The sequence below is a fragment of the Pseudomonas sp. D(2018) genome (genome assembly GCF_005502555.1).
In the GTDB taxonomy this organism is placed as follows: domain Bacteria; phylum Pseudomonadota; class Gammaproteobacteria; order Pseudomonadales; family Pseudomonadaceae; genus Metapseudomonas; species Metapseudomonas resinovorans.
Genome location: NZ_SCOK01000002.1, coordinates 222108 through 330628 on the forward strand (window position 1 = coordinate 222108; position 108521 = coordinate 330628).

Below are 108521 nucleotides of genomic sequence, written 5' to 3' on the forward strand. Positions count from 1 at the left end.
TTGCTTTCAGTGGTGAAGAAGGGTTCGAAGATATTGTGCACCTGCTCGGGCGGGACGCCTTCCCCATCGTCCTCCACTTCCAGTATGGGCAGGTCGCTTTCGGCATCACGGAACAGCTTGAGCCAGACCTGGCCCTGGGCGTTTTTCTGGGCGCTGTAGCGCAGGCCGTTCTCTACCAGGTTGGTCAGCACCTGGGTCAACTGGTGGGGGTCCATGCGGGTCTGCAACGTACTGCCGAGGGTGGAAAGGTGCAGGGTCTGGTTGGGGCCGGAGGAGCTGCGGAACTCGCTGGCGAATCGGGTGAGCCAGTACTTCAGGTCCAGCAACTGCGGCTCCGACTGGCGACGTCGGGACAGTTGGAGCACGTTCTCGATCACCAGGTTCATGCGGCGCGAGTGGTCCTGGATGATCTGAGCCAGCCGCCGGTCGGGGCCCTGGAGCTCTTCCGACTCTTGCAGCAGCTGAGCCGCGTGGCTGATGGCGCCAAGGGGGTTGCGGATCTCGTGGGCGATGCCTGCGGTCAGGCGGCCAAGTGAGGCAAGTTTGAGCTGCTGCGCCTGCTGGGCGATCTGCGAGATGTCTTCGAGAAACACCAGGGTGTTTAGCTGACTGCCACGCTGCAGGTGAACGAAGCTGGGTTGCAGGGTAGGGCCATTGGCGAAGGCCTGGAGGCTCTGTGGCCGCAGGGTGGGGTTGGCCAGCCAGTGCTGGAGGCTGGCCAGCAGCTCGCGGCATTGGCTCTCCAGTGCGCGGCCCTTCAGGTTTTCCTTGCCCAGCAGAGTCTGCGCACCGTTGTTGGCGAGCAGGATCTGATTGCCCGGGTCGAGCACCAGGATGCCGGTGCGCATGCGCTCCAGAATCTGAGCGTTAAGTGCCTCCAGGTTGGCCACGTCGGCCGCGCGCTGTTCCGCAAGGGTCTCGCTGAGCTGCAGGCGCCGGCTCAGCCCCTGGATGAACAGTGCCGCGGCGAAGCACAGCGCGCCGAAACCGCCGGCCTGGACGAACTGACTGGAGGCCTGCGGGTGGCTGATGCTGAGGTAGAAGGTCAGGTAGATCAGCCCGATCGCCGCCACGGCCGCTACCAGCAGGCCGATGCGCCCGCGCAGCAGGATGTTGGAGATGGCGACCGAAACCACCATGAGGTTGGCGATGCCGCTGGGCGTGCCGCCTGCCGCGAAGAACAGGCAGGACAGCAGCAATACATCCACCACGGCCAGGCTGAAGACCTGCACCATGCTGCGGGGGCGAGGCACCAGCGCGGCGATCAGGGTATTGAGGATCAGGTAGAACCAGCTGGCATTGCGGAACAGCTCCGGTCGCGCCAGGTCCAGGAGGCTGTCGTCCAGTTCGCTGGAGATCAGTACGACCAGTGCTACGCCAATCAACAGCCGATACAGGCTGTAGAGGCGGAAGATGCGCCGCCCTTGGGCGCTGAGTGCTGTCGGGGCGGGGAGGGTATCAGCGCTCACCAGGGCTCTGGTCCTGTTCCAGGTGGGCCCGGCTGCAATACCAGCGATTGTCCTGGGACAGGGCGTTGCTTCGAGGAACGTGCACGCCGCACTGTGCGCAGCGCACCATGGGCACGGTTTCGTCCTGTTGGTGCGGCTTGGGGCGTGGTGTCGATGGGGTCTTGAAGCGGCGCCACAGCCAGATGGCGACGAAGATCACGGCAATCCAGAACAGCAGGCGAAACATGCCGAAGGTGCTCTCTTCTTGGTGGAAAACTGGCAGTTTAGCCAAGCCGGTTGTCCGCGCACAGAGACCGGCCGCACGCTGCCGTGTCTTGTTTGGTTTTCCCTGCGGGCGCGCGGGAGTATGGTGGCGTTGAAGTGCATCAGATGCCTTGCACAACGCTCGGGAGGCGGCCATGCGCCAAAGCCTGCGAATCGTGATGGCCCAGCTCAATCTCCGTGTCGGCGACGTTCAAGGCAATGTCGAGCGAATCATCGAAGAAGCGAACGCTGCGCGCGAAGCCTGGGAAGCCGATGTCATTGTCTTTCCCGAACTTTCCTTGTGCGGTTACCCACCGGAGGACTTGCTGCTGCGTTCGAGCATGCAGCGGCGTATCGAGCACGGGCTGCAGCGCCTGCGTGATGAGGTGCGCGGCATCTATCTTGTGGTGGGATACCCCTGGCTGGAAGACGAACAGCGCTACAACGCCTGTGCGGTGATCGCTGACGGGCAGCTACTGGCCACCTATTACAAGCAACGCCTGCCCAACTACCGGGTATTTGACGAGAAGCGCTATTTCGAGCCTGGCCACCAGCCCTGCGTGGTGGATATCAAAGGTGTGCCGGTGGCGCTGTCGATTTGCGAAGACGTCTGGTTTCCCGAACCCATGGCCCAGGCGCGTGCCGCCGGGGCCAGGCTGATGCTCAGTCTGAACGCCTCGCCCTTCCATCTGGACAAGCAGCTCGAACGCGAAGAGACGCTGGCTGAGCGGGTTGCCGAGGGCGAAATGCCGGTGATCTACGTGAACCAGGTTGGCGGCCAGGATGAGTTGGTGTTCGATGGCGGCAGTTTCGTCATTGATGCCAGTGGACTGATCTGCCAGCGCGCCCCCGCCTTCGTCGAGGGCCTTTACCCGGTGGATGTGCAGCTACAGGAAGGCCACTGGCTTCCACGTCGGACCCACTGTGCCGAGCTACAGGAACTGGAGGCGAGCGTCTACCAGGCGCTGGTGGTGGGGGTGCGCGATTACGTCCAGAAGAACGGATTCAGGGGCGTGGTGCTGGGGCTGTCCGGCGGCATCGACTCGGCCCTGACCCTGGCCATAGCCGCTGATGCCCTGGGCGCAGAGCGCGTAGAAGCGGTAATGATGCCCTACCACTACACCGCGCAGATCAGCCTCGAAGACGCCGAGATCGAAGCGCGCTTGCTCGGCGTCACCTATCGGGTGCTGCCCATTGCTCCCGTGGTGGACGCTTTCCAGCAGGTCCTGGCTCCGGAGTTCGAGGGGTACGCACGTGACGCCAGCGAGGAGAACCTGCAGGCGCGCTGCCGTGGAACGCTGTTGATGGCGATTTCCAACAAGAAGGGCAGCCTGGTGCTGACTACCGGCAACAAGAGCGAGCTGGCGGTGGGCTATGCGACCCTTTACGGCGACATGGCTGGTGGATTCGATGTGCTGAAGGACGTTCCCAAAAGCCTGGTGTTCCGTCTGGCCGAATACCGCAACAGCCTGGGGCCGGTGATTCCGCCCCGGGTGATCGAGCGGCCGCCTTCGGCCGAGCTGGCGCCGGGGCAGCAGGACGAGGATTCGCTACCGCCATATGCGGTGCTGGACGAGATCCTCAAGCTCTACATCGAGCACGACCTGTCGGCCAACGCCATCATCGCCGAGGGATTCGATGAAGACACGGTGAACCGGGTGCTGAGCATGGTGGACCGCAATGAGTACAAGCGGCGCCAGGCGGCGGTGGGCATCAGGGTGACGCAGCGGGGGTTTGGTCGGGATCGGCGTTATCCCATTACCTCGGGATGGCGATTGGGAGATTAGAGGCAGCGCTGAAACGAAGAAGGGAGGCCAGTGGCCTCCCTTCTTTATACAGACATGCGGCGTTGATCAGTCGAACAGGCCGAAAGTCATGTAGCTGAACCAGGAACGGTCGCTGCTGTTGGCTTCGGACTCATGCTCTTCTTCCTGCACCTCGTCCTGGTTCTCCGGCTGCAGTTCATCAGGAATTTCTTCCTTGGCATTCTCGTACTGCTTGATCACGTCCTGGGCAGCGCGGGTTTCACCCGGGGGCAGCGGCGCGTCGTTCTCAATCAGGCCCAGAGTGGCCTTGGCCAGCCAGGTACGGTTGTCGGCTTCTTCTTCACGCGGCACGAACTGGCCGTCGACCAGGGTCGGGTGGTCCGGGTAGTTCAGCTTCAGGGCTTCCAGGCTGGAAGCAGCCAGGTCGTTCAGGCCCAGGCGCTGGTAGGCCTCGACCATCACAGCGAGGCCATCGCCCACGGCGGGGGTTTCCTGGAAGTTTTCCACCACGTAGCGACCACGGTTGGCGGCGGCGACATAGGCCTGGCGGGTCAGGTAGTAGTGGGCGACGTGAATTTCGTAGGCGGCCAGGAGGTTGCGCAGGTAGACCATGCGCTGCTTGGCGTCCGGGGCGTAGCGGCTGTTCGGGTAGCGGCTGGTGAGCTGGGCGAACTCGTTGTAGGAGTCGCGCGCGGCGCCCGGGTCACGCTTGGTCATGTCCAGCGGCAGGAAACGCGCCAGCAGGCCGCGGTCCTGTTCGAAGGAGGCCAGGCCCTTCAGGTAATAGGCGTAGTCGACATTCGGATGCTGCGGGTGCAGGCGGATGAAGCGCTCGGCGGCGGACTTGGCGGCCTCCGGCTCGACATTCTTGTAGTAGGCGTAGATCAGCTCCAGCTGGGCCTGCTCGGCGTAGCGGCCGAAGGGGTAGCGGGACTCGAGGGCCTTGAGCTTGGCAATGGCGGGGGTATAGCTGCTGTTGTCCAGATCGGCCTGGGCCTGCTGATACAGCTCGGCTTCGCTCAGATTCTCGTCCACCACTTCTTTGTTGGAGGAACAGGCGGCGGTGAGGGCGAGAATGGCGATCAGCAGCAGGTGTTTCACTTGCATGGCGGCTTGCGTCCCTGTGACGGCTGGCTGTCTTGGCTGGAGCCGTCCTGTTATGATGGGCGCCCCGGAACCCCCGGGACAAAGACGCAGTATTTAACCACAAGCGCGTAACTGAAACCAAAGGCTACGCCCCCTCCGTGCAAGAGCATGTCTTCGATTACCAAGCAGGTTATTCAACTCAGCGCCGAAGTGCCGTCTGAGCTGGGCGGGCAACGTCTGGACCAGGTCGCCGCGCAACTTTTTTCCGAGCACTCCCGTTCCCGCCTTTCCGGCTGGATCAAGGATGGCCTCCTTACTGTTGACGGCAGCGTGCTGCGTCCGCGGGACATCGTGCACGGCGGCGCATTGCTGGAACTGAATGCCGAGCAGGAGTCCCAGGGCGCGTGGGTGGCCCAGGACATCGAGCTGGACATCGTCTACGAAGACGAACACCTGCTGGTGCTGGACAAGCCTGCCGGCCTGGTGGTGCATCCGGCTGCGGGGCATGCCGACGGCACCCTGCTGAATGCCCTGCTGCACCATGTGCCGGGGCTGGAGAACGTGCCACGGGCGGGTATCGTCCATCGCCTGGACAAAGACACCACCGGCCTGATGGTGGTGGCCAAGACCCTTGAAGCCCACACCAGCCTGGTCGCGCAGTTGCAGGCGCGCAGCGTGAGCCGGATCTACGAGGCCGTGGTGGTTGGCGTGATCACGTCCGGCGGCAAGGTCGATGCACCCATCGGGCGGCATGGCCAGCAGCGCCAGCGCATGGCCGTAGTCGCAGGTGGCAAGCCGGCCGTCAGCCATTACCGTGTACTGGAGCGCTTCCGTTCCCATACCCACACCCGCGTCAAGCTGGAAACTGGCCGTACTCACCAGATCCGCGTGCACATGGCCTATGTGAACTTCCCCTTGGTCGGTGATCCCGTCTACGGCGGGCGCTTCCGCATTCCGCCGGCCGCCAGCCCCACCCTGGTGCAGACACTCAAGGAGTTCCCGCGCCAGGCCCTGCATGCGCGCTTCCTTGAGCTGGACCATCCGGCGAGCGGCGAGCGCATGAAGTGGGAGTCCCCGTTGCCGGATGATTTCGTCTGGCTACTCAGCCTGCTGCGTCAGGACCGTGAGTCCTTCGAGCAATGAGCATCTGGCTGACGCCCGATTGGCCTGCTCCGAAGCGGGTGCAGGCCTGCGTCACCACCCGTGAGGGGGGCTTCAGCCTGCCGCCATATGAAGGCCTGAACCTCGGCAGCCATGTCGAGGATGATCCACAGGCCGTTGAGCAGAATCGCCGACTGCTGACGTCTACCCTGGGTTGTCGCCCCGCCTGGCTGAGCCAGGTGCACGGTGTGCGCGTGGCGCAGGCCGACCCGAGCCGCGTGGACGAGGCCGACGCCAGCTGGACCGCCGAACCCGGCGTCGCCAGCGCGGTGCTGACCGCCGACTGCCTGCCGGCCCTGTTCTGCGATCGCGCCGGTACCAAGGTCGCGGCCGCCCATGCCGGTTGGCGCGGGCTGGCTAATGGGGTGCTGGAGGCAACCCTCGATGCCCTGGTCTTGCCGGCCGAAGAGGTGCTGGTCTGGTTGGGACCGGCCATTGGCCCCGCAGCATTCGAAGTCGGGCCTGAAGTGCGCGAAGCCTTCCTGGCCCATCATCCCGAGACCGGCCAGGCCTTCCGGCCCAGCGCCAACGAAGGGAAGTTCATGGCCGACATCTACCAGCTGGCGCGCATCCGCCTGGCCGCGCGCGGTGTGCAGGCCGTATATGGCGGCGGTTTCTGTACCGTCAGCGATCCGCGCTTCTATTCCTATCGCCGTGCTGCGCGCACGGGGCGTTTCGCCAGCCTCGTCTGGCTGGCCTACTGACTGTGGCCCCGTGCCGCGTCCATCCGTATCGCCGTAGGATGTGGTAGAGCGAAGCGAAACCCATCACTCGGTCTGCATGGGTTTCACTACCCATCCTACAAATGGCCTCGTCATGACGTTGATCAATCTCACAAAGGTTGAATCGCTCAGAATCGTCCCTATCTAAGCTTCATCCCGGCGGGCTTTTCGTGTCTGGCGCCACCATCGCGCCGGCCCGCTATCTGAAGGAAGGACAAACCCATGCGAATCGACCGTTTGACCAGCAAGCTGCAACTGGCGCTCTCCGACGCCCAGTCCCTGGCGGTTGGCCACGACCACCCGGCCATCGAACCTGTACACCTGGTACTGGCCCTGCTTGACCAGCAGGGCGGTTCCATCAAACCCCTGCTGATGCAGGTTGGCTTCGACGTGGCGGCGCTGCGTCAGGGCATGACCCGCGAACTCGACCACCTGCCAAAAATCCAGAACCCCACGGGTGACGTGAACCTCTCCCAGGACCTGGCACGCCTGCTCAACCAGGCCGACCGCCTGTCTCAGCAGAAGGGCGACCAGTTCATCTCCAGCGAGTTGGTACTGCTCGCCGCCATGGATGAAAACACTCGCCTCGGCAAGCTCCTGCTCGGCCAAGGGGTGACCCGCAAGGCGCTGGAGAATGCCATCGCCAACCTGCGGGGCGGCCAGGCCGTGAACGACCCCAATGTCGAGGAGTCGCGACAGGCGCTGGACAAGTTCACCGTCGACCTGACCAAGCGTGCCGAAGAGGGCAAGCTGGACCCGGTCATTGGCCGCGACGATGAAATCCGCCGCACCATCCAGGTCCTGCAACGCCGCACCAAGAACAATCCTGTGCTGATTGGCGAGCCCGGTGTCGGCAAGACCGCCATCGCAGAAGGCCTGGCCCAGCGCATCGTCAACGGCGAAGTGCCCGATGGCCTCAAGGACAAGCGTCTGCTGTCCCTGGACATGGGATCGCTGATCGCCGGTGCCAAGTTCCGTGGCGAGTTCGAAGAGCGTCTGAAAGGCGTGCTCAACGAGCTGGCCAAACAGGAAGGCCGGGTCATCCTCTTTATCGATGAGCTGCACACCATGGTCGGCGCCGGCAAGGCCGAAGGCGCCATGGATGCCGGCAACATGCTCAAGCCGGCACTGGCTCGCGGTGAGTTGCACTGCGTGGGCGCTACGACCCTGGACGAGTACCGCCAGTACATCGAGAAAGACGCTGCGCTGGAACGCCGCTTCCAGAAGGTCCTGGTGGACGAGCCGAGCGAGGAGGACACCATCGCCATCCTGCGTGGCCTCAAGGAGCGCTATGAGGTCCACCACGGCGTGACCATTACTGACGGCGCCATCATCGCCGCCGCCAAGCTGTCGCATCGCTACATCACTGACCGCCAGCTGCCGGACAAGGCCATCGACCTGATCGACGAGGCCGCCAGCCGCATCCGCATGGAGATCGACTCCAAGCCGGAGGCCCTGGACCGTCTCGATCGTCGCCTGATCCAGCTGAAGATCGAGCGAGAGGCGCTGAAGAAGGAAGAGGACGAAGCTACCAAGAAGCGTCTGGCCAAGCTGGAGGAAGACATCTTCAAGCTGGAGCGTGAGTACGCCGACCTGGAGGAGATCTGGAAGTCCGAGAAGGCCGAGGTGCAAGGCTCGGCGCAGATTCAGCAGAAGATCGAGCAAGCCCGCCAGGACATGGAGGCCGCTCGCCGCAAGGGCGACCTGCAACGCATGGCCGAGCTGCAGTACGGCGTGATTCCCGACCTGGAGCGCAGCCTGCAGATGGTCGACCAGCACGGCAAGACCGAGAACCAGCTGCTGCGCAACAAGGTTACCGATGAAGAAATCGCGGAAGTGGTCTCCAAGTGGACCGGCATTCCTGTGGCCAAGATGATGGAGGGTGAACGCGAGAAGCTGCTGCACATGGAAGAGGGCCTGCACAAGCGGGTCATCGGCCAGCACGAAGCCGTGGTCGCTGTTGCCAACGCGGTGCGCCGTTCGCGTGCCGGCCTGGCCGACCCGAATCGGCCGAGCGGTTCCTTCCTCTTCCTCGGCCCGACCGGGGTAGGCAAGACCGAGCTGTGCAAAGCGCTCGCCGAGTTCCTCTTCGATACCGAGGAAGCGCTGGTGCGCATCGACATGTCCGAGTTCATGGAGAAGCATTCCGTGGCTCGCTTGATCGGCGCACCGCCGGGCTACGTGGGTTACGAGGAAGGCGGCTACCTGACCGAAGCCGTGCGCCGCAAACCGTACTCCGTCGTGTTGATGGACGAGGTGGAGAAAGCCCACCCGGATGTCTTCAACGTGCTGCTGCAGGTGCTGGAAGACGGCCGTCTGACCGACAGCCACGGTCGCACCGTGGACTTCCGCAACACCGTGATCGTGATGACCTCCAACCTCGGGTCGCTGCAGATACAGGAACTGGTGGGCGACCGGGATGCACAGCGAGCGGCGGTGATGGATGCCGTGAGCGCGCACTTCCGTCCCGAGTTCATCAACCGGATCGACGAAGTGGTGGTGTTCGAGCCCCTGGGGCGTGATCAGATCAGTGGCATCGCCGAAATCCAGCTGCAACGCCTGCGCAAGCGTCTGGCTGAGCGCGAGCTGAGTCTGGAGTTGAGTCCGGAGTCCCTCGATAAGCTGGTTGCCGTGGGTTACGACCCGGTCTACGGCGCCCGTCCGCTGAAGCGGGCGATCCAGCGCTGGATCGAGAACCCGTTGGCCCAGCAGATTCTCGCCGGCCAGTTCGCGCCTGGCGCCACCGTCACTGCCAAGGTGGAAGGCGAGGAAATCGTCTTTAGCTGATTGATGGCCTGCAAGAAAAAGCCCCGTGAGATTGCGGGGCTTTTTTTTGGCTGTCGTTTGGGCTATGGCGCGCGAATGAACTGCAACAGGTCTTCCAGGACGGCGGCCTGCTCATCGGCGATGTCGATGATATGAAAGCCTGCCCAGCAATTGCGCTGGTCTTCGCCCATGCGCGTCCACAGGCAGTCGGCACCCAGGCGGATCTCCTCCAGGCCCTCCACCCAGGTCAGCGGGACCAATCGGCATTCCCAGACCGAGTCGGCGACGAGCGGCAGCTCACTCAGCAGCATGAAGCCATCCATCGACAGGTCGACGATGCGGCCCAAGCGTTGCCCCGAATGCAGATCGAATACTTCCAACTGCAGCTCGGTGGCATGACGGCTGTGCTGGCGACGTTCTTCCATGGTGGACTCCTACTGCTGACTCAGGAGGTGCGGCCGGTGAAGCGTTGCAGCACCCGGTAGATGGCGCCAAGGGCGCGGTCTACCAGCGGGGCGCTGCGTTCCGGCGGGACCAGGCGTGCCAATCCTTGCTCCATGTCCAAGGCCAGCTGGGTAATGGGCATGATTGCCACACGCTGGCCGCTATGGTCGACGAACATGTAGTTGCGGGTGGTTGGGCTGTACCACGACAGCTTGAGGACGCGAACATCCGGGCCATCGATGAACTCGAACCAGGTACCGAACTCCAGGCGCGACAGCTCCCTGACCAGCGCCTGGGCGCGGTTGGAGAGGCTGACTGGCCGTGGGATGTTGGCCAGCTCGGCGTCTTCGCCGAGCATCTCGCCCAGTTTGCTTTCCGGCAGTGGGCTTTCAATGCGTGCTGCTACCTGGGGTTGTTGCGATTGCACGGCGTGCTGGCAGGCCACCAGGTCCTGGAGCAGGCGGCGGATGCCGTCCTCGTGGTAGCCGCCCAGCAGCTCCAAGCCTTTGCGCAAGTCTTCCAGCATGGGGATGCGCAATTGCTGAAGTCGGGCACGGGCATCGCTGTCCTGCGGGGTGCCGCTCCAGGCCAATTGCTCGGCGACTTCCACTGAACGCTGCCATTCGTTGCTGCGATCGCCATGGCGCAGCAGGACGAACACCAGAACGTCGGTCCAGGTGAGTTCGAGGAAGTGCTGGATGATTCCCGGCAGCTCGCGACCGGCCAGGATTCGTCCGATCGTATCGACAGCTTGCTGGCGGGCACCGAGCAACTTGTCGCGGCCCTTGGCGGCTTCCACGGCACGCTGCTCGCGCAGTTCCACCTTGTGCCGCAGGGTGCCGGTGTATTCGTTGAACTCGTCCAGCAGGCTGTCGAACAGCAGCAGGTCGCCGCTGAAGCCATGGACGACGCGCTCCACCACCCAGTGCATTTTCGCCAGCAGCCCGCGCTCCTCGCCTTCGCTGGCATAGAGCACGCCGGCTTGGGCCATGCTGTTGAGCAGGCGGCGGGCCGGGTGGTGATGCTGGGTGAAGAGCGCCTTGTCCTGCAGGGCGACCTTCAAGTAGGGCGTGTGCAGGTGGGAGAGGGCGGTCTTGTAGATGTCGGCCAGGTTGTCATCGTCGAGAATGAAGTCGAAGAGCATGCCGACCAGGTCGATCACGTCCGCTTCGTAGTCGGACAGCTTCTGCTGGCCCGGCAGGCTGCTATGGCTTTCCAGTTGTTGTTGCAGGTCGGCTTTCAGGCCTTCGACGCGCTGCGGTTGGCGCAGCTTGCTGGCCAGGTCCTGGGCGGACTGTTGTTGCAGGCGGTTCAGCGCTTCCAGCAGTTCCGCCGCGCTGTAGGTGCGGGTTGCGCCGCGCGGAGCAAAGCTCGAGATGCTCGGGGTTCCGCCGGGGAGCGGGGCGTCGCTGTGGTGCATGCGGCGCTCGCCAAGCAAGGCGGCCAGTCCGCTGAACAGTTGGCCGGGATCGCTGGGTGGGGCGCCGGTCAGATCCACTGGGCCGCTCGCCTGGGGAGCGGACGGCGATTGAGTGGGCGGTTGCGCCCCTTGCTCCCCGGGTGGTGTCTTAGCCGCTGCCGATGAGGGCGGATGGGGCACAGTGGTGGAGCGCTGCACGCTGTATTTGAGGTTGGGCAGCACACCGGCCTGGATCAACCGTTGGTTGAGGGCCTCATAGACGCTGTCCAGGCCACGCATCACATGCTGGTCGAAAAGCATATAGAGGATGGTCTTGATCCGCAGCGGGAAGGGGTGGGGCTCCAGCGCTTCGCGGAAGGCCAGTGCCACAGCCTGCGGGCCGAACGGGTTGTCGTCGTCTCCCAGCTTGCGCCCGCCGTTGAGTACCGCCAGGCGCTGATCAAGGGCGAACAGGGACTGCGAACAGCGCGACTTGACCCGGCTGACCATATTGGTGACCAGCAGGCTTTCTTCGTACTCCTCGTTTTCCATCAGCTGGAGGTGGTCGGCATCCAGCTCGCCGGCTTTCAGCTCGGGCTTCAGCTTGCCGCCGAGGAAGTCTTCGAAACTCTTGGCGATGCGCTGGTGGTACGCGCGTTCTATTTGCGGGCGTTGCTTGCGGATGTCCCGCATGCTGTCGAAGAACAGCGTCTGGACCTGATTGTTCTCGGCCTTTTCGGCGCATTCGAAGAGCGTGTCGTCAACCTGGCCGAAAACCCCCGTCAGATGTTCCGCCAACCGGTTCATCACCAGCTTGCGGCAGCTTTGCACCAAATCACCGAAGCGCGGTTGTATGCCGCGGCTGGCCAGGGTCGTCACGGTGCCGGGAGGAGTTGGGGGTCGATCCTGATTGCTCATAGCCGTCCTGTAGGGAGACAGGTCGCGACCACGACCTGCAACGATCTCGCCACGGCTCAGGTATAGCACTCGACCGGTCTTCTGCAAATCATTGTAGGAATTCGTTTTTTAGGGGGTTGACAGGCGGTTCTGGAACCGTAAAATGGCGCGCCTCTGAAGCGCTAAACCAAAACGGTGAGGCGACAAAGAGTTGGAAGACCGAAGTTCCGCGATAGCTCAGTCGGTAGAGCAAATGACTGTTAATCATTGGGTCCCTGGTTCGAGTCCAGGTCGCGGAGCCAACTTCCATACGGGGTATAGCGCAGTCCGGTAGCGCGCCTGCTTTGGGAGCAGGATGTCGGGAGTTCGAATCTCTCTACCCCGACCACCTCACATTTGGGTCGTTAGCTCAGTCGGTAGAGCAGTTGGCTTTTAACCAATTGGTCGTAGGTTCGAATCCTACACGACCCACCATACAAGACCTCTCGGGAGGTCCGAAGAAGCGGTAAGGCGAAAGCCTTGCCGCTTTTTTGTTTGTCTCGATTTCTTGAATTAGAGCGGGTTCGAGGAGAGGAGGGAATCCGGATTGCAGATTCCCTCCTGGCCGAGCCCCGGTCAGTGCAGTTTCAAACGTGGGTCCGTGCTACGGCCGATGCGGTCGCTGAGCATCAGCAGGCCAGTGCGGAAAGCGCCGTAAAGGGCCATCTGGTGCATGCGGTAGAGCGAGATGTAGAACATCCGCGCCAGCCAGCCTTCCAGCTTCACGCTGCCCATCAGGTTACCCATGAGATTGCCCACCGCGCTGAAGCTCGAAAGCGAGATCAGCGAGCCATAGTCCTTGTACTGATAGTCCGGCAGCGGCTGGCCTTGCAGGCGCAGCTTGAACGACTTCACCAACAGTGAGGCTTGCTGGTGCGCAGCCTGCGCGCGCGGCGGCACATTGCGCTCGGTGCCGTCTCCCATGGGGCAGGCGGCGCAGTCGCCGAAGGCGAAGATGTCGTCATCGCGGGTGGTCTGCAGGGTCGGGCGTACCACCAACTGGTTGATGCGGTTGCTTTCCAGTCCATCGAGGTCCTTCAGGAACGCGGGGGCGCGGATGCCTGCGGCCCAGACCTTGAGGCTGGCCGGAATGTTTTCGCCCTGGGCGGTCCTCAAGCCATCGGCCGTGACCTCTTTGACCGCAGCGCCGGTCATCACCGTGACGCCGAGCTTCTCCAGTGTGTGGTGTACCGGCGCGCTGATGCGTTCCGGCAGGGCCGGCAGCACACGAGGGCCGGCCTCGATCAGCGTGATGCGCATGTTTTCCGGCTGGATGCGATCCAGGCCGTAGGCGGCCAACTCGTGAGCGGCGTGGTGCAACTCCGCTGCGAGTTCGACGCCAGTCGCGCCGGCACCGACGATGGCCACACTGATCTGGTCGTTGGCGTTCTGCTGGGCGTGGGCGCGCAGATAGTGGCTGAGCAGCTTGCGGTGGAAGCGCTCGGCCTGCTCGCGGGTGTCGAGGAAGATGCAGTGTTGGGCCGCGCCTTCGGTGCCGAAGTCGTTGGTGGTGCTGCCGACCGCAATGACCAGGCTGTCGTAGTCCAGTTCGCGGGCAGGCACCAGCTCGCGCCCATCTTCATCATGGGTGGCGGCCAGTTGGATCACCTTGCGCTTGCGGTCCAGCCCGCTCATGCGGCCGAGCTGGAACTCGAAGTGGTTCCACTTGGCCTGGGCGACATAGTTCAGCTCGTTCTCGGTGGAGTTCAGCGAGCCGGCCGCCACTTCATGAAGCAGGGGTTTCCAGATATGGGTGAGGTTGGCATCGGCCAGGACGATCTTGGCCAGGCCTTTCTTGCCGAGGGTTCTACCCAGACGGGTAGCGAGCTCCAGGCCGCCGGCGCCGCCGCCGACGATCACGATACGATGGGACATGGGAAGGTCTCGCAAGGCTATAGGAATTCTTTGTCGCCGAGGGCGAGCGCAGGAGGCGGCTCATAGCACCAGTCGGCTCAGGAGGCGGCTGAGGAGGCCCAGCACGACGACGATGGCCAGCACAATCCACAGCAGTCGCCACGGGCGGAACGGCTGGCGTTCCACCTGGTGCTGGGGGAGGTTCAGGTACTGGTCGACCTTTTGCTGGTCTTCGGGCGTCAGGCGGCTGGGCATGGGGGCCTCGACTTTGTAGTGGTGGGCATTCTAGCCGGCGAATTCACAGGGGCTCAACGCGCGGCGGGGTAAATTTGCGCGGAGCCGGTCAAAGACCGACTCCTACGTCGAAAAGAATGGTCCGACCGAGGTTGTTGCGCAGGAAGTCCGGTGCGTCGCCATGGGCGAAGAGCACCCGTGCGAAGTTCGACCCCACCAGCGACAGCGAGCGCCAGCCTTGGCGCAAGTATTCGGTGGGAGGTGGAAACGGACTGTTGAAGTCAGGTGTGGCGCGCTTGAGGTTGACGAAGGCCAGCAGGTCGAGCTCGCCCAGATCGAGGCCCCGCTCATCATAATTGCGGGCTTTCTTGCGCAGGGTTGGCGCCAGGCGTGCCTGGAGCTCGGCGGCGGCGATGCGCTTTGGGCGACTTTCCCGGCGCACCAGTTGAGCCAGGGAAAAGGCGCTGCGCCGCCGTTCCAGTTCGGCGCGCCATTCCTCGTTGAGGCGGCGCCCTTCGTCCAGTACGAAGAACACCTCGAAGTTGGCTTCGCGGAACTGCACGTCCGGCGGTTCCTGACTGGTACTGAACTCGTCGAGTCGATAGGGCAGGTTGAGCGCCTGCAGGAGCCGCTGGCAGACCCAGCGCTCGCGTTCCCACTTGCGCGCATTCGACAGAAAGTCGTTGGCTTGCTCGGCCTGCCGCGTCAGCAGGCGCAGGTAGTCGGACTCGTTCATGTTCCGCAGCTTAGCCTTACGGCCAGGGCTCTGGGTACCCCCGAAGCGCCAGCGGAGCGGCTGTGGCGACAAATGCGCGCAGGTTGCCTGATGCTGGCGCGGTGTAAACTTTCAAGACTTGCCGGGAGTCCACGATGCGCATTCGCCCCATCACTGCCGCCGACCATACCGCCCTGCTCGAGCTGTGGCGCCGCACGCCGGGAATCCGCTTGCGCGCGGAGGATGAGCTGGAGCCCTTTTGCGCGTACCTGCAGCGCAATCCCGATCTCTGCCTACTGCTCGAGGACGATCATGGTCGGGTAGCTGGCAGCCTGTTGGTCGGGCATGACGGGCGCCGTGGCTACCTGCAGCACCTGGTGGTCGACGGGCCATTTCGCGGCAAGGGCTGGGCCCGGGCCTTGCTGCAGGAGGCGCTGCGACGCCTGGCAATTCTGGGTATCCGCAAGTCCCACGTGTTCGTCCTGGAGGATGCGCCTGAGGCGCTGGCCTTCTGGCACATGCAGCGGGGCTGGTCGGAGCGTGAGGACATTCGGGTTTACTCGACCACTGGAGACTGATTCGATGCGGATCTGCCTTGGCTTGATGCTTTGCCTGTTGGCCACCTTCAGCCATGCGTTGGAAGTGGGTGAGCGATTGTCACCCTGGACCTTGCTGGACCAGTACGACCAGCCGTACAGCCTGGATGATGGGCTGCAGTTGCTGCTGGTCGCCCGCGACATGGACGGCAACAAGCTGGTCAAAGCTGCTCTGGAAGGCCAGCCCAAGGACTATCTCGAAGCCCGCCATGCGGTGTTCGTGGCCGATATCAGCCGAATGCCGTCGCTGGTCTCTTCGATGTTCGCCGTGCCGGCCATGCGCGACTACAACTATCGCGTCCTGCTGGACCGTGAGTCCCGCGTCGCCAGCCGCTATCCGGGGGAAGCATCCCGCGTGCTCTGGCTGCGGCTGGATCACGGCACGCTCACGGAGCAGAAAGAATTCAGTGATGCCGCGGCGCTGCGTGCCGCCCTGGAGTCACTGGCGCCGTGATTGCCGCTGAACTCCTGTCCACGGAAACCCTTGCGCTTGGTTGGGCCATCTACCTGCCGGTCGTAGCCTGGGCGATATGGCGCGCACCCTGGGTCGAGCTGTTCAGCGATTCCCGTCGGCAACACCTGCTGTTCGGCACTGTGCTGGTGGTCTTCCTGCTCTGGCTGATGCGACGGGACTTCGACTCGGGGGTGTCCTACCACTTCATCGGCATGACCGCCGTAACCCTATTGCTGGATTGGCCGCTGGCAGTGCTGAGCGGCCTGGCTGCACAGGTGGCGCTATTGATGCTGGGCAAGCAGGACCTGGCCGCACTCGGCGTCAACGGCGCCATGCTGGTGCTGCTGCCCGTGCTGGTTACGGAGCTGTGCGCGAAATGGGTCGAGCACTACCAGCCCCGCAATCTGTTCGTGTACATCTTCTGCTGCGGATTCTTTCCGGCGGCCCTGGCGGCGCTGCTCTGCGTGCTGGTCGGGCTGGGTTTGCTGTGGATGGACGGCGTCTTCCCCATGCCACCCTGGCTGGAGGATTTCATCGGCTATCTCTGGCTGGTGATGTTCCCTGAAGCCTTTATCAACGGCACGGCCGTGACTGCCCTGGTGGTGTTCTGCCCGGATTGGCTGGAGACCTTCAACCGCACCCGTTACCTCCAGGCACCCTGGAAGGATGACGACACGCCGCGTTGATCACCTGGGATTCGCTCGCCTTATCCCCAGCTGACACCTGATTTGCGTCAAGGAACTCATGCCGCCCGGTTTCGTAGCGTGGATGGCGCTTTTCCATCGGCTATGTCTGCATTGCGTGTTGTAGGCAGCTGCATTGCCCCTAGGCTCTTGGCCAGAGGGTCAATCTCTCGCAACAGCTAACGCAGACATAGCGGTTCCATCCACCAACATGAGGGGCAGACGACATGGGGATTCACGACTGGGCAAGAACCGCCCTGGAGCAGAGCCTGGAGGCAGCAAAGCAGGAAGGTTTCAGCGAAGAGTTGGCACTACGCGCCCTGCTGAGTGCAGTCGTCGAGCGCAGTGCAATGCTGCGCCCGGCGGATGATCTGGCTCAGGAGCTGACCTTCCTGGCGGACAACCTCGACCCGGAGCGCGACTACGGCTTCATGCGGCCTTGAGTGGACTGAGCGCGCGCGTTGCGTCGATTGGCGCAGAGCGTAGCGAAGCCCAACGAGCGAGGCCTGAGCCGGGTGTCCGGTCTCGCAGGGTTCGGACCAACCCACGAGAGCAGCGAAGCCTTGGCATGGAACCGATGGGTTTCGCTTCGCTCAACGCCATCCTACGCACTGCTGCTTCAGTGCTCGCGCGGCGGCAGGTCGCCGGAGAAGAGTTCGTCTTCCGTATTGTCGCCGGGAATCGCATGTTCTTCGGCGGCCCAGGCCCCCAAGTCGATCAGCTTGCAGCGTTCGGAACAGAAAGGGCGGGACGGGCTTTGCGGGCCCCATTCCACCGGGGCGCCGCAAGTCGGGCACTCGACAGTGACGGGTTGGCTCATGGCTGGCCTCCTCGCAGGGTCAGGTAGAAGTTATGCAGACGCTCCACTTCGGCGCGCAGCCAGCTCAGGTCGCGGTCGTTCAGCAGCACGTCGTGAGCATGCTTCAGCCGTTCCTCACGGCTGGCCTGTACCTTCAATATGGCTTGCACCTGCGCTTCGGGCACCTTGTCGCGTTGCATGGTGCGCTGAACCTGGGCGATCTCCGGCGCATCGACCAGCAGCACGCGCTGGGTAAGGCGATGCTGGCCGGACTCGACCAGCAGCGGCGAAACGAGAATGGCGTAAGGGGATTCGGCACTGGCCAGGTATTGGCTGATCTCCTGCCCAATCAACGGATGCAGCAGGCTTTCCAGCCAGCGGCGCTCGTCCGCGTTCTCGAAGATGCGTTGGCGCAGCGCGGCGCGGTCCAATTGGCCGTCGGCCTGCAGCACGTCGCTGCCGAAATGCTCGGCGATCTTCGCCAGGGCAGGGCGACCGGGCTCCACGACCCAGCGCGCAGCCTGGTCGGCATCCACCAGATGCACACCAAGCTCGGTGAAGTGGGCCGCGACGGCGCTTTTACCGCTACCGATGCCGCCCGTAAGGCCAAGAATCCAGGGTTTGTTCATTTGAAACCGGCGAACTGCAAATAGGTCGCCGTTATTTGATCACCCCAGAGCAGTGCAATCCAGCCGGCAATCGCCAGATAGGGACCGAAGGGGATAGGGGTCGCGGTGTCCTGGTTGCGCAGGCGCAGCATGATCAGGCCCAGCACAGCCCCCACCAGGGACGACAACAGGATGGTCAGCGGCAACACCTGCCAGCCACCCCAGGCGCCGAGCATCGCCAACAGCTTGAAGTCGCCGTGGCCCATGCCTTCCTTACCGGTCACCAGCTTGAACAGCCAATACACCGACCACAGGCTCATGTAGCCAGCCACCGCGCCCCAGAGTGCATCTTCCAGGCTGGTGAACAGGCCCTGGCTATTCAGGATCAGGCCCAGCCACAGCAACGGCAGCACCAGCACATCTGGCAGCAACTGGTGGTCGACGTCGATCATGCTCATCGCCAGCAGGCCCCAGGTCAGCACCAGAAAGGCGCCGGCCTGCCAGTTGAAACCGAAATGCCAGGCCACATAGGCCGACAGCAGGCCGCACGCCAGTTCCAGCAGTGGGTAGCGCTTGCTGATGGGCGCCTTGCAGGAAGAACACTTGCCGCCCAGCGCCAGGTAACTCACCAGCGGGATGTTTTCCCAAGCGCGAATCTCATGGCTGCACTGCGGGCAGCGGGAATTCGGCAGGATCAGGTTGAACACCGGCCCCTTGGGCTCGGCCGGCAGGCTCAGCGCCTCGCGGGCCTGCTCTTGCCAGTCGCGCAACATCATCTGCGGCAGGCGGTGGATTACCACATTGAGGAAGCTGCCCACCAAAAGACCAAGCAGCAGGGCGCAGAAAACAAAGGCCAGCGCGTGGCTGGCCAGAAAGTCGATCAATTGCATGGTTTAGACGACGTTACCGAGCTGGAAGATGGGCAGGTACATGGCAATGATCAGGCCACCGACCAATACGCCGAGGACCGCCATGATCATAGGCTCCATCAGGGCGGTCAGGCCGTCCACGGCGTTATCCACCTCGGCCTCGTAGAAGCTTGCGACCTTGTCGAGCATTTCATCCAGTGCACCGGATTCTTCGCCAATGGCGGTCATCTGCACGGCCATGGCCGGGAAAACACCGGTAGTGCGCATGGAGAAGTTCAGCTGCATACCGGTCGAAACGTCGGATTTGACCTTGAGTACAGCGGTTTTGAAGACAACGTTGCCGCTGGCACCGGCGACCGAGTCGAGGGCGTCCACAAGCGGCACGCCGGCTGCGAAGGTCGTTGCCAGGGTGCGGGCGAAGCGCGCCACGGCCGACTTGTAGAGAATGTCGCCCACAATCGGGAGTTTGAGCACAGTGCGGTCGACCCAGTCGCGAAATTTCTCAGATTTTCGATGGGCCTGCTGGACTAGAAAACCAGCAGCAAAGAAGCCAAGTAGAACGATGAACCACCATTCCTGAAGAATCTCAGAAATGCCGATGACCATCAGTGTGAAGGCTGGAAGCTCAGCGCCAAAGTTTGCAAAAACGGACTGGAACTGGGGAACAACTTTGATAAGGAGAATTGCCGAAACAATGATGGCGACCACAACCACGGCAATGGGGTAGTTCATTGCCTTCTTGATCTTGGCTTTCAGTGCCTCAGTCTTCTCTTTGTAGGTAGCAATTCGGTCCAGCAGGGTTTCCAACGCACCTGCCTGCTCACCGGAGTCCACCAGGTTGCAATACAGTTCGTCGAAGTATTCCGGCTTCTTTCGCAGGGAGTTGGCCAGGCTGTTGCCCGAGGAAACCTCCTGCTTGACCTCATTCACCAGCCTACGCATCGCCGGTTTCTCGAAGCCTTCGCCAATGATGTCGAAGGACTGCATCAGGGGCACGCCGGCCTTCATCATGGTGGCCAACTGGCGTGTGAACAGGGCGATGTCCAGGGGCTTGATCTTCTTCCCTGCGTTCAGCAGAGAGGTAGACTTCTTGCGCACCTTGGTGGGGTTTATGCCCTGTTTGCGCAGTTGCGCTTTCACCAGCGCCGGGTTCTGGCCGCTCAGCTCGCCCCTGACTTTGCTGCCTTTCTTGTCCGTACCTTCCCAGGCGAAGGTACTTGTTTTCAGCGCTTTTTCCGCCATGGTTAATCCTTGGTCACGCGGTTGACTTCCTCAAGGCTGGTAATGCCATTCATGGCTTTTACCAGGCCGGAGGTTCGCAGGTCATTGAAGCCATCGCGGCGCGCCTGCTGGGCGATCTGGATGGAGTTGCCTTCTTCCATAATAAGCTGCTGCATGGCCGGCGTGATTTTAACCACTTCATAAATACCCACTCGGCCCTTGTAGCCCAGGTTGCAATTGTCGCAGCCAACCGGGCCATACAACTTGAAGCTGCCGATCCTGGCTTCCGGAAAGCCTTCCTTGACCAGCACCTCACGCGGAACGTCCACTTCCTTCTTGCAATGGCTACACAATTTGCGTGCCAGGCGCTGGGCGATGATCAGGTTGACCGAGGTGGCGATGTTAAAGGCCGGCACGCCCATATTGCGCAGGCGGGTCAGGGTTTCCGCCGCGCTGTTGGTGTGCAGGGTCGACAACACCATGTGGCCGGTCTGGGCGGCCTTGATGGCAATCTCGGCGGTTTCCAGGTCACGGATCTCACCGACCATGATCACGTCTGGGTCCTGACGCAGGAAGGCGCGCAGTGCCTGGGCGAAGTCCATGCCCTGCTTCGGGTTGACGTTGACCTGGTTGATGCCTTCCAGGTTGATCTCCACCGGGTCTTCGGCGGTGGAGATGTTGATGTCCACGGTGTTGAGAATATTGATGCCCGTGTAGAGCGATACCGTCTTGCCCGAACCGGTTGGGCCGGTGACCAGGATCATGCCTTGTGGCTGCTTCAGCGCGGCCAGGTACAGCTCCTTTTGCTCCTCCTCGTACCCCAGTGCATCGATGCCCATCTGCGCACTGGTGGGGTCGAGAATCCGCATCACGATCTTCTCGCCCCAGAGAGTGGGCAGCGTGTTGACGCGGAAGTCGATGGACTTGGACTTCGAGATTTTCATCTTGATCCGCCCGTCCTGGGGCTTGCGGCGCTCGGAGATATCCAATGCGGCCATTACCTTCAGGCGCGCGGAGATGCGGCTGGCCAACTGGATCGGTGGCTTCGCCACCTCATGCAGCATGCCGTCGGTACGAAAGCGCACCCGGTAGGAGCGCTCGTAGGGCTCGAAGTGCAGGTCTGAGGAGCCACCGCGAATGGCGTCCAGCAGCATCTTGTTAACGAAGCGCACCACCGGGGCGTCGTCCGCATCCACGCCGCCGGGGCTGTCCTTCTTGTCGTCATCGACCGCCTCGACATCCACACCATCCAGGTCGACGTCCCCAAGGTCCTCCATGCCGCTGGTGGCGGAGTCGAAGAACTTCTCGATGGCATCGCCCAGCTTGTCATCCTCGACCAGGATGGCTTCGGTGTTCAGGCCGGTGCTGAACTGGATATCGGTAACTGCTTGATGGTTGGTCGGGTCGGAAATGCCCACGAACAGCTTGTTGCCTCGACGCCAGAGCGGCAGGGCGCGGTGCTGGCGAATGAGCTTCTCGCTGACCAGCTCCTTCGGTTGGGACTCCTTATCAATGCTGGACAGATCGAGAAAGGCGATGCCGAACTGCTCAGCCGCCATCTCCGCCAAATCTCGGCTCTTCAGCAGCTTGTTCTGGACCAGGTAAGTGATCAGCGGAATCTTGTTGCGCTGCGCCTGGGTATGGGCCTGCAGGGCGCTCCGCTCATCGAGGAGATTGGTCAGCACCAGTTGTTTGGCCAGGCCGGATAGCGTGGGGGCGGTCTCGTTCATGAGGAAGCGTCAGTCTGCCAGTTGTGACCCTGCCTTATAACGTAGTTGATCCGTGACGCCAAATACGCTCAGAGAGGGTGACAAAAATAGTCAGTTAGTGGCTAGAAAAGGGTGGTTCGTTAGCTTGGTCGAACAAGTGATCTGGTTGATCGAGGTTGAGCCTGGCTGCGAAAGATGCTTGTGCCGCGAGCTTCGATGGTGGTTAGAGAACTTGGCACGTCATCTGCTAGAGCTATCGCAGGCAACTGGCCTACTCCATTTGAGGATCAATAAATGAAGGCACAAAAAGGTTTTACCCTGATTGAATTGATGATCGTGGTAGCGATCATCGGTATTCTGGCTGCCGTAGCCATTCCGCAGTATCAGGACTACACCATCAAGGCGAAGGTCGGTAACGCTCTGACCGCAGCTGATTCGCTGAAAACCGCTGTTGCTCTCTGCGCTCAAGAGGCAGGTGGTGTTCTGACTGCTTGTGATACTGGTGCGACTGGTATTCCGACCTTCACGCCGACTAAGGAAGTTGCTAGTGCAACTGTTACTGATGGAGTCATTGCTCTGACTCTGGCAACCGGTATTGGTACTGGTGTAGATGGCCTGGTTATCACCATGACCCCCGCTGTGAACGCCGGTGGCTCCTCGCTGACCTGGAACAATACCACCACCGTGACCAACACCGTTGCTTCGGGTGCTATCACTAAGAACAACATCACTTCTGGTGGTGGCTCCACCACTAGCGGCGGCTCCACCACCAGCGGCGGTTCCACCACCAGCGGTGGCAGCACCACTACTGGCGGCTAATTGGAAGTACCGCTAGTAAATATGAAAGGCCTCACCTCGAGTGAGGCCTTTTCTTTTTGGGTAGGGAAATGTATCGGTACATTCTGCTTGTTTCTATCTTGCTGCTCTCAAGGAGTTCCGGTGAGCTCCCTTTATCTGTCTATATCGCATCTCTATTGAATAGTGGTCAGTTTCCTGGGGGGGTTGTAGGTGTCCAGTATGCGGATGGAGTAAGAGAGGTAATAAGCGAAGGGTATGCTGATGTTCGGGCGCGCGTAGCGGTTGATCGAGAAACAGTTTTCAATATTGCGAGTGTTTCCAAGCCGATAACAGCGATGATTATCATGAGGTTGATAGAAATGGGGCGCCTTGGTCTGTCTGATCAGCTAGTCGCGCTTCTTCCAGAATTCGAGTATGCGCGGGTTGGGGGATATCCCGAGGTAAAGGTAGTGCATTTGCTAAGGCATACTGCTGGTTGGGACAGGGAAGTGACTTTCGATCCGTTGTATCCGGGGTTTGATCTTTCAAGAATTGGTCTCTCGGATGGTTCGACGTGTCAGGGTGTTGCCAAAGCAATGCTCCAGCATGGGTTGCAGTTTCACCCCGGCACGAGGTATGCGTACTCAAACCTCGGATATTGCCTGCTGAGCCTGATTGTCGAGAAAAAAGTTGGGAAGCCGTACTTCGAGTCGGCAAAGGAACTCCTGCTGAATCCGTTGAGGGTTAGCGGGGTGCAGGGGCCCGATGGCTATAAAACGGGACGTTCCCTCAACTACCAAAAGCAGGGGAGGAACTGGGCGGTTGTTGATGTTGGTGCCGCGAGCCTCCAGCGCCTAAGTGGCGCAGGAGGATGGGCATCTACTGTCGATGCACTGCTAGATCTTTTTCAGCGTGGCCCCGTCTACCCAATTGTCAGTGCAAAAGCGCTCGCACAGCACGGGAGCAACTTCTACGGGTACGGATGGCGGGTTTGGCCCCGGGCGGACGGACAGGCAGACTTGACGCACTTCGGTGCAATGCCAGGGTGCTTTTCGTTCGTGCTTCGCATGGCTGAGGGGCACATCGTGGTTGCCCTTTTCAACGCTCGGCCTCGCGACGCGGACGCCCTGTCTAGGCAGATGTATCAGTCGATATCATCTGCGCTTCGAGTTAGATAATACCGGGCACGAACCTGTACCGCACCTTGGACATGTATTCCTTGTAGTCAGGATCTGAAGACAGGTGTCGTTCTTCCGTAATTGCTCGCATCACGTATATGCCGATCCAGCACAGCATGCCGATAAGCGCGAGTAGTCCCTGCTGGAGATTTTCCTGGGCAATGGTTAGTGCTAGCGGGAGTCCGCCTACGAACCATGAAAGATTCTTTGCAGCGTAGGCAGGGTGACGGACATACTTATATGGGCCTTTGTTGATAATGCCACGGTTTGTTAGGTTGCTGGCTTTGAAACCTAGGGCTACGGATGCCCATGTGTAGATGGCCATCAGGACGAGCATCGCGATGGAACTGAGGGTGGCGATGATAAGGTCGGTCCCTGTCGTTGTGGAGTGGTTGGACCACTCGATTATATTTCTTGTGTGGTCTAGTAGCGGTGGATAGCAGATCAAAGCAAAGAACCAGCCGCTGATATTAGGGTCGGCAGACTTTATTGTGTTTCCGAGTCTTGGATGCTCAAAAGTATAGCCAAGAATGAATACGCCGGTGTCGATGAGGATTAATGTGTTGAAAAGGAGGGAGTAAATGTTTTTGAGAGAGAGATCGCCAAGTGCTAGCTGTTCTGCTGAGTTGAATATTGAATAGAGGCAGAAAAAGAACCATCCGAATATAAGTGGAGTGAAGTACCCTTTTATAAGGACTGCTAGGAGTGCAGTTCTTTTTTCTTGAGTGAGCTTTTTGAAGGTGGCAAGGTCTCTGACTGCTTGCCAGGCGATGACCGATTTCCCTATATGGTTTTGATCAAGGGAGCGGTAGTAGAGGGGTAGGGACAATGCATAAATTATGGCAATGCTTATTACTACTATTATTGGGTCGACCCCGAATGCCCAGTAAACGCCTGCATTCGAAATAATCTGCATGCTGTAGGGCATCGAAACTGTGTAGCAGAGGATGAGAATTACCCAGCCCATCGCGTAAACATAGTTTTTGCTAAGCATTTTATGCCGTGTCTTTCTTGGTTGGGAGTGATGGGGCCTGCAAATGACTTGCCAATATTGATTGTGCTGATCGAAAAGTGCTAGCTTCTGCATCACGTTTTTGGCCGGTGTAGCTCAGTCGGTAGAGCAGCTCATTCGTAATGAGAAGGTCGGGGGTTCGATTCCTCTTACCGGCACCATGATCCAAGCAAAAAGCCCCGCAGGTTCTGCGGGGCTTTTTGCTTTTCGCGGCTTTGCTCGCTGCGTGGCGGCGGGCCGCTCGCTTCTCAGTCTTTTCTGCCCACTTTTTCGGCAACGTTGTACAGGTCCATGGCCGAGCACTTCATCAGGTCGGAGATGGTCTTGACGGCGTGGTGCAGGCCTTTCAGGTCCTTGTCGCTCAGGTGGTGTTCGAGGCCGTCGCAGCCCAGCAGATCGGCGATGGTGTTGAGGGCGTAGCTGGCCGTCAGGAGGCGGTCGCCCTGGAGGTCGGCAATGCGGGCGATGTTGTTCATAGACCGCCTCCGACGGTTCTTTGGGCCGGGGTGATGATGGTTTGCCAGGTGAGGGGAGTACTCGCGGCCTTTTGTGAGTGCGGACTTCCAATGTTCATGGGTGAGGCTCCAACTTGCGAAATGGAGCTGTCACACAAATCGTCGCCAAACGATAAGAGGTGACAGCTGTGCGCAGGTTGGCGAACCGGGCAAGTTGGCTCCCGGCAGACCTTTCGGTCTCCCGCGCACAGCCGCCATGACACAGCATTGCGGGCACAAAAAAGCGCCTGCAATAGTCTGGGGCGCCTGAGCGCCAACTTGTATTTCGGGTCGCCAAACCCGGTCCTGGAATTTGCCAGGACGGCCGCACCATAGCCTTGCCCGGGGCGCATGGCAACGCCCGGGGCTCGGCGAGGTGGGATTTAGAGGCTCAGCCGCATCGACAGGTCGATGGCCTTGACGTCTTTGGTGCCGATGGAGATGTAGTCGACGCCGGTGGGAGCGCTTGGCAACGAATCGGATCGCTTGGGAATTGCGCAGCAGTGCCACTGTGCCTATCATCTGTATCTCAAGGGATACATGTGGATTATGAAGAGCATTCTCACTACTGACTCGTTCGATGAATGGTTCGCCAGCCTCCGAGATAAGCGGGCCGTCATGCGTATCCAGGCGCGCATAGACCGGGCCGAGGACGGCAACTTCGGTGACTGCGAGCCGGTGGGCGAGGGCGTTTCGGAGATGCGCATTCACTACGGGCCAGGCTACCGCGTGTACTTCACGCAGCGCGGTCTGGAAATCGTGATCCTACTGGCGGGTGGCGACAAGTCCACCCAGCCGAAAGATATCAAGGCCGCGATCAATATTGCGCGCCAGCTTTAGGAGGTCGGCATGACTAGCGTCAAACTGCGTAAATGGGACAGCGCCGAACACCTCAAAACCGATGAGGACATGGCGCTCTACCTGGAGGCCTGTATCGAGGAAGCCGGGGATGATGCGGCGTTCATTGCCAAAGCGCTGGGCACCATCGCCCGGGCCAAAGGCATGACGCAGCTCGCGCGGGATACCGGTCTTGGACGCGAAAGCTTGTATAAGGCTCTGTCGGGTGAAGGTAACCCGAGTTTCGCGACCATCCTCAAGGTGACGCGGGCTCTTGGCATCAAGCTCCACGCAGAAGTGATTCCTACCCGCGTAACGGGCTGAGTTTCCGACTTCGGCCGGCGGGCATCCGGTTTCTGTCCGGGTTGAGCCAGTAGCACCGAGTTCTTGCTCGCGAATCTGTCCCGTTCGCCAGCAAGCTGGCTCCTACAGGGAGCCCGCGGAATCCCAGCACGTAGCGCAGACTGAGCCAGTTCATTCGAACGTGGGAAAACGCGTTTTTGGAACGTGGCCAGGAGCACCCCGTGCAGCCCGGCGATTCCGAGCTGCAGGTTTGGAATCTGTCAGAGGCTCAGCCGCATCGACAGGTCGATGGCCTTGACGTCTTTGGTCAGGGTGCCGATGGAGATGTAGTCGACGCCCGTCTCGGCGATGGTGCGCAGGGTGGTTTCGTTGATGCCGCCGGAGGCTTCGAGCTTGGCGCGGCCGTTGGTGAGGGTGACGGCGGTGCGCATGTCGTCGAGGCTGAGTTCGTCGAGCATGATGATGTCGGCGCCGGCATCCAGTGCCTGCTGGAGTTCGTCCAGGCTTTCCACTTCCACTTCCACCGGCTTGCCGGGGGCGATGCGGTGGGCGGCCTGGATGGCCTGGGCGATGCCGCCGGAGGCTGCGATGTGGTTTTCCTTGATGAGGAAGGCGTCGTACAGGCCGATGCGGTGGTTGTGGCCGCCGCCGCAGGTCACGGCGTACTTCTGCGCCAGGCGCAGGCCGGGCAGGGTCTTGCGGGTGTCGAGGAGCTTCACCTGGGTGCCTTTGACCCGTTCCACATAGTGGCCGACGCGGGTGGCGACGGCTGACAGGCACTGGAGGAAGTTCAGTGCGCTGCGCTCGCCGCTGAGCAGGGCGCGGGCCGGGCCTTCGAGGTGGAAGAGGGCCTGGTTGGCGTCGGCGTGCTGGCCGTCCTGTACCTGCCACTCCACCTTCACGCGTGGGTCGAGCTGGTGGAACACCTCGTTCACCCAGGCGGTGCCGCTGATGATGGCGGCTTCGCGGGTGATTACGGTGGCGCGGGCCTGACGCTCTTCGGGAATGAGTTGGGCGGTGATGTCGCCGCTGCCGATGTCTTCCTGGAGGGCGGTGCGTACGTTGGCCTCGATTTCAGCGGTGAGGTCAGCGAGGAGAAGGTTGGGCATGGTGGGCTCCGCAGGCAGGATGGCGGCGATTATAAAGGCTGCCGACGACTGGCGCAGTGCCGATGAACAACCGCGTTACGCTTTCTGCTAGATAGTCAGGCGTGGATCCTTGTGCGTTGGTCGGCCGAAACCCCTACATCTGTGACTTGATTCATGTCTGTAGGAAATCTCCGCTTGGTTGTCACAGCATCATCCATATAATGACATCGGAAATTTCTATTTTTGACGCCAGTTGATTGACGTTATGGATGACTCCCCATGATCGATTTGCGGTCCGATAGGCCCATTGCAAGGGCACGGCCTGCGGGAGGCTCGTGATGCAGACCGACGCTAAGGTGGTGCCGCTGAACAAGGGGGCCACCCAGCAATCGCCAACCTCGCCGGTAGGAAGGCTGCCCGTGGCCTTGATCCAGGTGCGCGACAAAGTCGCCTTGCAGCTGAAGCAGACGCTTCAGGCGCTGTTCGACAATGCGGACGACACCCTCTTCGAGATGGCGGACCGCGCCACCAGCAATGCCGAGCAGAATGCCTTCTTCGAGGCGATGCGCGACTTGCGGCTGAAGCGCAAGAGCATCGAGCGGACCTTCCTGCAGAAGGTCTTCGAGTCATTCTCGGCTCTCAATCAATATGAGATAGGCAAATCGCCGCAGCTGGATGCGGTGTCTTTCGACAGCCTGTCCCTGGTGCAGAACGACGAACTCGAGGAAACCGTGGCACTGGACGCCATGGTCGCCAAGGTGATGGCGCGCGACGGCGTTGCCCTGGGGCACCTCACCACCCGTCTCAACACCCTCGTCAGCAAGAAGGTCGATGACAAGACCAACCCCCTGGGGCCGCGCCCGCTGTGCGAGGCCTTCCTCGACGCCTGCCGTAGCCTCGGGGTGGAGATCAAGGTCAAGCTGATCATCTTCAAGTTGTTCGAGAAGTACGTCCTCACCGAGCTGGACCAGGTGTACGCCGAAGCCAACCAGCAGCTGGTCACCGCCGGCGTGCTCCCGGACCTGCGCTCGGCACCGGCGCGGCGCCAGTCGGAGCGTTCCAGCACCGCGGGGCGCCAAGCCCAGTCCGGTAACGCGGCTGGCGGTGGTCAGGTGACCGAAGAGGGCGTGCAGGAAGTCTTTGGCGTGCTCCAGGATTTGCTGTCGCAGGTACGCGGCACGGCATTGCCGCGCCGGGAGCATCCCGCTGATGCGGTTCCGGTCAGCAGCATCGACCTGATGCGCCTGTTGTCGCATCTGCAGCAGCACCTGCCGCAGCAACACAACGATGACTACGACCTGCGGATGAGCCTCGACCAACTGCTCACTCGTGCCAGCGCCCGCAGCGGTCGGGCGCGGGTGGTCGGACAGGTGGACGATGACGTCATCAACCTCGTGTCCATGCTCTTCGAGTTCATCCTCGATGACCGCACCCTGCCGGATTCGCTCAAGGCGCTCATCGGCCGCATGCAGATTCCGATGCTCAAGGTCGCCCTGCTGGACAAGACCTTCTTCAGCCGTGGCAGCCACCCGGCTCGCCGCCTGCTCAACGAAATCGCTTCTGCCGCCCTTGGTTGGGTAGAGCAGGACGAAGCCCAGCGCGACAGTCTCTACCATCGCATCGAGCAGGTGGTGCAGCGCCTGCTGAACGATTTCGTCGACGACCCGGCGATTTTCTCGGAGCTGCTCGCCGAGTTCCTGGCCTATGCCGGTGACGAGCGCCGCCGCAGCGAGTTGCTGGAACAGCGCACGCGGGATGCCGAAGAAGGCCGCGCCAAGGCCGAACTGGCTCGCAGGCAGGTGGAAGACGCGCTCAACCAGCGCCTGCTGGGCCGCACCCTGCCGGAAGTGGTGGTGCGCCTGCTGCAGGAGGCCTGGAGCAAGGTGCTGCTGCTGAGTTGCCTCAAGCACGGGGTTGAGTCGGTCGAATGGCAATCCGCTCTGCAAACCATGGACGACCTGATCTGGAGCGTGGAGTCCCACGATGCGCCGGAAGCCCGTGCGCGCTTGCTGGAGCTGGTGCCGGGGCTGCTCAAGTCCCTGCGCGATGGCCTGGCCAGCGCCGCGTTCGATCCCTTCTCCACCAGCGAATTCTTCAGCCAACTGGAGACCCTGCACGTTCAGGCCTTCCAGCGTTTCCGCAAGCCCGAGCCGGTGGAAGTGGTTGCTGACGACGGTCTGGAATCGCCGCCGCCGTTGCTTGACCTGCCGGACGACGCCGAGCCGGAAGATGAGTCTGCGCCGGCCATGGTGGCGGTCGTGGAAGAAATCGTCCTGGTCGCCCCCGGCGAGCCTCAAGTACAGGAGCCTGAAGTTTCCCTGGCGGATGATGACGAGGCGCTTGGCTTTGTCGACAGCCTTCGCGTGGGGAGCTGGGTCGAGTTCCAGGAAGACGACGAGCACAAGCTGCGCTGCAAGCTGGCGGCGCTGATCAAGCCCACGGGCAAGTACATCTTCGTCAACCGCACCGGCATGAAAGTGCTGGAAAAGACCCGCATGGGCCTGGCCGTGGAGTTCCGCCGCAATGCGATCCGCCTGCTGGACGATGCCCTGCTGTTCGACCGCGCGCTGGAATCGGTGATCGGCAACCTGCGTCGGCTCAAAGGCGCCTGAGCTCGACAGCACGTTTCAGTAGGATGGGTGGAGCCTGCGATACCCATCGCGTGTGGTCGATGGGTATCGCTCCGTGTTCACCCATCCTGCACATTCAAAACAGAGGCAATTGCCGCTCCCTGTCCCGCCACTCGCTAAAATGGCTCGACTGCGCCTAAAGTGGGCGGCAGACCAAGGAGCCGACATGCAGCTGGACCCCGCATCCGGTTGGTGCCAGGGCATCAGCCACTGCCCCTCGCCCAACTTCAATAGCCGCCCGCAGGGGGAGGTTTCCCTGCTGGTGATCCACAACATCAGCCTGCCGCCCGCGCAGTTCGGTACGGGGAAGGTGCAGGCGTTCTTCCAGAACCGCCTCGACCCGGCCGAGCATCCCTATTTCGAGGGCATTCGCGACCTCCGGGTATCCGCGCATTTCCTCATCGAGCGCAATGGTGCCGTTACCCAGTTCGTCTCTTGCAATGAGCGCGCGTGGCACGCGGGCGTTTCCTTGTTCGAGGGGCGGGACAACTGCAACGACTTTTCCCTGGGAATCGAACTGGAAGGCACCGATGATCTGCCGTTCACGGAACCTCAGTACGCTGCGCTGATCGCATTGGTGGAACAACTGCGTCTTGCCTATCCGGCCATCACGCCGGAGCGCATTTGCGGTCATAGCGATATCGCCCCGGGGCGCAAGACCGATCCCGGGCCTGCATTCGATTGGGCGCGCCTGCGTGGCGCGCTCGCACGATAGAACGAGGAGGGACCCATGTATTTTCTGGTGTTGTTGTTGGTGCTCTGGATCGAGAAATTCTCCGCCTGGCGCCGGCATATCCAGCAGGACGGCTTCTGGCTGCGTGAGCTGGCCAAGGCCGAAGCCAACCCGCGCATGAGCGAGCGCCCCTGGGCGATCCTCGCGTTACTGGTGCTGCTGCCCCTGGTGCTCCTGGCGCTGGTGCTGCTGGCGCTGGAGCCGTTGGCCTATGGCTGGATGGCCCTGCCGGTGCATTTGCTGGTGATCATCTACAGCCTGGGGCGCGGCGATGTGCTGGCCGATCTGGGGCCCTTCCGCGATGCCTGGCGGCGTGGCGATACCCAGGGTGCCTATCACGTCGCCGAACGCGACCTCGGCCTGGAGGCGGATGAGGGCGGCGATCTCCTGCAGCAGGTACAGGGCTATCAGCTCTGGCAGGCCTATCAGGGCTTCTTCGCGGTGATCTTCTGGTACGCGCTGCTCGGCCCGGTGGCGGCCCTGGCCTACCGCTTGCTCGCGTTGGCTTCCGAGCAAGCCGGCACGCCGGCATTGCGCGAGCAAGCGGCGATGATTCGCCACGCCTTCGACTGGTTGCCGGTACGGGTGCTGGCGGCCAGTTTCTCGCTGGTGGGAAATTTCGTCGGGGTCAGCCGCGTGCTGCTTCACGAACTGCTGAGCTGGGAGATCTCGGCGCGGCGCTACATCGAACTGGCCGGCCGCGCTGCTGCCGAACTGCCGGAGCCCGCCACGGGTGACGCCGGGGTGGCAACGCTGGATGCCCTCTGGCAACTGCTGGTTCGCGCTGCGGTGCTCTGGTACGCCGGTTTCGCCGTCTGGGCCCTGCTGTTCTGAGTTCTGCTTCACCGCCCGCCCGGCGCTGCCGTCGGGCGGGTCCCGCCTTGATTAACCTTTAGTTACAGAAACTCCTGCCGATATCGGGTACACAGATGAGCGCGCCAGAATTTTCGGACATTGCTCACAGAAGCATCTGACTGATCTCGGCGATCGCCAAGCAGCGTGGGGATGCTGCGAGGCCCTGGCCGAATCCTGTCAGCCGATCAGAGCGCGCCCATAACAATAAATGAGAACAGGAGACGTCTCGTGAAGACCCTGTTGTATCCTGCCATCGCGCTGATGAACCGCCTCAGTTTCGGGATGAAGTTCAGTCTGATCAGTGTTCTGTTCTTCCTGCCGATGTTGATCACCAACTTCTATCTGGTGCGCGACTCCTACCGACAATTCGTCAGTACCCGCTCCGAACTGCAGAGCCTCGACCTGTTGGGTGCCAGCCTGCATGTGCGCCGCAACCTGGAGAGCCTGAACGACCTGGTCATGATCAACTCGATGATCGGTCAGTCGGGGCAGGCCGGGGACCTGGAAAAGCGCGTCACTGCGCTTGAACAGGAGTTGCTTTCGACCCTTCAGGGCCTGGCTCCGGTGGTGTCCGAGGCTGAACAGGTCGAAGCCTTCAACACCAAGCGCGATGAGCTGATCACGGCCTTGCAGGCTGCCAAGGGCGAAACCTCCCTGCAGAGCAAGAGCGCGATGATCGAGAAGCTGCTGGGCAACGCTCAGGTCTTCATCAAGTTCGTCGCCGCCCAGGCCGGTCTCAGCCAGGACGACCAGGCCGACGTGCGCCAGATCACCGAACTGGTCACCTCCACCACTCCGCAAGTGACCATGGCCATCGGCAAGGGGCGCGCCATAGGCGCCTATTCGCTCGGCCAGGGTTTCCTCAATTCGGCGGCCAGCACCAAGCTGGACGACTTGCTGCTGGACCTGGACAAGCTCAATGCCGAGTACGGCCTGAAGATCGCCGATGCCCTCGACGGCAGTCCGCGCGGTCACCAGGCGCTGGATGGTCTGACCGCCGCCAGTCGCGACACCATCAAGCAGAGCGCCACGCTGTTCGAGGACAAGGTGATCATGGCCGACACCCTCGACACGCCCTGGCAGCAGTTTTATGACCAGGTGACGGCGTCGCTGGAAAAGACCTATCAGCTCAATGACGGCTCACTGGCCTTCCTCAAGGCCGAGCTGGAAAAACGCCTGGCCGAAAAGCGCGTGCAGACCGTGCTGCTGGTGGTGGCCCTGCTGGTGGTGTTCCTCGCCATTGTCTACCTCTACAGCGGCTTCTACGTCTCCACGCGTACCACCCTGAAGAGCCTGGGCAAGGTGATGGACCAGGTCGCCGGCGGCGACATGACCGTCAGCTTCCGTGCCGAAGGCCGCGATGAACTGGGCGAGCTGGGCCAGGTGTTCAACGGCACCGTGGCGAAGATCCATGACCTGATCGAGCTGGTGGGCCATACCGTGGCCGAAGTGGAGCGTCAGGCCGGCCGCGTGGAGCAGGTCTCCGGTGAGAGCAATCAGGCCGTGGCCGGGCAGCGCAGCCAGATCGAGCAGGTCGCCACGGCCATGAACGAGATGTCGGCCACCGCGCAGGAAGTGGCGCGCAGCGCCGCTGCGGCAGTGGACAGTGCGCAGAGCGTGAATCAGGAAACCGTCAGCGGCCGCGCCCTGGTGGAATCCCAGCTGGGCAGCATCGAGCGCCTGGCCAGCGAGATCGACCAGTCGGTGAGCGTGATCAACCAGCTGGCCGCCGACAGCGCCTCGATCAGCCGTGTGCTGGAAGTGATCAAGGGCATCGCCGAGCAGACCAACCTGCTGGCGCTTAACGCGGCGATCGAAGCCGCGCGGGCGGGTGAGCAAGGCCGCGGCTTTGCCGTGGTGGCGGACGAAGTACGGACCTTGGCCAAGCGTACCCAGCAGTCCACCGAGGAAATCGAGCAGATGATCATCAAGCTGCAGGGTGGCGTCGGTGCTGCCGTGAAGGCGATGAACGCCAGCCACCAGATGGCCGATGGCACGGTCAGCCAGTCTGGCAAGGTGCAGGCGGCGCTGGAGAACATCCTCGGCGCGGTGGGCATGATCGTCGACCAGAACCAGCAGATTGCCGCCGCAGCTGAGCAGCAGACCGCCGTGGCCCACGATATCGACCAGAACATCGTCGAGATCAACCGTGCCGGTGAGCGCACTGCCGACGGTGCGAGCCAGACCGAGCGGGCCAGCCGCGAGCTGTCCGGCCAGGTGGCGCAGCTCAAGCAACTGATCGGCGCGTTCCGCGTCTGAGGTTCGACCCAATGAAACAACCCGCCAATTGGCGGGTTTTTTCATGTTTGGCTGATGGGTTCCCTGTGGGGGCGAATTCATTCTTAGCTGTTGCGAGAGGTCCAGGAGCCTTGTAGGAGCTGGCTTGCCAGCGAAACGGGGCCATTCGCTGGCAAGCCAGCTCCAACGGGCACTGCAGCTGCTTGCAACATGTCATGCAGACATCGCGAATTCATTCGCCACCAGAGAGCAATAATGCTCACCCCTGCAAATCCTTCCAGCCAAACACCTCGCAGGCGTTACGCGTGCTGGCCGCGGCCAGTTCTTCGGGTGTAACGCCGCGGATTTCGGCCAGGGCCTCGCAGATATCCGGCAGGAACTCCGGGCTGTTGCGCCCATAGGGGTGCATGGCCGGCGCCATGTCCGGAGAGTCGGTTTCCAGCACGATGTCTTCCAGCGGCAGCTGCGCCACCACCTTGCGCAGGCGGTTGGCCTGGGGCCAGGTGGGAGCGCCGCCGAGGCCCAGGCGGAAGCCCAGTTTGCGGTATTCCTTTGCCTCTTCGGCGCTGCCGGCGAAGGCGTGGATGATGCCGGCGCGCTTGAGGCGAAAACGCTTCAGCGTGGCGATCACGGCCGCATGGCTGCGCCGTACATGCAGCAGCGGCGGCAGCTCGAACTCCTGTGCCAGGGCCAGCTGCGCCTCGAACAGACGCTGCTGTTCGTCGCGGTCCAGTTCGGGGACGAAGTAATCCAGGCCGATTTCCCCCACGGCGCAGAGCTTCGGGTGGCCCGCGTGCCGCGCCAGCCACTGGCGCAGTTCCGCCACATGCTCGTCCCGGTGCTGTGCCAGATAGACCGGGTGCAGGCCGAAGGCGGTGCAGAAATCGTCGCCGGAATTGGCCAGGTCCCAGACCCGCTGCCAGTTGTCACGGAACACCCCGAGCAGGACCTGGCGCCGCACGCCCAGGGCGCGACAACGCGCCAGCACGCCGCTGCGATCGGCGTCGAAGTCGGGGAAGTCAAGATGGTTGTGGGTATCGATCAGCATGGCGCCAGCATATACCGCCTCTCCCCGGTCTGACATGCCCGTTCCTGGGGCGTTGTGGCTGTTTTTTCCGGTGCATCCGCTCTGTCTCGGGGCATCGCGCGGGGCGGGAAAAACAAGGCCGAAAACGCTATTGAACACTCGTTCATGCTCGGCTATGGTTGGGCCACTCGCCGGTTCGCTGATGCAGTCACGTGACCCGGACTTCACCCTTTGCAATGGGGCCCGAACATGCGTTTCGCTTCGCTAGTGGAGAGAATGGCAGGGCCAGGCACAGCAGCCTGGGATATTCACTACGCGGCCATCGCCGCCCAACGTGCGGGCGAGGACGTGATAGTCCTCAGCATTGGCGACCCGGATTTCGCAACCCCCGCCCCCATCACCGCCGCAGCCATCCAGGCCTTGCAGGCCGGTGATACCCATTACTGTGACGTTGCCGGCCGGCCCGAGCTGCGCCAGGCCATCGCCGATCTGCATGGCCGCCTGACCGGCCAGCCGGTGTCGGCGGACAGCACCATCCTCGTGGCTGGCGCACAGAACGGCCTTTACGCGGCGGCCATGTGCTTGCTGGAGGCCGGCGATGAGGTCATCGTCTTCGATCCGGTGTACGTCACCTACGAAGCCACGTTGAAGGCTACCGGCGCCACCCTGGTAAGGGTGCCCTGTCCGGCGGAGGGCGGCTTCCGTCCCGACCTCGCGGCTTTGCGTGGAGCCATCAGCGAGCGTACCCGCGCGATCTTCTTCGCCAATCCGAACAACCCGACCGGCGTGGTGCTCAGTACCGAAGAAATGCAGGCCATCGCCGAGCTGGCGCAGCAGCACGACCTGTGGGTGGTGGTGGATGAGGTTTACGAGAGCCTGACCTTCGAACAACCGCACCGCTACTTCGCCACCTTGCCGGGCATGCGCGAGCGCACCGTGAGCATCGGCAGCCTGTCCAAGTCCCACGCCATGACCGGCTGGCGCACCGGCTGGGTGATCGCCAGTCCCGAACTCGTGGCCCACATCGAAAACCTGGCGCTGAACGTGTTGTATGGCCTTCCCGGTTTCGTGCAGGAAGCTGCGTTGACCGCTGTGCGCACCTACGACCAGGTGACCGGGGAAATGCGCGCCTGCTATCGGCGTCGCCGCGACCTGGTGGTCGATGCGCTGCAGAACTGCGCGCCGTTCGAGGTGCTGACGCCCGAAGCCGGGATGTTCGTGCTGCTCGACGTACGCGGCAGCGGCCTCAGTTCCCTGGACTTCGCCTGGAAGCTGTTCCGCGAAACCGGCGTCTCGGTGCTGGACGCGGCGGCCTTCGGCCCTTCCGCCGCCGGCTTCGTGCGGCTGTCATTCAGCTTGGGCGAAGAGCAATTGGCCGAGGCCTGCGCGCGCATCCGCCGTTTTGCCGCCACCCTGGGAGCTGGCCCGCGCATCGACGTGCGCCCGACCGTTTCGGTCGATACCCGAGCCGCAAAGGCGGAGCGGCCGAAGATGGTGGAGGTGGATTCCATCCACAAGCGCTTCGGCCAGTTCGAGGTGCTCAAGGGCGTTTCGCTGACTGCCCGGGAGGGCGGTGTGGTGTCCCTGATCGGGGCCAGTGGTTCGGGCAAGAGCACATTGCTGCGTTGCATCAACATGCTGGAAATCCCCAATCAGGGCACGGTCACGGTCGATGGCGAGAGCATTCGTCTCACCACCAGTCGCATCGGCGAACCGATGGTGGCGGACCAGAAGCAGCTGACCCGGATTCGTTCGCGGCTCGGGATGGTGTTCCAGAGCTTCAACCTCTGGCCCCACCGCACTGTGCTGGAAAACCTCATCGAAGCGCCGATCCAGGTGTTGCGCGAAAGCCGCGCCGAAGCCATCGAGCGTGCCGAGGCCCTGCTGGAACGGGTGGGGCTCGCCGCCAAGCGCCACGAATATCCCTCCTTCCTGTCCGGCGGCCAGCAGCAGCGAGTGGCCATTGCCCGTGCGTTGGCGGTGGAGCCCAAGGTCATGCTGTTCGACGAACCCACGTCGGCGCTGGACCCGGAGTTGGTGGGCGAAGTCCTGCGGGTGATCCGCTCCCTGGCCGAAGAGGGCCGCACCATGATCCTGGTAACCCACGAAATGGCCTTCGCCCGTGATGTTTCCAGCCACGTTGCCTTTCTCCATCAGGGGCGGATCGAAGAGGAAGGGCCTCCGCAGGAGGTCTTCCTGAGGCCGCGCAGCGAGCGCTGCCGACAGTTCGTTACCGCCCACCAGAATCGCTGACTCCGGCCGCCGCGCGCGGCCAGTTCGACAAGCTCTAACCACAACAACATCAAGCAGGGCAGAAACCATGAAGAAGTCTCAACTGGCACGTTGGATGGCGGGTGCGGTAATGCTCATGGCCGGCGCGGTGGGCGCGCAGGCCGAAACCCTGAGATTCGCGATGGCGGCGGAACCCTATCCGCCATTCTCCAGCAAGCAGCCAGACGGCCAGTGGGCAGGCTTCGAGCCGGACCTGATCCGCGCCCTTTGTGCGCAGATGCAGGCCCAGTGCGAGATCGACGAGGTGGCCTGGGATGGCCTGATTCCAGCCCTGATGTCGAGGAAGGTGGATGTGATCTTCAACTCCATGTCCGTCACTGAAGAGCGCGAGAAGCAGATCGCCTTCAGCCGTGCCTATTACGACACCCCGGTCGCAGTGGCTGCACCCAAGGCACTGGATGTCGCCATCAGCCCGGAAGGTTTCAAGGGCAAGGTGATTGGCGTGCAGCTCTCCACCGTCAGCTCCAACTACCTGAAGCAGCATTACGACGGCATCGCCGACGTGCGCTACTACGACACCCAGGACTCGGTGAACGCCGACCTGGTGGCGGGGCGCATCGACCTGATGATGGCCGACGGCATCGCTGTCAGCGCCTTCGTCAAATCCCCTGATGCCCAGGCCGCCGGCATCGAAAACAAGGGCGAGGTGCCCTACGATCCGCTGTTCGGCCGCGGTGTAGGGGCCGGCCTGCGCAAGGACGACGTCGCCCTCAAGGCGAAGCTCGACGAGGCCATCGCCAAGCTGCTGGCCAGCGAGGACTACAAGACCATCTCCGCCAAGTACTTCGACGTCAGCGTCGCGCCGAAGCAGTGACCTCCGGAGCCATCCCGGCTCTACCGGGATGGCGCATTTCCGCCTCGATGAGGGCCTGCAATGCAGTCTTACTTTGAACTGGTCGGCTTCGGCGCCCAGGGTTGGGGGCCGGCGCTGCTCAAGGGGTTGTGGGTAACCCTGCAGATTTCCGTCGGTGCTTTCCTGGTCGGCATGCTGATTGGCCTGGCCGTCGCGATGGGCAAGCTCAACGGCCCGCGCCCAGTGGCGCGTTTGATGCGTGGATACACCACCCTGTGCCGCGCAATACCTGAATTGCTGCTGATCCTGCTGCTCTACTACGTGGGCTCCATGGGGCTCAACCAGCTGTTTGCCTGGCTTGGCTATGGCGACCTCAAGCTCAACGGCACGGTGGTCGCCATCGCGGTGCTGGGGCTGGTTCAGGGCGCCTATGCCTCGGAGATCTTCCGGGGGGCCATCCAGGCCATTCCACACGGCCAGATCGAGGCGGCGCGGGCTTTTGGCCTGAGCGGCTTCAGCCTGTTCCGCCGGGTGACCCTGCCGATCATGGCGCCCAACGCCCTGGCCGGGATGGCCAACCTCTGGGTCAACCTGATCAAGGACAGCGCCCTGATCAGCGTGGTCGGCACCAACGAGCTGCTCTTCACCGCCAAGCAGGCGGCGGGCTCGACGCGCCACTACCTGACTTTCTACCTCACCGCCGCGGTCTTCTATTACCTGCTGACGGTGCTCTCCAACCTGTTTTCTGGCTGGCTCGAACGGCGCTTCCGCCGCTGGACCCCGTCGGTGTGAGCGAGGGCGTGTGATGACCGCTACCTGGATATTCGACTACGGAAAACTGCTGCTCAGCGGACTGGGCACCACCTTGCTCATCCTCGCCGTTTCCGCCGTGCTGGGCTTTGCTCTGGCGCTGCTGGTGGCGTTGGCGCGGATGTCGCGCAACCCGGTGCTGGCGGGCACGAGCCTCGCCTACACCAGCGTGATTCGCGGGACGCCGCTGCTGGTGCAGATCTACATCTTCTATTACGGCCTGGGTAGCCTCTTCGCCCAGTTTCCGTTGATTCGCGGCAGCTTCCTCTGGCCGTACCTGCGCGACGGCTTCTGGTACATCGTCATCGCCCTGGTGCTCTCGGTGGGGGCCTATGTCGGCGAAGTCATTCGTGGCGGCATGAAGTCCGTGCCGAGGGGAGAGCTGGAGGCCGCGGCGGCTTTCGGCATGCGCCAGCGCCTGGTGCTGATGCGGGTCTGGTTGCCGAGGGCGATCCGCCTGCTGCTGCCGACCTTGGCCGGTGAGACGGTGATGCTGCTGAAATCCACCGCGCTGGCGTCGACGGTGGCGGTGGTTGACCTCCTGGGAGCGGCCAACGTGGTGCGCGCCCAGACCTTCCAGATCTACCAGCCGCTGCTGTTGGTGGCAGGCATCTACGTCTGCCTGACCTTCATGATTGAGATGGGCTTCGGCCTGGCGGAGCGACGAAGCATGTTTCGCCGGGCGAATTGAGGGTTGAAGACACCGCTGTTGTAGGGTTCGGATTCGCCTGAGTACGTCAGGCATAGGCCCCGCGCCGCAGGCTGTCGACCCAGCGGCGGCTGATCTCCAGGCCTTCCTCGGCGCTGAAGTTGGCGGGATTGAGGCACCACTCCAGCCACAGGCCGTCGAGCATGGCCGACAGGCCGATGGCCGCAAGACGCGGTTTGGCGATGGAGAAGCCTTCTTCCCGGGCGAGCTCAGAGAGCAGTTGCTCCAGCAGGACCAGGGAACCGCCGTAGGTGCGTTCGTGGGCTTCGTTCACTTGGGGGGAATGGCGGATAAGGCTCCAGAACACCACCCAGGGGCTGAGCAGGTCGGGGTCCAGGGTGACCGGCGAGAAGTAGCCGGTCAGGAAGGCTTCCAGGCGTGCGGCAGGTGCCGGGCCGGCGGCCTCGATGCGGGCGACCAGGGCCTGGTTGACCTCGCTGGCGAGGGTCTCGTAGGCCTGCGCGACCAGGGCGTCGATGCTACCGAAATAGTGATTGATCAGGCCGACGGCGACGTTGGCCTCCTTGGCGATGCGGCGCACCGAAATGCCGGCGTGGCCTTCGGCGACCAGGCAGCGCAGCGCGGCGCGCACCAGATGTTCGCGGCGTTCGTCGGGGTTGGTGCGGGGCTGTCGTTCGCGGGGCGTTTCCAAGGGGCGATTTCCTTCGCTCGATGGGCCGGGATAGTACCGCCTGGCTCGACGACAAACCAACCGTCCGGACGTATCCGGCGGCCAAGAGGAGGTAGGACATGATCGAAGATGTCTCCCTGAGTATTCCGGGGGATTCCGGCGCTCCCCTGCGGGTGCCGGCCTGGCGCCTGGACAGCGGCAAACCGGGCCCCAAGGTCCACTTGCAGGCCGGGGTCCACGCCGACGAGATCGCCGGCATGCTGGTGCTGCACACGCTCCTGCCGCGCCTGATCCAGGCCGCTGAGGACGGCCTGTTGCGCGGCAGCGTGACGCTGGTGCCCCAGGCCAACCCGCTGGGCATCGGCCAGTTCCGTCAAGGGCGCATCCTGGGGCGGGTGCACGAACCCAGCAGCCGCAACTTCAACCGAGGCTTCCCCGAGTCAGCATCACAGGCCCGGCCGATTGGCAGTCTCGCCGCCTGGCAGAAGGCGCTGGCCGGACTCGCCGCCGATGCCGATATCGTCCTTGACCTGCATACCGACGACGAAGCGCTGCAATACGTCTACTTGCACCAGTGCTTCTGGCCCGCCGGCCAGGACCTCGCGGCAGCCCTTGGGGCCGAAGTGGCGATTATCTGGGAGGGGGACGGCGATGGTGCCTTCGAGGAGGTGGTGATTGCGCCCTGGCTGGCGGACGGTCGCGTCGAGGGGCGCCTGGTGTCCACCGTCGAGCTGCGTGGGCAGGGGGATGTGAGTGACGCCCTGGCACAGCAGGATGCCGATGGGCTCTACACCTTTCTCTGCGCCCGTGGCCTTGTTGCCGAACCGGCGCAATTACCGGCGTGGCAGGGCAGGGCGGTGCCCATCGGGTATATGGAAACCGTATTCGCGCCCGCTGCCGGAGTGCTGGTGTTCGAGCGCGAGCTGGGCGATGCCGTCCAGGCCGGTGAATGCTTCGCCCGTGTCATCGCCACCCCCGGCGACCCGTCCAGCGAACACCGGCTGTTGGCGCCCCAGGCGGGACTGATGGTCACCCGCTATCGCGACCGGCTGGTCCCGGCAGGGGCGATAGTCGCCAAATTCACCGGCTCGTTACCGTCGAGCACCTGGACCTCCGGGGCGCTCGATCCGTAACAGCTCTGTCGTAGGAGCCAGCTTGCTGGCGAAAGGGAGGCTCCGGTTCGCGAGCAAGCTCGCTCCTACAGGGACATGCGGGGCTCGGATGTAGGAGCCAGCTTGCTGGCGAATGGCGTGGGGAGGTTCGCGAGCAAGCTCGCTCCTACAGGGACATGCGGGGCTCGGATGTAGGAGCCAGCTTGCTGGCGAATGGCGTGGGGAGGTTCGCGAGCAAGCTCGCTCCTACAGGGGCGCGCTTGCTCGGATGTAGGAGCCAGCTTGCTGGCGAATGGCGTGGAGAGGTTCGCAAGCAAGCTCGCTCCTACAGGGACATGCGGGGCTCGGATGTAGGAGCCAGCTTGCTGGCGAATGGCGTGGGTGAGGTTCGCGAGCTCGCTCCTACAACCAGACCGCGTCCCAGAACGGATAGTCCGCCAATTTCTCCACCAGACCAGCACGCAAGGGATTGGCAACGACATAGCGGGCCACCGCCTGCACGTCTTCCTCTCTGCGAAGGGCATGGTCATGAAAACCTTTCTGCCACACACGCCCGCTACTTCTCTCCATTGAATTCAGGGCAATGGCGGCACGGGACTTCAGTCGCCTCACGTGCTGTTCCAGGGTTCCGGACTGCAGTTGAACGAGCCAATGCAGATGGTCAGGCATCAATACCCAGGCGAGGGTTTCCAGCGAGTGTCCCTCCCGCATGGCATAAATCTCCCGGGCGACCAGGCAGCCGGGACTCCATTGTGCGAACACGGGTGTTCGCTCATGAGTGACGGTTGTCAGCAGGTAGATACGGCCGGGCTCGGAGTAGCGGCCTTTACGCAGGTTCCTTCCTTGATAGCGCATCCATTGCGCTCCCTGTGGAGAAAACAGGGAGGTTTGCTCAGGGCTTCAAGGGGGGCAAGGGAGCCCGATGTAGGAGCCAGCTTGCTGGCGAAAGGGAAGCTCCGATTCGCGAGCAAGCTCGCTCCTACAGAGTGTCATCAATGGTGTTCGCGGGTGGCGCGGAATTTCACGTCTGGCCAGCGCTCTTCCATCAGGCTGAGGTTCACGCGGGTCGGTGCCAGGTACGTGAGGTGACCGCCGCCGTCTACGGCCAGGTTTTCGAAGGCCTTGTCCTTGAACTCCTTGAGCTTCTTCTCGTCCTTGCACTCGATCCAGCGCGCCGACCAGACGTTGATCGCCTCGTAGGCGCACTCGACTTTGTATTCCTCCTTCAGGCGGCTGGCGACCACATCGAACTGCAGCACGCCCACGGCGCCGAGGATGATGTCGTTGTTGCGCTCGGGGAAGAACACCTGGGTGGCGCCTTCCTCGGCCAGTTCCTGCAGGCCCTGGCGCAGCTGCTTGGACTTCAGCGGGTCCTTCAGGCGCACGCGGCGGAAGAGTTCCGGGGCGAAGTGCGGGATGCCGGTGAAGCCCAGGGCCTCGCCTTCGGTGAAGGTGTCGCCGATCTGGATGGTGCCGTGGTTGTGCAGGCCGATGATGTCGCCGGCGAAGGCCTCTTCCAGCTGCTCACGCTCGCTGGAGAAGAAGGTCAGCGCGTCGGCGATCTTCACGTCCTTGCCCAGGCGCACGTGGCGCATCTTCATGCCCTTCTCGTATTTGCCCGAGCAGATGCGCATGAAGGCGATACGGTCGCGGTGCTTCGGGTCCATGTTCGCCTGGATCTTGAACACGAAGCCGGAGAACTTCTCCTCGGTCGGCTCCACGATGCGTTCATGGGCGGCACGCGACAGCGGTTTCGGCGCCCAGTCGACGATGCAGTCGAGCACCTGGTCGACGCCGAAGTTGCCCAGTGCGGTACCGAAGAACACCGGGGTCATCTCGCCCTTGAGGAAGGCCTCCTTGTCGAACTCGTGGCAGGCGCCCTGCACCAGTTCCAGCTCCTCGACGAAGTTGTCGTAGAGGTCGCCCAGGTGGGCGCGGGCTTCGTCCGAGTCGAGTTTGTCGATCACCTTGATCTCGGTGCGCTCGTGGCCGTGGCCCGGGGTGTAGACGATGATCTTGTCCTGGGACAGGTGGTAGACGCCCTTGAAGTCCTTGTAGCAACCGATCGGCCAGGTGATGGGCGCGGCCTTGATCTTCAGTACCGCCTCGATCTCATCCAGCAGTTCAATGGGGTCGCGGATGTCGCGGTCCAGCTTGTTGATGAAGCTGACAATGGGCGTATCGCGCAGGCGGCAGACTTCCATCAGGGCAATGGTGCGCGGTTCTACACCCTTACCGCCGTCCAGCACCATCAACGCCGAGTCCACCGCAGTCAGGGTGCGGTAGGTGTCTTCGGAGAAGTCTTCGTGGCCGGGGGTGTCGAGCAGGTTGATCATGTGCTCGCGGTAGGGGAACTGCATCACCGAGGTGGTGATGGAGATGCCGCGCTGCTTTTCCATCTCCATCCAGTCGGAGGTGGCGTGCCGGTCGGATTTACGCGACTTCACGGTACCGGCCACGGCGATGGCCTTGCCCATCAGCAGCAGCTTTTCGGTGATGGTGGTCTTACCGGCGTCGGGGTGGGAGATGATCGCGAACGTGCGGCGTTTCGCGACTTCGGCGGCCTGGATGGTCATGGAGGGTGCCTGCTGGAATCGATGGCGGGGCGCGGACGGCCCGGAAAAGCGCGGGATTATAGCGGGAAATGGATGCTCGATCAGCGCCGCCGGGCATGTTGGGCTTCGCTTCGCTCTGCGCCAACCTACTGGGCTACTGCGCAGCCCTTTGCAAATGAATTCGCCCCCACAGGGGAAAGACCCTCCGTCCCCCTGTCATCACCCTGAAACCCGCGGCTGTGCAGCATTTCATAACGTTTTGTTGAGGATTCGAAACAGTCAACAGGCCATGCGACAAAGGGATGCGAGAAAGCGGCAATTTTTGATTGATCTGTGGTTCCTGTGGTCCTAAAGTTCGCGCCCGAACGTCCATGCTGGCAACGATCCATCCGGCTCAAGTACTGACGACGAGAGGTTTGAAGTCATTGATGACTGAAAATCCTCGGCGACATGCCTTGGGAAGTAGGCGAACCAAAGTGGGGAAACTGATCAGACGTTCAGGCCTGTTGTCCAACGCAACACCGGCCACCCCTAACAACTTTCGTTTGTTTTGCCATATGGAGTCCCTCGCATGTCGATCAAGGTCGAAGACTATTTCTCGCCCCAAACTTTCCAGCGCATGAAGGCGTTTGCCGACAAGCAAGAAACCCCGTTCGTAGTCATCGACAAGCAGACCATCGCCGATTCCTACGACCAACTGGTGAGCTGCTTCCCCTTCGCCAAGGTCTACTACGCGGTGAAGGCCAACCCGGCCACCGAAATCACTGAGCTGCTGCGCGACAAGGGTTCCAACTTCGACATCGCCTCCATCTATGAGCTGGACAAGGTGATGAAGACCGGCGTTGGCCCGGAGCGCATCAGCTACGGCAACACCATCAAGAAAGCCCGCGACATCCGTTACTTCTTCGAGAAGGGCGTGCGCCTGTTCGCCACCGACTCCGAAGCCGACCTGCGCAACATCGCCAAGGCCGCTCCGGGCGCCAAGGTCTATGTACGTATCCTCACTGAAGGCTCCACCTCGGCTGACTGGCCGCTGTCGCGCAAGTTCGGCTGCAACCCGGACATGGCCCTGGACCTGCTGATCCTCGCCAAGCAACTGGGCCTGGTGCCCTACGGCGTGTCCTTCCATGTGGGCAGCCAGCAGCGCGACATCGATGTCTGGGACGCCGCCATCGCCAAGGTCAAGGTGATCTTCGAGCGCCTGAAGGAAGAAGACGGCATCACCCTGCAGATGATCAACATGGGCGGTGGCTTCCCGGCCAACTACATCCAGCGCACCAACAGCCTGGAAACCTACGCCGAAGAGATCATCCGCTTCCTCAAGGAAGATTTCGGCGACGAGCTGCCGGAAATCATCCTGGAGCCGGGCCGATCCCTGATCGCCAACGCCGGCATCCTGGTCAGCGAAGTGGTGCTGGTGGCGCGCAAGTCGCGTACCGCCGTAGAGCGCTGGATCTACACCGACGTGGGCAAGTTCTCCGGCCTGATCGAAACCATGGACGAGGCCATCAAGTTCCCGATCTGGGTCGAGAAGAAGGGCGAGGTGGAAGAGGTGGTGATCGCCGGCCCGACCTGCGACAGCGCCGACATCATGTACGAGAACTACAAGTACGGCCTGCCGCTGAACCTGGCTGCCGAAGACCGCCTCTACTGGCTGTCCACCGGCGCCTACACCACCAGCTACAGCGCAGTGGAGTTCAATGGCTTCCCGCCGCTGAAGGCCTACTACCTGTAAGCCAGTACGCGCTTCGAACAAGGCCCGCCTTCATGGCGGGCCTTGTCATTTTCGGGGCGTGGTTTCTTGTGCGTTGTCAGGGCAGTAAGATGAGCGCCAGTTACATTTGCAAACGATTATCGACTGGCCCGTTGCCGGTCCGAAGAGGTTCGCCGCCTTGACTGCGCTCATTCCTGCCGAGATCGCCGCCGTTGCCGATTACGAAACCTTCGCCCGTGAGCGCATGACGCCGCAAGCCTGGGCCTATCTGGCCGGCGGCGCGGCGGATGAGCAGACCCTGGCGGACAATCTCGCGGCCTTCCAGCGTGTGCGCCTGCTCAATCGGGTGCTGGAGGATCTTCAGGGGGGCCACACTCGTTTGCAGCTCTGCGGCCTCGGGCTGGATTATCCGATTCTTCTGGCGCCGGTCGCGTTCCAGAAGCTGGCCCATCCTGATGGCGAGCTGGCCAGCGTGCTCGGCGCTTCTGCCATGGGCGCGGCCATGGTGGTCAGCACCCAGGCCAGTGTCAGCCTGGAAGCCATTGCCCAGGCCGCACAGACTCCCCTCTGGTTCCAGCTCTACATCCAGCCGGATCGTGAGTTCACTCGCGACCTGGTGCGGCGTGTCGAGGCGGCTGGTTATCGCGCGTTGGTAGTCACGGTGGATGCGCCGGTCAACGGCATGCGTAACCGTGAGCAGCGGGCGGGGTTCGTCCTGCCGGAGGGCGTCGAAGCGGTGAACTTGAGAGGCATGCGCAGCCTGCCGCCGAGCGTCGCCCAGCCGGGTACGAGCCCGCTGTTCGGCAGCCCGTTGCTGACCCATGCGCCGACCTGGAAGGACCTGGAGTGGCTGCAATCCCTCACGCACTTGCCGGTGCTGGTCAAGGGGGTGATGAATCCGCGGGATGCCGAGCGCGGGGTGGAGCGGGGCGTCGCTGGAATCGTGGTCTCCAACCATGGCGGCCGGACCCTGGACGGCATGCCGGCGACGCTGGACGTGCTGCCGGCGGTCGCTCAGGCAGTGGCCGGCAGGGTGCCGGTGTTGCTCGATGGTGGCGTTCGTCGTGGAACCGACGTGTTCAAGGCGCTCGCGTTGGGCGCGAGTGCAGTGATGATCGGTCGTCCCTACGTTCATGGGCTGGCTACCGCGGGAGCCTCTGGCGTGGCCCATGTACTGCACCTGCTGCGTACTGAGCTGGAAGTGGCGATGATCCTGACGGGGTGCGCGAGCCTGGCCGACATCGAGCCTTCCCTGATCTGGCGTTAGACCTCCTGGCGTCACCTGTCATAAAGCCGAATGGTTTCCCCAATCATCGATGGCCGTTTCACAGGCTCGATTTGTATCGAGGCTGAAAAATGACCGGCTAGTCACGATTAATGGTCGGCAGGAACTAGCTCGAGTCTGATTTAGTAGTTAGGTGGTTTTTGAAGATTTTTATTGGTTTTTCGAGCATATAGCATGAAATAACCGATAATTGATGCTCTCGGTGATCCGATGAGAAGTGTAAAGATTCTGTAAATATTGTGTTTGGAATATTTACTGATAAACGTTCGCAAATAGAATCGCGCCCCATCTTCACTGGGGAGTGATTCTTATGAGCAAAAAGAACAATCTGCCGCAACGCGCCGTCCTGGCCACTGCCGTCGGCCTCGTCACTGCATCTTCCGCTGGCCTGGCCATGGCCGCCGAACAGGGCAAGCTTGAACTCGGCACTGTCAAAATCGATAGCAAGGCCGAGAAGTCGTACAAGGTCGAGGAGTCCGCTTCCTCCAAGTACACCGCGCCGTTGCTGGACACTCCGCAGACCATCACCGTGGTTCCCAAGGAAGTCATCAAGGAGCAGCAGGCACTGAGCCTGCGCCAGGTGCTGTCCAACGTCTCCGGTATCACCTTCAACGCCGGTGAGGGCGGTGGTGGTTCTGGCGACAGCATCAACATCCGTGGCTTCTCCGCGAACAACAACATCCAGATCGACGGCCTGCGTGACAGCGCCCAGACCAGCCGTACCGATACCTTCAACATCGAACAGGTCGAGGTCATCAAGGGCCCGAACTCGGTGTTCGGCGGCGCCGGCACCACCGGCGGCAGCATCAACATCATCAGCAAGCAGCCGATGGATCGTGCCTTCACCACCCTGGGCGGTGGCCTGGGCACCGACAACTACCACCGCCTGACCCTGGACGCCAACCAGCCGCTGGAAGGCGTGGGCACCGACAGTGCCTTCCGCGTGAACCTGATGGCCCACGAGAACGACGTGCCCGGCCGCGACGAGATCGACCGCGAGCGCTGGGGCGTTGCGCCCTCCCTGCGCCTGGGCTTCAACGAGTCCACTCGCCTGACCCTGAGCGCCTTCCACCAGACCGACGACAATCTGCCGGACTATGGCGTGCCTGCATTCGACGGCAAGAAGCTCGCCGGCGTCAGCCGCGAGGACTACTTTGGCTGGGACAATCTGGACAAGGACGAGATCGAGCAGAGCGCCTTCACCGCGAACTTCGAGCACGAGTTCAATGACAGCCTGCGCCTGCAGAACCTGACTCGTTACAGTCGTATCGATCGCAATACAGTTGTGTCTGCATCCCACGTGAACGTCGAAGGGATTCGCAATAATGCGGGTGTTGTCGTAAGGCCCACTTTGCCTGGGCATTACTTCCCGGCAGGTCCGCAGGCTTCCGGCCGCGACACCACCACTGAAATGTGGATCAACCAGACCAACCTGCGCGCCAGCTTCGACACCCTGGGCCTCGGTCACGAACTGGTGACCGGCGCGGAAATCTCCCGCGAGGACTTCGACCTCAAGAGCTACAACCATGGTCTGGGAAATGCTCTATATCCTAATGGTGGCTATGACCTAGGGAACCCACCTGGCTACTGGGGCGGCCCGGTCAACAAGACCACCAGCAGCTACACCGAGAACCAGCTGGACGACAAGGCGCTGTATGTCTTCGACACCATCGCCCTGAACGAGCAGTGGGACTTCAACGTCGGCCTGCGCTACGACTGGTTCAAGGGTCACAGTGATACCTTCGGTGCGACCCATCAACAGACCGGCGACTTCACCTCCAAGGACGAGAAGCTCAGCAGTCGCGCTGGCCTGGTCTACAAGCCGGTAGAGAACGGCAGCATTTATGTGGCCTGGGGCAACTCCTTCAACCCCACCGCCGAAGGCATCGCCTCCAACGGTGGTGGCCTGACCGCCGCAACCGAGAACCTGGACCCGGAAAAGAACGAGACCTGGGAACTGGGCACCAAGTGGGAACTGCTGGACGGTCGCCTGGCACTGGACGGCGCGCTGTTCCGCGTGGAGAAGACCAATGCGCGTGAAACCATGGCCGATGGTTCAACCCAACTGGCCGGCAAGCAGCGCGTGGAAGGCGTGGAGCTGGGGCTGACCGGTCACATCACCGAGCAGTGGGATGTGTTCGCCAACTACACCTTCCAGTCCAGCGAAACTCTTGATGCTGGTAACGGCCCGACTGCAATCGCTCGTGAAGGGCAGGCGTTGGGCAACACCCCGCCGCGCTCCTTCAACCTGTGGACCACCTACGAGCTGCCGGAAGGCTGGACCCTGGGTTACGGCGCGCGCTACATCAGCGAGCGCAACGTTACTTCCAGCACCACCGCCAAGCTGGACGCATACTGGTTGCACAACGCCATGGTTGGCTACCGGGTCAACGAAAACCTGGACCTGCAGCTGAACGTGAACAACCTGTTCGACAAGGACTACGTGGAGCGTGTGCGTTTGCAGAACGGCACAAGTGTTGGCTCTGGCGCTACCAACGCGCGTTCCTCGGCCATCGAATACGGCGATGCTCGTTCGGCGATCCTGACCGCCAGCTACTCGTTCTGACGGACGAGTCACGGGCCCTGCCTTGTGCAGGGCCCGTGTCGCTGTAAATAAAAGGTAAAACCTTCGTTTCCTGATTTAATGCATCCCGTTCTCAAATAAAATCGCCCCCCGGTCAGGCATGGGGCCTGCCGCGAACAAGCGATTTGACGCACCGCCAGGTGCGTATCCGAGGGATATCACGTGTTGAAGAAGACCCTGTTCCAGCTGCACTGGCTGTTCGGTATCAGTGCGGGGCTGGTGCTGGCACTGATGGGCATCACCGGGGCCGCGTACAGCTTTCAGGAAGAAATCCTCCGCCTGCTCAACCCTGAGACCCTGACGGTCGAGGTGCGTGACAGTGGCGTGCTGCCGCCGGCCGAGCTGGTAACCAGGATCGAAGCCGCCGAAGGCAAGAAAGTCTCCGGCCTGTGGGTGGAAACGAGCACCGACCATGCCGCCCGCGTCTTCTTCATGCCGCCGCCGGGCGAGCGCCGCGGCCCCATGCGCTACTTCGATCCCTATACAGGCGAGTTGCTCGGCCAGCCTGCCGGCCAGCAGTTCTTTGGCCTGATGCTGCAATTGCACCGCTTCCTCGCCATGGGCGAGTTCGGCAAGCAGATCACCGCCGCCTGCACCCTGATCCTCATTTTCTTCTGCCTGTCCGGCCTCTACCTGCGCTGGCCGCGCAAGGCCACCAACTGGCGCGCCTGGCTGACCCTCGACTGGTCACGCAAGGGCCGCAGCTTCAACTGGGACCTGCATGCCGTGGCCGGTACCTGGTGCCTGGTGTTCTATCTCCTGGCGGCGCTGACCGGCCTGTACTGGTCCTACGAGTGGTACCGCGAAGGCCTCACCCGCCTGCTTTCCGATGCCCCGGCCGGCCAGCAGGGCAAGCCCGGCGAGCGTCGTGGCGAAGGCCGTGGCCGTCCCGGCGCGGAGGCGCCGTCCGGCCCGCCGCTGGTGGTGGACTACGACGCCGTGTGGAAAAGCATCCGCGACACCGCCGGCCCGACCCTGAGCGCCTACAACCTGCGCCTGCCGCCGGTGGGCGGCAAGCCTGCCCAGGTGTTCTACCTGCTGGAGGATGCCGACCATCCCCGTGCCCTCAACCAGATCGTCCTTGACCCCGCCACCGGCAAGGTGACGCGCAGCGAACGCTACACCGACAAGAGCTTCAAGGCCCAGCTACTGACCAGCGTCTATGCACTGCACGTGGGCGAGTACTTCGGCCTGCCGGGCCGCATCCTGGTGATGCTGGCGAGCCTGACCATGCCGCTGTTCTTCGTCACCGGCTGGCTGCTCTACCTCGACCGCCGACGCAAGAAGCGTGCGATCAAGGCCGCCCGTGGTGGCTTGGCCGAGAGCGGTGGGCAGGATTCCTGGTTGATCGGCTTCGCCAGCCAGAGCGGTTTCGCCGAGCAACTGGCCTGGCAGAGCGCCAGCCAGCTCCAGGCTGCCGGCTTGCCGGTTCGGGTCGAACCCCTCGCCGCGCTGGACGGCAGTACCCTGGCCCAGGCCCGCAACGCGCTTTTTGTGGTCAGTACCTTTGGCGATGGCGAAGCGCCGGACAATGCCCGTGGCTTCGAGCGCAAGGTGCTTGGCCAGGCCTCCCAGCTCGCCGGCCTGCGCTTTGCCGTGCTGGCCCTGGGCGACCGCCAGTACGAGCAGTTCTGTGGCTTCGGCCGCCGCCTGCAGGCCTGGCTGAAGGGGCAAGGCGCAAGTCAGCTGTTCGAGCCGGTGGAAGTGGATAACGGCAACAGCAGCGCCCTGCAGCAATGGCAGCAGCAGATCGCCCAGGTTTCCGGCAGCGCCATGCTGACGCCCTGGAGCGGCCCGGCGTTCGAAAGCTGGACCCTGGAAGGCCGCGAACACCTCAATCCGGGTAGCCAGGGCGAATCCGCCTGGCTGCTGCGCCTGCGCGCCCCGGCGGGTAGCCAGGTGGACTGGCAGGCCGGCGACCTGGTGGAAATCCTCCCGCGCCAGGCCGAACCGCGCATCCAGGCCTGGCTCGACCAGCATGGCCTCGACGGCAACGCCCAGGTGGAGCTGGACGGCCAGCGCCAGACGCTGCGCCAAGCCCTGGCCGGGCGCCTGCTGCCGAACTCCTTCGAGCATCTTGTTGGGCTGCACCCGCACGCCCTGGTGCAGGCGCTGATCGGCCTTTCGGTGCGTCAGTACTCGATCGCCTCACTGGCCAGCGACGGTGTGCTGGAGCTGATCGTGCGCCAGGAACAGCACGCCGATGGCAGCCTGGGCATCGCCTCCGGCTGGTTGACCCACTACTTGCCGCAGGGCGCCGTCGTGCCCCTGCGCCTGCGTCGCAACAGCCGCTTCCACCTGATCGACGAAGATCGTCCGCTGATCTTCATTGGCAACGGTACTGGCCTCGCCGGCCTGCGTAGCCTGCTCAAGGCGGCCATCGCAGCCGGGCGCAATCGCAACTGGCTGCTGTTCGGTGAGCGCAACCAGGCTCACGACTTCTATTGCCGTGACGAGTTGCAGGGCTGGTTGGCCCAGGGCGAACTGCAGCGCCTGGACCTCGCCTTCTCCCGCGACCAGGCCGAAAAGATCTATGTGCAGGACCGTCTGCGCGAAGCGGCTGACGAACTGCGCGCCTGGCTGGCGGAGGGCGCGGTGATCTATGTCTGCGGCAGTCTGCAAGGCATGGCCGAGGGCGTCGATTGCACCCTGCGCGACATCCTTGGCGACGAGGCGCTGCAGCAGCTGAATGACGATGGCCGCTACCGCCGCGACGTGTACTGAAGGCGCTGTGCGCCAAACCGAGTGATCCCTGCTCCTGGGGAACGTTCGCCCTGCCTTGTGCGGGGCGTTTTTTTTGTTGTTTTTCGCCCCTCCGTAGGGTGCGCAATGCGCACCGGTTCGATGCCCGTCCGTTATCTAGGGTGGGCTTTAGCCCGCGCTGGCCTTGATTGGTGGGCTGAAGCCCACCCTACGGGAGGAATACCCGCGAATTAGTCCCTACAAGGCTGCCGGCTTTTAGCCATAATCCGCCTCATGAACAGACGAATCCTGCTGAACTGCGACATGGGCGAAAGCTTCGGCGCCTGGCAGATGGGTAATGACGAACACGCCATGCCACTGGTGGACCAGGCCAACCTCGCCTGTGGTTTCCACGCCGCTGACCCCCTGACCATGCAGCGCACCGTCGAGCTGGCGCTGCGTCACCATGTGCGCATCGGTGCCCATCCGGCCTACCCGGACCTCGCCGGTTTCGGCCGTCGCCATATGGCTTGCTCGCCGGAAGAGGTGCGCGCCCTGGTGCTCTATCAGCTTGGCGCGCTGGAAGCCTTCTGCCGTGCAGTCGGTACCCAGGTGGCTTACGTAAAGCCCCATGGCGCGCTGTACAACGATCTGGTGCGGGACGACGCGCTGCTCGAAGCCGTGCTCGATGCCTGTGCCAGTTATCGCAAAGGGCTGCCGCTGATGGTTCTGGCCCTGGCGGACAACAGCCGTGAACTGCAACTGGCGGATGCCGCCGATGTGCCGTTGATGTTCGAAGCCTTCGCCGACCGCGCCTATCTTTCCGACGGCCAACTGGCGCCTCGGCGCATGACTGGTGCGGTGCATCACGACCCCGAGCGCATTCTCAGCCAGGCCCTGGCCATTGCCGCCGGTGAGCCCTTCCCGGACATCGACGGCAAGCCCTTGCGGCTGACTGCCGACAGCCTCTGCGTGCATGGCGACAATCCCGAGTCCCTGGCGGTGTTGCGCCGTCTGCGAGGCAAGCTGGACGCCCTATGATCCGTCTCGAGCCTGCTGGCGCCGAAGCCCTGCTGCTGGTGCTGGCCGATGAACCGGATACCCGGTCTCCACAGCGCATCGCGGCGCTGGCCGAGACCCTGCGCCGTGAGCTGGGACCGCTGTTGCTGGATCTGGTGCCCGGTTGGACCACCCTGCTGCTGCACTACGACCTGACCCGCACGGACCAGCAGGACCTGGCCCAGCGTATCGAACCGCTGCTGGAAGCCTGGCTGCTGGCTCCCGACGCGACCGACGCCGGCCGGCTGCATGAAATCCCCATCTGGTACTGCGGCGAGGACCTGGCCTGGGTGGCTGAGTCCTGTGGTCTGTCCGTGGCCGGGGTGGTGGATATCCACAGCAGCGCCGAGTACCGGGTCGGTGCTATCGGCTTTTCGCCGGGCTTTGCCTATCTGGGTGGTCTCGATTCGCGTCTTGCCCTGCCACGTCGCAGCAGCCCGCGCATTCGCGTGCCGGCCGGCAGCCTGGCCATCGCCGAGCAGCAGACGGCCATTTATCCACAGGCCTCGCCGGGCGGCTGGCACCTGCTCGGGCTCTGCCCCTGGCGCTTGTTCGATGCCCGGCGCGAGCCGCCCTGTCCGCTGGCCTTGGGCGATCGCGTGCGCTTCTTCGCCATCGACGAAGCTCGCTATCGCGCTGAAGGTGGCGAGGCATGAGCAGCCTGCGGGTGATCAAGCCCGGCCCCCTGAGCCTGCTGCAGGACGCCGGTCGGTTCGGCTGGCAGCATCTGGGCGTTTCCCCGACCGGCCCCATGGACCCGCTGGCAGCGGCCTGGGCCAATCGGCTGCTGGGCAATCCGCGGCAATGCGCGGTGCTGGAAATCGCCCTCGGGGGTGTGGAGCTGGAGGCTGAGGCGGCGCTATGGGTGGCCATCACCGGCGCGGACATGCCGCTGAGTGTCGACGGCGAATCGCGCCTCAACTGGTCGCGCTTTCGCCTGGAGGCCGGGCAGCGCTTGCAGGTCGGTTATGCCCGCCATGGTCAGCGCGCGTATCTGGCACTGGCGGGCGGCATCCGTGCCGAACCGGTGCTGGGTAGCGTGGCTTGCCAGATGCGTGAAGGCTTGGGCGGCCTGAATGGCCAAGGCCATCGCCTGGTCGAAGGTGACCTGCTGGCAGGCGGTTCCGGCAACTTCCCACGTGGCGCCAGCGTGCCTTGGCCCTGGCAACCGGACTACAGCGTGGCGCAGGTGCTGCGGGTGGTGATCGGGGGCGACGCCGCCAGTTTCGACGAGGACCAGGCCCGCGCCTTCTTCGAGCGCCCCTGGCAACTCAGTTCGCAGTCCGATCGCATGGGGGCGAGGCTGGAAGGTGAGCCGCTGGTCGCGCCGCAACGGCAGTGGTCCCAGGGCGTGGTCAGTGGCGCGATCCAGGTGCCGCCCGACGGCCAGCCGATCATCCTGATGGCCGACCGCCAGACCATGGGCGGTTATCCCATCCTTGGCTGGGTCCATTCCCTGGACCTCGGGCGCCTGGCGCAATGCCCCGCAAACCAGATGCTGCGGTTCACCGTGATGAGCCTGGACGACTCCCAGGACGAGCTGCGGGCGTTCTATAGCTTCTTCGGGCGGTAAGCCGCTCTAGCAGGGACGCTGCGTGGCCGTGTTGTTCAGGATCGCGCCATGGAGCTTCGATCTGCTGGCGCGGCCATTCGCTGGCAAGCCAGCTCCTACGGGCAATGCAGCTGCCTACAACACGTCATGCAGACAGAGCCAATGAATTCGTCCCTACAAGGGGGGGCGGTCAACACCTCAACCGTTGATGCTCTCGACGTTGTGGCAGGCCACCTGGCGCGCATCGATCAGGCGCAGGACGGGTTCTTCCACCTTGCAGCGCTCGGTGGCGTAGGGGCAGCGCTTGTGGAAGGCGCAGCCGGACGGCGGGTCGAGCGGGTTGGGCAGTTCGCCGGCGATCTTGATCTTCGGCTTGCTCGGGTCTGGATGAATCGCCGGCGTGGCCGAGAGCAGGGCCTTGGTGTAAGGGTGCAGCGGGCGCTCGTAGATCAACTCACTGGGGCCCATCTCGACCGGGCGGCCGAGGTACATCACCAGCACGTCGTTGGCGACGTGGCGCACCACCGCGAGGTTGTGGGAGATGAACACGTAGCCGGTGTTATAGCGCTCCTGCAGGTCCATGAAGAGGTTGAGCACCTGGGCCTGGATCGACACGTCCAGGGCCGAGGTCGGCTCGTCCGCTACCAGTACCTTGGGGTTGAGCATCATGGCGCGGGCCAGTGCGATGCGCTGGCGCTGGCCGCCGGAGAACATATGCGGGTAGCGCTGGTAGTGCTCGGGGCGTAGGCCCACCTGCTGCATCATCGCCTGCACCTGCTCGCGGCGTTCGACGCGGGAAAGGCCAGTGTTGATGACCAGTGGTTCGGCCAACTGGTCGCCAACCTTCTGCCGCGGGTTGAGCGAGGCATAGGGGTTCTGGAAAACCATCTGCACGTCGCGGCGCAGTTGCTTGCGCTCGTCCTTGCTGGCGCCTGCGACTTCGCGACCGGCGATCTGCAGCGAGCCGGAGGAAGGTTCCTCGATCAGCGTCAGGGCGCGGGCCAGCGTGGACTTGCCGCAGCCGGATTCGCCGACCACGGCCAGGGTACGTCCAGCCTCCAACTCGAAAGACACACCGTTCAGGGCGCGCACCAGGGCGCTGGGCTTGAACAGGCCACGGGAGACTTCGTAGTGGCGGGTCAGTTCGCGGGCGGTCAATACAGCACTCATCGCGCCACCTCGATCAGGTTAAGGGGGTAGAAGCAGCGCACGGCGCCATGGGCATGCGGGTCCAGGGTCGGACGCTGGGCCACGCAGTTGGACTGGCCATAAGGGCAGCGCGGCGACAGCAGGCAACCGTGGGGCCGGTCGTAGCGGCCGGGGACGATGCCGGGCAGCGTCGACAGGCGATGGGCGCCCAGACTGTGCTCGGGAATCGCCTTGAGCAGGGCTTCGGTATAGGGGTGGGTCGGCGCATTGAACAGGCGGGGTACCTCACCGACTTCCACTGCCTGGCCGGCGTACATCACGCAGACGCGGTCGGCGGTTTCGGCCACCACGGCCAGGTCATGGGTGATCAGCACCAGCGCCATGCCCTGGTCGCGCTGCAGGTCCAGCAAGAGGTCCATGATCTGCGCCTGGATGGTCACGTCCAGGGCGGTGGTGGGTTCGTCGGCGATCAGCAGCTTGGGTTCGGCGGCGATGGCCATGGCAATCGCCACGCGCTGGCTCATGCCCCCGGACAGTTGGTGGGGGTAAGCGTCGAGACGGCTGGCTGCGCCGGGGATTTCCACCCGTTCCAGCAGTTCGAGGGCGCGCTGGCGGGCGGCCTTGCCCTTGAGCCCCATGTGCTGGTGCAGCACTTCCTCGATCTGGAAGCCCACGGTGTAGCTGGGGTTGAGGGCGGTCATCGGGTCCTGGAAAACCATCGCCAGGTCCTTGCCCACGATGTGCCGGCGCTGCTTGCCCTTGAGCTTGAGCATGTCGTGGCCGTCAAAGAGCAGGCTGTCGGCGGTGACGCGGCCGGGGGCGTCGATCAGCCCCATCAGGGCCATCATGGTCACCGACTTGCCGGAGCCGGACTCGCCGACGATGGCCAGCACTTCGCCCTTGTTCACGGCGATGTCGAGGCCGTCCACCACCGGCACGGCATTGGCGTCGCCGAAGCGCACGCTGAGGTTCCTGATTTCGAGGAGGCTCATGCGGTGGCCTCCAGAGCGGTGCAAGGCTCGCCGTAGGATGGAGCGATGCCCATCGACGTGGTCGGCCGGAAATGATGGGTTTCGCTTCGCTCTACCCATCCTACGAAGATGATTCGGTTCATGGCGGGCTCCTCAGACTGCATTCTTGAGTTTCGGGTCCAGCGCATCGCGCAGGCCGTCGCCCATCAGGTTGATTGCCAGCACGCTGAGCAGAATGGTCAGGCCGGGCAGCGAGACCACCCACCAGGCGCGTTCGATGTAGTCGCGCGCGGAGGCCAGCATGGTGCCCCACTCAGGCGTGGGCGGCTGCACGCCGAGGCCGAGGAAACCCAGGGCGGCGGCGTCGAGGATGGCCGAGGAGAAACTCAGGGTGGCCTGCACGATCAGCGGCGCCATGCAGTTGGGCAGCACGGTGACGAACATCAGGCGCAGCAGGCCGGCGCCAGCCAGGCGCGAGGCGGTGACGTAGTCGCGGTTCAGCTCGCCCATCACCGAGGCGCGGGTCAGGCGCACATAGGAAGGCAGGGAGACGATGGCGATGGCGATCACGGTGTTGATCAGGCCCGGGCCGAGGATGGCGACGATGGCCACCGCCAGCAGCAGCGAGGGCAGGGCCAGCATGATGTCCATCAGGCGCATGATCGAGGGCCCCAGCAGGCGCGGGAAGAAACCCGCCACCAGGCCGAGGAGGATGCCCGGGATCAGCGACATCACCACCGAGGCCAGGCCGATCAGCAGGGACAGGCGGGCGCCATGGATCAGGCGCGAGAGCAGGTCGCGGCCAAGTTCATCGGTGCCCAGCAGGAACTGCGCCTGGCCGCCTTCCAGCCAGACCGGCGGGGTCAGCAGGAAGTCGCGGAACTGCTCGCTCGGGTCATGGGGCGCGACCCAAGGGGCGAAGAGGGCGCAGAACACGATCAGGATCATGAAGGCAAGGCCGCCGACGGCGCCCTTGTTGTGGGAAAAGGCCTTCCAGAACTCCTTCAGCGGGGAGGGGTAAAGGATGCTTGGATCGACCTGGGGTTGCAGGGTGGTCACGTCAGGTCTCCTTATCGCTGATGGCGGATGCGTGGGTTGACCAGGCCGTAGAGGATGTCCACGACGAAGTTCACCAGGATCACCAGGCAGGCGATCAGCAGGATGCCGTTCTGCACCACTGGATAATCACGAGCGCCAATGGCCTCGATCAGCCATTTGCCGATACCGGGCCAGGAGAAGATGGTTTCGGTCAGCACGGCGCCGGCGAGCAGGGCACCTATCTGCAGGCCGAACACGGTGAGGACCGGTACCAGCGCGTTGCGCAGGCCGTGGACGAAGACCACGCGAGCCGGCGACAGGCCCTTGGCGCGGGCGGTGCGGACATAGTCTTCGCGCAGTACTTCGAGCATGGCCGAGCGGGTCATGCGGGCGATCACCGCCAGCGGGATGGTGCCCAGCACGATGGCCGGCAGGATCAGGTGGCGCAGGGCATCGACGAAGGCGCCCTCTTCTTCGGAAAGCAGCGTGTCGATGAGCATGAAGCCGGTTTTCGGTTCGATGTCGTAGAGCAGGTCGATCCGTCCGGATACCGGCGTCCAGCCCAGCCAGACGGAGAAGAACATGATCAACAGCAGGCCCCACCAGAAAATCGGCATGGAGTAGCCCGCCAGCGAGATGCCCATCACCCCGTGGTCGAACAGGGAGCCGCGTTTGAGCGCGGCGATCACGCCGGCCAGTACGCCAAGGGTGCCCGCGAAGATCAGTGCCGCGATGGACAGCTCCAGGGTGGCCGGGAACAGGGTGAGGAATTCTTGCCAGACGCCTTCGCGGGTGCGCAGTGATTCGCCCAGATCGCCCTGTGCCAGCTTGCCGATGTAATCCAGGTACTGTTCCGGCAGCGGTTTGTTGAGGCCGAGGCGTTCCATGGCCTGGGCGTGCATTTCCGGGTCGACCCGACGTTCACCCATCATCACTTCCACCGGGTCGCCGGGGATCAGGCGAATCAGGGCGAAGGTGAGCAGGGTGACGCCGAAGAAGGTGGGGATCAGAAGTCCCAGTCGGCGTGCGATGAAACTCAGCATTTGGGCGAATCACTCCTCGTCTTTGTAATGCCGGTCAGCGTGCTGACCGTTCCCAGCAGTTTAGGCCGCGTGGGTAAAGGCGCCGGCCCGAAGGTGTCGGGACGGGGGGGCCTTGCGTTCGTTATGGGCAGGTGAGATTGGCCTCGGCCACTCTGTCGGTGGCTCGAAGGGGGGCGGACAAGGCCGGTTGCCCGGCCTCGTTCACTCAGCGTCCGTTGGAGACGCCATAGAAGCTGTTGCGTCCGAAGGGGCTGATCAGGAAGTCCTTCACGCTGGCTCGCATCGGTTGATAAACCGTGGAGTGCGCAATGGGGGTGATCGGCACCTGCTGTTGCAGGACGTGCTGGGCTTGCTTGTACAGCTCGGTACGCTTCTCGACGTCGGCGGTGGCCTTGGCGGCCTTCACCAGCTTGTCGTAGCGGGCGTCGCACCATTTGGAGAAGTTGTTGCCGTCGACCGAGTCGCAGCCATAGAGGGTGCCCAGCCAGTTGTCCGGGTCGCCGTTGTCGCCGGTCCAGCCGATCAGCATGGCGTCGTGTTCACCATTGTGGGCACGCTTGATGTACTCGCCCCACTCGTAGCTGACGATACGTGCCTTGATGCCCACCTTGGCCCAGTCGGCCTGGAGCATTTCGGCCATCAGCTTGGCATTGGGGTTGTAGGGTCGCTGCACCGGCATGGCCCAGAGGGTGATTTCGGTACCTTCCTTCACGCCGGCGGCTTTCAGCAGTTCCTTGGCCTTCTCCGGGTTGAAGTCGCGGTCCTTGATGGTTTCGTCGTAGGACCATTGGGTCGGCGGCATGCCGTTCACGGCGAGCTGGCCGGCGCCCTGGTAGACGGCGTCGATGATGGCCTGCTTGTTCACCGCCATGTCCAGCGCCTGGCGCACTTCGAGCTTGTCGAAGGGGGCGCGGGTGACGTTGTAGGCGATGTAGCCGAGGTTGAAGCCGGGTTCGCTCGGCACCTTCAGGTTCGGGTCCTTCTTCAGGGCCTCGATGTCTGCCGGGCGCGGGTTGAGGGTGACCTGGCATTCGCCGGCCTTGAGCTTCTGGGTGCGCACGGAGGCATCGGTGTTGATGGCGAAGATCAGGTTGTCGATCTTTACATCCTCGGGCTTCCAGTAATCCTTGTTACCGGTGAAGCGGATCTGCGCGTCCTTCTGGTAGCGCTTGAGCACGAAGGGGCCGGTGCCGATGGGCTTCTGGTTGATGTCGGCGGCCTTGCCGGCCTTCAGCAACTGGTCGGCGTACTCGGCGGACTGGATCGCGGCGAAGTTCATCGCCAGGTTCTGGATGAAGGCGGCGTCTACTTCGTTCAGGTTGAAGGCGACGGTCATGTCGTCGACCTTCTCTACCTTGGCGATGTTCTTGTCCAGGCCCATGTCGGTGAAGTAGGGGAACTCGGTGGGGTAGGCCTTACGGAACGGATGCTCCTTGTCGAGCATGCGCTGGAAGGTGAAGACCACGTCGTCGGCGTTGAGCTCGCGGGTCGGCTTGAAATAGGCGGTGGTGTGGAACTTCACACCGGGGCGCAGGTGGAAGACGTAGCGCTTGCCGTCTTCGCTGATGTCCCAACTGCTGGCCAGGGCAGGTTCGACCTGGGTACTGCCGCGCTGGAACTGGGCGAGGCGGTTGAAGAGGGTTTCGGAGGTCGCGTCGAAGTCGGTGCCGGTGGTGTACTGGCCCGGGTCGAAGCCGGCGGGGCTGCCTTCGGAGCAGAAGACCAGGTTGCTGGCGGCGTGGGTGAAGCCGGAGCCGAGGATCAGGCCGGCGGCGAGCATGGACTTGAGCGTGGTTTTCTGACGCATGCGAACCTCGTTGTTGTTGTTCTGAGGGCGGCGTATCAGGTGGTCGAAGCCTTCGGTGTCCGTTGCACCTGACCCTGCGGCTTCGTGGGCCGCAGGTTGCCCGTCATTCGCGAGCCAGGGGCCGGATGCCGGCATCCCCGGGCGGGCGATGGCGGCGGAGGGGAAAGGGATGCTTGCGCCTGCGCCGGCCGAGGCCGAACTTAAGTGATGCTGAAATTAAGGTCAACTTAAATTCAGTGGCGCTTACATCTGGAACTGGCTGGTCAGGGCGTGGGGTGGTCGTCGAACAGGCCCATGGTGGTCACGGTCAGCACCTCGGCCACTTCGTCGCCGGCATTGGCGAGAAAATGCGGCTTGGCGGCGTCGAAATGCACTGAATCCCCAGGGCCGAGGGGGTAGTTGCGACCTTCAATGGTGTAGGCGATCTGCCCCGACAGCACGTAGGCGAACTCAGCGCCATCGTGGGAAATGAGCTCGGACTGGTAGCCCACCGGCATGCTCATCTTCACGGCGTTGATCAGGTTGCCCGGGAAGTTGCTGGACAGGCGCTCGTAGGCCAGCGGCTGGCCGCCGATGGTGTAGCGCACGCGCTGGCCCTGATGGGAGTCGGGCTGGTGCTGGGCGGGCTGGTCGAACAGGGCGTTGAGCGGAATGCCCAGGGATTTGGCGATGTTCGCCAGGGATGAGATGGACACGCCGGTGAGGTTGCGCTCGGCCTGGGACAGGAAACTGGCCGTAAGGCCCGATTCGGCGGCGACTTGGTTCAGGGTCTTGTTGGCGGCGCGGCGATAGCGGCGCAACCGTTCGCCGATCTGTTCTACGGTCATTGGCGTGGCTCTTGTTCTGAAGGGCGCCAGTATAACGGGCGGCGCATTGTAGAAAAGGCTTGTCGCCTTATTGAAATTAAGTGGGACTGAAAAATTGCGTTGACGGCTATTTAAGTGAAACTTAAATTCGGCGCACGGCAACATCACTCGGGAGAACAAGATGACAGTGGGTGTGGGTGGCAAGACTCCGGAACAGGCCCTGGCCGGCCTGGCGATCATGACCGAGGGCACGGAGCCCATCGGCCTCGGTGAGTACCAGGCACGCATTGCCAAGGCCCAGGGCCTGATGCGCGAGCAGGGTGTCGCGGCCATCTACCTGAACGCCGGCAGCAACTTGCGCTACTTCACCGGGGTGAAGTGGAGCCCGAGCGAACGCATGGTCGGTGCCGTGCTCCCGGCCGATGGTCAACTCGCCTACATTGCCCCCGCGTTTGAAGAAGGCACCATTCGCGATTTTCGCGAGGTGGACGGGGTTATCCAAACTTGGCAGGAACACGAGAGCCCCTATCGCCTGCTGCTGGAAATGCTGGCCGGCATGGGCATCGCCGCCGACGCCAAGGTGGGCCTGTGCCCGTCGCTGGCCTTCTTCATGTTCGACGGCATCCGTCGTCTCGGCTCGGGCTTCGACTTCGTCGATGCGGCCTGCGTGATCAATCCCTGCCGCTTCCACAAGTCCGCCACCGAGCTGGCGCTGATGCAGCGCGCCAAGGACATGACCCTTGAAGTGCACAAGGCTGCCGCCAGCATCCTGCGCGCGGGCATCAGCACCCTTGAGGTCGCCGAGTTCATCCACCAGGCGCACCGCAAGGTGGGCGCGCCGGGTTCGACCTTCTGCATCGTGCTGTTCGGTGAAGCCAGTGCCTTTCCCCATGGCGTAAAGCACGCGCAGGTGCTGAAGGACGGCGACATGGTGCTGATCGACACCGGCTGCCAGCTCCATGGCTATCAGTCGGATATCACCCGCAGCTATGTATTCGGTTCCCCGAGCGACCGTCAGCGCACGTTCTGGAACCTGGAGAAGGCGGCGCAGCAGGCTGCCTTCGATGCGGCCCGCCTTGGCGAGCCTTGCGGCTCGGTAGACACCGCGGCGCGTCGTTGCCTGGAAGCCGGCGGCCTGGGCCCGGACTACCAGTTGCCCGGCCTGCCGCACCGCACCGGCCACGGCATCGGCATGGATATTCACGAAGGGCCTTACCTGGTGCGCGGCGACGAAACGCCGCTGGCCGAAGGCATGTGTTTCTCCAATGAGCCGATGATCTGCGTGCCGGGCGAGTTCGGTATTCGCCTGGAGGACCACTTCTACATGACGGCCACTGGGCCGCGCTGGTTTACCGAGCCGAGCCATTCCATCGACGATCCGTTCGGGTTGGGGGCCTGAGGTCTGCTTGGCGAATGAATTGGCTGTGTCCGCGTAACGTGTTGAAGGTCGTGGAATTCCTTGTAGGAGCTAGCTTGCTAGCGAACGCGGACATTTTCGCCAGCAAGCTGGCTCCTACAGGCGCCCAAGCTCACCGATAGCTAACGCAGACAGAGCGAATGAGTTCGCCCCAACAGGGAAGCGGCCTACGGGTTCACCTTCACCCGCGCGAAGTTGTTCGATCCCATCGGGTTCAGCTGGAACCCGTCCACACCTTTGCGCACGGCGGCGAACTGCTTGGGATGCGCGAGGGTTATCCACGGTGCTTGCTCGTGGAAGATCGCCAGCGCCTTTCGATAGAGCTCGGCACGGCGGGTCGTATCGCTGATGGCGCGGGCTTCGCGGATCAACCCATCGAACGCCGGGTTGCACCAGCCGGCCTGGTTCTCGCCTGATTGGGCCGCGGCGCAGGACAGGTTGGGTGTAAGGAAGTTGTCCGGGTCGCCGTTGTCGCCGGCCCAGCCCATGAACACCAGGTCGTGCTCACCGTTCTTGGCTCGTTTGATCAGCTCGCCCCATTCATACACGCGAATGTCTGCCTTGATGCCGATGGCGGCCAGGTCTGCCTGGAGCATCTGCGCGCCAATGCCCGGGTTGGGGTTGGTCGGTCCGCCGCCGGGGCGGGTCCAGATGCTCAGCTTGAAGCCGTCCTTGTGACCCGCTTCGGCCAGCAGTTGCCGCGCTTTTTCCGGGTCGTGAGGCCAAGGGTTCAGCTTGTCGTTGAAGCCCAGCATGCTGGCCGGGTAGGGCGCCACGGCGATGCTGGCATTCCCTTCGCCATATTGGGCGCGCAGGTAGGCGCGGGTGTCGAAGGCGAGGTTGATGGCCTGGCGTACCCGCACGTCGTCGAGCGGCGGATGGCGGGTGTTGATGCCGACGTAGGCGACGAGTAGGGAGTCCAGTTCCAGAACCTGCAAGGCCGGGTCCTGGCGCAGGGCGTCGATATCAGTCGGGCGCGGATAGACGGCAATCTGGCAGGCGCCGGCCTTGAGTTGCTGTACGCGCACGTTGGGATCGGGGGTGATGGCGAACAGCAAACGGTCGATCGCAGGTTTGCCTGCCCAGTAGTGCGTGTTGGCGCGGAAGCGGATTTGCGCATCCTTGCGGTAGCGCTCGAAGACGAACGGGCCGGTGCCGACCGGTTCGCGGTTGAGCTGTTCCGGCTTTCCAGCTTTCAGCAACTGGTCGGCGTATTCGGCGGAATAGATGGAGGTGAAGCCCATGGCCAGGTCGGCGAGAAAGGGCGCCTCCGGGTGTTTCAGAGTGAAACGCACGCGGTGGTCGTCGAGCTTCTCGATGCGCTCGATCAACTGCGCGAAGGCCATGGATTCGGCATAGGGGAAGCCGCGCGGGGACAGCGTGCGCCAGGGATGAGCCGGGTCGAGCTGGCGCTGGAAACTCCAGAGCACGTCGTCGGCGTTGAGTTCACGGCTGGGAGTGAACCAGGACGTGCTGTGGAAGGTAACGCCCTTGCGTAGCTGGAACTCGTAGACGAGGCCGTCAGGGCTGATGCTCCAGCTTTCCGCCAATCCCGGTTGCAGCCGGGTGCTGCCGGGCGCGAACTGCACCAGGCGGTCGAAGACCGTCTCGGCCGAGGCATCGGCCGTGGTGGCGGCAGTGTACTGGACGATGTCGAAGCCTTCGGGGCTGGCTTCGGTGCAGACGACCAGGGATTGACTGGCGGCTGTGTAGAGGGGAAGGCAGAGAGCGAGGGTCAGCAGGCTTCGACGCATCGGACTTCCTTGGGGCAGAAATGAAAACGGGGCCCGAAGGCCCCGTTTGCCGGCTTACTTGCCGACGCTCACGCCATAGAAGGAGTTGAGCGCGAACGGGCTGATCAGGAAGTCCTGCACGTTCTTGCGCATCGGCTGGTAGACAGTGGAGTGGGCGATCGGGGTGATCGGCACGTTGTCTTTCAGGATGTGCTGGGCCTGCTTGTACATCTCGGTGCGCTTGGCCTGGTCCGGGGTGGCCTTGGCTTGCTTGATCAGCTTGTCGTAGCTGGCGTCGCACCATTTGGAGAAGTTGTTGCCATCCACGGCGTCGCAGCCGTAGAGGGTGCCCAGCCAGTTGTCCGGGTCACCGTTGTCGCCGCTCCAGCCAATCAGCATGGCGTCATGCTCGCCACCCTTGGCGCGCTTGATGTACTCGCCCCACTCGTAGGTGACGATCTTGGCCTTGATGCCCACTTTGGCCCAGTCGGACTGGAGCATTTCGGCCATCAGCTTGGCGTTCGGGTTGTACGGACGCTGGACCGGCATGGCCCAGAGGGTGATCTCGGTACCTTCGGCAACCCCGGCGGCCTTCAGCAGTTCCTTGGCCTTCTCCGGGTTGTAGCCGGCGTCCTTGATGGTCTCGTCGTAGGACCACTGGGTCGGCGGCATGCCGTTGACGGCGAGCTGGCCGGCGCCCTGGTAGACGGCGTCGATGATGGCTTTCTTGTTCACCGCCATGTCCAGCGCCTGGCGCACTTCAAGCTTGTCGAACGGCTTGTGGGTGACGTTGTAGGCAATGTAGCCGAGGTTGAAGCCCGGCTGCGACGGCATGTTCAGGTTGCTGTCTTTCTTCAGTGCATCCAGGTCGGCCGGACGCGGGAATAGGGTGACCTGGCATTCGCCGGCCTTGAGCTTCTGCATGCGCACCGAGGCGTCGGTGTTGATGGCGAAGATCAGGTTGTCGATCTTCACGTCCTCGGGTTTCCAGTAGTCCTTGTTGCCGGTGAAGCGGATCTGGGCGTCCTTCTGGTAGCGCTTGAAGACGAAGGGGCCAGTGCCGATGGGCTTCTGGTTGATGTCGGCAGCCTTGCCGGACTTCAGCAACTGGTCGGCGTACTCGGCGGACTGGATGGAGGCGAAGCTCATCGCCAGGTTCTGGATGAACGCGGCGTCCACGCCGTTGAGGGTGAACTTGACGGTGTTGGCGTCGATCTTCTCGACCTTGGCGATGTTGGCGTCCATCCCCATGTCGGTGAAGTAAGGGAACTCGGTGGGGTACGCCTTACGGAACGGATGTTCCTTGTCGAGCATGCGCTGGAAGGTGAAGAGCACGTCATCGGCGTTGAAATCGCGGGTGGGCTTGAAGTACTCGGTGGTGTGGAACTTCACGCCCTTGCGCAGGTGGAAGGTGTAGCTGAGGCCGTCGGGAGAGACATCCCACTTCTCGGCCAGGCCCGGGACCACCGCAGTGCCGCCACGCTCGAACTGGCTCAAGCGGTTGAAGACGGTTTCTGCGGCGGCGTCGAAATCGGTGCCGGTGGTGTATTGGCCCGGATCGAAACCGGCGGGGCTGCCTTCGGAGCAGAACACCAGGTTGCTTGCAGCGCTGGCGAAGGGCGCGCTGGCGATCAGCCCAGCGGCGACAAGTGCCTGGATGACGGCGTTTTTACGCATGTTGACCTCATGTTTATTCTGTTTGTCATCGTGAGGGGCCCTTTGTGGGGGCCTTGCGAGAAGCTATGCAGGGCATATGCCCGGCGCAATAGCTGGACCGGAAAGAGTGTAGTCGGCGGGATAAAGCTGTAAGGGCTTGTCGCAATTTTGCAAATTCAAGCCTGAGGAGGGGAGAGGGCGCCGCCCCGAAAGGCCGCGGCGCCCTGTTTTGGATCAGGGCATCTGCACTTCGATGGTGCCATCGGCGCTGACGCTGACGCGGCTGGTGCCGGCCTCGATCTCGGGAACGGCAGCGCCGTCGGCGTAACCCTTGGCGGCCATGGCGCGCATCATGATCGGCTGCGGCGGCTGGAAACCGGCGCTGTTCAGGCTCAGGTTGACCAGCTTGTAGCCCTTGCCGCCCAGGGCACTGGTAGCCAGCTGGGCGCGGGCCTTGAAGGCATCGACAGCCTGCTTGATCAGATCGTCTTCATGGGTCTTGCGGGTTTTGTCTGCGATGCTGAAGTTCATCCCGGCCATTTTCAGCTGACCCAGCAGATCGGCGCTGAGTTGGGAGAGCGTAGCGAAGTCGGCGCTTTCCAGGCGCACTTCGGCGCGCTCGCGCCAGGCGGTGATCTTCTGGCCTTTCTCGTCATACACCGGGTAGCTGTTGCGGCTGCCCAGGCTGACAGTGACACCCTTGGTCTTGCGGGCCTTTTCCACTGCGGCGTTGAGCGTGCGGGTGATTTCGTCCGCCAGCTTGGCCGGGTCGGTATTCTGCGATTCGCTGTAGAGGGTGACGTGCATCAGGTCGTGGGCCACTTCCTGGCTGACCTCGGCGCGCACGGCCACCTGGTTGTAGTGGACATCGTCGCCGGCCTGGGCCGAGAGGCTGCCGAGGCTGGCGGCGCAAAGGGCGAGGGCGGCGGCGAGGCGAGTGAACTTGGGCATGACGACTCCTTGTGGGACAGGTTTCCGCGCGGGTTGCGCGGTATTTCTCCGTATGGGACGAGGGTAACCGGCCATTCGGGTTAACGACGACGCAAATTGACCAACAGTTGGAACAGATGTTCCAGCCAATGCTGGCTTTTTGATGACCTTGTGGGGGCGAATTCATTCACCAAGCAGACCGCAGGCCGGCCCAGCGAGCTCGAAGGGGCCGCTGCGGCGAGTTGCCGCAGAGGCGATCCCCGGTCCGCCTTGGTTATACTCCGGCGATTCCAGGGAGTGCCCATGCTCGAACCCGTACAGCTACTGTCTGCCAGCCGCCAGAACCTGCTGCGGCTGACCCTGATCCGCATCCTTGTCCTGGCCGCCCAGGCCGGCTCGGTCGGCCTTGCCTACAAGGCTCAACTGCTGCAATTGCCCTGGCTGGCCCTGAGCCTGACCCTCGGCGTCTCGCTGGTGCTCTGCGTCGGCACGGCACTGCGCTTGCGCGGGCCCTGGCCGGTGACCGAGCTGGAATATGCCGTCCAGCTTGGCCTCGACCTGGTTATCCACAGCGTGCTGCTGTATTTCTCCGGGGGCTCGACCAACCCCTTCGTCTCTTATTACCTGGTCCCGCTGACCATCGCAGCGGCAACCCTGCCCTGGCTCTACACCCTCACGCTCGCGGGCCTCGCGCTGGCGGCTTACACCCTGCTGCTGGTGCTGTTCCATCCGCTGGAAATGCCCACCGGCCAGCGTGAGTCGCTGCTGATCTACGGCATGTGGCTGAGCTTTGCCCTGGCGGCCGCGCTGATCACCTTCTTCGTCGCACGCATGGCTGAAGAGCTGAGGCGCCAGGATCAGCTGCAGGCGGTGCGTCGCGAGGAAAGCATGCGCGACCAGCAACTGCTGGCGGTGGCCACTCAGGCTGCCGGTGCCGCCCATGAGCTGGGTACACCGTTGGCGACCATGAGCGTGCTGCTCAAGGAGCTGCGCCAGGAATATGGCGACAAGCCAGGCCTGCAGGACGACCTGGCCCTGCTGCAGGAGCAGGTCATGCTCTGCAAGGACACGCTGCAGCAACTGGTGCGCGCAGCAGAGGCGGATCGTCGCCAGGCGGTGGTGGAGCAATCGGTTATCGAGTGGCTGGAAGTCACGCTCAACCGTTGGCACCTGATGCGCCCGGAAGCCACCTACCGCTACCAGTGCATGGGGCTTGGTGTGGCGCCGAGGCTGAAACCCCCGGCCGACCTCACCCAGGCGCTGTTGAACCTGCTCAACAACGCGGCCGATGCCTGTCCGGAAAAGCTCGACATCCGCGTCAACTGGGATCACCAATGGATGGTCCTGACCATCCGCGACCACGGTGCCGGTGTACCCCTGGCCATCGCGGAGCAGCTTGGCCGGCCGTTCTTCACCACCAAGGGCAAGGGTTTCGGCCTCGGCCTGTTCCTGAGCCAGGCCAGCGTTACCCGCGCCGGCGGTACGGTTAAACTTTATAACCATGAAGAAGGCGGCACCCTGACCGAGCTGCGCCTGCCGCGCACCTATGGCGTCGCCTGAGTGCCTTGACGAAGAGGAAGCGAGATGACTGACGAACCCCTGATCGAAGGCGAAGAGCAACCCCACCTGCTGCTGGTGGACGATGACGCCACCTTCACCCGCGTCATGGCGCGGGCCATGACGCGTCGCGGTCTGCGAGTGACGGTGGCCGGTTCCGCCGAAGAAGGGCTGCAGTTGGCCAAGGAAGACCTGCCCGACTACGCCGTGCTGGACCTGAAGATGGACGGTGATTCCGGCCTGGTGCTGTTGCCCAAGCTGCTGGAACTGGATGCCGAGATGCGCGTCGTGATCCTGACCGGCTATTCGAGCATCGCCACCGCGGTGGAGGCGATCAAACGCGGCGCCACCAATTACCTGTGCAAGCCGGCCGACGCCGACGATGTACTGACCGCGCTGCTTTCCGAACACGCCGACCTGGACAGCCTGGTGCCGGAAAACCCGATGTCGGTGGATCGCCTGCAGTGGGAACACATCCAGCGCGTGCTGGCCGAGCACGACGGCAATATCTCCGCCACCGCCCGTGCCCTCGGCATGCACCGCCGGACCTTGCAGCGCAAACTGCAGAAGCGGCCGGTAAGGCGCTGATCCCGTCCCGGTCTGCTCTTTGTTTGTAGGGGCGAATTCATTCGCCCCTACAAAGATGTTCCGCCCCTGATTCTGCAAGCCCCGCGAAAGCCATTTCCCCGCCGTAATTGGTATCCTTAGCCGCCTATCTATTCCCGCCGCCAAGGTTCACCCATGCTCGCCGTCGTCCAGCAGACCCTCAGCATCACCGCGCCGGTGTTCTCCATGCTGTTCCTGGGCGTGGGCCTCAAGCGCCTCGGCTGGATCGATACCGCCTTCATCAATACCGCGTCGTCGCTGGTGTTCAAGGGCACCATGCCGACCCTGCTGTTCCTCGGGATCGTCCAGGCGGACCTGCGCACGGCGCTACGGCCGGAGCTGATTGGCTATTTCGTCGCGGCGACCCTGGTGTGCTTCCTGATTGGCTGGGGCTGGGCCATCCTGCGCTGTCCGGCGGCGGATCGCGGCATCTATACCCAGGGCGCCTTTCGCGGCAACAACGGCATCGTTGGCCTGGCCCTGGCCACCAGCATGTACGGCGATTACGGCCTATCGGTGGGCAGTATCCTCGGCGGGGTGGTGATCCTCAGCTACAACACGCTGTCGTCCATCGTCCTGGCGATCTACAGCCCGGATGCCAAGAGCGACCCCGTGAGTCTTGCCAGGAGCATCATCAGCAACCCGCTGATCATCGGTGTACTGGCCGCGCTTCCGGTGGCGTACTGGCAATTGCCGTTGCCGGCCTGGCTGATTACTTCGGGCGAGTATTTCGCACAGATGACCTTGCCCCTGGCGTTGATCTGCATCGGTGGGACCCTGTCGCTGGCGTCCTTGCGTTCCAGCGGCAAGATCGCCATCAGCGCCAGCCTGATGAAAATGGTCTGGTTGCCTATCCTGGCAACCTTCGGCGCCTGGTTATGGGGGTTCCGCGATGCCGACCTGGCGATCCTCTTCCTCTACTTCGCCAGCCCCACCGCGGCGGCGAGTTTCGTGATGGCCCGCGCGGTGAACGCCAACCATGAGCTAGCAGCGGCCATCATTGTGATGACCACCCTGGCGGCCGTGGTGACCACCAATATCGGCTTGTTCCTGTTGCAGTGGGCGGGCTGGATCTGAGTCCGGCGCGGGAAGCGGTAGGGTGGGCTTCAGCCCACGCTGTTTATCGAGGGTCGACTTAGGCGGCGGGAAGGCAAGGTGGGCTGAAGCCCACCCTACGAAAAATGTCAGGCCTTCTGGTAGTCGTCGATGACTTCCTGGGCGGCGCGGAAGGCATCGATGGCGGCAGGAACGCCGGCGTAGACCGCGCAGTGCAGCAGCGCTTCGCGGATTTCCTCGACTGTGCATCCGTTGTTGAGCGCACCGCGTACATGGCCTTTCAGCTCTTGCGGGCATTTCAACGCGGTGAGGGCGGCGAGGGTGATCAGGCTGCGGGTCTTGCGCGGCAGGCCCTCGCGGTTCCACACGCCGCCCCAGGCGTGTTCGTTGACGAAGTCCTGCAGCGGCTGGGTGAATTCGGTGGCATTGCCCAGGGCGCGGTCGACAAAAGCGTCGCCCATGACTTCCCGGCGTACCTGCAGGCCGGATTTGCGTTCTTCATTCATTGCGATTCTCCAGTCAGTCGAGGGATTCCACGCGCACCGGAACCACGCCGGCGCGCAGCATCCCCAGGCGTTCGGCCGCTTCGCGGGAGAGGTCGACGATGCGGCCACGAACATGGGGGCCGCGATCATTGATGCGCACCACCACCGAGCGGTCGTTATTGAGGTTGGTGACCTTCACCCGGGTACCGAAGGGCAAGGTGCGGTGTGCGGCGGTCAGGGCGTGCTGGTCGAAGCGTTCGCCACTGGCGGTGCGCTTGCCATGGTGCCTGGCGCCGTAATAGGACGCCTTGCCTTCGGCGCGGTAGTCGTGGCCAGACTCGCTACCGCCTCCGAAAGGGCTTGTGCTGCAGCCGGCCAGCAGGAGAGCAAGCGCCGGGAGCCAGAACAGGGATCGAAACATGCCGAATACCTCGGACAAGAAAACGCCGGGCAAGCCCGGCGTCCTTAATGGTGTCAGCCTTCGAGCTTCTTCTTGAGCAATTCGTTCACTTGGCCGGGGTTGGCCTTGCCCTTGGAAGCTTTCATCGCCTGGCCGACGAAGAAACCGAACATCTTGGCGCGCTTGGCTTCATCGCTGGCGCGGTACTGTTCGACCTGGGCGGTGTTGGCAGCCAGCACTTCGTCGAGCATGGACTCGATGGCGCCGGTGTCGGTGACCTGCTTCAGGCCTTTCTTCTCGATGATCTCGTCGGCGGAACCTTCGCCGGCGGCCATGGCTTCGAAGACCATCTTGGCGATCTTGCCGGAAATGGTGTTGTCCTTGATGCGCAGGATCATGCCACCCAGTTGATCGGCGGAAACCGGTGACTGCTCGATTTCCAGGCCATCCTTGTTGAGCAGGCTGGAGAGTTCGCCCATCACCCAGTTGGCGGCCAGCTTGGCATCACCACAAACCTTCTGCACGACTTCGAAGTAGTCGGCCATTTCACGGCTGGCGGACAGCACGCTGGCGTCATAGGCGGACAGGCCGTACTCGCTCTGGAAGCGTTCGCGCTTCTGGTTGGGCAGTTCCGGCAGTTGAGCGCGCACTTCGTCGAGGAAGCTCTTCTGGATCACCACCGGCAACAGGTCGGGGCAGGGGAAGTAACGGTAGTCGTTGGCTTCCTCCTTGCTGCGCATGGAGCGGGTTTCGTCCTTGTTCGGGTCGTACAGGCGGGTTTCCTGCACCACCTTGCCGCCGTCCTCGATCAGTTCGATCTGCCGCTGCACTTCGTGGTTGATCGCCTTCTCGATGAAGCGGAACGAGTTGACGTTCTTGATCTCGGCACGGGTGCCGAACTCGGCCTGGCCTTTCGGGCGGACCGAGACGTTGCAGTCGCAGCGCAGCGAGCCTTCGGCCATGTTGCCGTCGCAGATACCCAGGTAGCGCACCAGGGCATGGATGGCCTTGACGTAGGCGACCGCTTCCTTGGCGCTGCGGATGTCCGGTTCGGAAACGATTTCCAGCAGCGGGGTGCCGGCACGGTTCAGGTCGATGCCGCTCATGCCGTGGAAGTCTTCGTGCAGGCTCTTGCCGGCGTCTTCTTCCAGGTGCGCGCGGGTGATGCCGACGCGCTTGATGGTGCCGTCTTCCAGGGTGATGTCGAGGAAGCCCTTGCCGACGATCGGCAGATCCATCTGGCTGGTCTGGTAGCCCTTGGGCAGGTCCGGATAGAAGTAGTTCTTGCGCGCGAAGACGTTCTTCTCGGCGATTTCGGCGTCGATGGCCAGGCCGAACTTGCAGGCCATGCGCACGGCTGCTTCGTTCAGCACCGGCAGGGTGCCGGGCATGCCGAGGTCAACCAGGCTGGCCTGGGTGTTGGGCTCGGCACCGAAGGTGGTGGCGCTGCCGGAGAAGATCTTCGATTGGGTGCTGAGCTGTGCGTGGATTTCCAGCCCGATCACTGTTTCCCATTGCATGTACGTGTTCCTCAGAATCCGGCCGGGGCACGAGTGTGCCAATCGGTCGCCTGCTGGTACTGGTGGGCGACGTTGAGCAGACGGCTTTCCTGGAAGTAGGGCGCCAGTAGCTGTACACCGACCGGCAAGCCATCGATGAAGCCGGCGGGCATGGAAAGCCCCGGCAGACCTGCCAGGTTGGCGGTGATGGTGTAGATGTCTTCGAGGTACTGGGCGACCGGGTCGTTGTTCTTCTCGCCGAGTTTCCAGGCCGGGTTTGGCGTGGTCGGGCCGAGGATCACGTCGACCTCGTTGAAAGCGCTGACGAAGTCGTTCTTGATCAGGCGGCGGATCTTCTGCGCCTTCAGGTAGTAGGCGTCGTAGTAGCCGGCGGACAGGGCGTAGGTGCCGACCATGATGCGGCGCTTCACTTCGGCGCCAAAGCCTTCGGCGCGGGAGCGCTTGTACAGGTCTTCCAGGTTCTGTGGGTTTTCGCAGCGATAGCCGAAGCGCACGCCGTCGAAACGCGACAGGTTGGAGGAGGCCTCTGCCGGGGCGATCACGTAGTAGGCCGGGATGGCGTGCTGCATGTTCGGCAGGCTGATTTCCTTGACGGTGGCGCCCAGCTTCTTCAGTTCTTCGACAACGGCCAGCACCGCGTCGGCGATGCGGCTGTCGAGACCGGCGCCGAAGTATTCCTTCGGCAGGCCGATGCGCAGGCCGGCGAGCGGTTGGTTCAGGCTGGCGAGGTAGTCATCCACCGGTTGGTCGACACTGGTGGAGTCCTTCGGGTCGAATCCGGCCATGGCGCCGAGCATCAGCGCGCAGTCCTCGGCGGTACGGGCCAGCGGACCGCCCTGATCGAGGCTGGAGGCGTAGGCGATCATGCCCCAGCGGGAAACCCGGCCGTAGGTGGGCTTGATGCCGGTGAGGTTGGTGAAGGCAGCCGGCTGACGGATCGAGCCACCGGTATCGGTGCCGGTAGCCGCAGGCACCAGGCGCGCAGCGACGGCCGCGGCGGAACCACCGGAAGAACCACCGGGTACGCGGTCCAGGGCCCAGGGGTTCTTTACTGCGCCGTAGTGGCTGGACTCGTTGGAGGAGCCCATGGCGAACTCGTCCATGTTCAGCTTGCCGAGGCTGACTGCGCCGGCTGCCTTGAGCCGGGCGACGACGGTGGCATCGTAAGGCGCCTTGAAACCGTCGAGGATCTTCGAGGCGCAGCTGGTCAGCACGCCTTCGGTGCAGAACAGGTCCTTGTGGGCGATAGGGGCGCCGAGCAGGGCGCCTTGCTCACCGGCGGCACGCCGTGCGTCGGCTGCCTTGGCCTGTTCGATGGCCGGTTCGTCGGTGATGCTGATAAAGCTGTTCAATTGCGGATCGAGCTGGTGGATGCGAGCCAGCAGGCCGCGGGTCAGCTCTTCGGCGGAGAATTCCTTGGCGGCGAGGCCACGGGCGATCTCGGCGAGGGTCAGTTGATGCATGGGGAACCCTTTCCTTATTCGATGACTTTAGGCACGAGGTACAGGCCGTTTTCGACGGCCGGCGCGATGGCCTGGTAGGCCTCGCGTCGGTTTTCCTCGGTGACGCTGTCGGCGCGCAGGCGCTGGGTGGCATCCAGCGGGTGGGCCATGGGTTCGATGCCGTCGGTGTCCACGGCTTGCATGGCGTCGATCAGGCCGAGGATGTTGTTCAGGGTCTCGGTGGTACGCGGGATATCGGCCTCGTTCAGGCCCAGTCGGGCGAGATGGGCGATTTTTTCCACGTCGGAGCGTTCAAGCGCCATCGGGGGTCTCCAACTAGAAGCGGCCTGCGTGGGCAGTCGACCGTGCGGGAATCGAGCGGGGAACGGTGCTGCGAACGAGCGGTCAAAGGCCGCGATGATGGGCCTTGGTGGCCCGGAAAAACAGGCAATTTAACATATCGGCGCCTTGCCCAAAATCCCCGTCATTGTTAGAGTTTGCCGCACTTTTTTACCCACGCGTTGCCTAGGGTCCCTCTCCCATGTTCAAGAAACTGCGTGGCATGTTTTCCAGCGATCTGTCGATCGACCTGGGCACTGCCAATACCCTTATTTACGTGCGTGAGCGCGGTATCGTCCTCAACGAACCCTCGGTGGTCGCCATTCGTAACCACGGCAACCAGAAGAGCGTGGTAGCCGTAGGTACCGAAGCCAAGCGCATGCTGGGCCGTACTCCTGGCAACATCTCCGCCATCCGTCCGATGAAGGACGGCGTGATCGCCGACTTCAGCGTCTGCGAAAAGATGCTGCAGTACTTCATCAACAAGGTTCACGAAAACAGCTTCCTGCAGCCGAGCCCGCGCGTCCTGATCTGCGTGCCCTGCAAATCCACCCAGGTGGAACGCCGTGCCATCCGTGAATCCGCCCTGGGCGCCGGCGCCCGCGAAGTATTCCTGATCGAAGAGCCCATGGCGGCTGCCATCGGCGCCGGTCTTCCCGTGGAAGAAGCCCGCGGGTCCATGGTCGTGGATATCGGTGGCGGTACCACCGAAATCGCCCTGATCTCCCTGAACGGCGTGGTCTACGCCGAATCCGTACGAGTCGGCGGCGACCGCTTCGACGAATCCATCGTCACCTACGTGCGCCGTAACTACGGCAGCCTGATCGGCGAATCCACCGCCGAGCGCATCAAGCAGGAAATCGGCACCGCCTTCCCGGGTGGCGAGGTCCGCGAGATCGATGTCCGTGGCCGTAACTTGGCCGAAGGCGTACCGCGCAGCTTCACCCTGAACTCCAATGAAGTGCTGGAAGCCCTGCAGGAGTCCCTGGCGACCATCGTTCAGGCGGTGAAGAGCGCCTTGGAGCAATCTCCGCCGGAACTGGCGTCCGACATCGCCGAGCGCGGCCTGGTGCTGACCGGTGGTGGCGCGCTGCTGCGCGATCTGGACAAGCTGCTGGCCCAGGAAACCGGACTGCCGGTGATCGTCGCAGAAGATCCGCTGACCTGCGTCGCCCGTGGCGGCGGCCGTGCCTTGGATATGATGGACCGTCACGCGATGGATCTGCTCTCCACCGAGTAAGGTCGGAGAGCAACGCAGCCATAGGAGCGGGCCATCAAACCGCTATTCACCAAGGGACCTTCGCTCGGCGTGCGCCTGTTGGTGTTCGCCGTGCTTTCGGCTGCACTGATGGTGGTCGACGCCCGCTTTGACACGCTCAAACCCATGCGCAGCCAGATGGGTCTCGTGCTCACGCCTTTCTATTGGCTGGCCGACTTGCCGGTGCGTGTCTGGGATGGCGTCAGTGATCAGTTCACCAGCCGCAGTACCCTGATCGCCGAGAACGAGAAGCTCAAGGCCGAGGCCCTGCTGATGCAGCGTCGCCTGCAGAAGCTGGCGACCCTGACCGAGCAGAACGTTCGGTTGCGCGAGCTGCTCAACTCTTCTGCCCTGGTGGATGAAAAAGTCCTGGTTGGCGAGTTGATCGGCGTCGATCCCAACCCCTTCACCCACCGCATCCTGATCGACAAGGGCGAGAAGGATGGCGTGTTCCTCGGCCAGCCGGTGCTCGATGCCCGCGGTCTGATGGGTCAGGTGGTGGAGGTGATGCCCTATACATCCCGCGTGCTGTTGCTGACCGATACCACCCACAGCATTCCGGTGCAGGTGAACCGCAACGGCCTGCGCGCCATTGCCAGTGGCACGGGCAACCCCGAGCGCCTTGAGCTGCGCCACGTCGCCGATACCGCTGACATCAAGGAAGGCGACCTGCTGGTGAGTTCCGGCCTTGGCCAGCGCTTCCCTGCGGGCTACCCGGTGGCGATCGTCAAGGAAGTCATCCACGATTCCGGCCAGCCGTTCGCCATCGTTCGCGCCGTGCCTACCGCCGCGCTGAACCGCAGCCGCTACATGCTGCTGGTGTTCACCGATACCCGCAGCCCCGAAGAGCGTGCCAACGACGCCGCCAAGGCCCAGGAGGCTGCTGACCGCGAGGCTGCCGCCCAACCCGCCCAGGGCGATGCTACCGCTCCGGTCATTCCGGCCGCCCAGGCCGCACCTGCCGCTGCCAGTACCCCCGCCGCCCAGGCCCCGGCCCCGGCCGCAGCGCCAGCGTCTACTGCGCCGGCCCAGGCTGCACCGAACAGGCCGCCGGCAGCGCGTAATCCCCAGGAGAGTCATTGATGGTCGGCCAGCGCTCCAATAATGGCTGGGTGATCTGGGTCAGCCTGATCCTGGCGCTGGTACTCAGCGTCGGGCCGGTCCCCAGCTTCATGGAAATCGGCCGGCCGCTCTGGCTGGCGCTCTTCCTTACCTACTGGACGCTCGCCCTGCCGCACCGCGTGGGCATGACCACCGCCTGGATGCTGGGCCTGGCGGAAGATGTGCTCTATGGCACTTTGCTAGGTCAGAACGCCTTGATTCTCGCCCTGATCACCTTCCTGGTGCTGACCTTGCACCAGCGGCTGCGCATGTTCCCCATGTGGCAGCAGTGTTTGGTGCTGCTCGTAGTTTTCGGCCTGGCCCAGTTGGTACAGCTGTGGCTCAATGCTCTCACCGGTAATCGTCCCCCGACCCTGGTCTTCCTGCTGCCAGCCCTGGTCAGCGCGTTGCTCTGGCCTTGGGTTTATGCCGCCCTGCGCGGTACGAGTCGCCGCCTCAACGTCAATTGATCGGCTTGCGGCCATGTCGCAAGCCTCTGTCTTCGACAGGGAGAAGTCCGCATGGCCACGCTGTACCTGGCTTCGGGGTCGCCGCGCCGGCGCGAGCTGCTGGCACAGATCGGCGTTCCCTATATCCCCCTGATCGCCTCCATCGACGAAACCGCCCTGCCGGACGAGCCAGCAAACGCCTATGTCGAGCGTCTGGCGCGCGAGAAGGCCCTGGCTGGTCTCGCCAGCCTGGCCGAGACCCGCGCGGCCTGCGTACTGGGGGCAGACACCGCGGTGGTGCTTGATGGCCGCATTCTTGGCAAGCCGGTCGATCGCGACGATGCGCTGGCCATTCTGGAGCAGTTGTCCGGTCGCGAGCATGAGGTGCTCACTGCGGTTGCACTGGCCGCCGTGGATCGCTGCGAAACGCGGGTGGTCGCCAGTCGGGTGCGCTTTCGTCCCATTTCCCGAATCGAAATGGAAACCTACTGGGCCAGCGGCGAGCCCGCCGACAAGGCCGGCAGCTACGCTATTCAGGGGCTGGGTGCGGTATTCGTCAGTCGCGTTGAGGGCAGTTATTCAGCGGTAGTGGGATTGCCGCTGCTGGAAACGGCGGAAATGCTCGCCGGGTTCGGCATTCCTTGTTGGCAGCACCTGGGATAGGTCAACGGCATGAGCGAAGAAATACTGATCAATATCACGCCGATGGAATCGCGCGTGGCGCTAGTGGAGAACGGCGTGCTGCAGGAGGTGCATGTGGAGCGCACCTTGCGTCGCGGCATCGTCGGCAACATTTACAAGGGCAAGGTGGTGCGGGTACTGCCGGGCATGCAGGCGGCTTTCGTCGACATCGGCCTCGATCGCGCGGCGTTCATTCATGCCTCGGAAATCAGCAACCGCGAAGGCAGTGCCGTGGAGAGCATCAGCGCACTGGTGCATGAGGGTCAGAGCCTGGTCGTGCAGGTCACGAAGGACCCGATCGGCAGCAAGGGCGCTCGCCTGACCACCCAGCTGTCGATACCCTCGCGTTACCTGGTGTACATGCCACGTACCAGCCATGTGGGCATTTCCCTGAAGATCGAGGACGAGGCCGAGCGCGAGCGCCTCAAGCAGGTGGTGGCCGACTGCATTGCCGCCGAAGGCATCGAGGAGGCCGGTGGCTTCATCCTGCGTACTGCCGCTGACGGCGCCCGCGCTGATGAAATCCTGGCGGACATCCGTTATCTGCGCCGCTTGTGGGAGCAGATTTCCTCGCAGATGCAGACCGCTTCGGCACCGTCGGTCATCTACGAAGACCTCAGCCTCGCCCTGCGCACCCTGCGTGACCTGGTCAACCCGCGCATCGAGAAGATTCGCATCGACTCGCGCGAGACCTTCCAGAAAGTGACCCAGTTCGTCGACGAGTTGATGCCGGAAGTTTCCGATCGACTGGAGCATTACCCCGGTGAACGGCCGATCTTCGACCTCTACGGCGTCGAGGATGAAATCCAGAAGGCCCTGGAGCGTAAGGTGCTGCTGAAGTCGGGTGGCTACCTGATCATCGACCCGACCGAGGCGATGACCACGATCGATGTGAACACCGGTGCCTTCGTCGGCCATCGCACCCTCGAAGAGACCATCTTCAAGACCAATCTCGAGGCGGCCACCGCCATTGCTCGCCAGCTGCGCCTGCGCAACCTGGGCGGGATCATCATCATCGACTTCATCGACATGGAAGATGAAGAGCACCAGCGCCAGGTGCTGCGTACCCTGGAGAAGCAGCTGGAACGCGACCACGCCAAGACCAACATCATCGGTATCACCGAGCTCGGACTGGTACAGATGACCCGCAAGCGTACCCGCGAGAGCCTGATCCAGGTGCTCTGCGAGCCTTGCGCCAGTTGCCTGGGCCGTGGCCTGCTGAAAACCGCAGAAACCATCTGCTACGAAATCTTCCGCGAGATACTGCGCGAGGCCCGGGCCTATCAGGCGGAAGGCTACCTCGTGCTGGCGAACCAGAAGGTGGTGGATCGACTTCTGGATGAAGAGTCGGGCAACGTCGCTGATCTGGAAGCCTTTATCGGGCGGCCGATCAAGTTCCAGGTGGAAACCATGTATTCCCAGGAACAGTACGACGTGGTCCTGCTCTGAGGCGCTGAGTGGAAGCCATAGCCCGCTGGTTGATGCGCACGCTGCGCTGGTCACTGGGTCTTTGCGCCCTGTTCCTGGTGCTGTCGGCGCTATATGTCAGCCTGGGGCGCGAACTGGTGCCATTCGTGGCTGAGTACCGTGCCGAAGCAGAAGCCAGGGCCTCTGCCGCGCTGGGGCAGCCGATTGAGATCGGCAGCCTGGAAGGGCGTTGGCATGGGCTGTCGCCGCTGCTGATTGCGCACGACGTCGTGTTGGGCGAGGGCAATGGCGTCCTGCGCGTGGATCAGATACGCGTGGTGCCTGACGTGCTTGGCAGTCTGTTGGCGCGGCAGCCACGTATCGCCCGGCTGGAGCTGGATGGCGTCCAGGTCGGCCTGAGCCAGGACAAGGCTGGAAAATGGCATCTGGAAGGTCTTGCCAGCAACTCGGACAAGCCGCTCCCAGGCCCCCGGCAGGTCCGCGCCCTGCTGCAGCAGATTGGCCACGTATCCGTGCTGAACAGCCAGCTCACCCTGGAATCCGAAGGACAGGCATCCACGAGCTTCACCTATGTCAGCGCCACGCTGAAAGCCAGTGGTAGACGCCAGCGCCTCGATGGCCGCTTCACCCTACCCGATGGGCAGCCGATTGCCCTGCGCCTGAGAACCCGCCTCAATTCCGACGCCTGGCTGCAAAATGATGCGGAACTCTATCTCAGCCTGCCGCAAACCGATTGGGCGCGCTGGCTGCCCGCCAGCCTGACCCGTGACTGGCGTCTTCAGCGCCTGCAGGCAGGGGGCGAAGTCTGGGGCGAATGGAGCAAGGGCAGTATGCGGCGTGCTGTCGCCAAGCTGCATGCGCCCGAAGTACGCGGCGCCTACGCCAAACGCAAGGCGGTCACCCTGAGCAACGTCGGGCTCAATGCCTATTTCACCCGGACCGATGAGGGGTTCCAGGTCCTGCTCGATTCCCTTGCTGCGAACATCGGAGAGACGCGCTGGGGCGAGGCCCATCTTCGTCTCGATCACACGGCGGGTGAGCGACCCGAGTGGGCGCTGAGCGCCGACCGACTGGAGGTGGCGCCCTTGCTACCGGTCGTGGAGGCGCTGATCCCGCTGCCGGAAGCCGCCGCCGCCGCTGTGGCTGGCCTGAAGCCGCGGGGTGCCCTGCGCAACCTGAGCCTGCATTACCGCCCACTTCAGGAAGGCGCCAAGCGCCTGGACTTCAGCAGCAACCTCGACGATGTCGGTTTCAACGCCTACCACGGCGCGCCCGCCGTCGAGAACGTCAGTGGCAGTCTGGCGGGGGACCTGTCCCAGGGCGAGTTGCGCCTGGATTCCAACGATTTCACCCTGCACCTCGACCACCTCTTTCCCAAACCCTGGCACTACCGCGAAGCGAACGCCCGGTTGACCTGGAGCCTGGACGATACCGCCTTCACCCTTGTCAGCCCGTACATGCGCCTGGAGGGCGAAGAGGGGCATATTGCCGGTGACATGCTGATTCGCTTGATGCGCGCGCCAGAGGCAGAGGACTACATGGACCTGCGTGTCGGCCTGCGCGAAGGCGATGCACGCTACACCGAGAAGTACCTGCCGACCCGTTCGCCGGGGCTCAGTCCGGCCCTGGCCAAATGGCTCAAGGAGGCCATCAAGGGAGGTGCGGTGGATGAGGGTTTCTTCCAGTACCAGGGTTCACTGGCCCAAGGCGCCGATCCGGAGGCGCGTTCCCTCAGCCTGTTCTTCAAGGTGCGTGACGCCGAACTGGCGTACCAACCCGGCTGGCCGGAACTGCGCGAGGCCCGTGGTGACGTGTTCATCGAGGACTCCGGCGTGCGGATCAAGGTGCCGGATGGACGCATCCTCGACAGCCGGGTGAGCGACGCTGAGGCTGAAGTGCCCCACGTAGAGGCTGGCGAAGTGCCGCGTCTGCTATTGGACGCCCAGCTGGACAGCAGCTTCACCGACGGCCTGAAGATTCTTCAGGAAACCCCGATGGGCACTGCGAACATTTTCGCTGGCTGGCAGGGACAGGGCACTCTTGACGGCAGGCTGCAATTGGATATCCCGCTGGAGAAGGGCCATCCGCCCCACGTGGTGGTGGATCTCAGTACCGCCGACGCGCACTTGAAGATCGCCCGCCCCGATCTGTCTTTGACCCAGCTCAAGGGCGCATTCCGCTACGACACCGACAAGGGCCTCAGCGCCCAGGATATCCGTGGCCAAGCCTTTGGACGCGAAGTCCGGGCCAAGGCCCAGGCCGAAGGCAGCAACGGTAACGCCCGTTCGCGCATCCTCGCCAACGGCAGCATCACCCTGAAAGACCTCACTGCCTGGCTCGGCGTGACCCAGCCGCTGCCGGCTTCGGGCAGCTTGCCCTATAGCTTGAACCTGAGTCTGGACGGCAAGGATAGCCAACTGCGCATCGATTCCAGTCTCAAAGGCCTGGCGGTCGAGTTGCCGGCCCCTTTTGGCAAGCTGGCCGACGAAACCCGGGATGCGACCTGGCGCATGACCCTGGACGGCGACGAGCGGCGCTACTGGCTGGACTATGCCGGGCTTGCCAGCCTGGCCCTGGCTGCGCCCGTGGGCAAGTTGGACGAAGCACGGGGCGACCTGGTTCTAGGGGGCGGCACGGCGACTCCACCCGGGGGAAAGGGCCTGCGCATCCGTGGCCGGGTGGACGAATTGGACACCGCGCCCTGGCTGGAGCTGGCCAAGCGGTATGCTCCCCGTGACGGCGCCGATAAGGCCCGCATGCTGAGCAGTGCCAATCTGGAAATCGGCCGGTTCAAGGGCTTTGGCATGAGCCTGGACGATCTCAAGGTCAATCTGGACCGGTCTGCCAACGGCTGGAACCTGGGCCTGGACAGCGCCCTGATGCAGGGGAACGTGGCGATGGCTGATGCCAAAGGCGCACCCATTGATATCCATTTGAAGCAGATACGCCTGCCGAAGCCGCCGGAGAACGATGCAGAGGCGGATGCCAAGCCCGATCCGTTGTTGGGTGTCGATCCCCGCCAGGTGCCCGCGCTGGATGTGCGCATCGATCAGGTCGTCCTGGGGGACTCGCCTCTGGGGGCCTGGTCGTTCAAGGCTCGGCCTGACGCCAAGGGCGTGAATTTCAGCGAACTGAACCTTGACCTCAAGGGATTGAAAGTCACCGGGGCCGCAGGGTGGGAAGGCACGGCAGAAAGCAGCAGCTCCTGGTACAGGGGGCGGATGGAAGGCAAGAACCTGGCGGACGTGCTCAAGGCCTGGAACTTTGCGCCGTCAGCCACCAGCGAGCGCTTCCGCCTGGACGCCGATGGCCGTTGGCCGGGGTCGCCGGCCTGGGTCAGTCTCAAGCGTTATTCCGGTTCCCTGGATGCCAGCCTGAGCAATGGTCAGTTCGTCGAAGTGGAGGGTAGCGCCCAGGCGCTTCGGGTGTTTGGCTTGCTCAACTTCAACTCCATCGGTCGGCGCTTGCGCCTGGACTTCTCCGATCTGCTGGGCAAAGGCCTGGCTTATGACCGGGTCAAGGGTCTGTTGGTGGGCAGTGACGGCCGTTTCGTTACCCGCGAGCCCATTACGCTCGAAGGCCCGTCCAGTGGCCTGGAGCTGGACGGCACCATGGACCTGGCCGCTGATCGCATCAATGCCAAGCTGCTGGTGACCCTGCCGGTGACCAACAACTTGCCGCTGGCGGCGCTGATCGTCGGAGCACCGGCCATTGGCGGCGCGCTCTTCGTGGTGGACAAGCTGCTGGGCGACAGGGTCGCGCGCTTCGCGAGTGTGCAATATAAGGTTGAAGGTTCCTGGAAGAGCCCCAAGATCACGTTCGACAAGCCTTTTGAAAAGCCTCGCTGAAGCGGGCTTTCGCAGCTTGGGTTAGCATGCATTTCATGCCTTGAACGGAGATTCCGATGTCCCTTGCCGTAATTCAGATGGTTAGCCAGGACAATGTCCTGGCTAACCTCGCCAGCGCCCGCCGCCTGCTGGAACAGGCTGCCGAAGGCGGTGCCCGCCTGGCGGTGCTGCCTGAGAACTTCGCCGCCATCGGCCGTCGGGATCTCGCCGAGCTGGGGCGTGCCGAGGCGGAAGGCCGGGGACCGATCCTGCCCTGGTTGCGCCAGGCCGCCCGCGATCTCAAGCTCTGGATAGTGGCTGGCACCCTGCCGCTACCGCCCGACGGCCGGCCTGCGGACAAGGCCAACGCCTGCTCCCTGCTGATCGACGAGCATGGCGAACGAGCTGCGCGCTACGACAAGATCCACCTGTTCGATGTGGACGTCACCGACACTCGCGGCCGCTACCGCGAATCCGACGATTACGCCCATGGCGCACAGGTAGTGGTGGCGGACACACCGGTCGGTCGGCTCGGTCTGACCGTCTGCTACGACCTGCGCTTTCCCGAGTTGTATGGCGCACTGCGCGAAGCCGGCGCCGAGTTGATCAGCGCTCCCTCGGCCTTCACCGCCGTGACCGGCGCGGCGCACTGGCAAGTGCTGGTACGTGCTCGCGCGATCGAAACCCAGTGCTACCTGCTGGCGGCAGGGCAGGGCGGTATGCACCCCGGCCCGCGCGAAACCTTCGGCCATTCGGCCATCGTCGACCCCTGGGGGCGGCTACTGGCCGAGCGGGCCCAGGGCGAAGCCGTGTTGCTTGCCAGTCGCGACGCGGACGAGCAGGCGGCCATCCGCCAGCGCATGCCGGTGAGCACCCACAGAAGATTCATGACGCCGGCCACTCCCGGGCCGGCGCGTACGGAGAAGTTATGAGCGACGTCTTGTTATCTGTCAGCGAGCATCTGCTGGCACCTGGTGACCTCAGTATCGAGCAGTTGCCGGAAATCCTCGGAGAGCTGGCCGGCCCAGGCATCGACGCTGCCGATCTGTATTTCCAGGGGCAGATTTCCGAGTCCTGGATGCTGGAGGACGGCATCGTCAAGGAAGGTAGCTTCCATCTCGATCAGGGCGTCGGCGTGCGTGCCCAGTCCGGCGAGAAGACCGGGTTCGCTTACAGCAATGCCATCACGGCGGATGCCTTGCGCCAGGCCGCGCGGGCCGCGCGTTCCATTTCCCGTGCCGGGCAGGAAGGGCGGGTGCAGGCCTTCGCCAGCCCGCAGATTACCCGGCTCTACGATTCCAGCAGCCCGCTGGATGTGATCAGCCGTGCCGAGAAGGTGGAGCTGCTGAAGAAGGTCGACGCCGCCACCCGTGCGCTCGATCCACGCATCAAGCAAGTGACTGTGAGTATGGCCGGCGTCTGGGAGCGCATCCTGATCGCCGCCAGCGACGGCAGCCTGGGCGCCGATGTGCGCCCGCTGGTGCGTTTCAATGTCAGTGTGATCGTCGAGCAGAACGGCCGCCGCGAGCGCGGTGGCCATGGCGGCGGCGGACGTACCGACTACCGTTATTTCCTCCAGGAAGACCGCGCCATGGGCTATGCCCGCGAGGCGCTGCGCCAGGCCCTGGTCAATCTGGAAGCTGTTCCCGCGCCGGCTGGTACCCTGCCGGTGGTGATGGGAGCTGGCTGGTCCGGTGTGCTGCTGCATGAAGCCGTGGGCCACGGCCTGGAAGGAGACTTCAACCGCAAGGGCAGCTCAGCCTACAGCGGCCGCATCGGCGAGAAGGTGGCTTCCAGTCTTTGCACCATCGTCGACGACGGCACCCTGGCCTATCGCCGTGGCTCCCTCAGCGTTGACGATGAGGGCACCCCGACCCAGTGCACCACGCTGATCGAAAACGGTGTGCTCAAGGGCTACATGCAGGACAAGCTGAACGCCCGCCTGATGAAGGTGGCGCGCACCGGCAACGGTCGCCGGGAGTCCTACGCGCACCTGCCGATGCCACGCATGACCAACACCTACATGCTGGCCGGCAAGAGCGATCCGCAGGAGATCATCGCCTCGGTGGAACGCGGCATCTACTGCGCCAACCTCGGAGGTGGCCAGGTGGACATCACCAGCGGCAAGTTCGTCTTCTCCACCAGCGAGGCGTACTTGATCGAGAACGGAAAGATCACCACGCCAGTGAAGGGCGCTACCCTGATCGGCAATGGTCCGGAGGCCATGAGCCGGGTGTCCATGGTCGGCAATGACCTGGCACTGGACAGCGGCGTGGGTACCTGTGGCAAGGACGGTCAGTCGGTACCGGTGGGCGTGGGTCAGCCGACCCTGAAGATCGATGCAATAACGGTAGGCGGGACGGGGGCCTGATGGCGGCCCCCCGGAAGGATCAGCGCAAGCCGCGCTTGGCCTCGTCCAGGTCGCGGATGTATTTGAACACCTTGCGCGCGGCGGCCGGTGGTTTGTTGTGGGCCACTTCGTGCTGGGCATGACGGATCAGGCCGCGCAGGTGCTGGCGGTCGGTATCCGGGTAGTCGGCGACGAAGCTTTCCAGGGCGGCATCGCCACCCTCGATCAGACGGTCGCGCCAGCGTTCCAGGGCGTGGAAGCGTTCGTTGTACTCGCGGGTGGAGCTGTCGAGCTGGTCGATCAGGCCGACAATGGCGTCGATGTCCTGCTCGCGCATGAGCTTGCCGATGTACTGGATGTGCCGTTTGCGGGCAACGTGTGCCTTGTGCTTCGGCGCTTCCGCCAGGGCTCGCTGCAGGGCGTCGGTCAGTGGCAGCTTGGCCAGCACGTCGGGCTTGAAGGTCGTCAGGCGCTCACCGAGCTCCTGCAGGGCGTGCAGCTCGCGCTTGACCTGAGTTTTGCTCTTCTCGCCGGAGAAGTCGTCGTCGAGGAATTCAGACATGGGGGTGGTCCAATGGGAAACGCCGCCATGATAACCAGTCGGGGCCGCCTTGTCCGGCCCGGCTGGCGCCGCCGGAGTGCGGTACGTGCGGCGAGGCGCCAGTTTGCGCCCGTCGTGTCGAGGAATTATTGAACTGGAGTGGCTATGAGTGAAGTAGAAGTGGTCGGCCCGGAAGCATTGCCGGAATTGCAGGCGCGGGTCGAGCGCATCCTCGCCGAAGCCCGGCGCCAGGGTGCCAGCGCTTGTGAGGTGGCTGTTTCAGTAGAGCAGGGATTGTCCACCACCGTTCGCCAGGGCGAGGTGGAAACAGTCGAGTTCAACCGCGATCAAGGCTTCGGAATCACCCTGTATGTGGGTCAGCGCAAGGGCTCTGCCAGTACGTCGGCGAGCGGCGACGATGCGATCCGCGAGACTGTGGCTGCGGCCCTGGCCATTGCCAAGCACGCATCCGAGGACGAATGCGCAGGCTTGGCTGACGCCGCACTGATGGCCCGCGATCTGCCGGAGCTCGATCTCTACCATCCGTGGTCCATAACCCCCGAACAGGCGGTGGAGCAGGCGCTGATCTGTGAGACGGCGGCATTCGAGACCGACAAGCGCGTCAGCAAGGCGGACGGCACTACCCTCAACACCCATCAGGGCTGCAGGGTTTACGGCAACAGCCATGGTTTCGTCGGCGGTTATGCCAGCACCCGTCACAGCCTGAGCTGCGTGATGATCGCCGAGAGCCAGGGGCAGATGCAGCGCGACTATTGGTATGACGTTAACCGTATCGGCAATCAGCTCGCCGACCCGGTCAGCATCGGACGCCGCGCGGCCGAGCGGACAGCGGCTCGTCTCGGTGCACGTCCGGTACCGACCTGCGAAGTACCGGTGCTGTTCGCCGCCGAGCTGGCAACCGGCCTGTTCGGCAGCTTCCTTGGGGCAATTTCCGGAGGCAATCTCTACCGCAAGTCGTCCTTCCTCGAAGGTGCCCTTGGACAGCGCCTGTTTCCCGAGTGGCTGTCCATCGACGAGCGCCCGCACATCCCGCGCGCGATGGCCAGCGCGGCCTTTGACAACGACGGTCTGGCGACCTACGCCAAGCCATTCGTCGAGAATGGCGAGCTTGTGTCGTACATCCTCGGCACCTACTCCGGGCGCAAGCTGGGCCTGCCCAGCACGGCGAACGCTGGCGGCGTGCATAACCTTTTCGTCAGCCACGGCCAGGAAGACCAGGCCGCGCTGCTGCGACGTATGGGGCGCGGCCTCCTTGTGACCGAGTTGATGGGGCAGGGACTGAACATGGTGACCGGCGACTACTCCCGCGGCGCAGCTGGTTACTGGGTGGAGAATGGCGAGATCCAGTTCCCGGTGCAGGAAGTAACCATCGCGGGAAACCTGAAGGACATGTTCCGCCAGATAGTCGCCGTGGGCAGCGACCTGGAGCTGCGCGGCAACATTCGCACCGGGTCTGTCCTGATCGAGCGGATGACGGTTGCGGGCAGCTGAAGGTTGCTTGGCCAGGGAATGAAAAACGCGCCCAATTGGGCGCGTTTTCACGAGGCGGTAGTGGCAGTCATTCGCCTTCGTCGAACTTATTGTTGATCAGTTCGATCAGGGCGGTGAGGGCGTCGTCGTCCTGGTCGCCTTCGGTATGCAGGTGAATGGGGGTGCCTTTGCCTGCCGCCAGCATCATCACCGCCATGATGCTCTTGCCGTCCACCAGGCTTTCTGGGGAGCGGCCCACGCGAATCTGGCAAGGATAGCGACCGGCCACGCCGACGAACTTCGCCGCGGCTCGGGCATGCAGTCCGAGCTTGTTGATGATGGTGATCTCGCAGGCGGGCATCGCGTTTCCAATCCTTCTAGCTGAGGTCGCGGTGGCGAACCTGGACATTCTTCAAGCTGGGTTTCAGCGCGGTGCCCAGACGCTCGGCGACGTAGACCGAACGGTGGTGCCCACCGGTGCAGCCGATGGCGATAGTGACATAAGCGCGGTTACTGGCGGCGAAGCGCGGCAGCCATTTGCTCAGATAGCCGAGGATATCCTGATACATCTCTTCGACATCAGGTTGCCCCGCGAGATACTCGGCGACTGCTGGTTCCAGCCCGGAATGATCGCGCAGCTCGGGCTTCCAGTACGGATTGGGAAGGCAGCGCACGTCGAACACCAGGTCGGCATCCACAGGCATGCCACGCTTGAATCCAAAAGACTCGATCAGGAAGGCGGTGCCTGGCTCCGGCTGGTTCAGTAGTCGGAGCTTGATGCTGTCGCGCAGTTGGTAGAGGTTGAGGTGCGTGGTATCGATCTTCAGATCGGCGAGATCGGCAATGGGGGCCAGAAGTGCTTCTTCGTCCTGGATTGCTTCCGCCAGGGAACGGTTGTCGTTGGTCAGCGGATGGCGCCGGCGCGTTTCCGAAAAACGCTTGAGCAGGGTGGCATGCTCGGCATCGAGGTAGAGCACGTCGCATTTTATGTGGCGGCTGCGGGCTTCGACGAGCAGCTCGGGAAAGCGCTGTAACTGGCTGGGCAGGTTGCGTGCGTCGATGGAGACGGCAACTTGGGGTTCCAGTAGTTCGGTGTGCAGCAGTGCCCGTTCCGCCAACTCTGGGAGCAGTCCGGCGGGCAAGTTGTCGATGCAGTAGAAACCGTGATCCTCCAGTACATCGAGGGCGGTGCTCTTGCCCGACCCGGAGCGGCCGCTGACGATGATCAGGCGCATGGAGAAACCCTAGCGTTCGCTCTGCACGTCCACCACCACCTGGTAGAGGCTGGTGCTGTCGGGCGCCTGGCGCAAGCGTTCACGAACATCGCTGCGGTCGAGCATGCTGGCAATCTGACGGAGCAGTTCAAGGTGCTCATCGGTAGCGGCTTCCGGGACCAACAGGACCAACAGTAGGTCAACCGGGGCGCCGTCGATAGCGTCGAAATCGACTGGAGCGTCGAGCCGGAGCACCGCGCTGATGGGCGAGGTGCAGCCGGTGAGGCGACAGTGGGGAATGGCGATGCCGTTGCCAAAACCGGTGGAGCCGAGTTTCTCCCGGGCTACCAGGCTTTCGAAAATATCCTGGTTGTCGAGGTCGGGGAGATCGCGGGAAACCAGCTTGGCAATCTGTTCCAGTACACGCTTTTTGCTGCCGCCCGGCACGTTCACCAGGGAACGGCCGGGGGTCAGGATTTGCTCGAGTCGAATCATAGGAAGGGGAAGAGTGTCAGCGGGCCGTAGCGCCCTGCTGGCGATTCAACTGCTTTTCCTTGTGTTTGATCAGTTGGCGGTCAAGTTTATCGGTGAGCAGGTCTATGGCGGCGTACATGTCTTCATGTTCCGCATTGGCCACGACCTCCCCGCCGGCGATGTGCAAGGTGGCTTCGATCTTTTGCTTCAGTTTCTCGACCTCCATGATGACTTGCACATTAGTGATCTTGTCGAAGTGGCGCTCGAGCCGGCCAAGTTTCTCGCCGACATAATCGCGCAGGGCGTCGGTCACATCCAGTTGATGTCCACTGATGTTGACTTGCATACCGCTTTCTCCTTATTGCCCGTGTATAAGAGACAGGCTAACGGGCCTGCCACCGGAACACTTTGGCGTGGGTCAATTTCCGCGTCACATCAGTCGCTTCCGTTCGCTGGAAGGCGCTATCCCAAGGGATTCGCGATACTTGGCTACTGTGCGACGGGCCACTTGAATGCCCTGTGCCTCCAGTAAACCAGCGATCTTGCTGTCGCTCAACGGCTTTTTCGGATTTTCCGCTGCGACCAGTTTCTTGATGATGGCGCGGATCGCGGTAGACGAGCATTCGCCGCCTTCCGAGGTACTGACGTGGCTGGAGAAGAAGTACTTCAGCTCGTAGATTCCGCGGGGAGTGTGCATGTATTTCTGGGTAGTTACGCGCGAGATGGTGGACTCGTGCATGCCCACGGCTTCGGCGATGTCGTGCAGGACCAGGGGCTTCATCGCCTCATCGCCGTACTCCAGGAAGCCGCGCTGGTGCTCGACGATCTGGGTGGCGACCTTCATCAGGGTTTCGTTGCGACTCTGCAGGCTCTTGATGAACCAGCGCGCTTCCTGAAGCTGGTTGCGCATGAAGGTGTTGTCGGCGCTGGAGTCGGCGCGGCGAACGAAACCGGCGTACTGTGGGTTGACCCGCAGGCGCGGCACGGCTTCCTGGTTCAGCTCCACCAGCCAGCGTTCGTTGTGCTTGCGAACGATGACATCCGGTACCACGTACTCAGGCTCGCTGGCTTCGATCTGCGAACCGGGCCGCGGATTCAGGCACTGGATCAGTTCGATGATCTGGCGAAGTTCATCTTCCTTGACCTTCATGCGTCGCATCAGCTGGCTGTAGTCGCGGCTGCCGAGCAGGTCGAGGAGATCGCTGACCAGGCGCTGGGCTTCAGTCAGCCAGGGGGTTCCCGTAGGTAACTGGCGCAGCTGGAGGATCAGGCATTCACGCAGGTCGCGGGCGCCGACGCCGGCGGGCTCGAACTGCTGGATGCGGTGGAGGACGACTTCGACTTCATCCAGTTCGATGCCGAGTTCGGGGTCGAATGCCTCGACGACCTCGGCCAGTGACTCTTCGAGGTAACCATCGTTGTTGATGCAGTCGATCAGGGTGACCGCGATCAAGCGGTCGGTATCGGACATGGGCGCCAGGTTGAGCTGCCAGAGCAGATGGCTCTGCAGGCTCTCGCCAACCGAAGTGCGCGAGGTGAAATCCCACTCGTCGTCATCGTTGCTCGGCAGGCTGCTGGCACTCGTCTGGTAGACGTCCTCCCACGCGGTGTCGACCGGGAGTTCGCTGGGGATGCGTTCGTGCCATTCGCCGTCTTCCATGGCTTCGGCATTGGTCTCGACGCTGGACTCTTGAAAGCTGGTCTCCTGATTGCCGGAGTTGGGCAACTGGTCGCCTTCGGCCATCGGGTCGGAGGTGTCGAAGTCGTCGCCATCCTCCTGCCGTTCGAGCATCGGGTTGGACTCCAGCGCTTCCTGGATCTCCTGCTGGAGATCCAGGGTGGAGAGTTGGAGTAGGCGGATGGCCTGTTGCAGCTGCGGGGTCATCGTCAGCTGCTGGCCCATCTTTAGGACTAGCGATGGTTTCATGGCAGAGGGCTTAGCACCTTATTCGCCGGCGCTTGCGCGCCATCCACTACAGGGCGCCGTAGCGCCACCAGGAAGCAAATTATATGCCTGACCTTGAAGGATTTTCCTAGCTTACGCAACCGGTCTTGTAGGCAAGGCCGCGGGACGCTACAGGCGGAACTCGTGGCCCAGATAGACTTCCTTCACCAACTGGTTGGCCAGGATTGCTTCCGCATCCCCCTCGGCGATCAGTTGTCCGTCACTGACAATGTAGGCCGTCTCGCAAATATCGAGCGTCTCGCGGACATTGTGGTCGGTGATGAGTACGCCGATCCCTTTGGCCTTGAGGTGATGGATGATCTGTTTGATGTCGCCCACGGAAATCGGGTCCACACCGGCGAAGGGCTCGTCCAATAGTATGAACTTGGGGGCAGTCGCCAGTGCGCGGGCGATTTCCACGCGGCGACGTTCGCCACCTGAAAGGCTCATGCCGAGGCTATCGCGGATATGGCTGATATGAAATTCCTGCAGCAGGCTCTCCAGCTCCTTGCGGCGTGCGGCGCGGTCGAGTTCCTTGCGGGTCTCGAGAATCGCCATGATGTTATCCGCCACGCTGAGCTTGCGGAAGATCGAGGCTTCCTGCGGCAGATAGCCGATACCGGCGCGAGCGCGGCCATGCATGGGCTGGTGGGTGACGTCCTGCTGGTCGATCAGGACGCGCCCTTGGTCGGCCTTGACCAGGCCGACGATCATATAGAAGCAGGTAGTCTTGCCCGCGCCGTTGGGGCCGAGGAGGCCGACGATCTGACCGCTGTCGATTGACAGGCTGACATCGCGGACCACCTGACGGCTCTTGTAGCTCTTGGCCAGATGCTGGGCTTTGAGAGTCGCCATTACTGTGCTTTCTGCTCTTTCTTCTTCGGCTGGATGACCATGTCGATCCGCGGGCGCGGCGTGGTCACGTTGCTGCCGGTGGCGCGGCCTGCGTTGACGATCTGGCGTTGGGTGTCATAGACGATCTTCTCGCCTTCGAAGGTGTTGCCTTCCTGAATCACCTTGGCCTGGTCGAGCAGGATGATGCGCTCGTTGGCGGCGAAGTATTGAATGGTCAGGCCGTAGGCCTTGACTATTTCCTTGTCGACGGCGGGCTTCTGTTCGTAGTACGCGGGTTTGCCCACCGAGGTGAACACCTCGACGTCGCCGTTGGAGTCTTGGGTAATGGTGACGGTGTCGCCGGTGATCTTCAGGGTGCCCTGGGTAATCACCACGTTGCCGCGGTAGACCGCGACGCCCTGCTTGTCATCAAGCTCGGCGCTGTCGGCCTGGACGCGAATCGGTTGTTCGCGGTCCGTAGGCAGTGCCCAGGCGGCAGCACTTCCGAGTGCGGTGCCCAGGCTGAGCAACAGGGGGAGGGTATTAACGAACCTCATGCTGGCCTCTTACGTTGGACTGCAGGATCATCCTGCTGTCATTCAAGTACGCTTTCATTCCTTGTGCCGTGGTCACCCCATTGGCCGCCTCGATTCTAACGGCTTGCTGGGTCTGCGCATATTCCTCGTCGGGGAATACGGTCAGCCGGCTGGTGGTCAGGAGGGTCGGACGGCCCTTGGCGTCGGTGCGGGCCACTCGGACCTTATCGATCAATTCAACTTGCTTGCCTTCGGGGCCCACTTCGCCACGCTCGCTCTGCACGTGCCAGGGAAAAGCCGTGCCGCGATGAAGGAGCAGGTCGGGACTGGTCAGCAGTGTGACATCAGTGGCCTTGATATGTTCGAGGTGTGTAGCCGTCAGCTCGTAGTGAATCTTTCCGTCTTCCTGGAACTGGGTGCTCTTGCCATTTTCCACATAGAAGTCGATGGCGTTTTCACTGCCCGCTGCCGGAGACCGGTCCATGAAGCTTTCAGGGCTGATGTTCCAGTAGCCGAGGGCGACGAGCAGTGCTGCGATGGGAATCAAGACCAGCGCCAGTCGGATATTCTTGGACATGTCAGGCCTCAGAGATAGGCGGCTTGAGCCGCTTCCAGGTTGCCCTGGGCGCGCAGGATGAGTTCGCAGAACTCACGGGCCGCCCCCTCGCCGCCACGTGCCTGCGTGACGCCATGGGCGTGCTGCCTCACGAAGGCGTCCGCATTGGCCACGGCCATGCCTAGACCGACTCGACGGATTACGGGAAGGTCTGGCAGGTCATCGCCTAGGTAGGCGACCTGATCGTGGGTCAGATCGAGTTCCGCGAGCAGGCCATCCAGCACAACCAGCTTGTCCTCGCGTCCCTGGAACAGGTGCTGGATGCCGAGGTTCTGCGCGCGGCGTTCGACGACTTCGGATTGGCGGCCGCTGATGATGGCTGTGCGCACTCCCGTGTTCATCAGCATCTTGATGCCTTGGCCGTCCAAGGTGTTGAAGGTCTTGAATTCGCCGCCTCCGGGGAGGAAGTAGAGGCGGCCGTCGGTTAGTACGCCATCCACGTCGAATACCGCCAGACGAACGGCCTTGGCACGGGTGAGGAGGTCGTTACTCATCAAATCACTCCGGCTCGGGTCATGTCATGAATATGCAGGGCGCCGATGGGGTGGTCGTCTTCGTCGACCACGACCAGCACGTTGATCTTGTGGTCATCCATGATCTTCAGGGCCTCAGCGGCGAGCATGTCCGGGCGTACAGTCTTGCCATGGACGGTCATGACGTCGTCGATGCTGGCCTGGCGCACATCGATGCCTTTATCCAGGGTGCGGCGCAGGTCGCCGTCGGTAAAGATGCCGGCGAGACGGCCATCGTCCTCGTTTACCGCGGTCATGCCCAGGCCCTTGCGGGTCATTTCCAGAAGCGCCTCGCGCAGCGGCGTGCCGCGCGCGACGCTGGGCAGGCTTTCGCCGCCATGCATGATGTTCTCCACCTTGAGCAGCAGGCGTCGGCCCAGCGCGCCGCCTGGATGGGAGAAGGCGAAGTCTTCGGCGGTGAAGCCACGAGCTTCCAGCAGGGCGATTGCGAGGGCATCGCCCAGTACCAGGGAGGCGGTGGTGGAGGAGGTTGGCGCGAGGTTCAGCGGGCAGGCTTCCTGGGCAACGCGAGCGTCCAGGTTCGCGGCGGCGGCCTTGGCCAATGGGGAATCCGGATTGCCTGTGAGACTGATCAGGGTGATGCCCAGGCGTTTGATCAGTGGCAACAGGGTGACGATCTCGGCAGTCGACCCAGAGTTGGAAAGCGCCAGGACCACGTCGTCGCGGGTGATCATGCCCATGTCGCCATGGCTGGCTTCGGCCGGGTGGACGAAGAACGAGGGGGTACCGGTACTGGCCAGGGTGGCGGCGACCTTTTTGCCGACGTGGCCCGACTTGCCCATCCCGACTACGACTACGCGTCCCTTGCAGGCCAGAATCAGTTCGCAGGCGCGAACGAAATCGGCGTCGATGCGCGGCAGAAGGGCGTCGATGGCCTCGCGTTCGAGTCGGATAGTGCGTTGTGCGGACTTGATGAGATCGCTGGATTGGCTCATGGAGGGCGTGCAGTTGCCGAGGGAAAAGGCGGCGATTATAGCGATAAAGGTGATTTAGCTCACGCGCCAATGCCGTGGAGGCTGTCGCAAAGCTGAACAGACGCTGGTGTGGCCTTGGGAGCGGCAATGGCGCGGTGATATAGTCCGCGCCTTGTTCGGCCCGTCCCGGGCGGGGTGTCCTTGCGTTGGGATGCGTCGTCTTTCAGGGAGGCTGTATCGCAAGGAGTTTAGATGAGCGCCGAAAACGCCTATGCCGTCGAGCTGAAGGGAGTAACCTTCAACCGCGGCACGCGCAGCATTTTTCAAGATGTCGATATCCGTATTCCGCGCGGCAAGGTAACCGGCATCATGGGGCCTTCCGGCTGCGGCAAGACCACGTTGCTGCGCCTGATCGCCGCCCAGCTCAAACCCGCCAGTGGCGAGGTCTGGGTCAATGGACAGAACCTGCCCAAACTCTCCCGTGCCGACCTGTTCGACATGCGTAAGCAGTTTGGTGTGCTGTTCCAGAGTGGTGCGCTGTTCACTGATCTGGATGTATTCGAAAACGTCGCGTTTCCGCTGCGGGTGCACACCAAGCTGCCGGAAGAAATGATTCGTGACATAGTTTTGATGAAGCTCCAGGCCGTTGGCTTGCGTGGCGCCATCGAGCTGATGCCTGATGAACTTTCCGGTGGCATGAAGCGCCGCGTGGCGCTGGCGCGGGCGATTGCACTCGATCCGCAGATATTGATGTATGACGAACCGTTCGTCGGTCAGGACCCCATTGCCATGGGCGTACTGGTGCGCTTGATTCGCCTCCTCAACGATGCGCTCGGAATTACCAGCATCGTGGTCTCCCACGACCTGGCGGAAACCGCGAGCATCGCGGACTACCTCTACGTAGTCGGCGATTCCCAGGTACTGGGGCAGGGAACCCCGGATGAGCTGATGAATTCCGATAACCCGCGTATCCGCCAGTTCATGAAAGGCATCCCGGACGGTCCGGTGCCCTTCCATTTCCCGGCACCGGATTACCGCAAAGACTTGCTGGGGGGGCGCTGATGCGCAAGAAATCCTTGCTCGAGCGCATTCGCCTGCTCGGGCGTTCCGGTCTGGATGTGCTGGAAGCGCTAGGGCGCTCCACCCTGTTCCTGATCCATGCCCTGTTTGGCCGCACCGGCGTGGGCAACGGCTTTCAGTTGCTGGTCAAGCAGCTCTACGCCGTTGGTGTGCTGTCGTTGGCGATCATTGTGGTCTCCGGCGTTTTCATCGGCATGGTGCTGGCTCTCCAGGGCTATAACATCCTGGTCGACTACGGATCCGAGCAGGCAGTGGGCCAGATGGTTGCACTGACTTTGCTGCGTGAGCTTGGGCCAGTGGTGACCGGTCTGCTCTTCGCTGGACGCGCCGGCTCGGCGCTGACGGCCGAGATCGGCAATATGAAGTCCACCGAACAACTCTCCAGCCTGGAGATGATCGGTGTCGATCCGCTCAAGTACATCATTGCACCGCGCCTTTGGGCGGGCTTCATCTCGATGCCGCTGCTGGCGATCATCTTCAGCGTAGTGGGCATCTGGGGCGGCGCTATGGTTGCCGTGGACTGGCTGGGAGTCTATGAGGGCTCTTTCTGGTCCAACATGCAGAACAGTGTGCAATTCACCGAGGATGTGCTGAACGGCGTGGTCAAGAGCGTCGTATTCGCCTTCGTGGTGACCTGGATCGCTGTGTTCCAGGGCTATGACTGCGAGCCGACCTCGGAAGGGATCAGCCGCGCAACGACTAAAACCGTGGTCTACGCCTCGCTGGCCGTGCTGGGGCTTGACTTCATCCTGACCGCCTTGATGTTTGGAGATTTCTGATGCAAATCCGCACCTTGGAAATTGGTGTCGGCCTGTTCCTCCTGGCCGGTCTGTTGGCCTTGCTGCTTCTAGCCCTGCGGGTCAGCGGTCTGTCTTATGGCGCCAATGGCGACACCTACAAGCTTTACGCGCATTTCGACAATATTGCCGGTTTGACTGTCAGAGCAAAGGTAACCATGGCTGGTGTAACCATCGGCAAGGTTACGGCTATCGACCTGGATCGCGACAGCTACACCGGCCGCGTCACAATGGAAGTCGAGAAGCGTGTGGATAATCTGCCCGCCGACTCTACGGCATCCATCCTCACTGCCGGCCTGCTGGGTGAGAAGTACATTGGCATCAGTGTCGGTGGTGATGAGGAGTTGCTCGCAGATGGCGGCACCATCCGCGACACCCAGTCGGCCCTGGTGCTGGAAGATCTGATCGGAAAGTTCTTGCTGAACACGGTCAATAAAGAGAGCAAATGAGGACTCGAGACATGATCAAAGCTCTGCGAAACGGCCTGTTGGTGCTGCTGGCGGCTCTGCCCCTGCTGGCCACGGCTGCGCCGAGTGCGCGCGATGTGGTGCAACAGACCACTGACCAATTGCTGGCTGACCTCAAGGCAAACAAGCAGCAGTATCGCAGTGACCCGAATGCATTCTACGAGGCCCTGAACGGCATTCTCGGTCCGGTCGTGGATGCCGATGGCATCTCTCGCAGCATCATGACCGTCAAGTATTCGCGCAAGGCCACTCCCGAGCAGATGACCCGCTTCCAGGAGAACTTCAAGCGCAGCCTGATCCAGTTCTACGGAAACGCCCTGCTTGAGTACGACAACCAGGAAATTCGGGTGCTGCCAACCAAGAAGGAAGACCCCGAACGCACCAGTGTGGGAATGGAGGTCAAGGACAGCAAGGGCACGGTCTACCCGGTCTCCTACACCATGGTGAACGTCAATGGGCAGTGGATGCTGCGCAACGTGATCATCAATGGCATCAACATCGGCAAGCTGTTCCGCGATCAGTTCGCCGATACCATGCAGCGCAATGGCAATGACCTCGACAAAACCATCAACGGTTGGGCTGAGGTGGTCGCGAAGGCTAAGCAGTCTGATGAGGCCAAGCAGGCGGGCGGACAATGAGTGAGGCGCGTATCGAACAGGCCGCTCCGGGCGAGTTGCGTCTGGTTGGTGTGCTCGATTTCAGCACTGGACCGCAGCTGCGTGAGGCGGGCAAGCAGATGATCCGTGCCAGTAAAGGCGCACGCATCCTGCTGGACTGCTCCGCAGTAGAGAAGACCAGCAGCGTCGGCCTCGCCTTGCTGCTGGCCTTCATGCGTGACGCCGAGGCTGCCGGAAAGGCGGTGACGGTGCGTGGAATGCCCGAGGATATGCGGCAGATCGCCGAAGTATCTGGAGTGACCGAGCTGCTGCCGCTAGAGGCTTGAGCCGGTCCGACGGCCCTCCGTCAGGCCCCGCGCGCGCGGGGTTCGCAGGCGGAGGGCTTTTTTGTATCATGGCCGACCCGCGCGCGTTGGGCGCCGATTGAGGTTGAGCATGCAGGCCGTAGAAGTGAAAAGCCTCCTGGAGGCGAAACTGCCAGGTACTCAGGTGGAAGTTGAAGGGGAAGGCTGCAACTTCCAGTTGAACCTGATCAGCGATGAGCTGGCCGGCCTGAGCCCGGTGAAGCGTCAGCAGCAGGTATACGCCCACCTGAATCCCTGGATTGCTGACGGCAGCATCCATGCTGTCACCATGAAATTCTTCAGCCGGGCCGCCTGGGCCGAGCGCTCCTGAGCTCCGCTGCCGAGAGAACTATGGACAAACTGATTATTACTGGCGGTCAACGCCTCGATGGCGAGATCCGCATTTCCGGCGCAAAGAACTCCGCGCTGCCGATCCTGGCCGCTACCCTGCTGGCCGACACTCCGGTCACTGTGGCCAACCTGCCACACCTGCACGACATCACCACCATGATCGAGCTCTTCGGTCGTATGGGCGTGCAGCCAGTGATCGACGAGAAGCTGGCCGTAGAAGTGGACGCCAGCAGCATCAAGACCCTGGTCGCTCCCTACGAGTTGGTCAAGACCATGCGTGCTTCCATCCTGGTGCTTGGCCCCATGGTTGCCCGCTTCGGCGAGGCCGAAGTGGCCCTGCCTGGTGGCTGCGCCATTGGTTCGCGCCCGGTCGACCTGCACATCCGTGGTCTTGAGGCCATGGGGGCGAAGATCGATGTCGAGGGTGGTTATATCAAGGCCAAGGCTCCGGCCGGCGGCCTGCGCGGCGCCAATTTCTTCTTCGATACCGTCAGCGTGACCGGCACCGAAAACATCATGATGGCTGCTGCCCTGGCCAACGGTCGTACTGTGCTGCAGAACGCCGCTCGTGAACCGGAAGTGGTTGACCTGGCCAATTGCCTGATTGCCATGGGCGCTCAGATCCAGGGCGCTGGTACCGATACCATCACCATTGATGGCGTCAAACGTCTGGGCGGCGCGCGCTACAACGTAATGCCCGACCGTATCGAAACCGGTACCTACCTGGTGGCTGCCGCCGCCACTGGTGGTCGCGTCAAGCTCAAGGACACCGATCCGACCATCCTCGAAGCCGTGCTGCAAAAGCTCGAAGAGGCCGGTGCCCACATCAACACCGGCAACAACTGGATCGAGCTGGACATGAAGGGCAACCGCCCGAAAGCGGTTAACGTCCGTACTGCCCCTTATCCAGCGTTCCCCACCGACATGCAGGCCCAGTTCATCTCCATGAACGCCGTGGCTGAAGGCACCGGTGCGGTGATCGAGACGGTGTTCGAAAACCGCTTCATGCACGTCTACGAAATGAATCGCATGGGCGCTCAGATCCTGGTTGAAGGCAACACCGCCATCGTTACCGGCGTACCGAAGCTCAAGGGTGCACCGGTCATGGCCACCGACCTGCGTGCTTCCGCCAGCCTGGTAATCGCCGGCTTGGTTGCCGAGGGCGACACTCTGATCGACCGCATCTACCACATCGATCGTGGTTACGAGTGCATCGAAGAAAAACTGCAGTTGCTCGGCGCCAAGATCCGCCGCGTGCCGGGTTAGGTCGTGTTATCGGCCGGCCCTGAACTGGGCCGGCCAGTAGCGACCGCGCAACAGGCCCCGAACGGGCCGTAGCCAAGGAAATCCAGTTTCATGCTCACCATCGCACTGTCCAAGGGCCGCATTCTCGACGACACCCTGCCGTTGCTCGCCGAAGCCGGCATTGTGCCCACCGAGAATCCGGACAAGAGCCGCAAGCTGATCATCCCTACCACTCAGGACGATGTGCGCTTGCTCATTGTGCGTGCCACCGACGTGCCGACCTACGTCGAGCACGGCGCCGCCGACCTCGGCGTTGCCGGCAAGGATGTGCTGATGGAGTACGGTGGCCAGGGACTTTATGAGCCTCTGGACCTCAGGATCGCCTGCTGCAAGCTGATGACCGCCGGTGCGATTGGCGCACCGGAGCCCAAGGGTCGCCTGCGTGTAGCCACCAAGTTCGTCAACGTCGCCAAGCGCTATTACGCTGAACAGGGCCGTCAGGTCGACGTGATCAAGCTGTATGGCTCCATGGAGCTGGCGCCCCTTGTGGGGCTGGCCGACAAGATCATCGACGTGGTCGACACCGGTAACACCTTGCGCGCCAATGGCCTGGAGCCCCAGGAACTGATCGCCACCATCAGCTCGCGGCTGATCGTTAACAAGGCATCGATGAAGATGCAGCACGCACGCATTCAGGCACTGATCGAAGTGCTGCGCAATGCGGTCGAGTCTCGACACCCAAGCTGACACCTTGAGTGCGGCCCTGCGCCGCACGCGCCTATCCGTGTCATAGCCAATATTCTCGGGTGCCCGCACGGTGGGCTTGCTACTCTAGCGGCGCCCGAGCTATTGCCATTCATGAGGCCCGCTATGACCGCTCCAATCGCTATCCGCCGACTCAATGCCGCTGATCCGGACTTTGCGCGACACCTGGATCATCTGCTGAGCTGGGAAAGCGTATCCGACGAAGCGGTCAATCAGCGTGTCCTCGACATCATCAAGGCCGTGCGCGAGCGTGGAGATGCTGCGGTAGTCGAGTTCACCCAGCGTTTCGATGGCGTTCAGGCGTCCTCCATGGCCGAGCTGATTCTGCCGCGCGAGCGCCTGGAGTTGGCCCTGGCGCGCATTACGGCCGAGCAGCGCAAGGCCCTGGAAACCGCTGCCGAACGCGTGCGCAGCTACCACGAGAAGCAAAAGCAGGATTCCTGGACCTACACCGAGGCCGACGGCACCGTGCTGGGCCAGCAAGTCACTCCGCTGGATCGCGCAGGCCTGTACGTGCCGGGTGGCAAGGCGTCCTACCCGTCGTCCGTGCTGATGAACGCGATTCCTGCCAAGGTTGCCGGCGTCACCGAGGTGGTGATGGTGGTGCCCACCCCCCGTGGCGAGATCAATGAAATCGTCCTCGCTGCCGCTTGCGTGGCCGGTGTGGACCGCGTTTTCACCATTGGAGGCGCCCAAGCCGTGGCCGCGCTGGCCTACGGTACCGAGAGCGTGCCTCAGGTGGACAAGATCGTCGGTCCGGGCAACATCTACGTTGCCACCGCCAAGCGCCATGTGTTCGGCCAGGTGGGTATCGACATGATTGCCGGCCCCTCGGAAATCCTGGTGGTCTGCGACGGCGGAACCGATCCGGACTGGATTGCCATGGACCTGTTCTCCCAGGCCGAGCATGACGAGGATGCACAGGCCATCCTGGTCAGCTCCGACGCTGCCTTCCTCGATAAGGTGGCGGCCAGCATTGATAAGTTGTTGCCGACCATGGAGCGTGCCGAGATCATCCGTACCTCGTTGCAGAACCGTGGTGCGCTGATCCAGGTGACCGACCAGGCCCAGGCCTGTCAGGTGGCCAATCGCATTGCTCCCGAGCACCTGGAGCTGTCCGTTGCCGATCCGCAGGCCTGGCTGCCGCAGATCCGTCACGCTGGCGCCATCTTCATGGGTCGTTACACCGCAGAAGCTTTGGGTGACTACTGTGCCGGCCCGAACCACGTGCTGCCGACTTCCGGTACCGCGCGCTTCTCCTCGCCGCTCGGCGTGTACGACTTCCAGAAGCGCTCTTCGATCATCTTCTGCTCGGCCGACGGCGCGTCCGAACTGGGCAAGACCGCATCCGTACTGGCCCGAGGCGAGTCGCTGACCGCCCACGCGCGCAGCGCCGAATACCGCATTGCTCCTAACAAAGAGCAGGGGGAGTGAACATGAGCAAGTTCTGGAGTCCCTTCGTCAAGGAGCTGGTGCCCTACGTACCGGGTGAGCAGCCCAAGCTGGCCAAGCTGGTCAAGCTGAACACCAACGAGAATCCCTATGGCCCGTCGCCCAAGGCAGTGGCGGCCATGCAGGCCGAGGTTGGCGACAACCTGCGCCTGTATCCGGACCCGAACAGCGATCGCCTGAAGCAGGCGGTGGCCGATTACTATGGTGTGCAGACTAGCCAGGTGTTCGTCGGAAACGGTTCGGATGAGGTCCTGGCCCACGCCTTCCACGGCCTGTTCCAGCACGGCAAGCCGCTGCTGTTCCCGGACGTGAGCTACAGCTTCTACCCGGTCTACTGTGGCCTATACGGCATTCCGTTCGAGGCGTTGCCGCTGGACGAGCAGTTCCAGATCCGCGTCGAGGATTACGCGCGCCCCAATGGCGGCATCGTCTTCCCCAACCCCAATGCCCCGACCGGTTGCCTGCTGGCGCTTGAGGCAATCGAGCGTCTGCTCCAGGCCAATCCAGATACGGTGGTGCTGGTGGATGAGGCCTACATCGACTTCGGTGGCCAGACCGCCATCAGTCTGGTGGATCGCTACCCGAACCTGCTGGTGACTCAGACCCTATCCAAGTCCCGCTCCCTGGCAGGACTGCGGGTGGGCCTGGCAGTGGGGCATCCGGACCTGATCGAGGCGTTGGAGCGGATCAAGAACAGCTTCAACTCCTACCCGCTGGATCGCATGGCCATCGCGGGTGCGGCGGTCGCCTTCGAAGACAGGGCCTACTTCGAGGAGACCTGCCGCAAGGTAATCGACAGCCGTGAGCACCTGGTGGCCGAGCTGGGCAAGCTGGGCTTCGACGTACTACCGTCGGCTGCCAATTTCGTCTTTGCGCGTCACCCGCAGAAGGATGCTGCCGGCATCGCCGCTGGGCTGCGCGAACAGGGCGTGATCGTTCGCCACTTCAAGCAGGAACGCATTGCCCAATTCCTGCGGATCACCATCGGCACGCCGGAGCAGAACCAGGCACTGCTGGACGCTCTGAATACGCTTTAAGCCTTCTGCGATCGAAAGAAAGAGCCGAGTGTGGAATTCCGCACTCGGCTTTTTCTTGGGTTCTTCGCGGAATCTGGGGAAAGAGCGAGTTGACAGTCAGGGAAAGTGCTCGAAGCGTGCGCCGATCAGCCCCTTCCACTTGCCGCCGAAGTCGATCTGGATGTCGTCAAGCAGCAGTGGGAGGGCGGGTCGGCCGCAGCGGCTTCGCCAAGGAGGCTCAGCACCAGTCCCGTGACAGTCGAAAGGTGGTGGGAGGGCATCGGATGATTTCGCTATAGATGTAATAGCATAACTTTTTCGGGCTAAGAGTCGTTCTTGTCCAGTGCGGGGCAATGCGTTTGCTGGATTGTAGAAACGAAAACGGCGCCCGAAGGCGCCGTTACTGTGGGGTCAGTTTCCGCCGTTGCTGCTGGGGGGTGGACGAACGCCGACCTCGGCGATCAGCTCCAACTCCTTGCCGTTGCGCATAACCTGGATGCTGACCTTCTCGCCCGGGCGGGCGCGGGCTACTTGGTTCATCGAGCGACGGCCGTCGCCTGCGGGTTCGCCCTCGATGCTGAGGATGATGTCACCGGGCTGCAGTGCCGCGCGTTGCGCCGGGCTGTCGCGGTAGATGCCGGCGACGACAATGCCGGGTCGGCCTTCCAGGCCAAAGGACTCGGCCAGCTCCGGGGTCAGCGGCTGGACCTCGATCCCAAGCCAGCCGCGAATCACCGAGCCGTGCTCGATGATCGCCTTCATCACCTCTAGCGCCAACTTGACCGGAATAGCGAAACCGATGCCCTGGGAGCCGCCGGACTTGGAGAAGATTGCGGTGTTGATGCCGATCAGGTTGCCATTGGCGTCTACCAGGGCACCGCCGGAGTTGCCGGGGTTGATTGCGGCATCGGTCTGGATGAAGTCTTCATAGGTATTCAGGCCCAGTTGGTTACGGCCGGTGGCGCTGATAATGCCCATGGTCACGGTCTGGCCGACACCGAAGGGGTTGCCGATCGCCAGAGCGACATCGCCGATGCGGATGTTGTCCGAGCGGCCGAGGGTGATGGGTGGCAAGTCCTTGAGGTCGATCTTCAGCACCGCCAGGTCGGTTTCCGGGTCGCTGCCCACCAGGCGTGCCAGGGTCTCACGGCCGTCCTTGAGGGCTACCACGATCTGGTCGGCACCAGCAGTTACGTGGTTGTTGGTCAACAGGTAGCCTTCGGGGCTCATGATCACCGCTGAACCCAGGCTGGACTCCATGCGCCGTTGACGCGGCAGGTTGTCGCCGAAAAAGCGGCGGAACTGCGGGTCCTCGAACAGTGGGTGGGCGGGCTTGCTCACCATCTTGGTGGTGTAGAGGTTGGCTACTGCCGGCGAGGCGCTGGTGACCGCGTCCGCATAGGAGTCCGGACCTTGGCGGGTGAAGTTGAACTTGGGCGCTTCCTGCAGATGCACTTCCTGGCGAGGCAGACCGACCCATTCCGGGTATTGCTGGATGATCAGCAGTGCCACGAGCACGCCGACAATCAGGGGCCAGCCGAGATATCGCAGGGCCTTGAGCATCGAGGGAGAATCCTGAGGGTTGCGAGGGGCAGGGGTGCCCCTTAAGGTGGCGCCATTATACGAGGGCGCCCGTTAAAAACGAGCCGTCCGCAACAGCTTGTGAGGAACGCCATGGCCATTGCCTTGAACACTCTGGTGGAAGAAGCGGAGCGCTACCTGAACGCTTCGCGCATCCAGGATTACTGCCCCAACGGCCTGCAGGTCGAGGGGCGTCCGCAGGTCAGTCGGATCGTCACCGGCGTCACCGCCAGCCAGGCCTTGTTGGACGCCGCGGTGGAGGCCGAGGCGGATGTGGTGCTGGTACACCACGGCTATTTCTGGAAGGGTGAAAACCCATGCGTGGTAGGCATGAAGCAGCGCCGTCTGAAGACGCTGCTGGCCAACGACATCAGCCTGTTGGCCTACCACCTGCCACTGGACTTGCATGCCGAGGTGGGCAACAACGTTCAGCTCGCACGCCAGTTGGACATCATCGTTGAAGGCCCACTGGAGCCGGATAATCCGCGTACTGTTGGGCTGATCGGCTCCTTGGTCGAGCCCATGACCGCCATCGACTTCGCTCGTCGTGTGCACGAGGTGCTGGGGCGTGAGCCGCTGCTGGTCGAGGGCGACCGGATGATCAGTCGGATCGGCTGGTGCACCGGTGGCGGCCAGGGCTACATCGATACCGCGATTGCTGCGGGCGTCGACCTCTATCTGACTGGCGAAGCTTCTGAGCAGACCTTTCATAGTGCGAGGGAAAACGGTATCAGCTTCATCGCCGCCGGCCATCATGCGACCGAGCGCTACGGCGTGCAGGCGCTGGGCGACTATCTGGCGCGGCGTTTCGCCCTGGAACATCTCTTCATCGATTGCCCGAATCCCGTTTGAGGGCGCTGCACGGCATCTATCCGGTGGGCATATCACTAGATTGTTTCGTTCTAAACAGGCCCCTCAATAGAAGGGAGGGGCTGTGTTAGAGTGCCCGCTCGTCCACGGCCCGCCGGCCGTCGTATCAGAAAGACCTTCGTGAGTAGCCATGCTCGATAAACTGACGCACCTGAAACAGCTGGAGGCGGAGAGCATCCACATCATTCGTGAAGTGGCCGCCGAATTCGACAACCCGGTGATGCTCTACTCCATCGGTAAAGACTCCGCCGTCATGCTGCACCTCGCGCGCAAGGCGTTCTTCCCCGGCAAGCTGCCGTTCCCGGTCATGCATGTCGACACCCGGTGGAAGTTCCAGGAGATGTACCGCTTCCGCGACAAGATGGTCGCCGAGATGGGCCTGGATCTGATCACCCACGTCAACCCGGAAGGCGTAGCCCAGGGCATCAACCCCTTCACCCATGGCAGTGCAAAGCACACTGACGTGATGAAGACCGAGGGCCTGAAGCAGGCACTCGACAAGTACGGCTTCGATGCGGCATTCGGCGGCGCTCGCCGCGACGAGGAGAAGTCTCGCGCCAAGGAGCGCGTCTACTCCTTCCGCGACAGCAAGCATCGCTGGGACCCGAAGAACCAGCGCCCCGAACTCTGGAACGTCTACAACGGCAAGGTGAAGAAGGGCGAGTCGATTCGCGTCTTCCCGCTGTCCAACTGGACTGAGCTGGACATCTGGCAGTACATCTACCTGGAACAGATTCCGATCGTCCCGCTGTACTTCGCCGCCGAGCGTGAAGTCATCGAGAAGAACGGCACGCTGATCATGATCGACGACGAACGCATCCTCGAGCATCTCTCCGACGAAGAGAAAGCACGCATCGAGAAGCGCATGGTGCGTTTCCGCACCTTGGGTTGCTACCCGCTGACTGGCGCGGTGGAGTCCACGGCGACCACGTTGCCGGAAATCATCCAGGAAATGCTCCTGACCCGTACTTCCGAACGCCAGGGGCGGGTCATCGACCACGACGCCGCCGGCTCGATGGAAGAGAAGAAACGTCAGGGCTATTTCTAAGGATTCCGCATCATGAGCCACCAATCCGATCTGATCAGCGAGGATATCCTCGCTTACCTGGCCCAGCACGAACGCAAGGAACTGCTGCGCTTCCTCACTTGCGGCAACGTCGACGACGGTAAGAGCACCCTGATCGGGCGCCTGCTGCACGACTCCAAGATGATCTACGAAGACCATCTGGAAGCCATCACCCGTGATTCGAAGAAAGTCGGCACCACCGGTGACGACGTTGACCTGGCGCTGCTGGTCGACGGCCTGCAGGCCGAGCGCGAGCAGGGCATCACCATTGACGTGGCGTACCGCTACTTCAGCACCGCAAAGCGCAAGTTCATCATCGCCGATACCCCTGGCCATGAGCAGTACACCCGCAATATGGCGACCGGCGCCTCCACCTGCGACCTGGCCATTATCCTGGTTGACGCCCGTTACGGTGTGCAGACCCAGACCCGCCGGCACAGCTACATCGCATCCTTGCTGGGTATCAAGCATATCGTCGTCGCCATCAACAAGATGGACCTGAAAGACTTCGATCAGGGTGTGTTCGAGAGCATCAAGGCCGACTACCTGCACTTTGCCGAACGCATCAAGCTCAACCCCACATCGATCCACTTCGTGCCGATGTCGGCCCTGAAGGGCGACAACGTGGTTAACAAGAGCGACCGCTCGCCCTGGTACACCGGGCAGTCGCTGATGGAAATCCTTGAAACCGTGGAAATCGCCGGCGACCGAAATGTCTCCGACATGCGCTTCCCGGTGCAGTACGTGAACCGTCCGAACCTCAACTTCCGCGGATTCGCCGGAACCTTGGCCAGCGGCGTCGTGCGCAAGGGTGATGAAGTGGTGGCTCTGCCTTCGGGCAAGGGCAGCCGGGTCAAGTCCATCGTCACCTACGAAGGCGAACTGGAGCACGCCGGCCCCGGCCAGGCGATCACCCTGACACTGGAAGACGAAATCGACGTTTCCCGCGGCGACATGTTGGTGCATGCCGACAACCGCCCGCAGGTCACCGACGGCTTCGACGCCATGCTGGTGTGGATGTCCGAAGAGCCTATGCTTCCGGGCAAGAAGTACGACATCAAGCGCGCCACCAGCTATGTGCCGGGCTCCATTCCCAGCATCGCGCACAAGGTGGACGTGAACACCCTCGAGGAAACAGCAGGCAGCAGCCTTCAACTGAACGAGATCGCCAAGGTCAAGGTCAGCCTGGATGCGCCCATTGCCCTCGACGGCTACGAACAGAACCGCACCACCGGTGCATTCATCGTCATTGATCGACTTACCAATGGCACCGTCGGCGCCGGCATGATCATCGCCGACCCGCAAGCCGGGCGTAATATCGACGGTCACCACGGCAAACAGGCGCATGTTGCTCGTGAGGAGCGTGCAGCACGCTTCGGCCAGCAGCCGGCTACCGTGCTGTTCAGCGGCCTCTCAGGCGCAGGCAAGAGCACCTTGGCCTACGCCGTGGAGCGCAAGCTCTTCGACATGGGACGTGCGGTTTACGTGCTGGATGGCCAGAACCTGCGCCATGACCTGAACAAGGGCTTGCCGCAGGATCGCGCCGGTCGCACCGAGAACTGGCGACGTGCCGCTCACGTGGCGCGTCAGTTCAACGAAGCCGGCCTGCTCACTTTGGCGGCCTTCGTTGCTCCGGATGCCGAAGGTCGCGAGCAGGCCAAGGCGCTGATTGGTGCCGACCGCCTGATCACCGTCTACGTGCAGGCATCGCCGCTGGCGTGCCGCGAGCGTGACCCGCAAGGACTGTACGCCGCAGGTCAGGACAATATCCCGGGAGAGTCCTTCCCCTACGACGTGCCGCTGGATGCCGATCTGGTGATCGACACCCAGTCAGTCACGGTAGAAGAGGGCGTCAAGCAGGTCCTGGAGTTGCTCCGCTCTCGCGGTGCGATCTAAGCACCGAACAACAAAAAGCCCCGCATTGCGGTAATGCTGTTCACATAAGCATTTGAGCTGTTGCCGAGGCTCCCCGAGAATCCGATGCCAGATCTCTGGCATCGGATTTTTTATGTCTTTCCAGCAGCAGTTACTCGACCTGG

101 protein-coding genes, 4 tRNA genes and 2 pseudogenes (1 of these 107 only partly in view) are annotated in these 108521 nt (G+C 62.8%); 59 read left to right on the plus strand and 48 right to left on the minus strand.

The window, feature by feature from the left end; translation table 11 throughout:
- Both FFS60_RS02725 and FFS60_RS02730 read right to left on the minus strand, forming a co-directional pair.
- Positions 1 to 1469 carry the 5' portion of a PAS domain-containing sensor histidine kinase gene (locus FFS60_RS02725; protein WP_137821064.1) on the minus strand. Its footprint begins 133 nt before the window's first position, so 1469 of the gene's 1602 nt are visible here — the first part of the coding sequence; it begins with the start codon at positions 1467 to 1469; the stop codon falls past the left edge of the window.
- The gene (locus tag FFS60_RS02730; protein WP_137821065.1) at positions 1459 to 1695 is read right to left on the minus strand and encodes a PP0621 family protein; all 237 of its coding nucleotides are present in this window, start codon (positions 1693 to 1695) and stop codon (positions 1459 to 1461) included. The genes FFS60_RS02725 and FFS60_RS02730 overlap by 11 nt, the downstream gene beginning before the upstream one ends.
- A gap of 172 nt (positions 1696 to 1867) precedes the next feature.
- Here FFS60_RS02730 and FFS60_RS02735 point away from each other — a divergent pair, with 172 nt between their 5' ends.
- On the plus strand, positions 1868 to 3499 hold the full coding sequence (locus tag FFS60_RS02735) for an NAD+ synthase (protein ID WP_028630360.1): 1632 nt from the start codon (positions 1868 to 1870) through the stop codon (positions 3497 to 3499).
- Between the two features lie 66 nt (positions 3500 to 3565).
- Here the strand turns inward: FFS60_RS02735 and FFS60_RS02740 are convergent, their stop codons facing one another.
- Positions 3566 to 4585, minus strand: a complete 1020-nt coding sequence (locus FFS60_RS02740) for an outer membrane protein assembly factor BamD (protein WP_028630359.1) — start codon at positions 4583 to 4585, stop codon at positions 3566 to 3568.
- Between the two features lie 147 nt (positions 4586 to 4732).
- Between FFS60_RS02740 and rluD the strand changes: the two genes are divergently transcribed.
- From rluD to clpB, 3 genes are all read left to right on the plus strand, one after another.
- Positions 4733 to 5707, plus strand: a complete 975-nt coding sequence (gene rluD / locus FFS60_RS02745) for a 23S rRNA pseudouridine(1911/1915/1917) synthase RluD (RefSeq protein ID WP_028630358.1) — start codon at positions 4733 to 4735, stop codon at positions 5705 to 5707.
- Positions 5704 to 6429, plus strand: coding sequence for a peptidoglycan editing factor PgeF (gene pgeF / locus FFS60_RS02750; RefSeq protein ID WP_137821066.1), 726 nt, complete (start codon positions 5704 to 5706; stop codon positions 6427 to 6429). Before rluD ends, pgeF begins: the two co-directional genes overlap by 4 nt.
- 240 nt (positions 6430 to 6669) lie before the next feature.
- Positions 6670 to 9234, plus strand: coding sequence for an ATP-dependent chaperone ClpB (clpB, locus tag FFS60_RS02755; RefSeq protein WP_028630356.1), 2565 nt, complete (start codon positions 6670 to 6672; stop codon positions 9232 to 9234).
- Between the two features lie 62 nt (positions 9235 to 9296).
- On the opposite strand, the gene FFS60_RS02760 is transcribed toward clpB, so the two are convergent.
- Both FFS60_RS02760 and FFS60_RS02765 read right to left on the minus strand, forming a co-directional pair.
- A complete protein-coding gene (locus FFS60_RS02760) occupies positions 9297 to 9638 on the minus strand; it encodes a PilZ domain-containing protein (RefSeq protein ID WP_137821067.1) in 342 nt (113 codons plus the stop codon).
- Positions 9639 to 9658: 20 nt separating this feature from the next.
- Entirely contained in the window at positions 9659 to 11974 is a 2316-nt protein-coding gene (locus tag FFS60_RS02765) for a DUF1631 domain-containing protein (protein WP_137821068.1), read from the minus strand.
- Between the two features lie 205 nt (positions 11975 to 12179).
- Between FFS60_RS02765 and FFS60_RS02770 the strand changes: the two genes are divergently transcribed.
- The 3 genes from FFS60_RS02770 to FFS60_RS02780 all read left to right on the plus strand — a co-directional run bounded on the left by FFS60_RS02770 (position 12180) and on the right by FFS60_RS02780 (position 12427).
- A tRNA-Asn gene (locus FFS60_RS02770) sits at positions 12180 to 12255 on the plus strand.
- 9 nt (positions 12256 to 12264) lie between these two features.
- Positions 12265 to 12341: transfer RNA gene (locus FFS60_RS02775), tRNA-Pro, on the plus strand.
- Positions 12342 to 12351: 10 nt separating this feature from the next.
- Positions 12352 to 12427, plus strand: a tRNA-Lys gene (locus FFS60_RS02780).
- A 141-nt stretch (positions 12428 to 12568) separates the two neighbouring features.
- Here the strand turns inward: FFS60_RS02780 and FFS60_RS02785 are convergent.
- The 3 genes from FFS60_RS02785 to FFS60_RS02795 all read right to left on the minus strand — a co-directional run bounded on the left by FFS60_RS02785 (position 12569) and on the right by FFS60_RS02795 (position 14816).
- Positions 12569 to 13867 carry an NAD(P)/FAD-dependent oxidoreductase gene (locus tag FFS60_RS02785; protein WP_137821069.1) on the minus strand — a complete coding sequence of 433 codons (1299 nt, stop codon included), beginning with the start codon at positions 13865 to 13867 and terminating at the stop codon, positions 12569 to 12571.
- A 60-nt stretch (positions 13868 to 13927) separates the two neighbouring features.
- A complete protein-coding gene (locus FFS60_RS02790; protein WP_120652969.1) occupies positions 13928 to 14101 on the minus strand; it encodes a DUF3094 family protein in 174 nt (57 codons plus the stop codon).
- A gap of 88 nt (positions 14102 to 14189) precedes the next feature.
- Positions 14190 to 14816, minus strand: a complete 627-nt coding sequence (locus tag FFS60_RS02795; protein WP_028630352.1) for a DUF1780 domain-containing protein — start codon at positions 14814 to 14816, stop codon at positions 14190 to 14192.
- A gap of 134 nt (positions 14817 to 14950) precedes the next feature.
- Here FFS60_RS02795 and FFS60_RS02800 point away from each other — a divergent pair, with 134 nt between their 5' ends.
- The 4 genes from FFS60_RS02800 to FFS60_RS02815 all read left to right on the plus strand — a co-directional run bounded on the left by FFS60_RS02800 (position 14951) and on the right by FFS60_RS02815 (position 16971).
- Positions 14951 to 15373 carry a GNAT family N-acetyltransferase gene (locus FFS60_RS02800; RefSeq protein ID WP_137821070.1) on the plus strand — a complete coding sequence of 141 codons (423 nt, stop codon included), beginning with the start codon at positions 14951 to 14953 and terminating at the stop codon, positions 15371 to 15373.
- A 4-nt stretch (positions 15374 to 15377) separates the two neighbouring features.
- Positions 15378 to 15845 carry a hypothetical protein gene (locus FFS60_RS02805; RefSeq protein ID WP_028630350.1) on the plus strand — a complete coding sequence of 156 codons (468 nt, stop codon included), beginning with the start codon at positions 15378 to 15380 and terminating at the stop codon, positions 15843 to 15845.
- Positions 15842 to 16531, plus strand: a complete 690-nt coding sequence (locus FFS60_RS02810) for an energy-coupling factor ABC transporter permease (protein WP_028630349.1) — start codon at positions 15842 to 15844, stop codon at positions 16529 to 16531. Before FFS60_RS02805 ends, FFS60_RS02810 begins: the two co-directional genes overlap by 4 nt.
- Before the next feature lie 224 nt (positions 16532 to 16755).
- On the plus strand, positions 16756 to 16971 hold the full coding sequence (locus FFS60_RS02815; protein ID WP_137821071.1) for a hypothetical protein: 216 nt from the start codon (positions 16756 to 16758) through the stop codon (positions 16969 to 16971).
- 176 nt (positions 16972 to 17147) lie between these two features.
- Here the strand turns inward: FFS60_RS02815 and yacG are convergent, their stop codons facing one another.
- From yacG to pilB, 5 genes are read right to left on the minus strand one after another with little or no spacing between them, the layout of a single operon-like run.
- Entirely contained in the window at positions 17148 to 17348 is a 201-nt protein-coding gene (yacG, locus tag FFS60_RS02820) for a DNA gyrase inhibitor YacG (RefSeq protein ID WP_120652963.1), read from the minus strand.
- Complete coding sequence (coaE, locus tag FFS60_RS02825) at positions 17345 to 17956, minus strand: dephospho-CoA kinase (RefSeq protein WP_137821072.1); 612 nt, start codon at positions 17954 to 17956, stop codon at positions 17345 to 17347. Before coaE ends, yacG begins: the two co-directional genes overlap by 4 nt.
- Positions 17953 to 18825, minus strand: a complete 873-nt coding sequence (locus tag FFS60_RS02830; protein WP_137821073.1) for an A24 family peptidase — start codon at positions 18823 to 18825, stop codon at positions 17953 to 17955. Before FFS60_RS02830 ends, coaE begins: the two co-directional genes overlap by 4 nt.
- A 3-nt stretch (positions 18826 to 18828) precedes the next feature.
- Entirely contained in the window at positions 18829 to 20046 is a 1218-nt protein-coding gene (locus FFS60_RS02835; protein ID WP_137821074.1) for a type II secretion system F family protein, read from the minus strand.
- Positions 20047 to 20048: 2 nt separating this feature from the next.
- Positions 20049 to 21755, minus strand: a complete 1707-nt coding sequence (gene pilB / locus FFS60_RS02840; protein ID WP_137821075.1) for a type IV-A pilus assembly ATPase PilB — start codon at positions 21753 to 21755, stop codon at positions 20049 to 20051.
- A gap of 273 nt (positions 21756 to 22028) precedes the next feature.
- On the opposite strand from pilB, the gene FFS60_RS02845 reads away from it, so the two are divergent.
- A complete protein-coding gene (locus tag FFS60_RS02845) occupies positions 22029 to 22553 on the plus strand; it encodes a prepilin-type N-terminal cleavage/methylation domain-containing protein (protein WP_137821076.1) in 525 nt (174 codons plus the stop codon).
- Positions 22554 to 22621: 68 nt separating this feature from the next.
- Entirely contained in the window at positions 22622 to 23689 is a 1068-nt protein-coding gene (locus tag FFS60_RS02850) for a serine hydrolase (protein WP_137821077.1), read from the plus strand.
- Here the strand turns inward: FFS60_RS02850 and FFS60_RS02855 are convergent.
- Positions 23682 to 24683 (minus strand): isoprenylcysteine carboxylmethyltransferase family protein, encoded by a 1002-nt coding sequence (locus FFS60_RS02855; RefSeq protein ID WP_171016473.1) that lies wholly within the window; start codon positions 24681 to 24683, stop codon positions 23682 to 23684. The genes FFS60_RS02850 and FFS60_RS02855 overlap by 8 nt on opposite strands.
- A gap of 103 nt (positions 24684 to 24786) precedes the next feature.
- On the opposite strand from FFS60_RS02855, the gene FFS60_RS02860 reads away from it, so the two are divergent.
- A tRNA-Thr gene (locus tag FFS60_RS02860) sits at positions 24787 to 24862 on the plus strand.
- Between the two features lie 87 nt (positions 24863 to 24949).
- Here the strand turns inward: FFS60_RS02860 and FFS60_RS02865 are convergent.
- Both FFS60_RS02865 and FFS60_RS02875 read right to left on the minus strand, forming a co-directional pair.
- Positions 24950 to 25177, minus strand: coding sequence for a hypothetical protein (locus tag FFS60_RS02865; protein ID WP_137821079.1), 228 nt, complete (start codon positions 25175 to 25177; stop codon positions 24950 to 24952).
- Positions 25178 to 25578: 401 nt separating this feature from the next.
- Positions 25579 to 25659, minus strand: a pseudogene (locus FFS60_RS02875) (nicotinate-nucleotide pyrophosphorylase); the annotation flags it as partial.
- A gap of 85 nt (positions 25660 to 25744) precedes the next feature.
- Here FFS60_RS02875 and FFS60_RS02880 point away from each other — a divergent pair.
- Together FFS60_RS02880 and FFS60_RS02885 are read left to right on the plus strand one after the other, a co-directional pair.
- On the plus strand, positions 25745 to 26035 hold the full coding sequence (locus tag FFS60_RS02880) for a type II toxin-antitoxin system RelE/ParE family toxin (RefSeq protein ID WP_137821081.1): 291 nt from the start codon (positions 25745 to 25747) through the stop codon (positions 26033 to 26035).
- Between the two features lie 9 nt (positions 26036 to 26044).
- Positions 26045 to 26356 (plus strand): addiction module antidote protein, encoded by a 312-nt coding sequence (locus FFS60_RS02885; RefSeq protein ID WP_137821082.1) that lies wholly within the window; start codon positions 26045 to 26047, stop codon positions 26354 to 26356.
- Positions 26357 to 26595: 239 nt separating this feature from the next.
- On the opposite strand, the gene nadC is transcribed toward FFS60_RS02885, so the two are convergent.
- On the minus strand, positions 26596 to 27444 hold the full coding sequence (gene nadC / locus FFS60_RS02890; protein WP_137821083.1) for a carboxylating nicotinate-nucleotide diphosphorylase: 849 nt from the start codon (positions 27442 to 27444) through the stop codon (positions 26596 to 26598).
- Between the two features lie 317 nt (positions 27445 to 27761).
- Between nadC and FFS60_RS02895 the strand changes: the two genes are divergently transcribed.
- The 5 genes and pseudogenes from FFS60_RS02895 to FFS60_RS29345 all read left to right on the plus strand — a co-directional run bounded on the left by FFS60_RS02895 (position 27762) and on the right by FFS60_RS29345 (position 33900).
- Positions 27762 to 30035 carry a DUF1631 domain-containing protein gene (locus tag FFS60_RS02895; protein ID WP_137821084.1) on the plus strand — a complete coding sequence of 758 codons (2274 nt, stop codon included), beginning with the start codon at positions 27762 to 27764 and terminating at the stop codon, positions 30033 to 30035.
- 184 nt (positions 30036 to 30219) lie between these two features.
- Positions 30220 to 30768, plus strand: a complete 549-nt coding sequence (ampD, locus tag FFS60_RS02900) for a 1,6-anhydro-N-acetylmuramyl-L-alanine amidase AmpD (RefSeq protein ID WP_137821085.1) — start codon at positions 30220 to 30222, stop codon at positions 30766 to 30768.
- Positions 30769 to 30783: 15 nt separating this feature from the next.
- Complete coding sequence (gene ampE / locus FFS60_RS02905) at positions 30784 to 31620, plus strand: regulatory signaling modulator protein AmpE (RefSeq protein ID WP_137821086.1); 837 nt, start codon at positions 30784 to 30786, stop codon at positions 31618 to 31620.
- Positions 31621 to 32694: 1074 nt separating this feature from the next.
- Positions 32695 to 33042, plus strand: a pseudogene (locus FFS60_RS29340) (HAMP domain-containing protein); the annotation flags it as partial.
- A gap of 153 nt (positions 33043 to 33195) precedes the next feature.
- The gene (locus tag FFS60_RS29345) at positions 33196 to 33900 is read left to right on the plus strand and encodes a methyl-accepting chemotaxis protein (RefSeq protein WP_371926355.1); all 705 of its coding nucleotides are present in this window, start codon (positions 33196 to 33198) and stop codon (positions 33898 to 33900) included.
- Between the two features lie 238 nt (positions 33901 to 34138).
- Here FFS60_RS29345 and FFS60_RS02915 read toward each other — a convergent pair whose 3' ends face one another.
- Positions 34139 to 34963: a TatD family hydrolase gene (locus FFS60_RS02915; RefSeq protein ID WP_256658028.1), complete on the minus strand. Its 825-nt coding sequence runs from the start codon at positions 34961 to 34963 to the stop codon at positions 34139 to 34141.
- Between the two features lie 192 nt (positions 34964 to 35155).
- Here FFS60_RS02915 and FFS60_RS29220 point away from each other — a divergent pair, with 192 nt between their 5' ends.
- The 4 genes from FFS60_RS29220 to FFS60_RS02935 all read left to right on the plus strand — a co-directional run bounded on the left by FFS60_RS29220 (position 35156) and on the right by FFS60_RS02935 (position 39492).
- Positions 35156 to 37159, plus strand: a complete 2004-nt coding sequence (locus FFS60_RS29220) for an aminotransferase class I/II-fold pyridoxal phosphate-dependent enzyme (RefSeq protein ID WP_137821088.1) — start codon at positions 35156 to 35158, stop codon at positions 37157 to 37159.
- A 67-nt stretch (positions 37160 to 37226) separates the two neighbouring features.
- A complete protein-coding gene (locus FFS60_RS02925; RefSeq protein ID WP_137821089.1) occupies positions 37227 to 38012 on the plus strand; it encodes a transporter substrate-binding domain-containing protein in 786 nt (261 codons plus the stop codon).
- Between the two features lie 60 nt (positions 38013 to 38072).
- Positions 38073 to 38783 (plus strand): ABC transporter permease, encoded by a 711-nt coding sequence (locus FFS60_RS02930; RefSeq protein ID WP_137821090.1) that lies wholly within the window; start codon positions 38073 to 38075, stop codon positions 38781 to 38783.
- Positions 38784 to 38796: 13 nt separating this feature from the next.
- Positions 38797 to 39492 carry an ABC transporter permease gene (locus FFS60_RS02935; RefSeq protein ID WP_028628545.1) on the plus strand — a complete coding sequence of 232 codons (696 nt, stop codon included), beginning with the start codon at positions 38797 to 38799 and terminating at the stop codon, positions 39490 to 39492.
- A 46-nt stretch (positions 39493 to 39538) separates the two neighbouring features.
- Here the strand turns inward: FFS60_RS02935 and FFS60_RS02940 are convergent, their stop codons facing one another.
- On the minus strand, positions 39539 to 40162 hold the full coding sequence (locus FFS60_RS02940; protein ID WP_137821091.1) for a TetR family transcriptional regulator C-terminal domain-containing protein: 624 nt from the start codon (positions 40160 to 40162) through the stop codon (positions 39539 to 39541).
- Positions 40163 to 40260: 98 nt separating this feature from the next.
- Between FFS60_RS02940 and FFS60_RS02945 the strand changes: the two genes are divergently transcribed.
- Entirely contained in the window at positions 40261 to 41274 is a 1014-nt protein-coding gene (locus FFS60_RS02945; RefSeq protein ID WP_137821092.1) for a succinylglutamate desuccinylase/aspartoacylase family protein, read from the plus strand.
- A gap of 381 nt (positions 41275 to 41655) precedes the next feature.
- Here FFS60_RS02945 and FFS60_RS02950 read toward each other — a convergent pair whose 3' ends face one another.
- Together FFS60_RS02950 and FFS60_RS02955 are read right to left on the minus strand one after the other, a co-directional pair.
- Complete coding sequence (locus FFS60_RS02950) at positions 41656 to 42108, minus strand: transposase (RefSeq protein WP_028628542.1); 453 nt, start codon at positions 42106 to 42108, stop codon at positions 41656 to 41658.
- Between the two features lie 137 nt (positions 42109 to 42245).
- Positions 42246 to 43829, minus strand: a complete 1584-nt coding sequence (locus tag FFS60_RS02955) for a peptide chain release factor 3 (protein WP_028628541.1) — start codon at positions 43827 to 43829, stop codon at positions 42246 to 42248.
- Positions 43830 to 44379: 550 nt separating this feature from the next.
- Here FFS60_RS02955 and FFS60_RS02960 point away from each other — a divergent pair.
- The 7 genes from FFS60_RS02960 to FFS60_RS02990 all read left to right on the plus strand — a co-directional run bounded on the left by FFS60_RS02960 (position 44380) and on the right by FFS60_RS02990 (position 54705).
- On the plus strand, positions 44380 to 45543 hold the full coding sequence (locus tag FFS60_RS02960; protein WP_028628540.1) for a type III PLP-dependent enzyme: 1164 nt from the start codon (positions 44380 to 44382) through the stop codon (positions 45541 to 45543).
- A 157-nt stretch (positions 45544 to 45700) separates the two neighbouring features.
- Positions 45701 to 46789, plus strand: a complete 1089-nt coding sequence (locus tag FFS60_RS02965; RefSeq protein WP_256658029.1) for an alpha-hydroxy acid oxidase — start codon at positions 45701 to 45703, stop codon at positions 46787 to 46789.
- A gap of 328 nt (positions 46790 to 47117) precedes the next feature.
- The gene (locus FFS60_RS02970) at positions 47118 to 49373 is read left to right on the plus strand and encodes a TonB-dependent siderophore receptor (RefSeq protein ID WP_137821093.1); all 2256 of its coding nucleotides are present in this window, start codon (positions 47118 to 47120) and stop codon (positions 49371 to 49373) included.
- A 183-nt stretch (positions 49374 to 49556) separates the two neighbouring features.
- Positions 49557 to 52115: a sulfite reductase flavoprotein subunit alpha gene (locus FFS60_RS02975; RefSeq protein ID WP_171016478.1), complete on the plus strand. Its 2559-nt coding sequence runs from the start codon at positions 49557 to 49559 to the stop codon at positions 52113 to 52115.
- A 252-nt stretch (positions 52116 to 52367) separates the two neighbouring features.
- Positions 52368 to 53114 (plus strand): 5-oxoprolinase subunit PxpA, encoded by a 747-nt coding sequence (locus tag FFS60_RS02980; RefSeq protein WP_028628536.1) that lies wholly within the window; start codon positions 52368 to 52370, stop codon positions 53112 to 53114.
- Positions 53111 to 53788 (plus strand): 5-oxoprolinase subunit PxpB, encoded by a 678-nt coding sequence (gene pxpB / locus FFS60_RS02985; RefSeq protein WP_137821095.1) that lies wholly within the window; start codon positions 53111 to 53113, stop codon positions 53786 to 53788. Before FFS60_RS02980 ends, pxpB begins: the two co-directional genes overlap by 4 nt.
- The gene (locus FFS60_RS02990) at positions 53785 to 54705 is read left to right on the plus strand and encodes a biotin-dependent carboxyltransferase family protein (RefSeq protein ID WP_137821096.1); all 921 of its coding nucleotides are present in this window, start codon (positions 53785 to 53787) and stop codon (positions 54703 to 54705) included. The genes pxpB and FFS60_RS02990 overlap by 4 nt, the downstream gene beginning before the upstream one ends.
- A gap of 177 nt (positions 54706 to 54882) precedes the next feature.
- Here the strand turns inward: FFS60_RS02990 and FFS60_RS02995 are convergent, their stop codons facing one another.
- From FFS60_RS02995 to FFS60_RS03025, 7 genes are all read right to left on the minus strand, one after another.
- Positions 54883 to 55854, minus strand: a complete 972-nt coding sequence (locus FFS60_RS02995) for a peptide ABC transporter ATP-binding protein (protein WP_028628533.1) — start codon at positions 55852 to 55854, stop codon at positions 54883 to 54885.
- Positions 55851 to 56825, minus strand: coding sequence for an ABC transporter ATP-binding protein (locus FFS60_RS03000; RefSeq protein ID WP_028628532.1), 975 nt, complete (start codon positions 56823 to 56825; stop codon positions 55851 to 55853). The genes FFS60_RS02995 and FFS60_RS03000 overlap by 4 nt, the downstream gene beginning before the upstream one ends.
- Positions 56822 to 56947, minus strand: a complete 126-nt coding sequence (locus FFS60_RS28970) for a glycosyltransferase family 4 protein (protein WP_137821097.1) — start codon at positions 56945 to 56947, stop codon at positions 56822 to 56824. The genes FFS60_RS03000 and FFS60_RS28970 overlap by 4 nt, the downstream gene beginning before the upstream one ends.
- A 10-nt stretch (positions 56948 to 56957) precedes the next feature.
- The gene (locus FFS60_RS03010) at positions 56958 to 57863 is read right to left on the minus strand and encodes an ABC transporter permease subunit (protein WP_028628531.1); all 906 of its coding nucleotides are present in this window, start codon (positions 57861 to 57863) and stop codon (positions 56958 to 56960) included.
- Between the two features lie 11 nt (positions 57864 to 57874).
- Positions 57875 to 58885, minus strand: a complete 1011-nt coding sequence (locus FFS60_RS03015; RefSeq protein WP_137821098.1) for an ABC transporter permease subunit — start codon at positions 58883 to 58885, stop codon at positions 57875 to 57877.
- A 205-nt stretch (positions 58886 to 59090) separates the two neighbouring features.
- Positions 59091 to 60665 (minus strand): ABC transporter substrate-binding protein, encoded by a 1575-nt coding sequence (locus tag FFS60_RS03020; protein ID WP_371926356.1) that lies wholly within the window; start codon positions 60663 to 60665, stop codon positions 59091 to 59093.
- Between the two features lie 290 nt (positions 60666 to 60955).
- Positions 60956 to 61519 (minus strand): helix-turn-helix domain-containing protein, encoded by a 564-nt coding sequence (locus FFS60_RS03025; RefSeq protein WP_137821100.1) that lies wholly within the window; start codon positions 61517 to 61519, stop codon positions 60956 to 60958.
- Between the two features lie 160 nt (positions 61520 to 61679).
- Here FFS60_RS03025 and FFS60_RS03030 point away from each other — a divergent pair, with 160 nt between their 5' ends.
- Positions 61680 to 62897 carry a Xaa-Pro peptidase family protein gene (locus FFS60_RS03030; protein ID WP_137821101.1) on the plus strand — a complete coding sequence of 406 codons (1218 nt, stop codon included), beginning with the start codon at positions 61680 to 61682 and terminating at the stop codon, positions 62895 to 62897.
- Between the two features lie 185 nt (positions 62898 to 63082).
- Here FFS60_RS03030 and FFS60_RS03035 read toward each other — a convergent pair whose 3' ends face one another.
- The 3 genes from FFS60_RS03035 to FFS60_RS03045 form a co-directional block, all read right to left on the minus strand.
- Positions 63083 to 64669: an ABC transporter substrate-binding protein gene (locus FFS60_RS03035; RefSeq protein ID WP_137821102.1), complete on the minus strand. Its 1587-nt coding sequence runs from the start codon at positions 64667 to 64669 to the stop codon at positions 63083 to 63085.
- Positions 64670 to 64723: 54 nt separating this feature from the next.
- A complete protein-coding gene (locus FFS60_RS03040) occupies positions 64724 to 66325 on the minus strand; it encodes an ABC transporter substrate-binding protein (RefSeq protein ID WP_137821103.1) in 1602 nt (533 codons plus the stop codon).
- 213 nt (positions 66326 to 66538) lie between these two features.
- Positions 66539 to 67255, minus strand: a complete 717-nt coding sequence (locus FFS60_RS03045; protein ID WP_028628518.1) for an SIMPL domain-containing protein — start codon at positions 67253 to 67255, stop codon at positions 66539 to 66541.
- A gap of 282 nt (positions 67256 to 67537) precedes the next feature.
- Here FFS60_RS03045 and FFS60_RS03050 point away from each other — a divergent pair, with 282 nt between their 5' ends.
- The 3 genes from FFS60_RS03050 (at position 67538) to FFS60_RS03060 (ending at position 70474) form a co-directional block, all read left to right on the plus strand.
- The gene (locus FFS60_RS03050; protein ID WP_028628517.1) at positions 67538 to 68794 is read left to right on the plus strand and encodes an ATP-binding protein; all 1257 of its coding nucleotides are present in this window, start codon (positions 67538 to 67540) and stop codon (positions 68792 to 68794) included.
- Positions 68795 to 68818: 24 nt separating this feature from the next.
- Positions 68819 to 69379, plus strand: a complete 561-nt coding sequence (locus tag FFS60_RS03055; protein ID WP_028628516.1) for a response regulator transcription factor — start codon at positions 68819 to 68821, stop codon at positions 69377 to 69379.
- 153 nt (positions 69380 to 69532) lie between these two features.
- Complete coding sequence (locus FFS60_RS03060; protein ID WP_137821104.1) at positions 69533 to 70474, plus strand: AEC family transporter; 942 nt, start codon at positions 69533 to 69535, stop codon at positions 70472 to 70474.
- 107 nt (positions 70475 to 70581) lie between these two features.
- Here FFS60_RS03060 and FFS60_RS03065 read toward each other — a convergent pair whose 3' ends face one another.
- From FFS60_RS03065 to gatC, 5 genes are read right to left on the minus strand one after another with little or no spacing between them, the layout of a single operon-like run.
- The gene (locus tag FFS60_RS03065; protein WP_028628514.1) at positions 70582 to 70959 is read right to left on the minus strand and encodes a carboxymuconolactone decarboxylase family protein; all 378 of its coding nucleotides are present in this window, start codon (positions 70957 to 70959) and stop codon (positions 70582 to 70584) included.
- A gap of 13 nt (positions 70960 to 70972) precedes the next feature.
- The gene (locus tag FFS60_RS03070) at positions 70973 to 71359 is read right to left on the minus strand and encodes a septal ring lytic transglycosylase RlpA family protein (protein WP_028628513.1); all 387 of its coding nucleotides are present in this window, start codon (positions 71357 to 71359) and stop codon (positions 70973 to 70975) included.
- Positions 71360 to 71412: 53 nt separating this feature from the next.
- Complete coding sequence (gene gatB / locus FFS60_RS03075) at positions 71413 to 72858, minus strand: Asp-tRNA(Asn)/Glu-tRNA(Gln) amidotransferase subunit GatB (protein WP_137821105.1); 1446 nt, start codon at positions 72856 to 72858, stop codon at positions 71413 to 71415.
- Between the two features lie 11 nt (positions 72859 to 72869).
- Positions 72870 to 74321, minus strand: coding sequence for an Asp-tRNA(Asn)/Glu-tRNA(Gln) amidotransferase subunit GatA (gatA, locus tag FFS60_RS03080; protein WP_137821106.1), 1452 nt, complete (start codon positions 74319 to 74321; stop codon positions 72870 to 72872).
- A 14-nt stretch (positions 74322 to 74335) separates the two neighbouring features.
- Entirely contained in the window at positions 74336 to 74623 is a 288-nt protein-coding gene (gene gatC, locus FFS60_RS03085) for an Asp-tRNA(Asn)/Glu-tRNA(Gln) amidotransferase subunit GatC (RefSeq protein WP_137821107.1), read from the minus strand.
- A gap of 218 nt (positions 74624 to 74841) precedes the next feature.
- Here gatC and mreB point away from each other — a divergent pair, with 218 nt between their 5' ends.
- The 8 genes from mreB to tldD are packed head-to-tail and all read left to right on the plus strand — an operon-like array spanning position 74842 to position 85754.
- The gene (gene mreB, locus FFS60_RS03090) at positions 74842 to 75879 is read left to right on the plus strand and encodes a rod shape-determining protein MreB (RefSeq protein ID WP_028628509.1); all 1038 of its coding nucleotides are present in this window, start codon (positions 74842 to 74844) and stop codon (positions 75877 to 75879) included.
- A gap of 33 nt (positions 75880 to 75912) precedes the next feature.
- Positions 75913 to 76980, plus strand: a complete 1068-nt coding sequence (gene mreC, locus FFS60_RS03095; protein WP_137821108.1) for a rod shape-determining protein MreC — start codon at positions 75913 to 75915, stop codon at positions 76978 to 76980.
- On the plus strand, positions 76980 to 77468 hold the full coding sequence (mreD, locus tag FFS60_RS03100; RefSeq protein WP_028628507.1) for a rod shape-determining protein MreD: 489 nt from the start codon (positions 76980 to 76982) through the stop codon (positions 77466 to 77468). The genes mreC and mreD overlap by 1 nt, the downstream gene beginning before the upstream one ends.
- Before the next feature lie 51 nt (positions 77469 to 77519).
- On the plus strand, positions 77520 to 78110 hold the full coding sequence (locus FFS60_RS03105) for a nucleoside triphosphate pyrophosphatase (RefSeq protein ID WP_028628506.1): 591 nt from the start codon (positions 77520 to 77522) through the stop codon (positions 78108 to 78110).
- Positions 78111 to 78119: 9 nt separating this feature from the next.
- Positions 78120 to 79577 (plus strand): ribonuclease G, encoded by a 1458-nt coding sequence (gene rng / locus FFS60_RS03110; RefSeq protein WP_028628505.1) that lies wholly within the window; start codon positions 78120 to 78122, stop codon positions 79575 to 79577.
- Positions 79578 to 79585: 8 nt separating this feature from the next.
- Positions 79586 to 83404: a YhdP family protein gene (locus FFS60_RS03115; protein WP_371926354.1), complete on the plus strand. Its 3819-nt coding sequence runs from the start codon at positions 79586 to 79588 to the stop codon at positions 83402 to 83404.
- Positions 83405 to 83460: 56 nt separating this feature from the next.
- A complete protein-coding gene (locus FFS60_RS03120; RefSeq protein ID WP_137821109.1) occupies positions 83461 to 84315 on the plus strand; it encodes a carbon-nitrogen hydrolase family protein in 855 nt (284 codons plus the stop codon).
- Positions 84312 to 85754, plus strand: a complete 1443-nt coding sequence (gene tldD / locus FFS60_RS03125; protein WP_028628502.1) for a metalloprotease TldD — start codon at positions 84312 to 84314, stop codon at positions 85752 to 85754. The genes FFS60_RS03120 and tldD overlap by 4 nt, the downstream gene beginning before the upstream one ends.
- A gap of 19 nt (positions 85755 to 85773) precedes the next feature.
- Here tldD and yjgA read toward each other — a convergent pair whose 3' ends face one another.
- The gene (yjgA, locus tag FFS60_RS03130; protein WP_028628501.1) at positions 85774 to 86295 is read right to left on the minus strand and encodes a ribosome biogenesis factor YjgA; all 522 of its coding nucleotides are present in this window, start codon (positions 86293 to 86295) and stop codon (positions 85774 to 85776) included.
- A gap of 144 nt (positions 86296 to 86439) precedes the next feature.
- On the opposite strand from yjgA, the gene pmbA reads away from it, so the two are divergent.
- The gene (gene pmbA / locus FFS60_RS03135; RefSeq protein WP_028628500.1) at positions 86440 to 87786 is read left to right on the plus strand and encodes a metalloprotease PmbA; all 1347 of its coding nucleotides are present in this window, start codon (positions 86440 to 86442) and stop codon (positions 87784 to 87786) included.
- A gap of 67 nt (positions 87787 to 87853) precedes the next feature.
- On the opposite strand, the gene FFS60_RS03140 is transcribed toward pmbA, so the two are convergent.
- From FFS60_RS03140 to FFS60_RS03185, 10 genes are all read right to left on the minus strand, one after another.
- Positions 87854 to 88126 (minus strand): HPr family phosphocarrier protein, encoded by a 273-nt coding sequence (locus FFS60_RS03140; RefSeq protein WP_028628499.1) that lies wholly within the window; start codon positions 88124 to 88126, stop codon positions 87854 to 87856.
- Between the two features lie 16 nt (positions 88127 to 88142).
- Positions 88143 to 89000, minus strand: coding sequence for an RNase adapter RapZ (gene rapZ / locus FFS60_RS03145; RefSeq protein WP_028628498.1), 858 nt, complete (start codon positions 88998 to 89000; stop codon positions 88143 to 88145).
- Positions 89001 to 89009: 9 nt separating this feature from the next.
- A complete protein-coding gene (ptsN, locus tag FFS60_RS03150) occupies positions 89010 to 89474 on the minus strand; it encodes a PTS IIA-like nitrogen regulatory protein PtsN (RefSeq protein WP_028628497.1) in 465 nt (154 codons plus the stop codon).
- A 16-nt stretch (positions 89475 to 89490) separates the two neighbouring features.
- Positions 89491 to 89799, minus strand: a complete 309-nt coding sequence (gene hpf / locus FFS60_RS03155) for a ribosome hibernation-promoting factor, HPF/YfiA family (protein WP_028628496.1) — start codon at positions 89797 to 89799, stop codon at positions 89491 to 89493.
- 84 nt (positions 89800 to 89883) lie between these two features.
- Positions 89884 to 91380 (minus strand): RNA polymerase factor sigma-54, encoded by a 1497-nt coding sequence (locus FFS60_RS03160; protein ID WP_028628495.1) that lies wholly within the window; start codon positions 91378 to 91380, stop codon positions 89884 to 89886.
- 147 nt (positions 91381 to 91527) lie between these two features.
- Positions 91528 to 92253, minus strand: a complete 726-nt coding sequence (gene lptB / locus FFS60_RS03165) for an LPS export ABC transporter ATP-binding protein (RefSeq protein ID WP_016490964.1) — start codon at positions 92251 to 92253, stop codon at positions 91528 to 91530.
- Positions 92253 to 92789, minus strand: a complete 537-nt coding sequence (gene lptA / locus FFS60_RS03170) for a lipopolysaccharide transport periplasmic protein LptA (RefSeq protein ID WP_028628494.1) — start codon at positions 92787 to 92789, stop codon at positions 92253 to 92255. Before lptA ends, lptB begins: the two co-directional genes overlap by 1 nt.
- Entirely contained in the window at positions 92776 to 93345 is a 570-nt protein-coding gene (lptC, locus tag FFS60_RS03175) for an LPS export ABC transporter periplasmic protein LptC (protein WP_028628493.1), read from the minus strand. Before lptC ends, lptA begins: the two co-directional genes overlap by 14 nt.
- 8 nt (positions 93346 to 93353) lie before the next feature.
- On the minus strand, positions 93354 to 93878 hold the full coding sequence (locus tag FFS60_RS03180) for an HAD family hydrolase (protein WP_137821111.1): 525 nt from the start codon (positions 93876 to 93878) through the stop codon (positions 93354 to 93356).
- Complete coding sequence (locus FFS60_RS03185; protein ID WP_028628491.1) at positions 93878 to 94852, minus strand: KpsF/GutQ family sugar-phosphate isomerase; 975 nt, start codon at positions 94850 to 94852, stop codon at positions 93878 to 93880. The genes FFS60_RS03180 and FFS60_RS03185 overlap by 1 nt, the downstream gene beginning before the upstream one ends.
- Positions 94853 to 95083: 231 nt before the next feature.
- Here FFS60_RS03185 and FFS60_RS03190 point away from each other — a divergent pair, with 231 nt between their 5' ends.
- From FFS60_RS03190 to hisC, 10 genes are all read left to right on the plus strand, one after another.
- Positions 95084 to 95893, plus strand: coding sequence for an ATP-binding cassette domain-containing protein (locus tag FFS60_RS03190; RefSeq protein WP_137821112.1), 810 nt, complete (start codon positions 95084 to 95086; stop codon positions 95891 to 95893).
- Positions 95893 to 96690 (plus strand): lipid asymmetry maintenance ABC transporter permease subunit MlaE, encoded by a 798-nt coding sequence (gene mlaE, locus FFS60_RS03195; protein WP_028628489.1) that lies wholly within the window; start codon positions 95893 to 95895, stop codon positions 96688 to 96690. Before FFS60_RS03190 ends, mlaE begins: the two co-directional genes overlap by 1 nt.
- Positions 96690 to 97157, plus strand: coding sequence for an outer membrane lipid asymmetry maintenance protein MlaD (gene mlaD / locus FFS60_RS03200; protein WP_028628488.1), 468 nt, complete (start codon positions 96690 to 96692; stop codon positions 97155 to 97157). The genes mlaE and mlaD overlap by 1 nt, the downstream gene beginning before the upstream one ends.
- A gap of 11 nt (positions 97158 to 97168) precedes the next feature.
- Positions 97169 to 97813, plus strand: a complete 645-nt coding sequence (locus FFS60_RS03205; protein WP_028628487.1) for a phospholipid-binding protein MlaC — start codon at positions 97169 to 97171, stop codon at positions 97811 to 97813.
- Positions 97810 to 98118, plus strand: a complete 309-nt coding sequence (locus FFS60_RS03210) for a lipid asymmetry maintenance protein MlaB (RefSeq protein WP_137821113.1) — start codon at positions 97810 to 97812, stop codon at positions 98116 to 98118. Before FFS60_RS03205 ends, FFS60_RS03210 begins: the two co-directional genes overlap by 4 nt.
- A 109-nt stretch (positions 98119 to 98227) precedes the next feature.
- Positions 98228 to 98467, plus strand: a complete 240-nt coding sequence (locus FFS60_RS03215) for a BolA family protein (protein ID WP_028628485.1) — start codon at positions 98228 to 98230, stop codon at positions 98465 to 98467.
- Between the two features lie 20 nt (positions 98468 to 98487).
- A complete protein-coding gene (gene murA / locus FFS60_RS03220; RefSeq protein WP_028628484.1) occupies positions 98488 to 99753 on the plus strand; it encodes a UDP-N-acetylglucosamine 1-carboxyvinyltransferase in 1266 nt (421 codons plus the stop codon).
- A gap of 90 nt (positions 99754 to 99843) precedes the next feature.
- Positions 99844 to 100479, plus strand: a complete 636-nt coding sequence (gene hisG, locus FFS60_RS03225; RefSeq protein ID WP_028628483.1) for an ATP phosphoribosyltransferase — start codon at positions 99844 to 99846, stop codon at positions 100477 to 100479.
- A 123-nt stretch (positions 100480 to 100602) separates the two neighbouring features.
- Positions 100603 to 101931: a histidinol dehydrogenase gene (gene hisD, locus FFS60_RS03230; RefSeq protein ID WP_137821114.1), complete on the plus strand. Its 1329-nt coding sequence runs from the start codon at positions 100603 to 100605 to the stop codon at positions 101929 to 101931.
- Between the two features lie 2 nt (positions 101932 to 101933).
- The gene (hisC, locus tag FFS60_RS03235; protein ID WP_028628481.1) at positions 101934 to 102986 is read left to right on the plus strand and encodes a histidinol-phosphate transaminase; all 1053 of its coding nucleotides are present in this window, start codon (positions 101934 to 101936) and stop codon (positions 102984 to 102986) included.
- A 390-nt stretch (positions 102987 to 103376) separates the two neighbouring features.
- Here the strand turns inward: hisC and algW are convergent, their stop codons facing one another.
- Positions 103377 to 104528, minus strand: a complete 1152-nt coding sequence (gene algW / locus FFS60_RS03240; RefSeq protein ID WP_028628480.1) for a Do family serine endopeptidase AlgW — start codon at positions 104526 to 104528, stop codon at positions 103377 to 103379.
- A gap of 111 nt (positions 104529 to 104639) precedes the next feature.
- On the opposite strand from algW, the gene FFS60_RS03245 reads away from it, so the two are divergent.
- The 3 genes from FFS60_RS03245 (at position 104640) to cysN (ending at position 108378) form a co-directional block, all read left to right on the plus strand.
- Positions 104640 to 105398: a Nif3-like dinuclear metal center hexameric protein gene (locus FFS60_RS03245; protein WP_028628479.1), complete on the plus strand. Its 759-nt coding sequence runs from the start codon at positions 104640 to 104642 to the stop codon at positions 105396 to 105398.
- 148 nt (positions 105399 to 105546) lie between these two features.
- On the plus strand, positions 105547 to 106464 hold the full coding sequence (gene cysD, locus FFS60_RS03250; RefSeq protein ID WP_028628478.1) for a sulfate adenylyltransferase subunit CysD: 918 nt from the start codon (positions 105547 to 105549) through the stop codon (positions 106462 to 106464).
- A gap of 12 nt (positions 106465 to 106476) precedes the next feature.
- Positions 106477 to 108378, plus strand: coding sequence for a sulfate adenylyltransferase subunit CysN (gene cysN, locus FFS60_RS03255; protein WP_137821115.1), 1902 nt, complete (start codon positions 106477 to 106479; stop codon positions 108376 to 108378).
- The last annotated feature ends 143 nt before the right edge of the window (positions 108379 to 108521 follow it).

What these genes read in the sequence shown, in the direction of transcription:
- FFS60_RS03040 (WP_137821103.1), bottom strand. Translation starts at nt 66,325, where the DNA reads ATGCGTAAAAACGCCGTCATCCAGGCACTTGTCGCCGCTGGGCTGATC.
- FFS60_RS03035 (WP_137821102.1), bottom strand. Translation starts at nt 64,669, where the DNA reads ATGCGTCGAAGCCTGCTGACCCTCGCTCTCTGCCTTCCCCTCTACACA.
- mlaD (WP_028628488.1), top strand. Translation starts at nt 96,690, where the DNA reads ATGCAAATCCGCACCTTGGAAATTGGTGTCGGCCTGTTCCTCCTGGCC.
- FFS60_RS02835 (WP_137821074.1), bottom strand. Translation starts at nt 20,046, where the DNA reads ATGGCGGAAAAAGCGCTGAAAACAAGTACCTTCGCCTGGGAAGGTACG.
- cysD (WP_028628478.1), top strand. Translation starts at nt 105,547, where the DNA reads ATGCTCGATAAACTGACGCACCTGAAACAGCTGGAGGCGGAGAGCATC.
- FFS60_RS03215 (WP_028628485.1), top strand. Translation starts at nt 98,228, where the DNA reads ATGCAGGCCGTAGAAGTGAAAAGCCTCCTGGAGGCGAAACTGCCAGGT.
- FFS60_RS02945 (WP_137821092.1), top strand. Translation starts at nt 40,261, where the DNA reads ATGATCGAAGATGTCTCCCTGAGTATTCCGGGGGATTCCGGCGCTCCC.
- FFS60_RS03245 (WP_028628479.1), top strand. Translation starts at nt 104,640, where the DNA reads ATGGCCATTGCCTTGAACACTCTGGTGGAAGAAGCGGAGCGCTACCTG.
- FFS60_RS02995 (WP_028628533.1), bottom strand. Translation starts at nt 55,854, where the DNA reads ATGAGTGCTGTATTGACCGCCCGCGAACTGACCCGCCACTACGAAGTC.
- FFS60_RS03050 (WP_028628517.1), top strand. Translation starts at nt 67,538, where the DNA reads ATGCTCGAACCCGTACAGCTACTGTCTGCCAGCCGCCAGAACCTGCTG.
- lptA (WP_028628494.1), bottom strand. Translation starts at nt 92,789, where the DNA reads ATGAGGTTCGTTAATACCCTCCCCCTGTTGCTCAGCCTGGGCACCGCA.
- cysN (WP_137821115.1), top strand. Translation starts at nt 106,477, where the DNA reads ATGAGCCACCAATCCGATCTGATCAGCGAGGATATCCTCGCTTACCTG.
- FFS60_RS03190 (WP_137821112.1), top strand. Translation starts at nt 95,084, where the DNA reads ATGAGCGCCGAAAACGCCTATGCCGTCGAGCTGAAGGGAGTAACCTTC.
- FFS60_RS02960 (WP_028628540.1), top strand. Translation starts at nt 44,380, where the DNA reads ATGTCGATCAAGGTCGAAGACTATTTCTCGCCCCAAACTTTCCAGCGC.
- murA (WP_028628484.1), top strand. Translation starts at nt 98,488, where the DNA reads ATGGACAAACTGATTATTACTGGCGGTCAACGCCTCGATGGCGAGATC.
- FFS60_RS03025 (WP_137821100.1), bottom strand. Translation starts at nt 61,519, where the DNA reads ATGACCGTAGAACAGATCGGCGAACGGTTGCGCCGCTATCGCCGCGCC.
- FFS60_RS02955 (WP_028628541.1), bottom strand. Translation starts at nt 43,829, where the DNA reads ATGACCATCCAGGCCGCCGAAGTCGCGAAACGCCGCACGTTCGCGATC.
- FFS60_RS02815 (WP_137821071.1), top strand. Translation starts at nt 16,756, where the DNA reads ATGGGGATTCACGACTGGGCAAGAACCGCCCTGGAGCAGAGCCTGGAG.
- FFS60_RS03205 (WP_028628487.1), top strand. Translation starts at nt 97,169, where the DNA reads ATGATCAAAGCTCTGCGAAACGGCCTGTTGGTGCTGCTGGCGGCTCTG.
- FFS60_RS02830 (WP_137821073.1), bottom strand. Translation starts at nt 18,825, where the DNA reads ATGCAATTGATCGACTTTCTGGCCAGCCACGCGCTGGCCTTTGTTTTC.
- hisG (WP_028628483.1), top strand. Translation starts at nt 99,844, where the DNA reads ATGCTCACCATCGCACTGTCCAAGGGCCGCATTCTCGACGACACCCTG.
- FFS60_RS02990 (WP_137821096.1), top strand. Translation starts at nt 53,785, where the DNA reads ATGAGCAGCCTGCGGGTGATCAAGCCCGGCCCCCTGAGCCTGCTGCAG.
- FFS60_RS28970 (WP_137821097.1), bottom strand. Translation starts at nt 56,947, where the DNA reads ATGAACCGAATCATCTTCGTAGGATGGGTAGAGCGAAGCGAAACCCAT.
- FFS60_RS02785 (WP_137821069.1), bottom strand. Translation starts at nt 13,867, where the DNA reads ATGTCCCATCGTATCGTGATCGTCGGCGGCGGCGCCGGCGGCCTGGAG.
- ampE (WP_137821086.1), top strand. Translation starts at nt 30,784, where the DNA reads ATGTATTTTCTGGTGTTGTTGTTGGTGCTCTGGATCGAGAAATTCTCC.
- pilB (WP_137821075.1), bottom strand. Translation starts at nt 21,755, where the DNA reads ATGAACGAGACCGCCCCCACGCTATCCGGCCTGGCCAAACAACTGGTG.
- FFS60_RS29345 (WP_371926355.1), top strand. Translation starts at nt 33,196, where the DNA reads ATGTCGGCCACCGCGCAGGAAGTGGCGCGCAGCGCCGCTGCGGCAGTG.
- mreB (WP_028628509.1), top strand. Translation starts at nt 74,842, where the DNA reads ATGTTCAAGAAACTGCGTGGCATGTTTTCCAGCGATCTGTCGATCGAC.
- FFS60_RS03045 (WP_028628518.1), bottom strand. Translation starts at nt 67,255, where the DNA reads ATGCCCAAGTTCACTCGCCTCGCCGCCGCCCTCGCCCTTTGCGCCGCC.
- FFS60_RS02800 (WP_137821070.1), top strand. Translation starts at nt 14,951, where the DNA reads ATGCGCATTCGCCCCATCACTGCCGCCGACCATACCGCCCTGCTCGAG.
- yacG (WP_120652963.1), bottom strand. Translation starts at nt 17,348, where the DNA reads ATGAGCCAACCCGTCACTGTCGAGTGCCCGACTTGCGGCGCCCCGGTG.
- FFS60_RS02855 (WP_171016473.1), bottom strand. Translation starts at nt 24,683, where the DNA reads ATGCTTAGCAAAAACTATGTTTACGCGATGGGCTGGGTAATTCTCATC.
- coaE (WP_137821072.1), bottom strand. Translation starts at nt 17,956, where the DNA reads ATGAACAAACCCTGGATTCTTGGCCTTACGGGCGGCATCGGTAGCGGT.
- FFS60_RS03015 (WP_137821098.1), bottom strand. Translation starts at nt 58,885, where the DNA reads ATGCTGAGTTTCATCGCACGCCGACTGGGACTTCTGATCCCCACCTTC.
- hisD (WP_137821114.1), top strand. Translation starts at nt 100,603, where the DNA reads ATGACCGCTCCAATCGCTATCCGCCGACTCAATGCCGCTGATCCGGAC.
- FFS60_RS02950 (WP_028628542.1), bottom strand. Translation starts at nt 42,108, where the DNA reads ATGCGCTATCAAGGAAGGAACCTGCGTAAAGGCCGCTACTCCGAGCCC.
- FFS60_RS03000 (WP_028628532.1), bottom strand. Translation starts at nt 56,825, where the DNA reads ATGAGCCTCCTCGAAATCAGGAACCTCAGCGTGCGCTTCGGCGACGCC.
- FFS60_RS02760 (WP_137821067.1), bottom strand. Translation starts at nt 9,638, where the DNA reads ATGGAAGAACGTCGCCAGCACAGCCGTCATGCCACCGAGCTGCAGTTG.
- FFS60_RS29220 (WP_137821088.1), top strand. Translation starts at nt 35,156, where the DNA reads ATGCGTTTCGCTTCGCTAGTGGAGAGAATGGCAGGGCCAGGCACAGCA.
- rluD (WP_028630358.1), top strand. Translation starts at nt 4,733, where the DNA reads ATGTCTTCGATTACCAAGCAGGTTATTCAACTCAGCGCCGAAGTGCCG.
- FFS60_RS03070 (WP_028628513.1), bottom strand. Translation starts at nt 71,359, where the DNA reads ATGTTTCGATCCCTGTTCTGGCTCCCGGCGCTTGCTCTCCTGCTGGCC.
- FFS60_RS02970 (WP_137821093.1), top strand. Translation starts at nt 47,118, where the DNA reads ATGAGCAAAAAGAACAATCTGCCGCAACGCGCCGTCCTGGCCACTGCC.
- FFS60_RS03180 (WP_137821111.1), bottom strand. Translation starts at nt 93,878, where the DNA reads ATGAGTAACGACCTCCTCACCCGTGCCAAGGCCGTTCGTCTGGCGGTA.
- FFS60_RS03055 (WP_028628516.1), top strand. Translation starts at nt 68,819, where the DNA reads ATGACTGACGAACCCCTGATCGAAGGCGAAGAGCAACCCCACCTGCTG.
- FFS60_RS03105 (WP_028628506.1), top strand. Translation starts at nt 77,520, where the DNA reads ATGGCCACGCTGTACCTGGCTTCGGGGTCGCCGCGCCGGCGCGAGCTG.
- FFS60_RS02765 (WP_137821068.1), bottom strand. Translation starts at nt 11,974, where the DNA reads ATGAGCAATCAGGATCGACCCCCAACTCCTCCCGGCACCGTGACGACC.
- algW (WP_028628480.1), bottom strand. Translation starts at nt 104,528, where the DNA reads ATGCTCAAGGCCCTGCGATATCTCGGCTGGCCCCTGATTGTCGGCGTG.
- ptsN (WP_028628497.1), bottom strand. Translation starts at nt 89,474, where the DNA reads ATGATTCGACTCGAGCAAATCCTGACCCCCGGCCGTTCCCTGGTGAAC.
- gatC (WP_137821107.1), bottom strand. Translation starts at nt 74,623, where the DNA reads ATGGCGCTTGAACGCTCCGACGTGGAAAAAATCGCCCATCTCGCCCGA.
- FFS60_RS02880 (WP_137821081.1), top strand. Translation starts at nt 25,745, where the DNA reads ATGAAGAGCATTCTCACTACTGACTCGTTCGATGAATGGTTCGCCAGC.
- tldD (WP_028628502.1), top strand. Translation starts at nt 84,312, where the DNA reads ATGAGCGACGTCTTGTTATCTGTCAGCGAGCATCTGCTGGCACCTGGT.
- FFS60_RS03065 (WP_028628514.1), bottom strand. Translation starts at nt 70,959, where the DNA reads ATGAATGAAGAACGCAAATCCGGCCTGCAGGTACGCCGGGAAGTCATG.
- FFS60_RS02885 (WP_137821082.1), top strand. Translation starts at nt 26,045, where the DNA reads ATGACTAGCGTCAAACTGCGTAAATGGGACAGCGCCGAACACCTCAAA.
- FFS60_RS03120 (WP_137821109.1), top strand. Translation starts at nt 83,461, where the DNA reads ATGTCCCTTGCCGTAATTCAGATGGTTAGCCAGGACAATGTCCTGGCT.
- nadC (WP_137821083.1), bottom strand. Translation starts at nt 27,444, where the DNA reads ATGCCCAACCTTCTCCTCGCTGACCTCACCGCTGAAATCGAGGCCAAC.
- pxpB (WP_137821095.1), top strand. Translation starts at nt 53,111, where the DNA reads ATGATCCGTCTCGAGCCTGCTGGCGCCGAAGCCCTGCTGCTGGTGCTG.
- lptC (WP_028628493.1), bottom strand. Translation starts at nt 93,345, where the DNA reads ATGTCCAAGAATATCCGACTGGCGCTGGTCTTGATTCCCATCGCAGCA.
- pgeF (WP_137821066.1), top strand. Translation starts at nt 5,704, where the DNA reads ATGAGCATCTGGCTGACGCCCGATTGGCCTGCTCCGAAGCGGGTGCAG.
- FFS60_RS02930 (WP_137821090.1), top strand. Translation starts at nt 38,073, where the DNA reads ATGCAGTCTTACTTTGAACTGGTCGGCTTCGGCGCCCAGGGTTGGGGG.
- rng (WP_028628505.1), top strand. Translation starts at nt 78,120, where the DNA reads ATGAGCGAAGAAATACTGATCAATATCACGCCGATGGAATCGCGCGTG.
- hisC (WP_028628481.1), top strand. Translation starts at nt 101,934, where the DNA reads ATGAGCAAGTTCTGGAGTCCCTTCGTCAAGGAGCTGGTGCCCTACGTA.
- FFS60_RS02865 (WP_137821079.1), bottom strand. Translation starts at nt 25,177, where the DNA reads ATGAACAACATCGCCCGCATTGCCGACCTCCAGGGCGACCGCCTCCTG.
- FFS60_RS03030 (WP_137821101.1), top strand. Translation starts at nt 61,680, where the DNA reads ATGACAGTGGGTGTGGGTGGCAAGACTCCGGAACAGGCCCTGGCCGGC.
- FFS60_RS03140 (WP_028628499.1), bottom strand. Translation starts at nt 88,126, where the DNA reads ATGCCCGCCTGCGAGATCACCATCATCAACAAGCTCGGACTGCATGCC.
- FFS60_RS02925 (WP_137821089.1), top strand. Translation starts at nt 37,227, where the DNA reads ATGAAGAAGTCTCAACTGGCACGTTGGATGGCGGGTGCGGTAATGCTC.
- FFS60_RS02735 (WP_028630360.1), top strand. Translation starts at nt 1,868, where the DNA reads ATGCGCCAAAGCCTGCGAATCGTGATGGCCCAGCTCAATCTCCGTGTC.
- gatB (WP_137821105.1), bottom strand. Translation starts at nt 72,858, where the DNA reads ATGCAATGGGAAACAGTGATCGGGCTGGAAATCCACGCACAGCTCAGC.
- FFS60_RS02915 (WP_256658028.1), bottom strand. Translation starts at nt 34,963, where the DNA reads ATGTCAGACCGGGGAGAGGCGGTATATGCTGGCGCCATGCTGATCGAT.
- pmbA (WP_028628500.1), top strand. Translation starts at nt 86,440, where the DNA reads ATGAGTGAAGTAGAAGTGGTCGGCCCGGAAGCATTGCCGGAATTGCAG.
- lptB (WP_016490964.1), bottom strand. Translation starts at nt 92,253, where the DNA reads ATGGCGACTCTCAAAGCCCAGCATCTGGCCAAGAGCTACAAGAGCCGT.
- ampD (WP_137821085.1), top strand. Translation starts at nt 30,220, where the DNA reads ATGCAGCTGGACCCCGCATCCGGTTGGTGCCAGGGCATCAGCCACTGC.
- FFS60_RS02805 (WP_028630350.1), top strand. Translation starts at nt 15,378, where the DNA reads ATGCGGATCTGCCTTGGCTTGATGCTTTGCCTGTTGGCCACCTTCAGC.
- FFS60_RS02845 (WP_137821076.1), top strand. Translation starts at nt 22,029, where the DNA reads ATGAAGGCACAAAAAGGTTTTACCCTGATTGAATTGATGATCGTGGTA.
- FFS60_RS03185 (WP_028628491.1), bottom strand. Translation starts at nt 94,852, where the DNA reads ATGAGCCAATCCAGCGATCTCATCAAGTCCGCACAACGCACTATCCGA.
- FFS60_RS02795 (WP_028630352.1), bottom strand. Translation starts at nt 14,816, where the DNA reads ATGAACGAGTCCGACTACCTGCGCCTGCTGACGCGGCAGGCCGAGCAA.
- FFS60_RS02740 (WP_028630359.1), bottom strand. Translation starts at nt 4,585, where the DNA reads ATGCAAGTGAAACACCTGCTGCTGATCGCCATTCTCGCCCTCACCGCC.
- FFS60_RS03160 (WP_028628495.1), bottom strand. Translation starts at nt 91,380, where the DNA reads ATGAAACCATCGCTAGTCCTAAAGATGGGCCAGCAGCTGACGATGACC.
- FFS60_RS02980 (WP_028628536.1), top strand. Translation starts at nt 52,368, where the DNA reads ATGAACAGACGAATCCTGCTGAACTGCGACATGGGCGAAAGCTTCGGC.
- gatA (WP_137821106.1), bottom strand. Translation starts at nt 74,321, where the DNA reads ATGCATCAACTGACCCTCGCCGAGATCGCCCGTGGCCTCGCCGCCAAG.
- FFS60_RS02850 (WP_137821077.1), top strand. Translation starts at nt 22,622, where the DNA reads ATGTATCGGTACATTCTGCTTGTTTCTATCTTGCTGCTCTCAAGGAGT.
- yjgA (WP_028628501.1), bottom strand. Translation starts at nt 86,295, where the DNA reads ATGTCTGAATTCCTCGACGACGACTTCTCCGGCGAGAAGAGCAAAACT.
- FFS60_RS03060 (WP_137821104.1), top strand. Translation starts at nt 69,533, where the DNA reads ATGCTCGCCGTCGTCCAGCAGACCCTCAGCATCACCGCGCCGGTGTTC.
- rapZ (WP_028628498.1), bottom strand. Translation starts at nt 89,000, where the DNA reads ATGCGCCTGATCATCGTCAGCGGCCGCTCCGGGTCGGGCAAGAGCACC.
- mreD (WP_028628507.1), top strand. Translation starts at nt 76,980, where the DNA reads ATGGTCGGCCAGCGCTCCAATAATGGCTGGGTGATCTGGGTCAGCCTG.
- clpB (WP_028630356.1), top strand. Translation starts at nt 6,670, where the DNA reads ATGCGAATCGACCGTTTGACCAGCAAGCTGCAACTGGCGCTCTCCGAC.
- FFS60_RS03020 (WP_371926356.1), bottom strand. Translation starts at nt 60,665, where the DNA reads ATGCTCGCCGCCGGCCTGATCCTCGGCTCCGGCTTCACCCACGCCGCC.
- FFS60_RS03210 (WP_137821113.1), top strand. Translation starts at nt 97,810, where the DNA reads ATGAGTGAGGCGCGTATCGAACAGGCCGCTCCGGGCGAGTTGCGTCTG.
- FFS60_RS02790 (WP_120652969.1), bottom strand. Translation starts at nt 14,101, where the DNA reads ATGCCCAGCCGCCTGACGCCCGAAGACCAGCAAAAGGTCGACCAGTAC.
- FFS60_RS02895 (WP_137821084.1), top strand. Translation starts at nt 27,762, where the DNA reads ATGCAGACCGACGCTAAGGTGGTGCCGCTGAACAAGGGGGCCACCCAG.
- FFS60_RS02730 (WP_137821065.1), bottom strand. Translation starts at nt 1,695, where the DNA reads ATGTTTCGCCTGCTGTTCTGGATTGCCGTGATCTTCGTCGCCATCTGG.
- hpf (WP_028628496.1), bottom strand. Translation starts at nt 89,799, where the DNA reads ATGCAAGTCAACATCAGTGGACATCAACTGGATGTGACCGACGCCCTG.
- mlaE (WP_028628489.1), top strand. Translation starts at nt 95,893, where the DNA reads ATGCGCAAGAAATCCTTGCTCGAGCGCATTCGCCTGCTCGGGCGTTCC.
- FFS60_RS02935 (WP_028628545.1), top strand. Translation starts at nt 38,797, where the DNA reads ATGACCGCTACCTGGATATTCGACTACGGAAAACTGCTGCTCAGCGGA.